This window comes from Legionella birminghamensis, from assembly GCF_900452515.1.
Lineage (GTDB): Bacteria > Pseudomonadota > Gammaproteobacteria > Legionellales > Legionellaceae > Legionella_C > Legionella_C birminghamensis.
Genome location: NZ_UGNW01000001.1, coordinates 230,685 through 346,027, shown reverse-complemented (window position 1 = coordinate 346,027; position 115,343 = coordinate 230,685). Strand labels below are relative to the sequence as shown.

Sequence of the window (115,343 nt, the reverse complement as noted above, 5' to 3'; positions counted from 1 at the left end):
AACAGAAGCCATCATTAAGCCATCTGCCAGGCCAAATACACAGCATCCCAGGGCTGTAATTAATGACATCACCGTTAATATGCCGCGGATACTCAAACGATCGACGGTTAACCCTACAGGGATCTGCATGATGATATAGGGAATATAGAATGACGCGGTAAGTATGCCGAAACCGGCCTCATTTATTCCAAAATCAATTTGCAGGCTGCGATGCATTACTCCTGGAGCGACTCTGGCCATGTAATCCGAAAAATAAAAAGCGGCGGCTAATCCCCATACCAGCCAGGCAAATGCCAGCTGCTTTTTACAACCTATTTTTTCATTTTGTGAGAGGGCAATTTTATTCATATATTCACTGTGGTTGCTTGGTTAATCCTTTAGTATCACGCGATCTCAATCATAAAAACCCATCACTATGATTAGAAAATCGTCAGACTTGAGCTTACATTATACTGAGAACCCATCATATTTCAACAATTCTACATAGTGCTCAAAAGCAGGCATTAATTCAAGCTTAAATTGACGCCGGGCAATCATTTTTATGAGTACTAATACCAATCTCTCGGCTCCAATGGAATCAGGAACCACATCAGCAGATATAAGAGAAAAGCCGCTCCTCCTAAAATAAAAAATAAAACAAAGGCAAAACGAACCCAAAATGGATCGACGCCAAAATAAACCGCCAGCCCGCCACAAACACCGGCAATTTTTCTGTCTCTACGTGAACGCCACAATTTACGATACGGGGGTTTTACTGGTTCCATGTTAATTAGAAAGAAGGAGGGAGTTACTGAGTGTAGCAGGCATACAAGGCAGAAATAAAGATTCAATCCATTTGCAGTGAAGATCCTCTGGCAAAGACCCCGTGGAGTCCAGCTATAATCCGCACTCCCGTTTTAATCCTTCTTCAATAATTGAAAGACCGGTGTTTAAATCGCTTAGCCTGGTAGAAAGCGGCATGAGCAAGCGGATAACATTGCTGTAGGTTCCACAGTTCAGTATGACAAGGCCATGTTCAAGGCAATAGCGCGCCAGGTTGGCAGCCGCTTCCCTGTTGGGCGCCCGGCTGTCTTTATCCTTCACCAGCTCAATGCCCCGCATCACTCCGAGGCCGCGGACATCGCCTACTATGTCATAGCCTTCTTTAAATGCCTGGAGCCGCTCTTCGAGCACAGCGGACAGTGCTGTGACATTTTTCAGGAGACTCCCCTCTTCAAATAGTTTGAATACTTCAAGGGCTGCCGCACAACTCAAAGGATTCCCACCAAAGGTGCCTCCAAGCCCTCCCTCCATGGCAGCATCCATCATTTCAGCCCTGCCAGTTACCGCAGCAATCACTGTACCGCCGCCGAGTCCTTTGGCAGTGAGGGTGAGATCAGGTTCAACCCCAAGCGTATCCATGGCAAACAACTGACCTGTCCGACCAAAGCCTGACTGGATTTCATCAGCAATCAGAATTAACTGATTGGCCGTACAGAATTCACGCAGCATTTTCAAAAAAGCAGTCGGAAACTGTAGAAATCCCCCCTCCCCAAGAACAGGCTCAAGAATCACTGCTGCAACATTCTCAACACCCACACGAAAACTGACCAACTCGACAAAATCATTAAATGCTTCTTCCACACAGTTCTTCCCGCACCAGCGGTATTCATAAGGGAATGGTGCGCGATGAACCTCTGAGAGGAAGGGGCCAAAACCCTGCTTGTAGGGTTTGTTTTTTGCAGTAAGTGCCATCGCCATATAGGTACGCCCATGGTAAGCATGATCAAAGCAGATAATGGCCTGTTTCCCGGAATAAGCACGAGCAATCTTTATTCCATTTTCAACCGCCTCCGCCCCTGAGTTTAATAGCAGCGATTTTTTTTCGAATGTTCCCGGAACATGGAAATTCAGCTTTTCGCATACCCGGATATAATTTTCATAGGGAAGAATATTAAAACTTGTATGCATGAATTTCTCCGCCTGCGCCTTGACGGCATTCACGAGGCTTTCTGGAGTATGGCCTGTGTTAACCACCCCAATACCCGATGAGAAATCCATGAAGACATTGCCATCAACATCTTCTACAAATATCCCTTTTGCCCTCTCCACAAAAACCGGGGTCGCATGGAAAGGCCCGCGGGCAACATGCTGGCGGCGTTCTTCCATCAGCCGCTTTGATTTGGGGCCGGGAATTGCTGTTTTAATGCTGATTTGTTTCATTCATACCATCCAATGGGTGTTTCATCCAGATTAATATTAACCTGTTTTACCTCAAGATAACTTTCAATGCCATACAATCCAAGCTCACGGCCAGAACCGCTTTGCTTATACCCTCCCCAGGGCATTTCATTATAAGTGGGGTGATAATGATTAACCCATAAAATGCCTGCACGCAGCTGCGATGTGACTCGATGGGCGCGTGTGATATTTTTTGTCCAGACTGCTGCGGCTAAACCATAATGGGTATCATTAGCAATCCGAATGGCCTCTTCCTCGGAATCGAAAGGAATAACAACGAGGACAGGGCCGAAAATCTCTTCTCGCGCAATACGCATATCTGTTTTCACTTCATCAAAGATAGTGGGCTCAAGAAAATTTCCCCTCGAAAACGCTTCGCCGGTTGGCCTTTTTCCGCCGCAGAGCAATTTGGCGCCTTCCTCTATGCCAATTCGAATATAATCCTCTACTTTAGCCCGGTGGGCACTGGAAACCAAAGGCCCCATTTTGACACCAGCATCCAGCCCATGGCCTAACTTGATATTGGGAATCTTCTTAAGCATTCCTTCGATAAGATCCTTATGAATGGAACGCTCAACGATTAAACGCGAGCCTGCTGAGCAAACTTCCCCTTGATTGGCGAATGCCCCAAAAAGGGCACCGTCAATTGCCATTTCCAGGTCACAGTCGGCAAACACAATATTGGGATTTTTACCGCCTAACTCCAGCGAGATTTTTTTCAGATTGCCGGTAGCTGCCTGCATGATTTTTTTACCCGTCAATGTCCCGCCTGTAAAGGCAATCTTATCCACTAATGGATTACTGCTTAATTCCTCCCCCGCTCCGGCGCCTGGGCCGGTTATCAGATTGACGACCCCTGGCGGAAATCCGCATTGATCAATCAATTCAAATAATTCGAGTGCAGTGATGGGGGTTAATTCCGAGGGCTTCAAAACCACTGTATTGCCAGCAGCTAATGCCGGCGCGAGTTTCCAGGCAGCCATCAGCAGGGGAAAATTCCAGGGAATTATTTGGCCGCAGACACCGACTGGTTCCCGAACTACATAACTGAATGAGTTGGCCGGAACTGACATAGTTTCGCCATGAATTTTGGTGGTAAGCCCTGCGTAGAATTCAAAACAGTTTGCAGCATCCGCAATGTCATACTCTGCCTCAGCCAGGGGTTTGCCGCAATTTCTTGTTTCCAGTTCAGCCAGGCGGCCAGCGTTTTCACGAATTAGGTCGGCAAGCTTAAATAGCAGTTTTCCACGATCAATCGCCGATACTTTACGCCATTCGCCATTATCAAAGGCAGCGCGCGCAGCCTCAATGGCAAGCACTGCATCATCTTTGGTGCTTTCAGGCACTTTTGCAATGAGATCGCCATTGCCTGGATCAATAATATCGCGGGTCGCACCGTCCTTTGCCTGGGTAAATTCGCCATTAATATACATTTGGTAAGTTTTCATGTTCGCCCCATTATCCGTCAATCCATGCGCTTTTTACGGCAAGCAATTTATTTTACAGGTTTTATTGAAGTATATTACATGAGATTAAATTTACATTAGAATCAAAAATAATATTATCTGTTTAATATTTGTTAATTTTAGCTTAATATTAGGCCTCTTAAATGAAAGATTTACAAGAGGTTATTTGTATGAGCCTTACACCACGGCATGAGTACTATTTATTACTGTCCATTATTGAAGTCGGGCTAAACCTCGCGCAGCAGCATTGTACGCCCCAAGACGTAACCGAACTCCAGGCATTTAAAAAATTAGTTTCAGAGAATCTCCTGCCCAAAATCCAGCATTCGGAAGAGAAACAATCCTTTAAGCATTTTATAGACGAATATAAGTCCAGCCTGTTTGAGTTATTCTCAAGGCTATTTCAAATTTCACCTGCCATGAAGAATTTTGACTTTTTATTTAGCGACAAGAAGCTGAATAAGTCACTCAAAAATAAAACTGCCCTCGAAAGCGGCGAGTTGATTCAGGATCATACCAATTTAAAACTGAAGGACTATGTTAAAAAAAGAGGGGAGGAATTTAAGGAGCCGATCTCTCCACGAGGCAACCATTCCAGGCAACACACTTTTTATAAATCGCCGCCAACATCGCCTCTCCCGACGAGGCGCCCCCTGCCAGCCCACGAGAAAAAAACCATAGAGGACAAGGGTTTTACGACTCTCGGAGGTTATTTTGAAGCCCTGTTTTCTATAGACGATGAAAAAGCCAGCAAATTTATCGTGGATCTGGTACGAAAAAAAGACAAACATACCTTTGCACAAATATTACAGATATTTAACCTGGCTTGTAAAAACAGGAAAATTTCGCAGGTTTTATCTGAGCATCTATCTGAGGATGAAATGTTAGCGGTTTACAGCCACTTACTGAAATTTGAACCGCTGGAAACCTGGTGCCGTAGCGATAACTTGTTGCCTCAGTTATTTCTTGCAAAACAGGAGCAAGTCGCATTTAAAGAAAGCACATGGGAGCAAATTTCTTCCCTGTCGCCTTTTATCGCTCGAATTAATATTGATATTGAAAATTATACGACCCAGCAGATAGATTTTCAGGCAGAGCCCGAGGATATCAGCAATCTGCAGGATCAATTCAGGCATGTCCTGCAATACCTGCTGTCTCCTGATCGATTTCCACCGCTAATGCAAAGGTTTTTAAAGTTAGCTTACGCCGATTTGGCCCGTAAATGCCCCACCCCAGAGGAGGCTATGCGTATGTTCCTGGCCTTTATTTTATTGAGGTTTATCAACCCGGTTTTTGTTGAGAAAGCATCGCCTCAGGACAGTCAATCACAAATCATCCAAAGACGCATTCTTACAAATGCCCTTCAATCGATTTCCTCACCTTCCTCTTGTACAGAATCTCTAACAGGGGAGCGGCATGTGCAAAGGGACATATTCTATCCCGTAACAAAAGATGAAGCCTTTAGAAGATCAATTCACCACTTACTTTCTACAGGTCTCCAACTGGAAAACACCATTACGGAGCATGGATGCTCAGCCCAGTCTGAGCCTGAATTAAGCGAGGACCAGGGCATTCTAATATTAGGCAAACTCGTCGATGAGTTTTTCCCCTTGAAACTTAAAAACGCCCGGATAGTCGAATCCAGATCTGAAGATAAAAAGCCCAATATTCAGACATTTTTTGAAAGAATGGGAACTTCGCCCAGAGACGACGGGTCACCTATATCGGCTAGCGCAAGTCTTAGTTTGGTATAAGGGCAACCTTGAACAAAGGGTCCCGGTCAAAGCCCGTTCGAATCCCCGCGGCACCGACCCATAGCTTACACAAGTGCATGAGAATTAAAAGCTATCGAATCCCCGCGGTCGGTGCCGCGGGGATTCGGACGGAGAAAATATTGGTGTAGATAACTACGGCTGCCACCGCGGGGATTCGGCGGGCGTTTTGCCGCTGGATCTGCAGATTTTAACCAAATACCCGATTAATCGAAAGGCTCACGGACTGCGTACTCAAACGCAGGGAGGAATTAAAGGCGACAAAACCACCATTTAAGCCCTGATTTATTTCTGGTGTGAATGCCAGCGAGTGATTCACTCTGAACTTTTCCGTCCGTGAATAGGTATAATTTGCCATCAGGAACCAGGCAGGATTGAGGTAGTACGCCATACCCGCCTGAACAGCCCCACCCCACAACCATTTTTCTCGAGAGAAGCCCTTCAAATTACCAATGTAATAACCCGAGAGTGTGTCTGAACTGCCATAGACAGTATGTTCCGCTTTTTGCCAGGAGGGACCTATGCCTGCGTAAAGAAAACTGTTTCGGAATGAATGGCCAATCAATACCGGCAATAGAAATTGCTGATCCATTTTGGTTTGAAAACCATCTACCAGTAACTCATTGCTCACATTCTCAAGTGCATTCACAAAATGGACTGACGCAGCTTTTCCAGTCGTTTTTAACCGCGAAGGTTGATAGACAAACTCCAGGCCCCACAGCCAACCGTTTTCACTAAACGATCTGAAATAACCTGCCTGAAACTGAGGGACAATCCGGTCATCCGAATCACTATCGGCTGTCCTTGCGCCCGTGAACACTCCCAGGGGTGGAAAACCGCTGACCGCATCAAGCGTTGCAGACGCATTGGATTTTACCCGCAAATCCTCGTAGGCAGCACCCACCCCCAGGAAAAAGCCGCCCATTGCCGGTGAGGAAGGTCCAATTTCGCCGACGCTGCCTGCAATTGCGGTTGAAATAAAACAATTTAATGCCAATAGGCCAATTCCCTCGGTCTTCATATAAGTCGCCGCCTTAATAGTAACAATTGTTTAAGTTATCGTTCGGACAGTTACAAGTACCCGAAAAAGTAATATGTCCGTTGACAATCGATTGCACCGTACTCGTACAAGAGGGAGTTCCCCTGATAGTGATTGTCGCCCCTGGGAAAAGCAGATATTGAGGCCATGTGGCATCACTTGGCCCTGGTTTCCCTGCACTGCTGGCAGTAATCGTCACTGGAACGCCAGTAGCGGGATTTGTCTGCCTGATGGCAAGCGTGTAAGGATGGCCAAACCCGACAATGGTTAGCAGGCTGCCATTTGAGTAACCCTGACAAGCCTTTGAGGAGACTATTTTATTCACAGGAACCATTCCGGCTGCTTTCTGCACACAATTAGCGTCAAAAAGCCCATAATGCCCTTCAGCGGAAGTGCTGCCCTTATTAGGCTCGTCATAAGCTTCAAATGCCAGAACAGCAATTGCATATCCGGAAGCTGCTACAAAATTCGCGGTGCCAGCCTGATAAAGTGCCTGGTAATAAGCTGCGGCATTGGCAACACTGGGGGCACAGGGACCAGGGGAATTACAGGCATACTCACCGGTGGAACCCGCTGTTGCCCAACCCGTTTCCGCAGACATCAGTACACGGCCGGGTGTATAAAATGGCTGTTGGGCGGCTGCCGGTAAAGCGGGAGGATTGGCGGAGCCAACTACACGCAGATAATCCCAGGCTAATGAGTTTTGTGCCTGATTATTTGTACTTAAAGGCGGGGTCCACACCGAGCTGGCCACTGGCACGCCCCATTGAAAAGGATAAGGATCAAAGGCTAAAGGGGCAGTCGGTGAATAGCTGTTCGCTAATGTGATCATATCATTGGTAATTGCCACGCTTGGAGTCACCAGATTCCCGCTAACCAGTGCGGAACTGACCGGGGTAGCAAGTCCTGCCGCGGTCAGGCTGCTCTGCAGGGCTGTTACTGCGGAAGTCAGATAAGTGATATTGGATACGCCTGGGTTGTTACAAGGGGGGATCACATTTCCCGCCTCGCAGTAATTTTCATGACCCGCAAAAACCAGGATGACGGTGTCATTGAAAACAGACTTCCCGACCCGCGCAATCACTGCATTGAGGGTGGCTTGCGCGCAGGGAATATAACCCTGTCCTGCCGATGGAACCGGGCATGCACCACTAACTGGCGAATCTGCCGGTTGCTGGGGAATGACTGCCTCATAAATAACCTTCATTCCCAATGCATGGGCCTGATTAATAATTTCAGCCCAGGAGTAGATGGTGGTCTGATACGAACGAACGGTAGAAAATCCAGCCTCCCGCAACTGCAGCAACTCCATATAGACATTACTAATGGGCGTTCCCGCGCCATCATTGCCTACAATGAATACATCATGGTTGTTTAAGGCAACATTACCAGCATAATGATTGGGTTGATAATCAACGCCTACCAGGTGGTTGAAATTAAATGCGGAAACCGCCGCTGAGTAAGATAACAAAAAGACCGGCAATTTGTTTAAAAACGACATTCTGATCGTCCCTGTGATAAGTCAGTGCCACGTACTTTAACATGAAAATTGTTTTTATTTAACTTTCAAAAGTAAACGCATAAAAACGCAAATGCGGTGTTAATGCTTTGATACTGACAATCCCTTCTTTTGCAGTTTTATGAGTTACCAATTGGTACAGCCTGGCATCAGTAATTGATATCTCTGACTTTTGACCATTTTCAGTGGTCACTTCAATATTCGCCATTTTATTTTGCGAACTCTCTATGACCAGAAACACTTTCTTTGCCTGATAATGGAAAATAATTCTGCCGCCCGCCTCCTTATTTTCAATATATTGCGGAGTGCTTTGCCAATCCCCGGTCAGCTGCCAAAAATGAAGGGGAAGTACTGCAGTATCCGTTTTTCGCTCTGCTCGAGCATTTCCGAGATACGTTTCTGGTGTCTGATTAGAAGCGATAGGTACATTGGCATCTGTATTTTCTTTTTGCTTGTTTAGGCCTAATAAATAGCGAATATTATTTTCCATTACATCATATCCGCCTTCGCCAAAATTAATATAAACCACCTCCCCCTGCTGATTAATTAAATAATGCGCGGGCCAGTAATGGTTATTAAAATTTTGCCAGGTCAGCAATTGATTATCGAGGGCAACGGGATAGGTTATTCCAAATTTTTTCACCGCCTGTTTAACATTATTAAGTTGCTGTTCAAAGCCAAACTCAGGGGCATGAATGCCAATCACTACAAGTCCATCCTTTTGGTATTTCTGATACCAGTTCTCAATATAAGGCAGCGTCCGAATGCAATTGATGCAGGAATAAGTCCAGAAATCAACCAACACCACTTTACCTTTTAAAGAATTAAGTGTCAGGGGCGCTGAATTAATCCAACTGTCAACGCCTGCAATTTGCGGGGCGGCATAGGATACCGGCAAGGGATTGATTAATTGATTTTCAGTGACTATCCCCTGTGAATTTTTTTCCTTCTCTATAAGCCACTCACCGACATTAATCCCTGCCAGGCCAAATAAGGCAAAAAGGATTATTAATACCCCCATACCGCGCTTAATTAAGATGCTATGGCGGTTGATTATAGCGAGCTGCTTGCTAAAGTAACGGCCAAAATAACCCAGTGCTAATAAGGGAATCGCTGTACCGATACTAAATGCAATGATAGTCAGGACAGCCTGCCAGTTGGTTTGTGCTTGTATAACCTGTATTAAAGCCACTGCCAGAATAGGACCGGCACAAGGTGTCCACACCAGACCAAGCAAAGCCCCTATAATAAAGGCGCCTCCTGGCTGCTCTAAAAACCTCGCCTTGTCTGCTATATGGGCATGGTTAGCCAACCTATTGGTCAATGCGGCAAACCGTTCTTCCAGAATGGGGATAATCATGACAAATCCCAGAAGGAGCAAAATCAAATAGGCAAACCATTGAATCTGATCCACATGGAAACCGGTGGCAAATAATAATTGCCTTGAGAGCAGGGAAAAGAAGCTGAAACTTAAGATAAATCCCAACACAATCTGCAGTGGGCGTAATTTTCCACCGGCTAAAGAAGCAGCAAACATAAAGGGTAAAATCGGCAAAATACAAGGTGAAAAGGCAAGCGTCAACCCTTCAAAAAATGCAAACAGGATTTGTGTGACATCCACAATAAACCAGCATAAGAAATTAACTTAATTAATTATAGATAAAATAGCCCGCTAGGATGATATCAGCGGCGTTTTTTCTGAAGAATTATCCACAGAAGGCTTGAGTAAGCCAAGTATTTCAGAATATAAAGCAGCAGTAGTCTTATCGCGGCCACCCAGGCCAAAAAACCAGCTACCCTTTGTTGGACTTGTTTTTGTACTCAATTCCCTTTGGATGCTTGCCGTTAAAATCTCGCATTCGGACTCAGCCTGTTCTATTTGTTCGGGATCATTGAAGTTAATTTTTTACTGAGTAGGGTTTCAATCTTTTCCACTATTTGCCCTGCACTCTCAGCGTATTTTTTATTTTGAATCGTTTTGCCTCCGCCATGTAAAACATAATGATGGGCTTTTAATTTTAAAAGGACTTCCATCAACGGAACCTGCGCTGCGATATGAGAAACCTGATCATAGGTTCGTATACCATCCTGAGCATTCTGGTTATCAAATAGGGTATCTTTTTCCGTTTTATATTTTATAGAGGACGCAGGACTTGCTGTTAATTGATGTTCTTCCAAAAGACGAAATACTCTGGCTCGATCCTGTAGGATTCAAAATGATACCGGGGCATCCTCAGCTCCTGAAAATTAGAGCGCACATAATCTGAGTTTAGCAGATGAGGCTTATTCCGGGCCCATGCCCTTTACACGCTGCTCAACCAGTTTCTGCTCGATTAAGCCCTCTATGGCTTCAGAGTCAGACAATCCCAGCAACTCTTTGGCGCTAAAGTTTGTTTCTGCCATTTTCCATCCGTCATCAGCAATCCGTTGATTAAATTCACGGAGGCTATGCGGTGAAAATATACCATAGCTATTTCTTTTACTGGCACAAACGGCTTTTACAAGCGACAAAACCATATCCGTTTCAAACTTAGTTAAATACGCTTTTCCATCAAGCCATTCCACGACTTTTCTCAGCGATGTTTCTTTGCTTTGAGAACCAGTTTCAAACCATTGCTCCCGCCCATTCTTTTTATCTCTAATATTATCCGCTAAGGTGTTAACCATCGCTTTTATTTGATCTAACGTAGAAACACCAATATCTTCTCCAGCATTTTTCAATTCGGCTGCCAGTTTATGAACCCCTTCTTCCTCCACTGTTATAGTAAAGCGCGAAGGGATTACAGGGAGATGCTCCTGGAACCGGCTATCGGGTGTTGTAAATTCTGCATAGAAAGACACGTCTTCAAAATTCACTATTGTTTTCAAGATAATTGTATGGTTAGTGCGACCAATCATGTCTAACTCTAGTCCAACCTGGTATTTTTCATTTGAAAAAATAGCAGTCAACTCTGTAACTTGCTCATCCGAAATGGCATCAATAATGAGATTACCTGATTGCCTTTCCTGATAGTATCTTTTAAGGGCATTGGCAATGGCTCTTTTGATGCTATCGATATCAATCATTAATTTCGGCTTGTCCAATAAATCATCTCGAAGTAATGCGGCAACCACAGGCGCATTCATTCTCAGAATTCCGGTAACTACATTTGTAGTGTAGCCTACTTCAATGCCTGAAAACCCCTTTCTCTCAATAATCTCGCTTATAAACTTCCTTAAAGCGAAACTTCTCTTTCTTACATCGATTCCATCTATTGTTTCATCGTCGCGAAGCATAGGTATTACTAAATCCTCACCCAGGCGATAATTGCTTATTGCATTGGTGAGTAATTGGCGACATATTTCCTGTTCGGAAGGAGGGGTATTCCCTGGCATAAATACTCCGTATTTGCGTAACACTTTGATCGAGGATTATAGCTAAATCACGGAAAACATGCCAATATTTTAAGCACATTGGCGAAAATTTATTGACACTCTATGTGCCCGACACTTCCTGCCGGGCTGAGTAACTTATCAATATTCAGAAAAAAAACTTAATTGCTCTTTCAATACATAAGGCGCTGCATCGACGTGATCAAGTTCATCGCTGACAGATAGAATGGTCACAAAATCACTCAATTGATTAAAAACATCATAGGCAATCTCAGAGCCATGAAAGGGCACATCTTTATCGCCTCTTGTCCCCACTAAAAGTAAGGGGGCAGTTGGTGTGAAGTGATAATGGTTGAACAGTTTTTTTAGATTCTCGGAATTGGTCTCCGTTCCGTTAAGAATCGCATTAAAAAATGCAGGCTGAAGCAGCAGCTTCGGGTCTTTGGGTAAAGCATCCAGGATTTCCTGGTTGGCATGTTTCCCATCAAATAACTGGGGTACGAGCGTATTGTAAGGGGATACAAAAATCTCATCCAGACTAGCCCAATAATGCTTGTAGTATTGCAAAGAATAGAAAAAATAAGCCATATAGGCACTCGCCCGGGGGCCGGGTTTCGTAAGAATAAAGCGGATGGTTTCATCCCAGTCATAGGGAGCAGAGCCTAAAGCGACTGCGGTTATCGGCAAATCCTTATAATTTTTAGCCAGCAGTTCGAACATCACCAACGTCGAAAACCCGCCTTCTGAATAACCCGTCAGATAAAGCTTGTCATCAAGCGGATAATGCAAATGGGCTGCCAGTTCTTTGGCAGCAAACAACATATCCACGCTGCTTCCGGCAAGCGTTTCTGGCTGCACATAGGGATGCAGAGGCAACTCATTATCACCCAGTCCAAGATAATCCGGCATCACAGTCATGTAACCGCCATGACTGCCTATACCCGCCAGAAGCATATAATTCTTTTCCATACTTTTAGAGGGGACATCATCCCGATTAAAACGGGTTCCATGCTGATAACTGACTATGCTTACTTTTTTATCAGAGATTGGCATGGCAACGAGACCCGATGCGATAGTTATTTTGCCATCAGGATCGTGGGTTTTATAATGAATGGAGTAAAGATTCAGATCATAATGAACTTCCAGGGTGTTGAGAGGCGGCATTTTACTTAACACCAACCGCGCAGAGTCTTGTAAAAATACTCCCAGATAACTGTGATCCACAAGCACCGCTTCTTCGGTTTTCGAACCGGCAGCGCTTGCACAGGCACTGAAAACCAGACCAATAAAAAATATCCGTTTGACCCACTTCGATAAAGACATGCTTATCCCTACAATAAAATTTCGAATAATGTCATCATTAGCCAGCAAGATCAAATGTCATAAACAGGAAGGTATAAATGATCTGCCTCATTGAGCGGGACTGGTATTACTTTCCGATCAAGATTTGTATATTCTTTTATTTTGAACTACTAGATAAGGCCGGAAATGCCATCGGACAAGGAAGTAATTCGATTTGGATATCAGCTGAACATACGCGATGTTTCAGTCGAGGGTGATTGTTTAAAACTTGATTTTCAACGGGGCAATTTTTTTGAAACCATCAAAGCCAAACTGAAGAATGTGGATGGCACCATCCGCTTTAAACGGATACTTTGGGAAGGCATTGACTGTTTGACGATTGGTGAAATCAGGAACTATTTAAAAAATAAACTGTTTTCGGCGTATACACATTCTAATGCTGAAGGGGAAATAACGCTAAAAATTGTCTTCCCTCCTCCGCTACTGTCTGATTTCTTTAGCGATGAAAATACCCCAAATTATCCCTTCATTCCAGGGTTCATACGCATGAAGGAGTATTTAAACAAAACCTTGGAAACAAGCAGCGAATTCAAGGATTTATTTTTCATGGAAACTCAGTGCGAGCTTCCCTTGGAGAATCTTCTTCATCAAACATACAAAGAGAAAGCACTGAGCACAACTATCGCACTATCAAGCGATTTACCAGCCGAGCAGCGAAGTTATTTCCTGCAGAAATTTTCTCTGGACGCCCTAAATAATTACCGAGAGGGACAGCCCTTTGTTATTTATTGCCCATTATCAAAATTTACCACGCCGGATTCTTTGATGCGCAGTGCACTGTCTTTTTATGAATTCAGTGCTTATGATTACCATCTATTGGAAAAACACCCGGTAATCTGGGTGATTGACGGCCTCGATCAGATTTATCAAAAGCATGGTGTTTTCAATATTCTTAGCCCTTTTAAAAATGACTTCCATGTTCGAAATAGCCATTTTCTTATAGCTCTTCATACAGATATTAAGCCGAAGCCGCACTATTTCGACCCCATACAGCGTGTCCGGGTGATGGGACCACATGATCCCCGCCATGTATTTTTCTTTAATGTAGCCGCAAACCACAGCGCAGCCCTTAGCGAAACACCAGCTTCCTCCTGGGTTACCCTAAGGGAGCCAAGCACCCAGACTGATGCGGCTGAGGAACCGAAATTATCGAAGGATTATGTGGCGATACAGCAACTATCTGCTTTGGTGCAAAGGAAAATTGAACAATACGAACGCCACAGTCAGGCCTGTCTGGGTATAAACCATCAGAAAAAAGGAAATGCGCTGCGACAGGCTTTCGATAACGCCCAAAACCTTGGCGCCAATGCAAGCTTATATGAATTCTTAAACCATAAAGAGAAGGGGACAAAATCTATTCTTGAAGCATTCGCCTATCGCCGTCTTGGCTTTTTTGGCAAACCAAACTCTCTGCGAGTATTTGAAGGGCAGGTAAGCACGCTTAACTCACCTCAAAGTCATAGTCTTCTATAGCCGGGTATAGTAACCACCACAACTGAAGTTAATTTGAACATTTAGAACATTATTTGATTGATTAAAAATAGCAAAAGTGTATAATACACACCCAATAACCCACTTATTTGGAGAAGATTATGTTTACTGAAAGATGCGAAAGTATCCTTAAAGTTATTGTTGACCAGGTCCAGGAGGCAAAGACTCCTGAGGAAAAACGAAAAATTATTTTGCGGCCATTCAGTAAGGCACCTATCTTTGAAGCGGACGAGACCGGGTTTCAAGGTCTACTAGACTCATTATTGGAAAATGATGGGGTGAAGGCACCCGATGAATATTCTAAAACACATGCTTTAAATCTTGCTATTAGCTTAGGAGATGTTGATGCCTGTAGTTTATTTTTAGCGCATCTGGATACAAATGATATCAACAGTGAAAGCATGCTGGTTTTTGGATATCGACAACAATATACCTTAATGCATCAGGCACTAGATCCATTGGCGTTGAGGGTACATCCCGACAAGTACATTAATTATACCAATGAACTTTCTGAAAACGATAAGATCGCTCTGGGTGAAAATATGGCGCTAATCATTCAACAGTTAATTGAGAAAAACGCCGAACTCAATAATAGAGACCCATCCAAGGGTCGTAGCGGATTGTACACCAATCCTCCCATGGCAGCAGGACAACCGCGTTGCTGGGGTACCTTGCCCGTTGAAACCTTGTCCACACTAAGGACTCAACTGATTCTGGCTGGGGCAGATCCCTTCCTGGCAGGCTCTTGTTTTCAAATTAACCATAATTTTCAGTACCCTATAAACACGATTCTGGATGGGATATTTGAAACGATTAACCAACTGCCAACCACTGAGCGCAGAGCGTTGTCGAGTAAGTTCCATGAAAATACAAAAGCTGAGATGGTTAAGCGTTATTCTCAGGATCTGGGTTTTTCTGCTCCAGAACCCAAACCTGTTCCAGCAGCTCCCAAGAGCGGCGCCACAATGTTTCGTTAAGCTAAAACGGTTTATCCCCTCAGATCTGGAACTCCGGGATCTCCACATTCCACAACTCATTTGTGTGATGTGGAGATTAAATCCAAGCCTCATTTCAATCTTATAATTGCGCCCCCCAAGCATTTTACCAGCGGAAAGCTCCGACCAGTTACAGTTCATGTTGTTATTCTGGCTATGCATGATAGAATATTGAACATTTTATCTTTAGCTGTTGTCCAATGGCTCTCGATTATTATTATTTGAATCAGCTTAAAAAAAATAATCCCGCATGGCGTTTACTGCAGGCCGATCATGCACCATTGATAGCCAGCTTCTTAGACAAGGCGTTTATTCAAACTAATGAGCGCATTTTAGCTCAATCTCAGCTGGTTTCTATTTTAGACGATGTATTGTTTCAATTAAAAAATGAAGACGGGACTGCAGTTTTTTCAAAATCAGCAACTTCTTATCTGGATGACTGGTCGCAAAATAACAAGGGCTGGTTACGAAAGTTTTATCCTCAAGGATCTGATGAGCCTCATTATGATTTGACCCCCGCGACAGAGAAAGCATTGGTTTGGCTTGAAAACCTGGCAGAAAAAAACTTTGTGGGTACGGAGTCGAGGCTTTTAATCGTTTTTGAACTGCTCAGACAAATCATTCATGGGATTGAAACAGATGTAGAAGTGCGTATTGCTGAACTGGAGAAAAAAAAACGCGATATAGACAAGGAAATTCAGTCTCTTCGGATGGGTGATCTTGCTGTCATGGATGATGCTGCCTTGAAAGATCGATTCTTTCAGGTGCAATCGACTGCTCGAGACTTGCTGAGTGATTTTAGAACGGTAGAACATAATTTCAGAGTGCTGGATCGAGATGTCCGCGAGCAAATTGCGTCCTGGGATGGAAGTAAAGGGCAATTATTACAACAGATTTTTGGTGAGCGGGATGCCATTTCAGATTCAGCTCAAGGCCGGAGTTTCAGAGCCTTTTGGGACTTTTTAATGTCTCCAGCAAGCCAGGATGAGTTAAGTGCATTACTGCAACAGGTAACGCAATTGGACTCTCTGGCTGAATTTGCAAAGGATACGCGTCTACAGCGGATACATTTTGATTGGCTTGAAGCAGGAGAATATACGCAAAGAACAGTTGCGAAATTGTCGCAGCAATTGAGACGCTTTTTAGATGATCAGGCCTATCTTGAGAATAAAAGAATCATACAGATTCTGGATCGTATTAACCTTCATGCCTTGCAAGTTAAGTCATGCCCTCCTAAAGAGGATTTTATGAGCCTGGATGGGGCAGCTCCAAGTTTGCATGTTCCTATGGGCAGGCCTTTATTTACTCCGCCACTCAAGATCAGATTGCAGACTCATATGTATACAGATGAGCTGGACAATATTGTACCTGAGACTTTATACAACCAGATGGTTGTTGATAAGGAAGCGTTATTGGCACAAATTAAGCGTGCACGAGGACTTGCTCCACAGATAAGCCTGGCTCATGTAATACAAACTTATCCATTAGAACATGGTTTAGCCGAGCTAATCACTTATTTATCTATTGCAGCCAATGACAAACATGCAGTTTTTGATGAAGAGAATAAAGAAGTAATTTCATGGTTTGACGAGCACGGGATTGTGCGCCAGGCCTCTCTTCCAAGAATTATTTTTACCCGGACCTGACATGAACCAAGAATCCAATACCCTGTCTCTTGTTTTAATTAAACTGTTTAAAGGTGTCTTATATTTAGAGGAAGAACCGTCCTTATGGCAGCATTTACTTAAACTGCAAGCGAAAGTGCGAGATTATGTACGGATCATTGGTTTGGATTTGATCTTGCAGGAAGATGAGGGAGTTGCATGGCTTAAACCTAAAATCGCTGAAGACGGCGAAGAGCCTTTGCCATCATTGGTGCCAAAACGTCAGTTGTCCTATCCAGTCAGCTTATTGTTAGCTCTTTTTAGACGAAAACTGGTGGAGCATGATGCCAGCAGTGGAGATTCACGCCTGATTTTGAATAAAGAAGACATTGTTGAGCAGCTTCGTCTGTTCTTGCCGCCTGGAAGTAATGAAGCCAGAATTATGGATCAGATTGATACTTATATTAATAAAATTGTTGAGCTCGGCTTTGTGCGCCGTTTACACAATGACAGTTCAAAAATCGAGGTAAAACGTATTATTAAAGCCTTCGTCGATGCCCAATGGCTGCATGATTTCGAACAAAAATTGCAAGCCTATGCACTGCATGCTGGCGCAGCGCAGGGAGAATAACCATGAATGGATTTCGTCTACAGCAAATAGAAGTATTTAATTGGGGGACGTTCCACCAGCGGGTATGGCGTTTAACCCTGGAAGGCAAGAATGGTTTGCTGACAGGAGATATTGGCGCAGGAAAATCCACATTAGTTGATGCCATTACCACTTTATTAGTCCCCGCGCATCGTATCGCATATAACAAGGCTGCAGGAGCTGAAGCAAAAGAGCGCAGCCTGCTTTCCTATGTGCTGGGGTATTATAAGTCAGAGCGTAGTGAGGCTGGTCAGTCTGCAAAACCTGTGGCATTAAGAAATAATAGCCATTACTCAGTCATTTTAGGGGTTTTTCATAATCAGGCTACACAGCAATCCGTGACTCTCGCTCAAGTCTTCTGGATTAAAGATAGCGGGGGACAGCCAGCGCGCTTTTTTGTGGTTGCCGATGAGGTACTGAGTATTGCATCTCATTTTACCCATTTTGGCCAGAATATTAATCAACTCAAAAAGCGCTTACGTCTTCTTTCATCCTCAGAACTACTTTTTGATAGCTTTCCCCCTTATGCTGCCGCATTCAAACGGCGCTTTGGAATTCAACATGATCAGGCGCTGGAGCTTTTTCATCAAACGGTATCTATGAAGTCTGTAGGGAACTTAACAGAGTTTGTTCGCGATCACATGCTGGAAGCGTTCGATGTCGCCTCACGTATTGAATCTTTAATTCAGCATTTTGATGATTTAAACCGGGCGCATGATGCGGTGGTTAAAGCGAAAGCGCAAATACAAAAGCTTAGTCCTCTGGTTAAGGATTTGGATTTGCATTCCCAGGTTATCCATCAAAAGGAACATTGGCGTATATGCCGCGAGGGGTTACGATATTATTTTGCCCATCTCAAATCGGGATTGTTGAGGCAACGTCTAGAGAATTTGCAGGAAGAGATACAAAAAGGGACAAACCGGATTGCTGTTTTAAATGAAACCCGGGCTAGTGCTTTGGCGGAAAGAGATCATCTCACACGAGAACTTCTGGTGAATGGAGGTGACCGTGCTGAGCGTTTGCGCCTTGAAATTGAAGGGAATGTACGTGAGCAGAATAAGCGCAAACAAACAGCAAAAGACTATGAGTTCCTGGCGAGAGACTTGGAGTTGCCGTTTCCAGACAGTTTTGAGCAATTCATCCAAAACCAGGCGGCATTAAAAGAGCGTTTGCAAAATGGAGAAATTCGCGAAAGCGCCATTCAGAATGAAATCACCGAATTGACGGTACGCTTCAAAACAGAGCAACAGCGACATAGGGTACTTGAAGAGGAAATTCAATCTTTACAGCAACGGCAAAGTAATATCAGTGCGCAACAAATCGCACTCAGAACCCACCTATGCCAGGCTTTAAAACTTCCAGAGGAGGATATGCCGTTTATAGGCGAGTTATTGCAAGTCCAGGAAAGTGAAGCGCGCTGGGAAGGAGTTGCCGAACGTTTGCTGCATCAATTTGGCTTATCGTTGTTAGTTCCAGACAGGCATTATCAAACTGTCAGCGCCTGGGTAGAGGGCACTCACTTGAAAGGCCGGCTGGTATATTACCGTGTACCCGCTGCGATTGATGCCAGACAGCTAAAGACAATTCAGCCAGGCTCCCTGGTAGAAAAAATACAGATTAAACCTGATACAGAGTTTTATACCTGGCTGGAGATGGAATTAAGCAAGCGTTTTGATTTTCTATGCTGTGAGGACCTTGATGATTTTCGCAAAGCGCAACAGGCAGTGACACCAGCGGGACAAATAAAATTTTCTGGTCAGCGGCATGAAAAAGACGACAGGTTTCCAATTAACGACAAAAGCCGTTACATTTTGGGCTGGAGTAACCAAAAGAAAATCAAAACCCTGCTACTTCAAAGACAAGAGCAAGAACAATACTTGCATCAATTGTCTATTCAGATTAGCCGACAACAAAATGCCAGAAAAGCAATAGACCAGGAAAAAATCAAAATTCTGCGTCTTGAAGCTTTTAAAGAATTCGAGGCTCTGTGCTGGCAAGAATTAACTCGCATTATTGCGTCTCTGGAAAAGGAAAAAGAAAGTCTGGAGCAGGCTTCTGATGTACTAAAAGAACTCAATGCAGCTTTGGAAAAAACTACAACGCATATCAAATCGTTGGAACAGCAATTAGACCAGCAAAAAGATAAAACCTCCAGAAGCGAAGCTAAAATGGAGTGGGCACAACAGCAGTTATCCATCTGTGAGCAAGAGTGCTTACCAAAGGAGTGTGGGGAGGCAGCGGCCCTCATTACAGCATTGGAGCGCTATAGGACAGAGGCTTTAGGAAGTCAGCAGCTCACTATAGAATCCTGCGATAATAAACAGCAGGACTTACGCTCCTGGATTCAAAAGAAAATTGATAGCCAGGATAGTAAAATAAAAACATTGGAAGAACGCATTATTAAATCGATGGAGGGATATCGGCGCGACTACCCTGCTGAAACACAAGAGGTTGATGCACGTCTAGAAGCAGGGAATGAATTTAAACTCATGTTATCTAGTTTGCAGGCCGATGATTTACCTCGTTTTGAAGAACGTTTTAAGGCCTTATTGAACGAAAATACCATAAGAGAAATTGCCAATTTCCAGTCACAACTGAATCGGGAAGTACAGGATATTAAAGAACGCATTGCACAAATCAACCGTTCTCTTGAAGAAATAGAGTATAATCCTGGACGCTACATCGCTTTAGAAATTCAAGATACTCGTGATATGGAGTTGCGTCAGTTCCGTTCGGATTTGCGCCAGTGCACTGAAGGGAGTTTAAGCAGTCAGGAAGCGGCTCAGTATGCAGAACATAAATTTTTACAGGTGAAGGCCATTATCGAGCGGTTTCGGGGACGAGAAGGAACAACAGAGCTTGATAAACGTTGGACCCGCAAAGTTACCGATGTGCGCCAATGGTTTGTGTTTGCGGCTTCTGAGCGATGGCTGGAAGATCATAGTGAACATGAGCATTACACCGACTCGGGAGGTAAATCGGGCGGTCAAAAGGAAAAACTGGCATACACCGTTTTGGCAGCCAGCCTTGCCTATCAATTTGGATTACAGGCAGAGAGGGCTTCCCAGCAGAGTTTCCGTTTTGTCGTTATCGATGAGGCTTTTGGGCGAGGATCCGATGAATCAGCACGTTTTGGTTTGGACTTGTTTAAAACAATGGGGTTACAGTTATTGGTGGTAACGCCTTTACAAAAGATTCATATCATAGAGCCTTATGTCGCTTCGGTAGGATTTGTACATAGTAAGGAAGGAGGCGAGTCTCTGTTAAGACATTTAACGATAGAAGAATATAAAAAAGAAAAAGAGGCTTATCTTGCAACCTGATAAACGATGGGCGAGTAAACTTTTAATCCAAAAAAAACTTGAAGCGCTTTGGGATTCCGGTCGTTTGTTAACAGAGCTCTTAGAGCCTTCCGATTTCTTTCCGCTTCGCTTTCCTTTGAAAGCCCCTTCTCCGGCTGATTTAGGGCAGCGCTTTGCAGACGCTCAGAATTGGGTTTCCGAAATTCGGAGTTTGTCATCCATTCCCGGATTTCACCTGGAGTGGCAAGTTGTAAATCACAGACTTTTAGGTCGTAATGAGCTGCCAAAATCTCTCTTTATCGCTTCTGTGCAGGATGTTTTGGCTTGGTTGGGAAAGCGCCGCAAAGGAGAACTATTTCTGCGTGTGGCGAGCCAGATATTAGCCGAGATCCCTGCGTTGAGAACATGGATCATAAAAAAACCCCATCAGGTACTCATTTATCATGAGGTAATGCCCAGATTATTGCGGGTCATGCAATGGATGTTACAAAATCCAAAGCCCGGTATTTACATGAGACAGCTTAGTTTGCCTGAAATAGATTCCAAATTTATAGAGCAGCATCAATCTATTTTAAGCGAGTGGTTCGATCTGCTCTTGCCAGTAGATGCCATTCAGCAGCAATGGAGCGCGAGAGCGAATTTTGCAGCACGATATGGCTTTAATGAAAAACCTAATCTGGTTCGTTTTCGAATTCTGGATGAAACCTGCCATATCCAGGGCTTGTCGGATCTAAGTATTACCACAAAGGCTTTTTCCAAGCTTGCTCTACCCGTACAAACTGTATTTATAGTCGAAAATGATATCAATGCCCTGGTTTTTCCCAGAATTCCCAGATCTCTGGTAATTTTCGGACGAGGATATGGTTTTGATTTTCTCGAACAAGCCTCCTGGCTATCGGATAAAGCGGTTTGGTATTGGGGGGACATTGATACGCATGGCTTTGCGATTTTAAATCAGTGCAGGAAAATTCTCCCTCAGACCAAATCATTCCTTATGGATGAAAATACCCTGCTGAGTCATAAAATGCATTGGACAATAGAGCCGAAACAGAATCAAAGTTCTCTCAATTACTTAACTGCAGACGAACAATTATTGTATGAAGCCTTGCAAACCCAGCGTTTTGGCACCCGTCTGCGTTTGGAGCAGGAATACATTTCCTATGCCGGTATTATGCAGTTCTTGTCTTCTTTAGGTTAGGTATCTTGTCTAAAGAGGCTGATTCGCCAAATCCAAAGGGTCATGCCAATGATTTGCAATCGTTTCTAATCCGGCATTCAATCAACATTCCAGATCACAAGCACATGAAATTATACCTAAACGGGCCAGAAAACGCGCTATACTAGATTATTCATGAACAGACTAATCGACATGTGCTAAATGGACTTTTGATGAACCACCATCCAGCCTTTAAAATCCGCAATCTAACTAAAACCTACCAGATGGGTGAGGTGCAAATCAATGCATTACGACAGATTAACCTGGATTTATATCAGGGTGAGCTGGTTGTTTTACTAGGCCCTTCAGGGAGCGGTAAATCTACCCTACTCAATATTATCGGTGGTCTTGATGTACCTACCTCTGGAGAGGTAATTTATAAAGATCACATTATTACTGCATCAAGTGAACATGAGCTTACCCGTTACCGACGTGAGCATATTGGGTTTGTTTTTCAATTTTACAATTTAATATCCAATTTAACAGCTTTAGAAAACATATCGATAGTTACCGAAATTGCAGATAATCCCATGGATCCGGTTGAAGCAATCAAACTATTAGGGCTTGAAAATCGAATATCACACTTTCCTTCGCAATTATCAGGAGGAGAACAGCAACGTGTTGCCATTGCCCGCGCCATAGCAAAACAACCGGATGTACTTCTATGCGATGAACCCACCGGAGCCCTTGATTGTGAAACAGGAAAAATAGTACTGGAAACACTTGAATTAGCAAATAAAAAATTAAACACTACCGTCGTCATCATTACCCATAATTTAGTAATAGGCGAGATGGCCGATAGGATAATTCATATTGCAGATGGCCAAATCGCCCAGGTCATCGAGAACAAAACGAAACAAAAAGCCGCAGATTTATCATGGTAATGATCTTAAATAAGAAGTTATTTCGTGATTTGTTCAAACTTAAAGGACAGGTTATTACTATTGCTTTGGTTGTCTGCAGTGGTATTAGTGTATTGATTTCATCCATCAGCACCTACCTGTCGTTGTCTCAGGCTCAACACAAATTTTACTCCGATTATCATTTTGCAGAGGTGTTCGCAACCTTGAAACGAGCTCCAGTTTATATGCAGAAAAGGATTGGGGAGATACCAGGGGTATCGCAAGTAGAGACGCGTATTGTTGAGGACGTCACTTTAGATTTGCCATGGTTACAAGAGCCTGCCATAGGACGCTTTATATCCATACCCGATTCGCGGTCATCCAATTTAAATCAACTATTTTTACGTAAAGGACGTTGGCTTGAGCCTGGCAATGCGAACGAGGTATTAGTTAATGAGGGGTTCGCCGATTCAAATGCTATAAAACCTGGCGATCAAATTTATGCACTCCTAAATGGCCATCGGCAACTATTACGTATCGTCGGGATCGTCTTATCTCCAGAATATGTATATGCGATTCGTGGTGAAGATCTTCTCCCAGATAATAGACATTTTGGTGTGTTCTGGATGAATCACAAAGCCCTAAGCGCTGCTCTCGGAATGCAAGAAGGGTTTAATGACATTAGTTTAACCCTGGCACCCAATGCTTCCGAACAGTCGGTGCGTAACGATTTAGAACAATTATTCTTGGATTATGGCTTATCAATTACCTATAACAGAAAAGATCAAGTTTCGGATCGGTTCGTAACTAACGAAATAAATCAACAAAAGATTATTGCTACATTTATCCCTCCTATTTTCCTGGTTGTCGCCTCATTTTTATTAAATTTAGTAACAGGCAGATTAGTTCAAAACCAACGAGAACAAATTGCTTTATTAAAAGCTCTTGGATACACCAACTCATCAATTGTCTTATATTATTCAAAACTCGTCCTGGTGATTGTACTTTTGGGGGCGATCTTAGGAATAGGTCTTGGCGCATGGTTTGGTAAGTTAATGACACAGCTTTATGCTGAATATTTTAGATTCCCTGTCTTCCACTATTTATTTTCAATTCAAGCTGCATTTATAGGCGTTCTAGTCAGCTTGTTCGCTGCTGGTTCTGGAGCTTTGAGGTCAATCTATCAAGTAGTTAATTTAGCCCCAGCCGTAGCGATGCGCCCTCCTGCCCCACCCATTTATCGAATGTTCCGTTTGGAACGGTTTGATTTAATCTCCCATCTTTCAGCAAGTGCGAAAATGTTTTATCGTCATACCTTTAGGCATTTATTTCGTACTTTAATAACCTCAATCGGAATTGCTTTGGCTATGGCCTTAGTCATATTAGGTCTCTTTTGGCATGATGCAGTTCAATATTTGATTAAAACACAATTTTTAATGCCGCAAAAACAAGATGCAACCGTATCATTTACTCAACAATTACAAGATAAAGTACTAATAGAACTGAAACATATTAATGGAGTAATCAATGCTGAAGGCTACCGTATTGCCCCTGCCTTATTAAGAAATCAAAATTTTTCGGAACAAACTGCACTGTTTGGCATACCACCTGATGCAAAATTAAAGACGATTCTTGATAAAAATGAAAATCCAATCTCTATACCTGAGAATGCCCTTCTCTTGAGCAAAGGTCTTGCTGAGCGATTGCATGTAACCCTCGGGGACTGGGTACAGATCAATATGCTTGAAGGGAACAGAGCAAAAACCAGGCTTAAAGTTCAAGGAATAGTTAATGATTATGTAGGAATGTTCGCATATACCGATATTTTTTTAATCAATCGGATACTGAACGAGGATCATCTCATCAACCAGGCGGGCATTTCCATTGATCATAAGTATATTAATCAATTATACAAAGAACTAAAAAAGATACCTAAAGTAAGTTCGATAACCTTTAATGTGTCAATTGTTCAAACATTCAAAGAAACCTTTGCAAAACATATACTGGTTTTTACTTCGATCTTGGCCGGCTTCGCAATAGTTATTGCAATTGCTGTGGTGTATAACAATGCCATCATAATTCTTGCTGAACGCTCATGGGAGTTATCTACTTTAAGAGTATTGGGATTTACGGAGCGAGAGGTTTCTAACATCCTCTTTTATAATATTATTTTTGAAGTACTATTAGCTATCCCGATGGGTATTTTTTTTGGATACTGGGTTTCATGGTCTATATTAGAACTAATGCAAACTGATTGGTTTAAAATTCCATTTATAATTGAACCGAAAACCTATGTAATATCAATAATTGTAGTAATTATTTCAAGTGTAATGAGTTTGAAACGGCTTATTCTGATTTAAACAGAAAAAAAGCGCTCGTACCGAAAGGATATGTCACTCCAAGTGAAATAGAGCATACCGAATTGGAATACCAGCTCAAACAGAAAATCGTTAATGCCGCTGAGCGTAAGGTCCATAGTGCAGAACACGATATTGAAAAAATTAAAGCGTCCTTAGCCGCGACCTCATCTAATCAAAATGACACTCAAGAGCAAATTAACATTGCAGCGCCTGTCTCAGGGAAAATATTACGTATTAACCAAAAAAGTGAAACTACCCTGAATGCAGGTGCCAATATTATGGAGCTTGCTGATGTCTCTAAACTGGAGATAGTAGCTGATGTCTTGAGTACTGACGCAGCTAAAATTCCTGACAAAGCAAACGTTTTAATTAAACGATGGGGAGGAACTATAGATTTGCGGGGTATAGTGCGCACAATAGAGCCAAGTGGATATACTAAAATTTCAGCCCTGGGGGTAGAAGAACAACGGGTAAATGTCATTATTGATATTACTTCTCCTTATGACCAATGGAAAAGTCTTGGGGACAAATTCCGGGTTGATGTGGATATTTTTATATATGAATCCAAAAAAGAATTACTAGTGCCGATGATCGCCTTGTTTCGAGATGCTGAACACTGGGCGGTATTTGTCGTTGAAAAAGGGAGGGCTATCAAGCGTATTATAAAAATTAAACGCCATAACTCTGATAAAGCAATTGTGATGGATGGGCTCAGGGTAGGAGATAAAGTAGTGCTTTATCCTGGGAGCTTAATTAGTCATGGAGTGAGAATTAAAGTTTATTAATTGATATAATAACGATTTTCTTTATCGATCAAGTCATTTCGCTGCTTAATGCCATTTTCCAATCGATTTAGTAAATGAGTCAATTGGCTATTCTGTTGTTTTAAGCCAGCGCATGTGGGAAGGACTTTCTGCACCTCGTTTAATGCCCTGGATATTTCCTTTTTCAGCGGGTCATTTGCTTCCAAAATTTCAATTTCGGATTGAATTTCACTGACCAGAAAGGAGTTTTTTATGGATCTCGCTTGAAATAACTGCCGCTCAAGTCGATTCATCATTTCTTCGAGCTCATTCGGTTTCGCACTGCAAGTAATTCGTATGGCCCCACAATCTTTAGCCATACCAAAGTAACTCAGGGGGGCAACCATGACTGACGCTTTGAATAATAAGTAATAAGCCAGTTCTTCCCCTGTCTGCACTAACCCTCTCTTATTCATCACCTTTTCAAGTGCCATCGGAATCGGCATACCCATCAAATCGCTGAAATCACCTAACACATAGAAGGTAGCCTCAACCTGGTATTCACTGCATTCCATTGCAGCCCCCATTTTTTTTAAGCGCCCCGAAACATATTCCACTTTCTCCTTATAGTAGGAAGACATGGCCTGTCTATCTTCCTCACTAAAATTCAGCATTGTTTCGGCATACGCAATTTGACCCGAACGGGGTGGGTGAACATAGGATGTAATTTGCTGCCTTACTAATTCACTGACTATGAACTCATCGAACGCGAGAATTACAGCCATTCGCTCACCCGCTGCGGATAAAGCCTTCGTTGCAGAGCGTAAGATAATAGTTCTAGTTTTTAAATCAGGGGCTATTTTGATAACGGACGGGAGCTCCTTAAAACACATTTCAGCGTAAGCCTCATCCAAAATGATATGTAAGTCAGGGTATTGCCTTAATACATCAGCTATCTTTTGAAACTCCTCTTCGTTGATGATTGTCCCCAATGGATTGGAGGGATTGCAAATTAAAACGGCTTTGGGATAAATCCCATCGTTTTCAGCTAAATGGAGAGCTTGCTGGATGCTTTTCTCCAGTGCTTTTGCCGTTAATTGATAGCCGGGTTCTCTCATTACATCAACGGGATGCAGGGTATGGTGAGGGTTATTCGTGTAAGCAGAATAATGGGGAAAGGGAGTGATTACCCGGTAAGAGGAGTGTTTGGCATAGAGGCTATTGAGCACCTCAAAAATAATTCTCAGTCCCCCTATTCCACCTACTGTGAAAAGAATATTTTTTTCAGTGACTTCGGCATCATACCAATCGGACATCGCCTTGGCCATCAAAATCCTGGCCTGATAATCGCCATAGGGATCGACATAATCAATAGCACATTCATTATTATCCAAATCCGAAGAATCATGCCAACGATTTGCAATCGTTTCTAACTCATTCCAGTAGCGTTTATAGGCTTGGATTGTATGACGGTTAATGGGATAGGTGGGTTTACCTAAGCCTGCGAACAGCATTTTTCGACTTATATCATCATTCTCTAAGGATTTCCCTAAATGCTTTGCCCACATGGACAGTAACATGACTTTCTCAATTTGCTCAGCGGGTTGTCCATAAGGGGTTAAAATCATTTTAGCTCCAATCCGAGAATTGGTCTAAATTTTAACAGAAACAAACGATGTGTGCAATATTTAAACCAATAGCCCTAATCACAAACACCTTTCTCAATGTGAAAATCAGGGGCAGTTTAACTATGATTTAGGTAAAGAAGGTAGTAGAGGTCCCTTATGGTAACATCAAATGACGAATCAGATCCCTTTATGGAAAAGCCGACGAATCAATACGGCAACCAAGAAGACCTTATTTTTCAATTAAAAAGCATGGTGAATGCCCTGCCTGGGGATGTGTATTGGAAAGATATCAATGGCATCTGGTCAGGATTAAATCAGCATTGTGTAGATAGCTTGCATAGGATGGGGTTTATAAGTCAAGCAGATGAAAAACTTGTATTAGGTAAAACTGATTACGAAATTTTCAACAAAGAAACAGCCGATGGCTATCGCCGAAATGATTTAGAGGTGATGCGAAATCTTATGGAAATCACAAGAGAAGAGGAAACACATCTTCCCAATGGAGAAACAATTACCCTTCTTTCAAAAAAAAGACCCTTTCTAGATGTGCACAATCGCCTTATCGGTGTAATTGGGAATTCTCTTGATATTACGGATCGCAAACACATGGAGGTAGACCTTAAAGAGGCCAAAGAACGTGCCGAAGCCGCAAACCAGTCGAAAAATGAATTCATGGAAAACATGCGCCATGATATTAGAACCCCTTTGACCGGCATCGTGGGCTTCTCCGAGCTACTGAAAATGGAGCCCGATACACGCCATGTGCAAGAATATGCAGACAATTTAATTGCGTCAAGCCATGCACTACTTGATTTACTCGATGAAGTACTTGAAGCCATTCGCGTGAGTTCTGGCGAAATTCCAAAGCTTAAGAAAAAATTTAATTTAAAGCAGGTGTTGGAACAAGTTATCCAATTAAACAGGGCGAAAAGCGCCCAAAAGAAAATATCACTCTCCCTGCATTTCGATTCAACTATCCCTCAATATGTTATTGGTGATAAGGTGCGAATTCATCGCATTGCGCTGGAACTATTGTCGAATGCATTGAACTTTACGGACACCGGCTTTGTTAAATTATCAGCCTGTCTTGCAAAACAGGATGAGCAAAAACTGGTGGTGAAGATCATTGTCGAGGATTCAGGAATGGGTATTCCTGCTGACAAACAACAAGAAATCTATGTGCAATTCAAACGGCTTACCCCGTCCTATCAAGGAATTTACAAAGGGGCTGGTTTAGGATTGGCGGTAGTTAAACAATTTATCGATGAATTGAACGGAGAAATTTATGTAGAGAGTGAACCTCGCAAAGGGGCATGTTTTACTTGTATCATTCCACTTCAAATACCGCTATTGGATGACGACTTCGGAGTCGACCATTTGTTGGATACAACGATTGATACCCCCTATGAAACTACATATGCGCAGCTAATAAAGCCATGCGTTAACGATCTGGCAAATTATTCATCCCATATTTTGGTTGTGGAAGATAATGGAATAGCACAAACCGTTGCCCGCTCGCTTTTAGCAAAATTGAATTGTGTTGCTGAAATCGCCGAAACGGGAAGGAAAGCAATAGACTTATGGGAAAACGGGCGATTCGATTTAATTCTTATGGATATTGGCTTACCCGATTTAGATGGTTACGAAGTCACTCATCAGATTAGATTACAGGAATTAACTCGAAAAACGCATGTACCTATTATCGCACTTACCGCCCATGCAGGCGATGAAAGCAAGAAACGATGTATCGAAGCAGGCATGAATGCGGTGTTAACCAAGCCGCTCACTCTTAAAAACTGTGAAGACATGCTAGATGCGTTTATCCCTGGACGCCAGCAAAAAGATGAGCCCGTTGCAAATGGCCAAAATGACTTATCCAAACATTCAACTCATGAAGACCACTGGTTTGAACTTTCCGGTTTCTCTCTCCTCGATATTGATGAAGGGATTAGAACAATAGGCGATCAGGAAAGCCTAACAGAGATGCTCAAGTTCATGTTGTCTGAATCACTACCCGATGACACTAACAAATTGATTTCAGCCCATAAAGATGGAAACTGGGAAAAGACACAACAATTCGTGCATAAAATTAAAGGAGGCGCTGTTTATGTAGGCACTATCAAACTCAAAATGGCTTGCCAATATTTCGACCAGTATTGGAAATCAGGCGAGCGAGATCTCTTAGAGTTGCTTTATCAGCAAGTATTGAGGACTATTGAATCGAGTTCACAGGCAATGAATCTTTGGTTAAATAATAGTCAATAATTTTATTGTCCTCATTCTAAAATATAATGTTTTTTTCCTTTACTAAATTTGCCCGCCAACCCCTTTAAACTTCTCAACGAAAGCGGCTATCTTTTGAAAAACACTTTGTTTTTTAGTCAAATACTGGGGATTTAGCGGACTCATTTTAGGTAGTATATCGTTTAATTCGGTCCCGTTATCGCTGGCAAATTTACGTTTAATTGAAACTGTCATATAACGCTTTGCGGCCTCTACATTAAGATCCTCAGCTTTAATGAGCTCTTCAGCCTCGCGCTGCTGCTCTGCTTGGGCAAAAATATAAAAGGCCTCAATGACGCTGGCCTTATCAAGCTTATCCAGATCGGTTTGATTAATAAAATCAACCACCAGACTTTCTTTGGCGCGGTTACCCAGGCTGGCTCGAATCATACGCCGAATAGTCTCGACCAGAGCAGTTTTATCTTTTATTTTTTTATTATTCTCAAAAAGCTGCTCCAGAATATAATCGAGATTGATTTCCTGAGATTTTAGCAGGTCCACTTCAAACACCACATCATCCCAATCGATAGTAGATTGTTCTTTCTCATTGGCCGCCTTTTCTTTCCGCAACCAATCGCGTATGTCGTTATAAGTTGATTTGTAGTCTTGGATTTTGCGATCTGCTGGGATTTTTACCCCTTTTAATGCCTCAAATTCCTCATCACTTAAATGATGCTCTGATTTAAAGGACTCAACTACTCTTGCATCAAGTTGGTCAACACTCTGCAACGCTCTAAGACTTGCAAATTGATCATAGTTTTGCAGCACATTTTCTACACATAAATATTCGCCAAACAATTTAACAAAGGCTTTTTTATCTGTCTCTTTAAAAATTGAATCAGGGCTTGGAAAACGCTGTTCAAGTTCCGTAACTACATCTATAAAACCACGCCGGGCTTCACCAGTAGCTGCGTCAGTAAAGCCCTTCATATATTCCGTATAACTTTTTTCCAATACCACATTTTTAGTGCTTTGATCGCCAAACAACGTAATTGCATCAATTGTTGCTTGCTCTAAATCGCGGAAAGTAATGATATTCCCAAACGTTTTAGTCGCATCATAAATGCGATTTGTGCGTGAATAAGCCTGCATTAAACCGTGATAGCGCAGGTTTTTATCAACAAAAAGGGTATTTAGCGTAGGGGCATCAAAACCAGTTAAGAACATTCCTACCACAATCAGTAAATCAACCTCTTTGGATTTCACGCGTTTAGCCAGATCACGGTAATAGTTCTGAAAGCCCTTACTATCTACGCTGAAACTGGTTTTAAAGAAAGCATTGTAATCATCGATTGCAGCACTCAAGAACTCTTTGGCACTGCTACTCAGTGCCGATATATCAAAACTTTCGTCCTGAATCTCACCAACCGCATCCTGCTCTTCATTGGCTGCAAATGAATAGATCGTTGCTATTTTGAGCTTTTTATCGCTCCCTGCCTGTAACTCATTCAGCTTCTGATAATACAGTTTGGCCGCGTCTACACTACTCACAGCAAACATGGCATTAAAGCCCTTGTTGCCTCCTTGCAAGCGGTGAGTTTTATGGCGAAAGTTATTCAGTATATACTGGGATATTTCGCGAATCCGCTCCGGATGCAGCAGGGCTTGTCTATTTTCTGCGGCGCTAAGTTTCTTTAGATCCTGCTCGCTCTCAATAGCCTTAAACTGCGGACGCACATCATTGTAATCCACTTTGAATTTAAGTACTTTTTCATCACGGATGGCATCTGTGATTACATAGGAATGCAGCTGGCAGCCAAAGACGCTGGCAGTAGTTTCCGCACCAAGTGCATTCTGAGAAAAGATTGGGGTACCCGTAAAGCCAAACTGATAGAACTGCTTAAACTTCTTGTTCAGATTTTTCTGAGCCTCACCAAACTGGCTGCGGTGACATTCATCAAAAATGAACACCACCTGCTTATTATAAATGGGCAGCTCGTCCTCACTTTTCATCAGATTATTGAGCTTCTGAATGGTGGTGACGATGATTTTGTTGTCGTCCTTCTCCAGGTTACGTTTAAGCCCGGCGGTACTCTCGGAACCATTGACGCTATCAGGCGAGAAGCGCTGATATTCCTTCATGGTCTGGTAATCCAGGTCTTTTCTATCTACCACAAAAAAAACCTTATCGATGAAATCAAGCTCCGTCGCCAGGCGCGCAGCCTTAAAACTGGTGAGCGTTTTGCCCGACCCCGTGGTATGCCATACATAGCCGCCACCCTCAGGCTTTCCCCAGTTTTTGGCGTAATAAGCACTCTTTATTTTCCACAGAATACGCTCGGTCGCTGCAATTTGGTAGGGGCGCATCACCAGCAAGGTATCATTGACATCAAACACCGAATAATGCAACAGCACATTAAGCAAAGTGTTTTTCTGAAAAAAAGTTGCAGTAAAATCCTTAAGGTCTTTGATCAAACTATTATGGGCATTCGCCCAATTCATACTGAAGTCAAAGCTGTTTTTGTCGCGCTTGGTGGTATTGGCGAAATAGCGGCTGTCGGTACCGTTTGAAATGACAAATATCTGCAGGTATTTATAAAGCGAGTTCTCGCTGTTAAAACTCTCTTTGCTGTAGCGGTGTATCTGGTTAAACGCTTCCCGAATTGCCACACCCCGTTTCTTTAGCTCCACCTGTACCAATGGCAAGCCATTGACGAGGATAGTCAAATCATAACGATTAGTATGCTTGCCCGTCACTTCAAACTGCCTGATCACCTGCAGTGCATTGCGACTGATGTTCTTTTTATCCACCAGATAGATGTTCTGAATATGGCCATCATCAAAGACAAAATCATGGATATAATTTTCATGAATCTTACGAGTTTTCTCAATAATGCCGTCACTGGGCTTATCCAGGTAAGTTTCAACAAAACGCAGCCACTCACCGTCAGAAAACTGCACATTGTTCAAGTCCTGCAACTTTACCCGCACATTGGTCAGCATGGCATCTTGTGTGGTTATATTTAGCAGGAACTCATAACCTTGATTTTTCAAATCTTCAATCAACTCACGTTCAAGGGCAGCTTCACCTTGGTAGCTTTCGGCTACCTCCCATTCCTGGGTATAGCTATCAAGGACAATAAAGCGATTTGATTGCGCAATCGGTTTGGTAAATTCAACCATTTTATTCCTCCTGCCCTTTCCAGTAGCCATAATTATCTCGCAAGTTATCAAGCAGAAGTCTAACAGTTTGCTTTTCAGGCTCTGTTAGCTCAGCAACTTCTTCGTGGGATAAAGTGCGGTGACTGCTGAAGGTAATAATACGCTTTAAATAAGCATCCTTTTCACCAGGAACTGTGTCCAATAATTTCATCCAGTCTTTATACCCTAGAAAATGAGCGGTTTTCTCATAGAGGTTACGCAAAATAGTAAAGTGATATTTCTCGATCTGGTTTTCTGAAATTGCTTTTTCTAAAAGCTGCTTTAAGTAAAGGTGATAAGAAAAGCTTTTATTTGAGTCGCCATCCTTTTCAAGAAGCGCAAACCCGCCATCTTCTGAGCGCTCCAGCAGATAGCAACTTTTATTCTTCAACTCATTGTGCACCACATTGTAAAAAAGTGGACTGTGGGTGGTGATAATAAACTTCAGATTCGATTGACTGGATTTGATTAGGCTTGCCAGATCGACTGCCTCTCAATTAAATGATTTTCATCCAAAGAGCTTACGGGGTCATCAACAAATATGTATTCCAACTGATTATACCGATCGGTGTCGCGCTCACTAGCTTCGGCAATATTCAGGGTCGAAATGACCTCCTCAATCAGACTATAGAAAATACTCCAGATAAAATTGCTTTCTTCGGCTTTTGAAATTTTAACGTTTTCGCTTCTCTCTTCATTCCCGCGCTCGAAGGAAAAAGTGACTTCCGAAAACGCAGGTACTTTAATGTCTTTTTTAGCTGTGTCTTTGATTATATATTCTTCATTAAATCGAGGCGTGAGCTTATCACTAGTGTAACGCTGAAAATTAGCAATAGCGTTTCGATCTTGCCCTTGTTCCTGCAACACCCATCGCGTATAAGCATTAGCTTGTATTTTTAATTTTCGGTCCGTACCGCCCTTAAGATCGTTATCCCTGTAAAACAGGTCTTCCGTGAACGCATTGTAATAAATTACTTTTATTAAGTTACTTTCTGCTCCCTCATCATTATTTTTAGGGGCGATGAGATCTTTGAATTCCCGGGAAAGGCGCGTTTTTCCTGAACCATTAAACGCATAAATCAACTGCACCTTTTTATTGGTGTCTTTTAGCTGCTGGGCGATCTCCGTTAACGTCCTACTCATTTACACCCCTTCCTCTGCAGGCCTTGGGAAATTCAGCAACAAATCGCGGTAATATTCGTATTGCTTTTGGCACAGCTCGATTTCTCGGGGCAAACCTTCGCTTGTAACCCTCCCCTAAAATAGGTGCATTTCTGATTAGAGTTCTCCAAGTTAAACTATGTTTGAGGAGAACGAAAATGAAAAATCGCGTTATACAGAAACACAAATTGTAAAAATTCTAAAAGAAGTCGAAGCAGGTCGGCTGGTTAAAGAAATTTGTCGTGAATATGGGATTTCAGATGCAACCTATTACAACTGGAAAGCAAAATATGGTGGCATGGAGGCATCCGACGTAAAACGTCTGAAAGATCTTGAAGAAGAGAACCGTCGTCTAAAGCAAATGTATGCTGAGCTAAGTCTTGATCACAAAATCCTGAAGGATATTGTCGAAAAAAAGCTATGAAGCCATCTGTGAGACGGGAGCTGGTTGATTATGCAGTGAATACTCATACTGTGAGTTTACGCCATGCTTGTAAGGTTGTGGGTATCAGCGACTCGGTTTATCGATATAAGCCGGATAGCCAATCCGATGAAGACGTTATTGTGGCATTGCAGGGATCATCCCTATCCGGCGTATGGCTTTAGTAAATTGCTTAAAGTCTTGCGCCGTCAGGGGCATAGGTGGAATCATAAACGCGTTTATCGGGTATATTGTGAACTGAAGCTCAATATGCGCCGTAAAGGCAAAAAACGGCTTCCTAATCGCTCACCTGCCTCCCTGAGTGTGCCAGCATCCATTAATCAGTGTTGGTCTATGGATTTTATGTGTGATGCATTGATGTGTGGCCGACGCTTCAGAACATTTAACCTAGTAGATGATTTTAACCGTGAAGTGTTGGCTATTGAAATCGATTTAAGCCTGCCTGCTCAGCGAGTAATGCGCGTATTAGAACGTGTTGTTGCATGGCGAGGTTTCCCTGCTAAATTACACATGGATAATGGCCCTGAATTTATCTCAAGCACATTAGCAGACTGGGCTGAAAAGCATCAAGTGGCTTTAGAATTTATTAAGCCAGGTAAACCAACGCAAAATTCATTTATTGAGCGATTCAATAGAATTTACCCACGGAAATATTAAATTATGTACGCGTTTAAAAATCGACAAGAAGTCAGAGAGCTGACAGAAAACTGGATAAAGGAGTATAACGACGAGAGACCGCACGATTCGCTAAATGATTTAACACTGTGGGAATATCTGGCAAAAAATAAGACAATGAACTCTAATTTAGGTTGCCACTAAAGATGGGAGCCTTATACAAGCTGACCGTATTATTTGCAATATGACAATGTATTGCCTATATTAATTTTAAAGATATTTGGACATTTTGTCCCACCGTATAAGAATATGACTCCCATGCCTCAAAGGAAAACAGCCAAAACAATTGCTTTTCAACAATTAACTTCTTCTTTAGAAAACCTCATAGAACTCCTTAAAAGAGCAAAAGTAAAACCACCCGAAGAATTAACAATATATGCTCAGCAAATTTCAAGTATAACTGGGCAAGAGAAGGATTTTGAAAAAAATGTGGAAGCGTTACGACATGTACTATTTTCTTTGCAGGATCAAGTCCAAAGTGGAAGATTAAGTCATTTCCCTAAAGACACTGCATTACCCTATGAGCTCAATACGCAAATTACATCGGCATTGACTAGTTTGGAAAAAATTGAGGTGGAAGCTACAAGCTTTTTTAGGCAACAAATGCGTGATCTTAAACAATCTAAATTTATTGAGTTAAAAAACTTTGTTATCGGCGCTGATTTTAATAAATCAGGGAAAGGCATTTTTGGTATAGCTATTACACCAACTCATATCAAAGAAATGCAAAAAGCCACAGATTTTGAGGGGCTACAAGCCATCGCTCGTCGTGCCCTAGCTAAAGACTCACCTAATCGCGCGCCTCATGTAGCGAACATTTATAAAGCCATTGCAGAAAGCAAGAATCCTGAAGAGGTAAAAGACAAATACCACGTGTAACCCTCCCGTAAAATAGCACCATTCAAAAATAGAGTTTCTCCGGCATAATAGGCAAGAGGAGGAGAAACGATGAAACGCAGCCGATTTACAGAGCATCAAATATTAAATATTTTAAAATATGTAGAGAATGGCCGTCTGGTAAAGGATGTCTGCCGTGAGCATGGAATATCCGATGCCACGTATTACAACTGGAAAGCTAAATATGGCGGGATGGAGGCCTCAGATATTAAACGAATGAAGCAACTTGAGGAAGAAAATGCAAAGCTGAAACGGATGTTCGCTGATTTGTCGCTGGAAAACCGTGCGTTGAAGGATGTGATAGAAAAAAAGCTTTAAAGCCGGCAGAGAAAAGGGAAATGGCTGATTATCTGGTAAATGAATACGGCATGAGTCTTAGACAGAGCTGTGCCGCCTTAAGCCTGAGTCGCACAGGTTACTATTATCAGCCGGCAGTAAATAAGGATGAGACGGTGATTAAAGAGCTGATGGAAGTTACCGAACGCTATCCGCGTTATGGCTTCAGGAAAGTGTTTGTCAAACTGAGGCAGGCGGGGTTTACATGGAATCACAAAAGGGTTTACCGGGTTTACTGTGAATTGCAGTTGAATATCCGCCGTAAAGGAAAGCGGAGATTGCCTACACGCAACCCAGAGCCTCTTGCGGTTCCCGCTACAGTTAACCATACTTGGTCTGCTGATTTTATGAGCGACGCATTGAACTGTGGCAGACGATTCAGGACATTTAATGTGGTTGATGATTTCAACCGGGAAGCACTGGCCATTGAAGTGGATCTGAGCCTGCCTGCCCGACGGGTTACCCGGGTGCTTGACAGCATTGCTGCCAGTCGAGGATATCCGGCAAAACTGCGTCTTGATAATGGGCCTGAGTTTATCTCTCTGGTATTGGCTGACTGGGCTGAAAAACACGGAGTTACTCTTGAGTTTATTCAACCCGGAAAACCTACTCAAAATTCATTTATTGAACGGTTTAATCGAACTTATCGCAATGAAATACTGGATTTTTATTTGTTCAGAAATCTCAATGAAGTTCGGGAAATAACCGGGAAATGGATGAAAGAATATAACGAAGAAAGACCGCATGAATCACTGGGAGATCTGTCACCATTTGATTATAGATTGATTAAAAATAAGTCGGAAAACTCTAGTTTCGGTTGGCACTAATAAGGGGAGGTTTACACACGAGCTGCAAGAACAAGGTTCTAACCTTCAATTTAGATAAAGACCACCAATATTAAAAACAACTAGCTTAATAAGACAAGATAGAACAATGCAGCCCCTATCTATTCTTTTCAGATATACACATTAGATAATTAGTTGTAGTTCAAATGTAATGTTGTAACTACCGAGAGAGTCTAACGGAACTAATGTTTGTCTTATACAGTGCACGTTAGAAATGAAGTCAATCAATCCCTATTCGATGTTTCATCAAGCCGGCAGCATTTTAAAGTCAAATCAATTGGTTAATGATGGTCCAATTTTAACATACAAGGGTCATAATTTCTGTATATACTTTAAGCATGACAACAACTGAGCAAGAATATGGGTCTTTTGGACAATCAATATGAATCGATAAGTGACTCCAATCAACGAGCCAAATTTCGTAGCGAGCTGCTAAAACTGTATAATACATGGGAAAAAGAGAATGTATTAAAAAAGCAAAGTCAAGAATCGTTAATCAGGTTGCAAGCCAGTATAGGTGGTGTGTTGGCTCAAGCTATACCACCGAAACTTCGGAGTGGCCTTGATAATCTTTTACAGATTACGACAGGTATTTTATCAGGGAGACAGGCAGATATACCTATTGACTATAATTTAATTACTCAAGGTAATAATCGACTTTTTAAGATTGAAAGGGGAGAGGGGGAACCTCACTTTAGTCTATATTATCCCAAAGTTTTAAATTCGGTTATGCGAAAAGTCTTAGAGTCTCATGAATATGAACGTATTGGGCACACTACATGGGGGGTAGAGGATAGAATTAATGTTACAAAAAAGTCAATCCATGGGCATGAAGCAACGCTAGCTACCGCCATACAGCAAGAGATTGTTGAACAAAAATCTCAGATTATTGAATATATGAAAGGAAAAATTCGTCAACAGCAACAACGGTGTCAATCAGATGCTACACGACTAGAAAATCCTCGTTTGCAATCACTTGCCAAGCAGGCGCAGGAACAGTTAAATGAGCTTGATGCCATTCTTCAGGATGAAAAAGCCGCAGCGAGTAAAATACTAGACGTAATTGACTCTTTTTCGCAATTTAATTTATTAGTTGATCAATCAATTAGTCAACATAGGCAAGATATAACCCCTCGGCAAAGGCATGATGCGTTTCGAACACAATTAAAAGACATGCAACAATCTCCTGCCATAACGCAGGAATCATCACCTGACTGGTCTAACAATAGAATGAAACTAAATCAATTAAAGCAATCTTTAGAGGAGCTTTCTGAAAAAACATTAGGACAAGATTCCGGCAATCAACTTAAAAACGATATGAAAATTGCGGTTGCAATTGATTTGGTTAACAACTTGCATCAATTGAAAGAAAATTTAGATAATAACGAAGTAGATGCTTCTATGTTTGACGAAATTAGGGGCACTATTGAACAAGAACAAGAAACGGCTGCGGAAAAGATACTGAAAGATTGCGAAGACTCTTTTCCCCAAGAGAGCCGCTTGGAAGCTAAAAAATATTTGGATGAAATTCGTGTTTTACATAAACAAGTCGTATCAGAGCTTATGCAAAGCTTGAATCGTTCTCCTGCACCTGGTATGTAGTAATCTAATCTCCCAAACAATCTTATGGGTTTGATTGGTTCAAAAATTGAAGAGTGAAAATCACTTGCAAAATTGTTAGTAATATACATAGAATAAAGAACTTGAAATATGGTTAACGAGTTCTTTGAAAAAAGATACTTTCTAAAATTTTTTATTTGACAACACAAGCATTGCAAGGATAAGAAACGTATTTCTAACATGTCACGATTCTCTGCATCTGTGTAAGCAGGAGACTTTTTATAATATAGCTTGCAACTGTAATCCCTTATAGTTTCTATAATGCCCAAAGAAATATACGCAAGTAATTACCTTCAAGCTCCTTAAACACTCACAAGAGATCCAAAATTTCTGAATTGGTGGTAATGCTGGCATGTCTTTTAAAAGCATTCCTTTGGATAGATTGAACTGGCATTTGCAAACAGGGATGGGTTAAAGCCTTCATCGATTCGTTGTACCAAATGAATTGAGAAGCTTTTACCGAAGGAAACCCGGAACGCATGATTAAGGTATTCTCTACCGGGATCTTCATAATCGCCTCAGGCCGCATTAACGGCACGGCCTGATAGTTTTTGCCATGACTATTGCTAATGCCTTGTGCCTGTAAAGAAGTGGATTCATTCGTTACCCGTTGCGTTTTAGTGCCTAACATTTTGCTGATGAACTCGGCATCCCCTAAATCTTCAGTCGTAAACGCCACTTTCGTTTTGATATTGGTAAACGCTTTCGCTTCGTCCTGCGAGTATTCTTCATAGGTTTGGGCAATGTATTGAAACATCAGGATACAGCGCACCCGGTATTCGCGAAGCAGCTTTAATGAACGCCTTAAGCGCTCAATACGGCCTAAAGAGGAAAACTCATCAATGAGACACAATAAGGGAAACGGTTCTTTTGTAGGATCTGGAATTTCTCGAATCATGGCTGAAATTAATTGCTGCCAGAATAACGTGAGTAAAGGGGCTAAGCGTTCCATGTCGTCATCAGTGAAACCGACATAAATCGTCATTTTCTTACGCCGTAACTCTTTGAAATCAAAATCACTGGCGCTAGTCGCTGCATCGATGAATGGATCGTCAAAGAGTTCTAAATAGCCGGAGAAGGACTCCAGAATTGAACTTCGAGTTTTCTCATGGTTATTGATGTAGGAATAGCCGTTGCGGTAAAACTCGGGGTCAAGATGGTCATATCGGAATTTTTCTGCAATATGCCTTATGTAACTTTTTTTAGTCTTGTTGGTATAGATAGAGAAAGCCACTTAGTATTCACTGCGCTCCCACATAAAGCAAGCCACTTAGAAGTAATTAATAAGATGTTAGAAAGAACAGATCCCTCAAACGAAATTGCACATTTAATCCATATATTTTCCGATGGCTGCCTGTTTAGAGAGGACTATTTAATGAAACATAAGGAGGTTATGTCTTCTTCAATAAACTGTTTTTATTGAAAATACAGGACTTTATCATATTGATGAATAATGAAGTTTATTAAAATTAATTTTAAGCTTATTAGGTAGATAGTTAAGTTGCGAGATAAAGCCCTTGAAAGGTTTGTTCTATGACTTTGCGGCTGATTAAAGCTGCCCCCTAATTGGGAAAGACCCATAATGTGGAACCCAGAAATCCTTCCTATGTGGGGCACCATTGGGGCATTATTCTAAGTTTAGGGCCTTTTTTGGAACATTCTGAGGACAACAAAAGACAATCAAAAACCACTTACATCTCATTGTAACAAACTGATTTGCAATGGTTTTTAGTAGTCTTTGATAGTATTTTATGGTGTTTGATAATGGTGGAGGCGGCGGCTATTTAATTTACTGGTTAATTTATTGTATTTAAAGGATTATTTTTATATTTTACAAAAACATACCCCCATATGTACCCCCAAGTAAAACTTCTTACGGCTTTTAAATTAAAAGTACCCACCATTTTGCCGGAGTCAGCAAAATGGTATTCAAATATAAAATTACTTAACGGGGTTGTTTAAATTGAACGACAGAGTACTTATAGGCTCAAGGTTATAAGAAGGTGATGAGACTAATCCTTTTGCTACCATTTCTTCAAATAAAGCGTTGAGCTCATCTAATTTTTCAAGTTGAGATGCTGGCATGGACTGCTCATATTGTTCTAAAGCGTCTTTAACAACATTTTGTAAGCTCATCTTATATCCTCGGTGAATGAAGCATATAGGGTAGTTTTTCCTTCTCAATATATTCTGTCAATAATCCATTATATGCTCGTAAATTATAGCGCAGATCTTCATCTTTTGAAAAATCCTCAACTTCCAATCGTAGTTCGTTTTTTATTGTGTCAATTCCAATCATTCTGCCATGAGAGTGCCACATTTTGTTATCACTTAACATTTTTGCAATCTGTTCCGCTCTAGCTTCTTTTTCTTCTTGTGTAACTGGTGTTCCTGGTTTATTGGTACGATGAACGGCCCAATCTTTAAATTTGTACTTTACTAGCCATTGTTTTAATAATGATATAGAAAGATCACGAGCTTGCTCATATCTACGTAAACTGGCCAAATCCAAACTTTTTAAAAACATATATTCGGCTGGAGATAAATTATTTACTTTAGATTTCCCAATAAACTCATCAACCTTATCAATATATCCTAAAGCTGGGACTAATTTACCTTCTAAATTTGGTACTTGGGGATCTATTGGACCAAGCGATGAAGAATAATCCATATATATTTTGTCGCCGGACATAGACCAAATAGTGCCAGCAGACATTGCTGAATCCGGAATCACAAAAAAAATTTCGTTAAAATGATAACGCATAATTTCAACCATCTTTTCGACAGCCTCTACAACACCGCCACCGGTAGTTAAAATCACTACTAACCGATCCTGCGCTGAATGCTCAGACTTACGTTTGCTTATCCGTTCTATATACTCCATAAATGGAGGAATAAGTGCGGGATGAATTGCACCAAGATACGCCAGAACACTGCATTCAAAATGTTGTTCTAACTTTGTTCCATAGTCATCTAAAGCTTGAGAAACATGCTGATCAAGTAATTTCATTAATTTTCCATATTATTGATAGTAAAAAAGCATCTAACAAACTTCAGGGATTGCAATCTTATCAATCGTTCTTTGATGATATGCTTCGAACCAAAACCATTTTTCCAAAATTTTGATTTCCCTTTTATCAGTGGATGCCGCTTTCATCATCGTTATTATTTTTTGTTGAATAACACTCTGATAGGTATGATTTTGACTAGAATACAAAAGAGCTGTCGGCAAATAATCTAAATAATATTCACCATCTAATTCATCTTGTAAAAAGCAGTTAAACGTTCCACCATTTTTATCTTCATTAAAACAATCAACGAGTTTCGGACAAACTAAAATCCTTGGATTTTTTGCGTGCTCTGATTCCAATGTATATGCCTCAACTAAGGCTGGCCCGAAAACCACTCCCTTTTCATGGTAAAGCTTACCAAGAGACATCCCTCCACGAAGCAAAAAGCCTCTCTCAATCACAAAATTGGCGAGCTGTTTGATCTTGCCCGGAAAAATCAGACACCTTGCTAAGCAACTTTTCTAACTTCATACGAATCTGGTGTTTGATACCCCAGCCTTGAATGAAGCCGTTTTCGATTATAGTAAATTTCAATATATTCGAATATATGATTTTTAGCGGTAGCGCGTGATAAAAATCTCTCCCCATGAATAGCCTCAACTTTGAAACTGTGATTCCAGCTTTCCATTGCAGCGTTGTCATAACAATCGCCGCGTTTGCTCATGCTGCAAACAAGACCATGACTATTCAAAAGTTTTTGATAATCATTCGAACAGTACTGGCTGCCTCGATCCGAATGAATAATCAATCCCCGCGAAGGTTTACGTCTCCATATAGCCATTTGTAATGCATCAATCACCAGTTGTTTGGTCATGCGTTCAGATAGCGCCCATCCAACGACCTTTCGAGAATATAGATCCATCACCACCGCCAGATAAAGCCATCCTTCTTCTGTATGACAGTAGGTGATATCACTGACCCATTTTTCATTTGGGGTATCGGTATTGAAATTTTGTTGTAACAGGTTCGGCGCAACCGGTAATTGGTGATTGCTGTTGGTTGTTGCCTTGAATTTTCTTGAGGCTTTTGCACGCCAACCTTGTTCACGCATTATCCGGGCAACACGTTGTTTGCCGACCCGCTCACCTTCATTGTTTAATCGTTTGGTAATCCGGGGTGCGCCTACTCTGGAGCGTTCCTCATTAAAGATACTCCTTATTCTTTCAGCCAAATCACGATCCCGCTCAGACCATCTTGATGGCTTGCGGCCAGCCCAGGCATAATAACCACTGACTGACACGGACAATACCCGGCACATTAGTTTGATTGAAAAGTGTTTCGATTCTTCCTTTATCATCGCGTACTTCACTCCGTTTCCCTGGCAAAGTACGCCGCCGCCTTTTTTAGAAAGGCATTCTCTTCTGCAAGTCTTGCACATTCTCGCTTTAAACGTGCCAATTCAGCCTGCTGAAGCTTTTGGTGTTCAAGTGTAGTGCCGCCTTGTTGCTTCTTTGATCTCCACGAATACAATATCGCTTCGGATACACCAAGATCTTTCGCCACTTGGGGGACACCGTCCTTCTCCGCTCGCTCTACCGCTTGATCTTTAAACTGTGGACTATATTTATTTCTGCTAATCTTTTGTTCTGTTTTATTATTGTTCATTCTTCACCTCTGTTAAGATTTTACTCTCTTAACAGGGTGTCTAACAAATCAGGGCAAGATCAGTTGCACTATATTTAGAATTTCAATAACGGCATGCCGCCACGATACATCATTATTAAATACCTTCTCCGAAACTGATATAACCATGCTATCTGAAAAAACAGAAACTGCTGGCTGAACTTGTATTTCTGTATTCAAACCATTAAATTGTGTAATTACATTACAACCATTTCGTTCACCCTCTTTCATCTGATAAAGGATGTTTAAAATTTCCTTAGCGTTTTCTTCCTTCTTTAATGCACTTTTGAAACCCAGTAAATCGATAAAGGCAACAATGCTGTTTTGATAAATTTCTGACATTATTAATAAAGCTGTAAATATTGAAATGGCTTAATTATAAATTAAAATTAATTAAGGAAAAACCATTTTCTTTAATTAAAGATATTGCTTAATAAAGATCTTTAAGTTAAATTAATAACTAATAAAACAAAACCACCTATCTTTTATTAATGACTGAATATATTGAAAGAATTGGAGAGCAAGTTAAAAGTTCTGTGGCAGGTGAAACTTACACTGCCTATGTACCGAAACCACTTCCACCAAGCCCATCGATTGAAATGGATAAAATATATCCTTATCTTGATCAAGCAAGCCTTGCATTAGGGCGCTTAGATGGTTTAAGCATTATTTTACCTGATCCCTCTTTATTTCTATATATGTACATTAGAAAAGAAGCGGTATTATCTTCTCAGATTGAAGGAACTCAATCTTCATTATCTGATTTATTACTATATGAAAATCAAGAAATTCAAGGTGTTCCCGATCAAGATGTAGTTGAAGTTTCCAACTATGTGGCGGCAATAGAACATGGATTAGAACGCATTAAAAATGGATTTCCGCTGTCCTTGCGATTGATTCGTGAGATGCATGAAATATTGTTAAGTAAAGGTCGCGGGAGCTCTAAGCAACCTGGAGAATTTCGCCGATCACAAAACTGGATAGGCGGTACCCGCCCTGGCAATGCCAAATTTGTCCCACCCCCACCAGAAAGATTAATGGAAACATTAGACGCTCTTGAAAAATTTTTACATGATGAAACAATCAAACTACCTACTTTAGTTAAGGCTGCTCTAGCTCACCATCAATTCGAAACTATCCATCCATTCTTAGATGGTAATGGTCGTCTTGGTCGATTATTGATTACCTTTATTTTATGTGTAGATGGCATAATGGAACAACCAATGCTATATCTGAGTTTATATTTCAAAACTCATCGTCAGCAATATTATGATCATTTGCAATTAGTAAGAGACACCGGAGATTGGGAAGAGTGGCTGCAATTTTTCTTGAAAGGAGTAGTTGAAACAGCCAATGAGTTATTGTCAAATCTGGTGTATGCCCATTAGGCGGCCACTCTGTTTGACTGCTCATTAACTTGCACTCCGTTTACAAATTTCACATTATTAACAACTAATGTTAATAGGTTAAACCCTCTAATTTTAATCCATCGTTTTTGAGCCACTTCCATGAGCTTAAAGACCATTGCCAGGGTGGTGTCTCTGGAGCCACAGTTTCTGGACTTATTAGTCCTCAGACGCACTGTAGCGAAGGCAGATTCAATGGGATTGGTTGTCCGTATGTGAATCCAGTGTTCGGCCGGAAAATCGTAGAAGGCCAACAGTTCCTCTTTGTCCTTGGCCAGGCACTCCATCGCTTTTGGGTACTTAGCGCTGTAAAGCTCCACCGTATTATCAAACGCCTTATAGGCCTCTTCTTTGGTCGATGCCATCCAAATCTCATGCAAAGCGGCCTTTACCTTTGGCTGCATCGATTTGGGTAGCTTGTTTAATACATTCGCTGTTTTGTGCACCCAGCACCGCTGTTGCCGTGTTTCAGGGTAAATGGCTCCAAGGGCACTCCAGAATCCCAATGCCCCATCCCCCACGGCTAACTTCGGAGCCGTTGGAAGGCCTCGTTGGCGCAGGTCAGTAAGCACCTCACTCCAGCTCGCTGCGGACTCTCGATACCCATCATTAACCGCTACAAGCTCTTTTACCCCGCTCTCAGTAACACCAATGATGACTAGAAGGCACACCTTGTCATCCATGCGAACCTTGCTGTAAATACCATCAGCCCACCAATAAACATAGCGTTTGTCGCTTAAATCCTGGCGTTGCCACTCTTTGTGTTCATCAAGCCATTTTTCTTTTAATCGCGACACTGTATTGGCTGACAGTCCGCGCGCACTCTCGCCAACTAACGCGGATAAGGCTTCTGTATAATCTCCTGTTGATAACCCTTTTAAATACAGCCAAGGAATGAGTTCTTCCATGCTCTTCGTCCGTCTCAAGTAGGGCGGCAACAACTGACTGCTAAAATGAATACCTGAACCGCTACGATCTCGTACCTTCGGGACTTGAACCTCTACTTCTCCTATCCCCGTCTGAAGCTGTCTCGCGGGGAGATAACCATTCCTGACTACTGCTGGACGACCATCCAGTAAACGCACGTCTGAGTACGCTGAGAGCATCTCTGATAGTTCGGCCTCAACCGCTTTCCTTATCAACTCTTTTGCTCCTTGTCTCAACACCTCCGTTAACGGGTCTTCAAAGCCCTTGGCTACCGCTGGTGTCGATGACTGCTTTAGATTACAATCCTTCATGGCGTATCTCCTTTGTTGATTTGTGTTCCGACAAGAACAAGCAACAGAATACGCCACCTAATTTATTTTGTCATACACCACTTTCGACTATAACTCACAGCCAATCAAGCTGTGTCCACAGCTCAAGCGATTCTTGCTTTATTCAAAGAAGACAGAAAACAGATAGAGTTGGCGGGGAAGTTGGCTCCATCTCTGATGCTAGTTCATTATTATTTGCAAAAACATCCAACCACAGATAGTAAGAAAGTAATGAAGAACTGTAATATTTCTCTACCTACAGCTAACAGCACACTAAATTATTTGTTGAAAATTGGGATAGTAAAAGAAATAACAGGTAAAGCCCGTAATAAAATTTATGTTTATCAAAAATATCTAGATATTTTGAGCGAGGGAGCATCACCTTATTAGTAAAATATAAAGTAGATGAATTTTTATTGGTCAGCTATTAATTTGACAAAAATCATTTCAATGTTTTTGCTTTGATGCCAATATCAAAAAATCATGAATGGAATTATATCCGCCCCCATCAAAATCGCATTGATTAACACGTAAAAATTCCCAATGCTCATTAGTCCTTTCACTAACTATTTTGGTCCAACGCTTAGTTTGGGCATCTTTAGCTGCTACATCTATATCTACTCGTCCTTTAGTTTCAACAACAAGCATCATTTCAGGAGTTTTCACAACAAAATCTGGAATGTAATTCCGCAGAAATCCTGCATGATCCACGTATGGGATTTTTAAATTCATTGTTCTAGTTTCATTTTTGATAAATGCCTTTACATCATTTGCATGATCTAAAAATATTAAAAAATTCTTTTCTAATTCATTGGAATATGGAACTTTATTTAAAATTGTTTTTCTAACGCTGATTGTATTAACTGAGCTTTGAAAAGGCTTAATTTCAGAAGCTTTCTGTAAAAACATGCTTAAAATCGGGGTTTCCTCAACAACCACAAGTTTGTTTATTTCTTCAATAAAACTTGAAATTATTACTTTTCGAACAACCGGTAAATTTAATTTTTTAAGAGCTTCTATATTCTCTAATTCTATAGTTTTATCAAATAGATTATTAATTATATAATTTTTAACGATTGGAGCAATTTTATAAAATTGCCCAGGAATTTTGGTCGCTTTAATTATCGCATGTGTAATACTAGCAATATAAACTTGTGGATTATTAGCAAACGGAAATTCTAATATTTCCTCTGATTCAAGTTTTTTAGTCAGCATGTCCACTTTTTGCAATATTATCTCATTAGGAAGTAAAGAATCATATTCAAATACCTTTTTATCAAAACAATTGAAATCTAACCTTTCAAGGCCAGTAATACTATGGGTTAATCCACCGATTAAGATGGGTATTTCAATATCATATTGTAATTTTTCATTATCGATTTGAATCAATTCAGGCAATGCAAATACATCATCTAGAGAATAAAATTTTGCTTTTACTCCTTGCTCCTTGAGAGCCTCTTCTATTAAATTATGGAATTGTGGGTGCTCAATCACAATAAGTTGCTCTTCTAAATCAGTTTGCTCTGGCCACATTCGTCTTAATCCGCGACCTAGTGTTTGCTCAGGTAAAATTTTTGCTTTGGAGCTGTAAGAACGTAAAGGTACTACAACAGATACATTACGAACGTCCCAGCCTTCACGGAGCATTAAAACTGATACTATGGCGCGATAGGGATTATCCAATGAATCAATTTCTCGTGCAGCTTTACGAGCCATATCAAGATCTTTATCAGCAATTTGACCTTTTGTACGAGCAGAATGGATTGTTAATATTTGGTGAGTTAAATCAGAAAAATTTTCTAAATAATTTGCTACATCATCAGCAGCTTTGTTATCCTCGGCCATAATAAATAAGACAGGTTTTTTACCTGCTTTTATCATGACTTCCCAAACTTTCCTCCATTGCGCCACTCCAGCATCAATCTGAACTTTATATCTCTCAGAGGCTTTTTGACTAGCAATTTCTGGTACGTTTCTAAGTTCTGCTATTTTAGGCCGTTTTACAATATTATCTTCTATAGCTCGACCTAAATTATAATCCATAATGATGTGAGGAAATAAATTCCCATCTTGATCTTTAGGAGTCGCAGAAAAATCTAACTGACACATTAAAGAGTTGTGGTTATGCAGAGAATCTATAGCCTTATACCAAATTAATTCTTCGTCCCAAACATGATGTGCCTCATCATTAATAACGAGGATATTTTTTAAATTAGCTAGTATGTCTTTCAATTTTGTTTTAGGGTGCAGATCATTTGGAGGCTTAGAACCTAAAACAACTTGAACAGGATTGTCTTCTAATTTTGAATCCCGCTCAATAAATTTTTGCCAATTTATAAGATAAATTAGGCCCGACTTGCTATGAACAGGCAGCTCATCTTCACTCATAACGTTAACATGAAAATCTGATATCCACTCAGATGGAATAAAAGGGTATTGCTTAAAAACCCCTCCTCCAAAAAAGGTTGGATTTGCAGAGTCACCAAGCAATCTATCCAAAACAATCAAATTAGAAGCAATTAATACAAAGTTTTTTGAGAACTTATTCTTATCTTCTTTCTGAGCATTAAAATAAGACCAAACAATAACCATTGCCATCACAATAGTCTTACCAGAACCAGTTGCCATCTTAAAGGCATATTTTGTCCATTTATCTTCTCTTGGATCAATAAATACTTTGACATCGAGTTGTCTTACTAACTCATACAAACTTTTGGCTTGTAATACTTCATAACAATAAATTAAATGCTCTATTGCTTCTCGTTGTCCTTCCCAAAAGCGAAAAGGGATACCGTTATCTAATTCATGTTCTTCTATAAACCACCATTCCAATAATCGTTTGGTAGTATTCGTTACGTTCTTATAACCGCCGTTACGCCAAATCTTAATAGATTGATGTAATGTACCTGGAATTGGAAGTATTGAAACAGTATTATCCATCTTCATGACACTTTTACCTCTATCATTTTGGTAGTGTCGTTACCGAAAATATCAATAACTTTAACCAAAATTTGATAGTTACCTGATTTATCGTATACATGGTTCATAGATAAGTTCAGAGTCGAATTTTCCCTAGTACGATATTTTTGATCCATATTATGAAAAATAGTTTTATTTGTAGAGCTTCTCTGGTTTGACATCCAATCAACCGACCAATAATCAATATAATCACTCCAATTACTAACTTTCTCTGTTACCTCAATAGGTAATAAGTCAGGGTGTGGGATTATAAAATCTATTAAGGTAATTATGACATTTTTATTTGTAATTTTTGCGTCTATTTCAAGAGATGCTAGTTCAAAAAATTGAATCTCATGATTTTTAAGATCGTTGGCGGATAATTCCATAACCTCGCGAGGTATTTGCAAGAGGCGAAGCTTTACTCCATATGGATGCGCTTCATCATAAACAAGCTCATGCAGACCTAACTGCCATTCCCAGCCTAAAACAACAAGTTTTGAAATATTATTTTCTCTACATTCTTGTAGAGCTTCTCTAATTTCCGAAAGAGTAATCGGTGCATCAACATTGCCGATGTGAATATACTCATCACTCTTTTTGCCATGCAATAATCTAAAGGCCTGTCTAAATTGCCGGACAATGTCTTCTGAAACGTCTCCATGATAGAGCTCAAGAATAAACTTAAGGTAGTCTGTATAGCATCCATTCATTTTTACCCAGTGTTGACGTTCATATTTTCCTAAATTTTGTACAATAAACGGTTTTGCATCAATATCTAATAACCGTTTCCTTGATGTATGGACAGCAAAGCGACCAAGATCTGCCATTATCCAGCGTCTACCCAACTTTTCTGCTACAGCTCCAGTTGTACCAGAACCAGCAAAAAAATCAGCAACTAAATCGCCTTCATTAGTTGACGCCTTTATAATACGATTCAAAAGTGCTTCAGGTTTTTGTGTTGCATATCTGGTATATTCCTGTGTATTGCTTACTACATGTGTAATGTCATTCCATAGATTACTTACCGCTGCTCCCTTCGCCTCATCAAGATAATATCGATTCTGTTCAACTTTATATTTACTCCTCAAACTCCGCCTAGCTTCTCTGTAGCGTCGCCCATCTTCATCTACAAACTTATACTCCTTCTTAATATAGTCCTCACTCAAAGGGGTATATTCTCCATGATATATATAATTTTCACTCTTTCCGTACCATAAAATTGTGTCAGTTTGTTGCCACCATTTAGAGCCGGCATTATTTTTTGCTCCGTGGTACCTCTTCCAGATAATTTCGTTTATAAAATTATCTCTTCCAAAAATCTCATCCATTATTATTTTGACATAATGTCCGACATGATAGTCTAAATGATCTTGCCCTGATTTGTTAGACACCCTGTTAAGAGAGTAAAATCTTAACAGAGGTGAAGAATGAACAATAATAAAACAGAACAAAAGATTAGCAGAAATAAATATAGTCCACAGTTTAAAGATCAAGCGGTAGAGCGAGCGGAGAAGGACGGTGTCCCCCAAGTGGCGAAAGATCTTGGTGTATCCGAAGCGATATTGTATTCGTGGAGATCAAAGAAGCAACAAGGCGGCACTACACTTGAACACCAAAAGCTTCAGCAGGCTGAATTGGCACGTTTAAAGCGAGAATGTGCAAGACTTGCAGAAGAGAATGCCTTTCTAAAAAAGGCGGCGGCGTACTTTGCCAGGGAAACGGAGTGAAGTACGCGATGATAAAGGAAGAATCGAAACACTTTTCAATCAAACTAATGTGCCGGGTATTGTCCGTGTCAGTCAGTGGTTATTATGCCTGGGCTGGCCGCAAGCCATCAAGATGGTCTGAGCGGGATCGTGATTTGGCTGAAAGAATAAGGAGTATCTTTAATGAGGAACGCTCCAGAGTAGGCGCACCCCGGATTACCAAACGATTAAACAATGAAGGTGAGCGGGTCGGCAAACAACGTGTTGCCCGGATAATGCGTGAACAAGGTTGGCGTGCAAAAGCCTCAAGAAAATTCAAGGCAACAACCAACAGCAATCACCAATTACCGGTTGCGCCGAACCTGTTACAACAAAATTTCAATACCGATACCCCAAATGAAAAATGGGTCAGTGATATCACCTACTGTCATACAGAAGAAGGATGGCTTTATCTGGCGGTGGTGATGGATCTATATTCTCGAAAGGTCGTTGGATGGGCGCTATCTGAACGCATGACCAAACAACTGGTGATTGATGCATTACAAATGGCTATATGGAGACGTAAACCTTCGCGGGGATTGATTATTCATTCGGATCGAGGCAGCCAGTACTGTTCGAATGATTATCAAAAACTTTTGAATAGTCATGGTCTTGTTTGCAGCATGAGCAAACGCGGCGATTGTTATGACAACGCTGCAATGGAAAGCTGGAATCACAGTTTCAAAGTTGAGGCTATTCATGGGGAGAGATTTTTATCACGCGCTACCGCTAAAAATCATATATTCGAATATATTGAAATTTACTATAATCGAAAACGGCTTCATTCAAGGCTGGGGTATCAAACACCAGATTCGTATGAAGTTAGAAAAGTTGCTTAGCAAGGTGTCTGATTTTTCCGGGCAAGATCAAAATGCACATAAATCGAGCCATTATCTGCTAATAATTCTTTCATCAAAAAAAGGCGACTGTACATCGTTTGAAGATATGATTGTATCCCTTTACCCCATGTATCCCGATATGCTTTCACTTCAATAGCCGAAGGCATTTTTGTAGCATCTGTGTGCTCACCAATATTTACTGTGTATGAAAAGTCTTGTCCTGTAGCAAAAGGAGGGTCAATATAAATAAGCTTGATTTTACCAGCGAACTCCTTAAGCAATGAGCTCATAACTAAAAAGTTCTCACCCCAAATTAGGCGATTTTTCCAATTACTATGCTGATCCTCGATAATAGGACTATTAATTGTCTCAATAGTTTGAAAAGGTAATGAGATAGGCCCACTAGCGCCTTTGCCTGGCCAATAAAGTTCGAGCTTACTAACATTATCATCAGAGTTGGACATCCTTTATTTTCCAATTCTTTTGCAGGAGATGAATATCATATCGGTAATCATGAGAACTACTTTAGAAAAAACATGAAGATCAAAAATAAACAGGCTTCAGAGTATTAATTAATCAATGTCCCTAATAATATTTTTACTATTTTGGATCATGTATCTAACTTGTACTCGGAATTCCTTAGCTTCAGCCGTATTAGCACCATTTTTTAAAGCATTACGATTTCCTCTGGGAGCACCAGAACCTTTGGCACCTCCGTGAACACGACATCTGGATTTGCCTTTAACTACAGGGCAACGACAAGGCTTACCAGAATTACCTTTTGTTCGTGCCCCACATCTTGGGGCACGAACAAAAGCATATTGTTTTTTCCCGGTTCTTGAGGTCGTTTTCACTTTTTGTATTCATCCATTAAAAAGAACAATTCATCTTCTCCAAAATCCTGCTAGAGTAATCATTATCCTGGAGCTTGGTTAAAACATTTACCTGATTAGCAAAGCAATTTGATAATTTTACAGCACTGCTAATATAGCGCTCCTTAACTGAATAGTGTTGTGTGTTATTTGCATACTGCAAGGCTTTTTGCTGTAACTCATGGATGGATAGCATTTGAGAGACAAGCATAGCTTGAAGCCCACTTTTTACACCAAGTGCCTTTATAGCCTGATAACTCAAATCTTTTATTATCCCTAACTCTACAAAGTTCTCTTCAGTAATCATGCTAGCCAATATGTTTTTGGCTACTATCTGTCTCGAAAAACTATCCTGATCTGTTGGGTCATAAGGTATGACATCGTCTACAACTGATTGATTCTTATCTTTCATAGAATATCTCCTTATTTTTTAACTCTTCCTGAATAATCAGGTTGACCATTAGCAATCCATAATTTGATGTGCAATACCAAACATGATTTTGGTATAAGTCCATTTAATATATCTTCCTCATCTTCATTTGAAATTAAATGATTAATAACCGATAATGATTTAACGCCCAGTCCAAGACAGCAATCATCAACAAAATTTTTTAAAATTTCCTCTCTCGATTTTTTGAATAAATTGGCTTGAGTGTTACCGTCAAAACTGACATAACCCGGTTTTGTCAGTTCTGTTTCGGAGATGTTTTCTATCATTTTTAGCCAGCGCCCCATTCGAATAACTCCTTTAAAATTTATCATTCCATTGATACAGAGTTGCGGGACGACCGCCTTTAGCCCCTGATAGTACCTCGATGGTGTGAAGGTAGTTATAATCAATTAACCAATTCAAGGCATTAATAACGGAAGCCAGATCATTAAACCCACTCCACTCTTTGCGTTGAATATCACGCACTGAAAATAGAGCTGGAAGTTTATGTCTTCTTGAAATAATTAATTTTGCCCCTGATAAACCTTGATTGGTTGCCACACTATAGATCTTATACGCATGGCTAATTAGGTAGTCTGCCCATTCCAGAGCACGAGCTGTGGCTGCTACTCCAACAGACTCTCCAAAACCTTCAAGTAATTCAAATAATAAAGCCATGCCAGCGATAGTCTGTGGCATTTTAAGCATATGACTTTCAAGTGCAGGATGCGTTTCTTCCTCACGTGCTTTAATTTGGATCTCTTCAAGCCATTGAATAAATAGCTTTTGAGCCTCTTCACTGAAAAAGAGATGCTGAGGAGATTCATCTTGAGGTGGAAAACCTATTTCTAATTCTTTCGAATGCATCAAAGTATTTTGTTTTGGCTAAGGTATCCGGCTCTCGATCAATCCATTTCCAAATACCAATATCATCTGGCCATACAGCTAGCTGAAAGCGTTGAACCAAGCCATCATCACCTGTGCCCTGTATTGCCGAACGAATTAATGTTGCAAGCTTGACGGGCTGAATACCTCCAATAACAGAAAGAATGCAATTTTCTATTTCAATAGTGCCTCTGCCTATCCGATCGTATGTGAAATGCCCATTACCATCAAAGCATTCAAGATAAAATGCGCGTTCTGACTGGTTTTCTTCCTTGAGCAGCTTGGAAAGCCATCCAAATAATTCATCTCTGGCCAATACCAAGCCATTTGGATTTTCATTTAATAATTCTCCCAATTTTTCAACAGAAGAATCATTTATTATTACTCTTTTCCGTATTGGCGGCTCGGAAGCATCTGTCATCTTTAGTGCCAATCTTGCCTCCGCGATCCGATTTTGCTCTATGGCTTTTTTGGCAATATTCTTATTCCGTTGTTTCTCCAATTCATTAAATTGAAATTCCTCTTCATATTCCTTTTGCAAAATTTTGTATTGACAAGCTGCCTCCGCCTCAAACAGAAGCAACGGTCTTAAAGCTTCTTTCATGCTTGGACTCTTCATCGCTGAAGGTCTGCCAATTATTGCGCCCCATTGATTTGGAGTTACGGTCCAATTGTCTTTTTGTTTTGGCCGTATAAGAACTTTCCGCCCCAACAACCCCGATAAGCTCACTAAAGCAGTAACCGCTACAAAATCAGGAGGACATTGTTGACGTTTGGCCACATCAAAGATGAAGTCTCGAATGCATTCGGGTAACATTTCAGGTAAAAGTGGTTTTACAGGGGGTATGTCATCTGGCAGAGGAATTGGCTTTTTTTTGTCGTAAGTACTATTAAAAATGTTTCCGTCTTCCTTGATGTCCGCGCATTTAGCCGAATCAATAGAATCTTTGGCATTGTTTGTTTGGTTGGCTTCAAAGGAGGAAATTACCGAACTAGACGATTTTTTAGCTAAAAATGCCTTAACTGCTTTTCCCTTATCCTCTTGAATACAACCATGATCTTCGTTAGAGGTCCAAAGAACCTCAAATTTGGTTGAGACATCTCCAAAAATTCCGATTTTGTAATTAGGTAATAATTTACACCATCCATCTTTATTATTGTTTGCCTTCCCAACTCCCGGAAAATAATACATTCGTCCAGGCTCAATTTTTTCTGGTGGCACTAGATTATATTTTCTAATTTCATTTCGAAATTGTTCAACCAAATCGTTAACTATTATATTCTTATAATCCATTATAAGTTCTCCAACTATTTAAACTATGGCCATTTAAGGTTGCAGCCTGTAATGGCCATCTTGGAAATTGCAAAATTACTAAATTTTCGTTTCAATTAATTTGCGAATATCCTCCACACGCCAGACTGTCACACCGGGAGAGAGTTTTAGTGGCTGGGGATAAACCCCTGATTTAACTCCAGCCCACCAAGCAGATTTACTTACAGGAATAATAGGAATAATTGGGGGGTTAGCTTTAACATCACCGATTATTTGTTTTTCTCTTACAAACCCTTCTGATGGAAGTATCATTTGGTATCACCCTTCTCTAATAAGTTCAGGGTAATGCTATTGGGATTAAGGAAGATCGTCATTCCAGCTGGAATACTTTTTTTCCAGCTGGAATTTGAAAGATTATTTATACGTTTTCTGCTGCTTTCTTAAACTTGTCGTACAAAGTTGATGTAGAAATACCTTTGATCAGAGAGAATCTATCCGTCATAAAATCTATTAATTCCTTCTGATCTTTAAAAAAAGAAGGTTTGTGTCCATCTTGAGGATCCATTTGCAGAATTTTTATGGCCACTCCCAAAATATTTAACAAAGTTTTTTCAGAGAGAACTCTCTTTTCTAAATCTTCTAATCGGTTACGAAGCTGCTTTGCTTCTTCCTCCATTTCTTTGTTTTTATAAAACTCTTTTAAGAAGCAGGAATGCCAATCCGTACCTTGTAATTCTTGTTTTCCAACTTCCTCAGTTAATTCGGGTGGTATTGAGTATCCAACTTTTTTTACCCAGTCTAAAAAGGTCGCTGGAGGTAATTGATTGAGTAAAATACCTTCCTCTTCATATCGCACTGTAATGTTATGAATTTCTTCGTATCGAGTAACAAACGGTAAAGTCGGAGAACCATTAATCTTCTCCCAATTAACTACTCTGGGATCTTTTCCAAGAATCAAAGCAATACCCTCATCAATTGTCCAGTATGCTTGTCTTGCCCAATATTTAAAGTCTGCAAATGCATCGGGTTGACTATAGAATGCTTTTTTTTCTTCTTCTAATTGAAAATACTCCCTAAAATCAACAAACTGACCGAGAATCTTATCCAATTCCTCATCATTCTTTTGTCCTAACTCTTCAATGGTGTAGCCAATCTTAAAGCTGGCTGGTTGTTTTATACTATAGTTTTGATTGAAATCTTTTCGCTCTGTTTTTTGGAAGAGCGTTTGAATAGTTGTAATTTTATCTTTTGCGAGCTTTGGTGGAATTTTCATGTCAAACCTCCTATAAACTTTTAAGATCATCCAAATAATCAGCCCAATCCTGCATCATCTTTTTTCTTTCAACCAAATGCTTGGTACGGTTATATGCTCGACCTAAAGGATCACGTACGGCATGTCCAAGCTGATGCTCAATAAAATCCGGACGAACTCCCAATACCTCATCTAGTAAAGTACGTGCAGTAGCTCTAAAACCATGAATAGAAAGCTCTTCCTTGGATATTCCCAACTCCCTTAATGCCGATAAAAGAGTGTTATCACTAATGGTGCGTGATTTACCTTTTTTTAATGACGGAAAAACAAACTCACTATTTCTAGTTAGGGGATATAGTTCCTGGAGTATATTTAAGGCTTGGGTTGATAAAGGTACTATGTGTTGAGTATCTGTTTTAGTTATCAGATATCGCCATTCTGCGGTTTCAAAATCAATCTCTTCCCATTTAGCATGACGCAATTCGCCAGGTCTTACAAAAACAAGCGGAGCTAAGCGCAAGGCGCATTTAACAATTAAAGTTCCGTGATAACCATCAATCATTCTAAGTAGTATACCTAAACGTTTTGGGTCGGTAGGCGCTGCAAAATGCTTTCCCTTAACTGCTGGCAATAACTTACCAAGGGTTTTAGATGTATTAAATTGTAAAAGGCCACTTGCGACAGCGTAATCAAAAATCTGGTTACAATTGCTTAATGCTCTATGTGAGGTCTCAATAGAACCTCTATCCACAATTCTCATTAAAACTGGAAGTAGTGTCGTGGGAGGGATTTCAGTAATCGGTTTTGCACCTATCCAAGGAAATATGTCTCGCTCAAGTAAGCGGAGTATTTTATCCGCATGCACTCTCGACCATTGTGTAGTTTGTTTTGCAAACCATTCACGAGCGATCATTTCAAAACTATTTGAGGATTTAGCAATCTCGACATTTCGCATTACTTTGCGATGTATACCAGGGTCAATATCATCTGACAAAAGTCGTCTGGCTTCATCTCGTTTCTTTCTTGCAGAAGCTAGAGAAACATCGGGGAAAGTGCCCAAGGCAAGTGTTTTATCTTTACCTAAAAACCTATATCTTAAACGCCAATATAAACTTCCATTAGGATTTACCAGAATAAATAGACCTTTTTCATCAAATATTTTATAAGGCTTGTCTTTTAGCGCTATAGACATTAACGCTTTGTGATTTAACGCCATTGGGGGTATCTCCTTTCCAACAACTCGATATACCCCGATTTATACCCCCACTAGCATATGGTCAGCATGGATATATATCGGACAACAATGGACGAATGATAAAGGTAAGTTCCAGTATTTACAAGGATTTTTAGATGATATTGGACTGTATCGGATAATGAATTGGTGGAGGCGGCGGGAATCGAACCCGCTACCATATATTTTTAGTTTTTCATGAAATACTATCAAAGACCATGAAAAACCACGTCAATTCTGAGCCATCACTCTTTCTCCAAAATGCATCAAGTTGTCTTTCATTGTCTGAAATTGTTCTCAGATGGTGCCGTTTTGGTGCCGCCAATTAAGAAAGGAGTTCCGCTTGATCAATCATCTCAGGAAAAAGATACGACTTATTTATTCCCCTCTCTCTCAACAACTCATTAAGATAGCATAAGTTGCTTTCCGTTCGCTCAATCAAAAATTCCTGCAGTTCAAATCTACAGGTGTCCAGCTGGTTTTTATAGCGTTGATTAAAATAATTTACTGACGGGAAGGTTCCGCTTTGCAAAAAGAAAGAACACGGATTGCGAAAATAGCTGAAAGTACCTTCTTGTCTTTCTGCCCTAATGTTTTCTATGTTTATATTTCTATCAAGCATTTTAATTGGCGATTGTGGATCAAGGATTTTAAGAGCGTATAAAGCAAGAAATTTGGAGTTTTGCTCAGATTCATTTCCTAAAGCAAAATGAATAGCCATATGAAAATTATATGACCAATCTAATGCCGCAGTTGGGATCCCATAATGTTGGGGCAATGTCTCGTCTACAGCAGCCAGATCTTCATAGGGATTAGCTCGTTGAATGAGCGCCCCATCCTTTAAACTGTGACGGTTAATAATGGTTGGGAGGTATCTTTCGAACATCTGTTGAAAAGTTGTTTCCTTCCTCCAATACTCAGCGTCACGTAATAAAAAGCTGGCAGCATCCTGTTCAGAGACGTTATTGGGATTATTTTTAACAAAAAGATGGAGAGAATGGTTGTAGCACATTATATAAAGGCACCATTCTTTTAATAAGTATATTGCTGGATGTTGCGAATGAATAGGATTGGACGAATACCATGATGCTATAGTTTTTTTAATTTCTTTATTATTGAACCATTCACCAAGGATCGTTGGGGAAATATTAAAGTCTATCTTCATTTGAGCAATCGAATGCTTTCTAAAAGCACTTGGTGTTAACTGATACCTAAAATCTTCATGTCCTCTGAAAACATACCCTTCCAAGGACAATTGCTCTAGCGTAGAGATTATAGTGCGGATGCTTGCTGTCATAATATAAACTCCTTTTTAAAGATTGGATATTATTACATCCTTGTTATTGATGCAAAATAAATTTGACAAGATTTGCTTTGTACTCAATAATTACGAACATCATTACAAAGGATGCTAATATTTTGGAGCTGATAAACATATCAACAATTAGCGCAGGCTATTCATTTCGCGGAAAAATTCCTGAACTTAAAAACTCAGGCGTTTATTGTGTTCAAATGAAAGACATTAATGAAACATATAATGTAAACTGGAGCACAGTAATAGAGACTATATTACCTAGCCGCCAATCTCAGATATCACTTCAGTTTGGGGATATTTTATTCGCAGCACGTGGCCAGCGTAATTACGCCGCATTAATAAATGCTGAGCTAAAAGAGCGTCTTGCGATTGCAGCACCTCAATTCTTTGTAATTCGTTTAAATGTTCCTGATGTTCTTCCAGAATATATAGCTTGGTTTTTAAATCAAACTATCGCACAGCGCTATTTTCTCAGTAATGCTGAGGGTAGTACAACGCCAAGTATTCGTAAACAGGTATTAGAAGCCACTCCAATTATTTTACCTACATTGAAGCAACAAAAAACTATTATGGAATTAGCTACAACCATTAGCAAAGAAAAACAGTTAGCACACAAAATAATCGCTAATGGTGAGTTACTTATGCAAACACTGCTTAATGAAATCAGCCAAACCCAATTGAATCAAGAGGAAGTTACATCATGCTAAATAGCAATGCGTTAAACACTACAGCCATCAATGCCGATCCTGTTAATCAAGACGCTATCAACAAAGCGCTGATGGCAGCGTGTGATACATTTCGGGGAACAATTAGTGCTGATACCTATAAAGATTTTATTCTTACCATGCTCTTTCTGAAATATATATCAGATGTCTGGCAAGATCATTTTGACGAATATCAAAAACAATATGGTGATGAGCCGGAATTAATTCATGAAATGATGAAAAATGAGCGTTTTGTGATTCCTGAAATTATTCTTAAAAATGAAGATGGCTCTGTTAGAGATCAATTTCAAGCAACATTTAAAAACCTTTGGGAACGACGTCATGAGCCCGGCAATGGTGAACGAATTGACCTGTGCTTACATGCTATAGAAGAAGCAAATGGTACCAAACTACGCGATAACGCTAAAAGTGTTTTCCAAGATATCAGTTTTAATACCGATAAACTCGGTGAAGAGAAGCAGAAAAACACTATATTAAGACATTTACTAGAGGATTTTGCTAAACCTGAACTTAACTTAAGACCTTCTCGTGTTGCAGGACTAGATATTATTGGCAATGCTTACGAATATCTTATCAAACACTTTGCAGCAAGTGGTGGGCAAAAAGCCGGGGAATTCTATACTCCTCCCGAAGTATCCAGCTTGATGGCAACATTACTCGATCCTCAACCCGGTGACAGTATATGTGATCCTGCTTGTGGGTCTGGCTCTTTATTGATGAAATGTGGTCGACTGATTAGAGAAAACCATCATCAAAAAAATTATGCGCTCTTTGGACAAGAAGCGATTGGGTCGACATGGTCGCTCGCCAAGATGAATATGTTTTTGCATGGTGAGGATAATCATAAGATTGAATGGGGCGATACCATTAGAAATCCAAAGCTATTGGATAGTAAAGGGCATTTGATGTTGTTTGACATCGTCACAGCGAATCCACCCTTCTCACTCGACAAATGGGGGCATGAAGAGGCTGAAAATGATCATTTTGGCCGCTTTCGCCGGGGTATACCACCTAAGACCAAAGGCGATTATGCCTTTATTTTACATATGATCGAAACACTTAAGCCTAAAACTGGACGCATGGGTGTAGTTGTGCCCCATGGCGTTCTATTCAGAGGCTCAAGCGAAGGGAAAATCAGACAAAAATTGATTGAAGAAAATTTACTTGATACTGTGATTGGTCTACCTGAAAAACTCTTTTATGGTACCGGTATACCTGCGGCTATTCTTATTTTTAAAAAGCAAAAAACAGATGATAAAGTACTTTTTATTAATGCTTCTAAAGAATTTAAGTCAGGCAAAAATCAAAATCAATTGTCTCAAACCAATATTGATAAAATCATTCAGACCTACAAAAAACGTCAATCTATTGATAAATATGCTTATCTAGCGAACCCGGATGAAATCAAAGAGAACGATTACAATCTGAATATTCCTCGCTATGTCGATACCTTTGAAGAGGATGAAGAAATTGACTTGATGGCGGTTAGAGCTGAACGCTTACTCCTTAAAAAAGAACTGGCTGAGCTTGAGCTTCAAATGGAAACTTATTTGAAGGAGCTTGGTTATGGTTCCTAAAGAATGGATAAATGTCTCCCTAGGTGACGTCATAACATATAAGAAAGGTTTTGCTTTTGATTCATCAAATTTTCAGTCTCATGGTGTACAAATAATTCGGATATCGGATACAACAAGCAACTCAATATCTTTGAAAAACCCTATTTATGTTAGCAAAGAAGTTGCTGCTAAACTAACCGCTTTCATTGTTCATGAGGGTGATATTGTCTTATCTACCGTGGGTTCTCGCCCACATCTCGTAGACTCAATGGTTGGAAAAGCTGTTCGAATTCCTAAAGAAACTGAAGGAAGTCTACTGAATCAGAATTTAGTGAAGCTAATTCCCAAAAAATCAGTAATAATTAATGACTATTTATATTTAATGGTTAAAAAAAGCCGTTTCATATACTTCATTTCTACACTGATTCGTGGGAATGCAAACCAGGTTTCTATTACTTTAAAAGAACTTTTTAAGTACAAATTTCCACTTCCACCGCTTATCGAACAAAAAAAAATCACCCAAATCCTATCAACATGGGATAAAGCCATCACCACCACCGAAAAATTATTAGTCAACAGCGAACAACAGAAAAAAGCCTTAGTACAGCAGTTGTTGACTGGAGAAAAACGATTCTCGGAGTTCAATGGTATCTGGCAAAAAAATAAGCTTAAAGATATTGTGAATGTTTATTATGGTAAATCACCTAAAGACATATTAGAGCTATCAGGCAAATTTCCAATTATTGGTACTAGCGGCATAACTGGATATACCAATAAATATATTGCTAAAGGGGCGTCAGTAATTATTGGAAGAAAAGGAACTATTAATAAACCCCAGTTAATTAATGGGCCATTTTGGGCAATTGATACAACTTTCTATTGTCTTGCAAAAATTAACATAAATATCTGTTGGTTTTTTTATTATCTAAACATAATTAATTTACTTAACTACAATGAGGCATCAGGAGTACCAAGTCTTTCAAGAGAAACAATTTATGAGATTATAATAAAAACCCCTTCAATCGAAGAACAAAATAAAATAGCTAATGTTTTATCCTTATCAGATCAACAAATCAAATTCTTACAAAAAAAACTAGACTATTTGAAACAAGAGAAAAAAGCATTAATGCAGCAACTTTTAACAGGGAAAAAACGGGTTAAAGTAGCGGAGATAAATAATGCTTAACTTACTTTCCTTTGAAGAAGCTATTATTGATTCACAAAACTATTCTAAACGGCATTTAATTCTAGGAAATGGTTTCAGTATAGGCTGTTTCCCTGATATTTTTCATTATTACTCTTTATATAATAAAGCGGACTTTTCTAACACACCAGAATTAAAACAGGCTTTTGAAGCTTTTAATACACAAGATTTCGAAATCATTCTTAAAGCACTCACTAATGGCATTAACCTATTACCTATTTATGTACCAAATCATCAAGCATTCATAAAAAAAATAGAAGCACATATTGCTTGTTTAAAGGAAGTGTTAATTCAGACTATTTCAGAAAATCACCCGAAGATTCCATCTGACATTTCAGAAACGAAATATCTGCACTGTAAGAAATTTATTAATTATTTCCTTGGAGAAGGAACCTCTGGACAAGTTTATACACTTAATTATGACTTGCTTCTTTATTGGGTTCTAATGCACTCCAGTGATTTTATTGATGAAGCAGCAAACAAAATAAACAAAAATGATGGTTTTGGAAATGTTGAAGATGAATTTGATACTTCATATGTCATTTGGCAAGGTCACTCTAACTCAGGACAGCAACGCGTTCACTATCTGCATGGTGCACTTCATTTATTCGATGCAGGATATGAGTTAAGAAAATACACCTGGCTCAGAAGTGGTGTTCGGCTTATTGATCAAATCCGTGAATCACTTGAAAACAATGAATTTCCATTGTTTGTTACAGAAGGTACCAGCCAAGAAAAAATGGCTAAAATTGAACATCATGCATATCTTTATCATAGCTATAAGAGCTTGATCGCAAACTGCAAGCAAAAAGAGCCTTGTGTTTTTATTTATGGACACTCCCTTGCTGAAAATGATAATCACATTTTAAAGAAGATAGGTAAAGGTAAATTCCCTAAATTGTACATAGGATTATACGGAGACCCATCCAATCAAGGAAACAAGTACATTATTCAACAGGCCAATAAACTAGCTGCTTTAAGGGATAAAAAATATCCCTTAAATTTAGCATTTTATGACTCATTATCCGCTAATGTATGGGGAGCATGATGATTTTCAATCAAAAGACCGCTTTCTTTGCTATCCAAAAGAGACTTCTATCATGACATGGACAGTTGAACTAATTTTAAACGAACTCATCGAACTCGATGAGCATCAACGTATTGAAGCTAAACGCTCCAGTGAAATTGGACCTTCGGTGATGCAAACTATTTGTGCTTTTGCAAACGAACCCGGTTTAGGAGGCGGCTGGCTGCTTCTTGGTGTTGATGAACCAAACGATGAACATAACACACATTGGGTTAGTGGCGTTGATAATATCGACAAGTTATTAGGCGAGCTGCAAAATAATTGCCGTACACAGTTTGAACAACCCATCCGTATTGAATGTAAGCACGAAAAATTTGATGGTAAATCAGTCATTGGTGTTTTTGTACATGAACTTGAACCTAATGCAAAACCATGCCGTTTTATTGGAAAACCTGATAAACATAACAAGCGTAAAACAGGCGTTTGGCGACGTGGGGCAAATGGTGATTATGAATGCACTGAAAAAGAGCTGGAGCCTATTTTGATGGCAAAGGCTGGCATCAGCTATGAACAAATTATTTTACCGGATACCACTCTCGATGATTTGGATGAAAATGCTATCGCCCTGTACCGTAAACTACGTGCAAAGGTTCGTCCTAATGCCGAAGAGTTACAAGCTGATGATTTAGGGTTACTCCGTGCGCTGCGTGTAGTTAAAAAACATGGTGGCGAGTATGCCCCCAATATTGCCGGGTTACTTTTATTTGGCAAAACACTTTCTTTGCGCGGATTACTACCCGCTGTGCGTGTAGATTATGTTCGCGTTGCTGGCACTGAATGGGTAGAAGATCCAGAACAACGCTTTCAGTACTCTCTTGATCTGCGAGAGCCATTATTAACTCTTATCCCTAAACTTGAAAATGTGATTTTAGATGACATGCCCCGCTATTTTCGTTTAGAGGAAGGACAGTTACAACGTTCTGATCAGCCGTTCTTACCTCAAAAAGTGATTCGCGAAGCGATTGTGAACGCAGTGATGCATCGAGATTACCATATACACCAACCAACAATGGTTGTGCGCTACAGCAATCGTCTTGAGATCCGAAATGCGGGTTATTCTTTGAAGTCTTTAGACGAATATGATGACACAGGCTCTGAGTTGAGAAACCCTATCCTTTCTCATGTTTTATATGACTTAGATTTTGCAGAAACGAAAGGAACCGGATTTCGCACAATGCAGCGTTTGCTAAACGATGCGGGTTTAACTAAGCCTATATTGTTATCGAGTAGACAAAGCAACTACTTTAAAGCAACCTTTTTACTCCATCAACTCATGAATGAAGAACAATTGCTTTGGTTAAAGCAGTTTAGAGACTTGAATTTAAGTTCCGATGAAGCCAAAGCGTTGGTCTTAATTAGAGAGGTGGGTGCCATAGACAATGGGGCTCTGCGGGCAATTACAGACTTAGATACGCTGTCAGCAAGTAAAGTACTTGGTCGCCTTTGGCAACAATACCATTTGATTGAAAAAGGTGGAAGTGGACGTAATACTTATTATAAACCGACCCATTTGTTAATGAGCTATCATCCTTCTGAGCATCAAAATAGAGATGAGCTCAATAGAAATGATAGTAACCTCATGGCAAATAGTAATGACCTCAATCGAAATGGTAGTGACCTCGATGGAAATAGTAGTCACTTACCTAATGCTTTGCGAGAGGAAATTGAACGATTGACTCCAAAGTCTCGTCAGATAAAGCCCATCATTTTGAAACTATGCCTACATTACTCGTATTCAGCGGATCAAATGGCGACTATTCTTAATAGAAACGCGAGTGCTTTAAAAACGAAACAACTGGTACCTATGTGTGAAGAAGGTTTGATAACGTATACCCATCCAGAGGTACGAAATCATCCAAATCAAGCTTACGCTATCACCGAGAGAGGAAAGCAGTGGTTAAAAAATAAGGGGCAACTATGACCCAATTACCTCGGTTTCAAGAAGAGTACAGCGCAAAAATACCTGCGCTTGTTGTTCTTAACAATTTAGGTTGGACTTTTCTATCTCCAGAACAAGCGCTAACTTTACGTGGGAATAAACCCAGTGAAGTAGTCTTAAAAGGTGCGCTATATGATGTATTACGAAAACGCCGTTTTATATATGCAGGAAACGAGTACCCGCTTTCTGATAAATCGATTGATGGGATTGTCGCAGAAATTAGCACACCCGCATTAAATGAGGGATTAACCAAGGCAAACGAACGGATATATAACCACATCTTATATGGCATTACTGTCACTGAATTTGTTGGTGGTAAAAAAATAAATCCGACTATTCCGCTGATTGATTGGCATGATATCCAAAATAATAGTTTTTTATTTACAGAGGAATATTCTATTTTGGGTGCTGGAGGTGTACAAACCCGATGTCCAGATATTGTTTGCTTCGTTAATGGCTTACCACTCGCGGTCATTGAAGCGAAACGTCCTGATGGAAAGAAAGGCCCAACCATTGAAGAAGGGATATCACAACATCTACGTAACCAGCGTTTAAGCGAAATCCCTCAGTTATTCGCCTATAGCCAACTTTTATTATCCATTAATGGCGTTGATGGCTTATATGGAACACAGGGCACAGATGCAAAATTTTGGGCGACTTGGCGAGATGAAGATATAGACGAGAATCAATTTAATCAAATTAAAAACTTAGCCCTTACCACGCAACAATTAGACAGCTTTTTTAACCATCGGCGAACAACAGATAGAGTTTGGTTTGAAAAACTCATTTCGCAAGGACAATTAGCAGTAACAGGACAAGATAAACTGCTCATCAGTTTATTATCACCCCAACGATTACTCGATATGACTCGTTATTTCATGTTGTTTGACAAGAGAGCAGGAAAAATCGTTGCACGTTATCAACAGTTTTTTGGTATTCAGCGATTGATTGAACGGATTAATACACCTAACCTGGAGGGTGGGCGAGAAGGTGGGGTGATATGGCATACGACTGGCTCTGGTAAATCGCTAACGATGGTCTTTTTATCGCGCGCACTCATTTTGCATGACAGTTTGAAACAATGTCGCATCGTGGTAGTCACTGATCGCGTCGATCTGGAAAGACAACTATCTAATACCTTTCATTCTGGTGGTGAGTTTTCTGGAAAAACAGAGTTTTCAAATGCAAAAGCCACATCCGGCAGGCGGCTGGCGGAGCAAATCAGCAAAGGCACTGAACGTGTTATTTTTTCTCTCATTCAAAAATTTAATACCGCAGCCAAACTGCCACAATGCAAGAATTTAAGTCGTGATATTGTCGTTTTAGTAGACGAAGGCCACCGCTCACAAGGTGGGGAAAATTATATTCGCATGAAACAAGCTTTGCCTAATGCTGCTTTCATTGCCTTTACAGGTACGCCCTTGCTTAAAGAAGATAAAACCACAAATAAGTTTGGGTCTATCATCCATGCTTATACTATGCAGCGTGCTGTAGAGGATAAAATGGTGACACCGCTTTTGTACGAAGAAAGACGTCCTGAACTCATGGTCAATGACCGGGCAATTGATTCTTGGTTTGAACGAATAACTGAGGAACTTTCTGATGAACAACGGGTAGATTTAAAGAAGAAATATGCCAAAAAAGGCGAAATCTACCGCTCTGAAAATCGAATTGAGCTTGTTGCTCTAGATATAGCTCATCATTTTGTAAAAAATATTGATGAGGGTTTAAAAGGACAAATTGCTTGCGACAGTAAACTGTCCGCTATTCGTTACAAAAAATATTTAGATGAAGTTGGGTTATTTGACTCGGCTGTTGTGATGTCACCTCCTGATACCAGAGAAGGAAATACTGAAGTCGATGAGTCTAAAATTCCAGAAGTAACAAAATGGTGGAAAGATAATGTTGGTAATCAAGATGAACGTGAATACACTCGACAGGTTATAGAGCATTTTGCCAATGATAAAGATTTAAAAATAATTATTGTTGTTGATAAGCTGCTTACTGGTTTTGATGAACCGCGAAATACGGTGCTCTATATTGATAAGCAGCTAAAAGAGCATAATTTAATTCAGGCTATAGCTCGTGTTAACCGATTACATGAAAAGAAAAAATTTGGATTATTGATTGATTATAGAGGAATCCTTAAAGAGCTTGATACCACCATTGCCAAATATCAGGATTTAGCATCCAGAACACAGCAAGGTTATGACATTACTGATCTTGATGGCCTGTATCATCAAATGTCTAGTGAATATAAACGCCTTCCCCTGCTCTATGATGCATTATGGAAAATCTTCAAAGAAGTTAAAAACAAAGGCGATTTTGAACAACTAAGGCAAGTACTTATCCCCAAAATACAAGAAGTTGATGGCGATCTCGTCGATACAAATCTGAAAGTTAGAGAGGATTTTTACGATGCACTGAGTGAATTTGCGAATTGCCTCAAAGTTGCCTTACAGTCTGATAGCTTTTTTGATGATAAAAGTATTACTGATGCCCAACGTACCCACTATAAAGAGACATTAAAACAATTCACCAGCCTGCGCCAAATTGCAAAACTCGATGCAGGTGAAATCATTATATATGACAAATATGCCGATCTTGTAAAAAAACTCATGGATAAACATGTTGTTGGTGTGCAAATTAAAGAGCCAGAAGGTGTATATGAAGTTGGCAAAATGGGAAGTCAAGAGCGACCTGAAGAATGGAATGAAGAAAAAACAAGAAACGAAACAGATATCATAAAAACACGCATCGCTAAAATGATAGAACAGGATTTAAGAGATGATCCCTATGCGCAAGAAACATTTTCAGAACTTTTAAAAATAGCCATAAAAGAGGCAGACGAACTATTTGAACATCCATTAAAACAATATTTACTATTTCAAGAATTTGAACATGATGTGCTGAACAGAAAACTAAAGGAAATTCCAGCAGATTTTTCTGATAATCACCATGCACAAGCTTATTATGGAGTATTCAAGCTTCAACTTCCTGTTTCTTTTGCAACTCTCACAGAAGAAGAACAAAAAAAATGGATTGATCTTGCCTTTACTGTGGATGAACTAATTAATGTTTCAATTGCGGAACATTCCTTGAATCAACAAAATACAGAAGCAGACATTCGAAAAAAATTATTACCTATTTTTTTCAAAGCGTGTAAAGATTTAGGTTTTGGAATGGAACATGCAAAAAACATTATTGAACAAATTATTCAAATTGTTCGTGTGGGTCTAATTTCAATATGATTAAGGATAATTAATGTCTGCAGACACATCCTATATTACATTCGGGATAGATAAAATTCCTTTCGAGCTTCGACCCAAAAAGCAAGAAGGCCATCGCATCACAATTAAAGTCAAACCTGATTGTCAGGTTATTGTTTTTGCACCTTTATCCGCAACCCATGACGAAATTATTGTGGCTGTTAATAAACGCGCAAAATGGGTGTATAACAAATTACGTGTATTCAAATCTCAACAAGATTATATTACCCATCGACAATATATAAGCGGTGAAAACCATTACTATTTGGGGAAGAAATATGTACTTAAGGTGATCGATGCACCCAAAGTTAAGCCTCAAGTTAAGTTATTGCGTGGCCAACTGCAGATAATTGGATCCAGGTCGATTAAACATAGACAACAATTATTAACAGATTGGTATAGACAAAAAGCTTCTGAGCTTTTTAACCAAAGATTGGAGCTACTTTTACCTATAGTACCTTGGGTAAAAGAACGACCAGTCATTCATTTAAGAGTGATGAAAACTCGATGGGGTAGTTGTTCTGTCAATGGCAAGATAACGATTAACACCCATCTGATTAAGGCATCATTAACATGCATTGATTACGTAATTATTCACGAACTATGCCACATCGCAGAACATAATCATAGCGACAAATTCTATCGACTGATTAGCAAAGTTATCCCCTACTGGGAAAAAACAAAAGCATTTCTTGATCAAAAAGCGTCATTATACCTTTCTGACTAATGCGCTGTGAGTGCCGCAGTGGTGCCGATTGAGAAAACAAATAAAAAATATTGTTATAAATCAATTAGTTATGGTGGAGGCGGCGGGAATCGAACCCGCGTCCGCAAATCCTCTGCCTTTAGTTCTACATGCTTAGCCTTGTCGATTGGTTTTAACTGTGGCTCCTCCGACAGGCAGGATTAGACACAGCGATTCTCTGAATTTCGCAAGCTCGCTCGAGACGGGCGGGATTGCTAGCTTATCTCTTATGACCGTTGATTCGATACCGATAAGCGGGCTCGGTCGAACGGGGTGCTGGTTTTTGGCAGCACACGGTAGGTTACACTATCAAAGCTTACGCAGCGATAGCTTCACCAGCAAAGTTTTCATCGTTTGCATTTATATTTACTGAGTCTTATTTACGAGAGATCTCCTTCTCGGCATGCACCTCCGGTTTCGCAACCCGCGTCGAAGCCAGGTCGCCCCCTTGTTTTTATTATATCATAAGTATTTGAGTTTTGATCTCGTGGTGAAAATTTTATGTTTGCTATTTTGCCCTCTTCCGCCCTGCGGGCACCTTCTCCCGATTCGGGAGAAGGGATTTTTCTTAGCTTTTTATCCCATTATGCCTTAGGAGGGCGTCTACTTTAGCGGGGCGGCCGCGGAAGGCGATGAAGGCTTCTGCCGCTTTTTTGGAGCCGCCTACTTCCAGGATGCATTGCAGGAAATCACGGCCCGTTTGCGGGTTGAAAACGCCCTCTTCTTCAAAGCGCGAGTAGGCGTCACTGGAGAGTACTTCTGCCCACTTATAACTATAATAGCCCGCGGCATACCCCCCCGCAAAAATATGGGAAAAGCTATGCTGGAATCGGTTGTAGGGTGTGGAAGGGGTTACAGCGGTGATGCTGCGAACCTCTTTTAAAGTGTTTGCTATAAAATCAGCTTCCTCGTTGAAATGCTGATGGATTCTAAAATCAAACAGTGAGAACTCCAATTGGCGCATCATAGCCATTGCCGATTGGAAGTTTTTTGCGGAGAGTAATTTTTTATACCAGTCTTCAGACAGCTTTTCGCCGCTCTCAACATGGCTGCTTAACTCATCAAGGGCTGCTTTCTCCCAGCACCAGTTTTCAAAAATCTGGCTGGGCAACTCAACGGCATCCCATTCGACGCCGTGGATCCCAGAAGCGCTCAGGTAATCAACCTGCGTCAGCAGATGATGCAGGCAATGGCCGCATTCATGGAATAAAGTAGACACTTCTTCATGCGACAGGGTGCCTGGCTTGTCGCCAGCCGGTTTAGCGAAATTACAGGTCAGTGTGGCTATAGGCAATTGCACTTCACCATTCGGCAGGCGTCTTCGGGTTTGTAAGGAATCCATCCAGGCGCCGCCACGTTTATTTTGTCTGGCATAAAGATCAACATACATGAATCCCCGTGATGCATTATGTTCATCAATTAACTGGTAGCAAATGACATCAGGGTGCCAGGTTTCCGCATCTTTTACTTCTTGCAGGCGAATGCCATACAAGCGCCCAATAATATTAAAAAGCCCGCTCATTACCTGGTTTTGCGGGAAAAAAGGACGTAAATCCTCCTGGGAAAAATTATAATCGCGCAGACTTAATTTCTCTGATAAGTAAGGGATATCCCAGGGTGAAATCGGGTCGATGTTCCATTCCTCGCGCGCATATTTCTGCAGATTCCGAAACTCATTTTTGGCCTGATCAAAGGCCCGTTCGCTTAAATCAAGCAGGAAATCGGTGACCTGCGTGGTTGAATCGACCATTTTGGTCGCTATTGATAATTCGGCATAATTTTTAAAACCTAATAACTGTGCCTCGCGATGACGCAATGCCAGGATCTCCTGCATGATCGCAGAATTATCAAATTTACCCGCAGTCGGCCCTTGATCGGAAGCGCGTGTTACGAAAGCATGATAAAAAGTCTCCCGCAACTCCCTGTCATCGGCATAGGTAATCACGGCCAGATAGCAAGGGAACTCCAGATTCAGTACCCAGCCCGGCAATTGTTTTTCCTCGGCCAGTTCTTTAGCAGCTAACAGGGCATGCTCCGGCAGACCTTTAAGCTTGGTTTCATCGGTAACATGCATGGTAAAAGCCTGGCCGGCATCCAGCACATTATTCTCAAACTGATTGGATAGCTCAGAGAGCCTGGCCTGAATCTGTTCGAATTCCTGTTTATCTTCAGGGGATAAAGCCACGCCCGATAATTCAAAACCTTGCAGCATATCCTCATGCATTTTTTTCTGCACGGCATTCATATGGCTGGTATCTAAGCAACGCACTGCCTCGTATAAGGCCTGGTTTTGTCCTATTGCGGATTGATAGGCAGACAGTTTTGGCAAACAATCCTTGTAACAAGCGCGTAATTCCGGTGAATTGACCACTGCATGCAGATGGGAAAGCGGAGACCAGAAACGTTCCAGTTCATCCTCCATATCCTCTAGCGGATCAATTAAATTCTCCCAGGTAAATGCAGTTTCCTGTTGCAGCAAAGCGTTAATACGCTCTAAATTATTTTGCAGCATATCTCCCAAATCATTCGCAAAACTCTCTGGATCAATCGATTTGAAAGACGGTAATTGAATGTTAGCCATTACAAGATCTCTTGGGATAAAAAGAAGAGCATAGCACTTTCAGGAAAAATGCTCCAATGCTTAGCTCATGGGCTGAGGAAGGAGGGTCTCGTCAAATTCAAAATCGATTTCTTTATCTTCTTTTCTATCATTGGAACTAAAAAACAAATAGGGCGAAGAGGCAATACCCGGCTTTTCTGCTTTGGGTGATTGAGGTAATTGCAGCTGATCCCGCGGTCTTTGTTCCTCAAAATAGCGTGTTGCCAGAAAGCCGGCCACAGTGGCGCTTAAAAAGAGAATAGCGCCAATGACGGGAATTAACGGATTAGCCATAAAGAGAGGAAGCATCAGGATAAATCCGAGGCAAACGCCAGTAGTCGTCGCCACCGTCGTCAGAACGCGGTAGGTTTCCATCCGGATGCGGTGATCCAGTATTTTCTGATGTCGGAGTAAGGCTTCGTATTCATCCCGACGCGAGTCATCATCTTTAATGTCTTCCGCCATCTCAGCATATTGAGCCTTTAGTTGATTAAAACGATAAATCTCGATACCTGCCCTGACGCTTGCCCAAATAATATCATAGACAAAGCAGGCTAAGCTGAAATAAACGGCAATCGGGGCTAAGGGCCCTACAAAGACAAAACAATTTAATATTCCCGCCGCAAACCAGACGACATCATTGCCAATTTCAAAATAACGACGCTGTAATTGCGCAAGAAAGCGGAACCAGAAGCCGAGATTTTTTTCCTGCTCAGTCATCCAGGGACCCGGGACAGAATGCTTGATCAGGATAAATAGATTGGAAAACAAGCGGGGCCCGAAGAAAATCCACCCAAGATAAGCCAGAGCCGGATTCAGTATTTTATCCGCTGTTGCAATAACTTGGCCATATCGCTCCACACGATTTAATAAGGGTACCAGTGCGTTCAGCAGGCGCTTGCCTCGAATGAAAATCAGGCGATAGGGATTAATCCAGGCGGTATCATTACGCATTTTTTGCGTAATCGTATCGGCTTCTAGCTTGAGCTCACCCTCGGGCTCGAAAAGATAGCCTCTTTTTTCCAGGTAATGACGGTAGACAGTCTTCTCTTTTCTGAGGCGCAGCACTTCTCGCGGTACATTAATATAATAGCGGTATACATACTCCAGCAGCTCGGCATATAAGAGCGCCACGGCAAGCAGTTCGGTTAATTCCGGCGAATCGGGACGCAGCACGAATTCCCGCGCCAAATGCGTACAAAGAATGCTGTAATCAAGGGTCCATTTCAGGTGATCTTGAACAAAAGGCTCAAAAAAAGCCTGCGGTTTCTCAGCCAGCAAGTTCGCCGCTTGCCAGACCTCTTTGCCTTCGTGTGTAATTGACGGTTCCAGTTGTACAACCTGCCGCAATTGCCGCATCACAGCATGCTTTCCTATCGTTAAAAACCAAGGCCAGTATGATCTCAAATTTTACACAAAAAGTAAAATAAATATAGAAAAAGAGCAGCGACGAACAAGATTTGTACAATACTAATAAAACAATCTCGGCAACCTTGCTGATTAAAAGCTTCTGAGCGACAATAGGCAACCTGAAAATAGGGGAAGTAACACATGCACTCATTAAGTGATTTGGCCAATGCTATTCGAATTTTGAGTATTGATGCTGTAGAACAGGCTCAGTCTGGGCATCCTGGAATGCCGCTGGGAATGGCTGATATCGCCACAGTCCTATGGCAAAAATTCTTGAAACACAATCCAAAGAATCCACACTGGTATGATCGTGACCGATTTGTATTATCCAATGGCCATGGTTCTATGCTGCTGTACTCGCTATTACACTTAAGCGGCTATAACCTACCCCTTGAAGAACTCAAAAACTTTCGTCAGCTGCACTCCAAAACCCCCGGCCATCCAGAGTTTGCTGAAACACCCGGGGTTGAAACGACCACGGGACCGCTGGGTCAGGGACTCGCCAACGCAGTCGGCATGGCCATTGCTGAAAAACTGATGGCCAATCAGTTTAACCGCCCAGGGCTTGAGCTGGTCAATCATTTTACCTATGCCTTTGTAGGTGATGGCTGCTTGATGGAGGGGATATCCCATGAAGCGTCCTCCCTTGCGGGGACTTTGGAATTAGGCAAGCTGATTGTATTTTACGACGACAATGGCATTTCCATTGACGGCAAGGTGGATAACTGGTTTCGCGATGACACAGCCGAGCGTTTCAAAGCCTACCACTGGCAGGTGATTGGCCCTGTTGACGGCCACAATCCCGTTGACATTGAAAAGGCGCTTAAACAGGCACGTGCCGAGACCACCAAACCCACTTTAATTATCTGCAAGACGACGATCGGCTTTGCTTCTCCTTTAGCCGGCAGCGAGAAATCACATGGCGCACCGCTTGGCGCGTCAGGCGTTGAACAAGTTCGCAAGACTTTAAACTGGCCCTATCCTCCCTTTGAAATTCCTAATCAGATTTATGCAGAGTGGAACCATGTTGAACAGGGTCAATATGATGAAAAGCAATGGCTTTCCTCCTGTCACCAATATCAAAAGCAGTACAAACAGGACTATGAGGAATTTTTAAGACGCATCAATGGTGACCTGCCTGATACATGGCCTGCTGATGTACAGGAATTTATCCAGCATTGCATGGAGCAGAATAAGGCAATGGCCTCCCGTAAAAGCTCCCAGTACTGCATTGAACATTTTGCCAAACAATTACCCGAGATGCTCGGCGGTTCGGCTGACTTAACCGGTTCAAATAATACTGACTGGTCAGGCAGCAAGGCCATTACGGCAGAGGATTTCTCAGGAAACTATTTATTCTACGGCGTGCGTGAGTTTGCCATGGCAGCAATCATGAATGGGATTGCCCTGCATGGCGGATTTATTCCCTATGGCGGCACTTTCCTGGTGTTTACTGACTACGCCCGTAATGCTATCCGTTTAAGCGCCATTATGAATCAGCGGGTTATTTATGTCTTAACGCATGATTCCATTGGCCTCGGCGAAGACGGCCCTACCCATCAGCCGGTTGAACATGCAGCCATGCTGCGTCTGACCCCCGGCATGCAGGTATGGCGCCCTGCGGATCTGGTAGAGACAGCGGTAGCCTGGGCACAGGCACTGCAGCATCAGTCAGGCCCATCCGCCCTTTTGCTCTCCCGCCAGAATTTACCCGCATTGCCCCACTCAGAAAATGCATTTGAATTAATCAGTAAAGGCGCATACATTCTGCAGGACAGTTCAAAAGAACCTGAAATTATTCTATTGGCGACTGGTTCGGAAGTTCAGCTAGCTCTAGCTGCAGCGGAAAAAGCCCGGGCGAACGGCAAGCAGGTTCGTGTGGTCTCTATGCCCTGCTGTGAACGTTTTTTACAGCAAGATCAGGCTTATCAGGAACAGGTATTGCCTAATCGAGTGCGCAAGCGCATTGCCATTGAAGCAGCCGCCAGCGGTTACTGGTATCGATTCACTGGTCTTGACGGCGCTGTCATCGGCCTGGAGCGTTTTGGGGTTTCAGCACCGGCCTCTAAAGCCTATGAATATTTGGGGCTGACAGTAGATAACATTATTAAAGTAATTGACACATTGTAATAATGGCTCTTAGATTGAGTCAGTATAATTCGGAGAAGTTTTATGACTATACGAGTCGCAATTAATGGCTATGGCCGTATCGGACGCTGCGTTTTGCGTGCTTTTTTTGAGAATGGCTGCCAGAACGAGCTGCAAATTGTTGCAATTAATGATGTTTCCGGTATTGAAACAACCGCTCATCTGACTCGCTATGACTCAACGCACGGGCGTTTTGCGAGCACAGTCATTGTTGATGGCGATCATTTGGTTGTGGACGGCCAGCGCATTAAAGTATTTGCCCAGCGCGACCCAGCCCTTTTACCCTGGGGTGAACTTGATATCGATATCGTACTTGAATGTACTGGCGCATTTACTTCCAGGGAAAAAGCGATGCAGCACATTGCTTCCGGCGCTAAAAAGGTGCTTATCTCAGCCCCCGGAAAAGACGCCGATGCAACTATTGTATATGGTGTAAATCATCAAAGCTTGCGTGCAACGGATGTTATTGTCTCTAATGCATCATGCACGACTAACTGCCTGGCTCCAGTAGTCAAACCCCTGCACCAGCATATTGGCATTACCCAGGGACTGGTTAACACAGTGCATGCCTATACTAAAGACCAGATGTTATTGGATGGCAGCCATAGCGATTTAAGACGCGCCCGTTCAGCCACTCAGTCGATTATCCCCACCAAAACGGGTGCGGCCTCTGCTGTGGGACTGGTACTGCCTGAACTGGCCGGCAAACTCGATGGCTTCGCCATGCGCGTTCCCACGTTAAATGTTTCAGTCGTTGATCTGACTTTTATTTCTGCCAGAGAAACTTCAGTCAGCGAAGTCAATGATATTATGCGCCGTGCAAAAAATGATATATTGCATATCAATGAGGAACCCCTGGTTTCCTGCGACTTCAATCACCACCCTGCCTCTGCTATCTTTGACGTTTCCCAGACCAAAGTCATGGGTAATCTGGTGAAAGTGGTTGCCTGGTATGACAATGAGTGGGGTTTTTCTAACCGTATGCTCGACACTGCCAAGTGTATGATGAATCGTTAAGGGGTCGAAGAAAACATGAATGTTTTAAAAATGAGCGACCTGGATCTCAGGAATAAACGCGTTCTAATCCGTGAGGATCTCAACGTACCAATCAAGGATGGTATTATTACCAGCGATCAGCGCTTACAAGCTGCCCTTCCGACTATAAAACAGGCATTGGATGCGGGAGCGGCAGTAATTGTCCTCTCACATCTGGGCCGTCCGGAAGAAGGACGCTTTGAAAAACGTTTTTCTCTTGAACCGGTAGCCGATTATTTTGCCAGCTATCTCAATTATCCTGTCCGTTTTGTCAGCGATTACCTGGATGGAATAAATACAAACCCGGGAGAGTTAGTCATTTGTGAAAATGTTCGCTTTAATATGGGTGAAAAGAAAAACGACCGGTTTTTATCCCAGAAACTTGCTGCATTATGCGATATTTTCATTATGGATGCGTTTGGAACCGCCCATCGTGCCCAAGCCTCTACGGTAGGTGTTGCTGCTTTTGCACCAATTGCAGCAGCAGGACCATTGCTGGTGCGCGAACTGGAAGCTTTACAACAGGTTTTGAAAGCGCCTAAACGACCGATAGTGGCAATTGTAGGCGGCGCTAAAGTGTCGACCAAGCTCACCCTGCTAAAGCAAATGGTGACCAAGGTTGATTACCTGATTGCTGGCGGCGGTATTGCCAATACTTTTTTAAAAGCACAAGGCTATGAAATTGGCGTTTCCCTGTGTGAAGATGAACTGCTGGGAGAGGCGCGGGAAATTCTGCAGCTGGCTGCTGAAAAAGGCTGTAAAATGCCCTTGGCAACAGATGCAGTTGTTGGCAAAAGCTTTAATGAAAACTGCCCCGCTTTCAATAAAACCCTCCATCATATTGCCAGTGACGATATGATTATGGATATTGGCCCGGAAACTGTCCGCAATTATCTGGATATTATTGATAAAGCGCAAACCATTATCTGGAATGGTCCAGTCGGCGTTTTTGAGTTCCCACAATTTTCCTATGGTACGCGCGCAATAGCGATTGCCATCGCTGACAGCGATGCTTTTTCGATTGCCGGCGGCGGCGATACACTGGCAGCTATTGACCTTTACGATTTGAATCAGCAAATCTCCTACATCTCTACCGGTGGCGGAGCATTTCTTGAATGCCTGGAAGGAAAAACCCTCCCGGCAGTGGCTATTTTAGAAGAACGGGCCAACGAGCTTCAGAAAGCAGACTAAATCGCCAAACTGTGCAGGATCAGCTATGCCCCAAAGACGATGGCTGTCTTTCGGGCATAGCAAAGCTTCCAGCGCGAAACCAGAAGGAAGTCACCGCAATGGCGGAAATAATTTCCCTTATTTGCCGTTGACGGCAAGAAAAATTGCTATACTCTGCCCCTTTTAATTTGAGAAGAATTTGACCATGAATGCATTAGAAAACGCGGTAAAGCAGGCTTTGGCTTTATCTGGGAGCAGCCAAGAAGCGAATAAGGCTTATCTTGAATTTATTAAGGCCAATTTTATTATTCCTATTGATAAAAAGTCCTCAGAAGATAACCCGGAAGTGCTTTACCTAATTGAAAATGGACAGTGTTTCCTACCTGTCTTTTCAGATATGAGCTATTTCCATCCATGGGCACAGGACATTAAGGATGAAATTCAAATTCTTCGTTTATCTGGGGTCGATTTACTTAAAGGAGTTGGCGATCAGGTTACGGTGTGCCTGAATATCGGCAGTACGATTTATAAGGAATTTAATCCATCGGAGCTGGAAAGAATGCGAAGTATGGTGTTAAAGCTGTTTAAGTAGACGCTACAGCCTCTTGTTTTGTGAGCAAGAGGCCGTTTATTTTTTAACTATCATCAGGCCACCAGATCCAGAACTTGATAACCGACTACAGCAGTAGCTGCCAAAGCCCCGGTGATTTTCAAAAAGCTTGTAAAAAACGCTGTCTGAAATGGATGGTGATACCATTGATCATTGGCTGCTGCCTGCGGTGCCTTTTCTTCTTCCGTATTTTCAGCTAAAGAAAATAATGGTTCCTCACCATAGAATCCTGCCCACCAGCCTTCCATCCATTGATTATGTTCTTCAGTACCCTCAACATAGGGATTTTCTTCCTCAGAGAGTTCCGCTACTGCACATTCGTAACCGAAAACATAACACTCTTCAAGACTCGGATGATCAATGTTCAAACGTAATCGTAAATAAGGTGTAAGAGCGGTTGTGTCTTTCATGTCAATACCCCTTTCGCGTGCTAAAATTGTTTCATTATCACTTAAGCATTTATCGCACCAGTTTGTAGGAGCAATTTCTTAAGCTTATGGTTCCATTCTACGCTCATGAAATTCAACGTGCTCTGCGAAGAACACAATTTACAAAATCTTGACAATTATTCTTGCTTAGCAAAATTTGCCGTTGGATACGGCAAGGCTGGGCTTCGTTTGTACGCTGGGCTGTAAACCCCAGATTTGATATTAGCTATTGAATCCCCGCGGCACCGACCGCGGGGCCCCTGCCTGTTGAAGTAGCATGCTCCTCAGACAAGTTCCAATCTTGCCAAAAAATAAGATTGAAGAGGTCGTCATAAACAAGTGTGCTTAACATTAAATTGGCTTCGTGCGGGCTGCGGTCGCAGCCTATAGGTATCTACACATCTCCACTAGCCCTGCGGCTTGTCCGCAGGGGTCCAGTGTTTTTCTATGAGTCGTCTGGATCCCTCGGACAAAACCGAGGGTAGTAGAAGCTAAGAACAGACTGTGTTTTCAAAGAGGTGTAGATACCTATGAGTTGATAACGCTGGGCTTTACAGCCCAACCTACGGGGCTAATCGGCGGCAGATCCATTGGCCGGCTTCTTGCCGGAAATGCAGGCGATCATGGAGGCGGTTATCCCGTCCTTGCCAGAATTCGAATTCATCAGGAAGTACTAAATAACCTCCCCAGTTGGAGGGACGGATAATCGGCTTTTGGCTGTGTTTTGCAAGAAGTTCATTAAACGACTCTTCCAGCTGGGAGCGCTTGCTAATGGCTTTGCTTTGCGGAGAAACGATGGCGCTGACCTGACTGGCAAGCGGTCGACTGCTAAAATAATCATCGGATTGCTCAGGAGAGTTGCGCTGGACCCGACCGCGGATACGGACCTGGCGAACCAACTGCGGCCAGAAAAAGTTTAGCGCCGCGTAAGGCAGGTGAATTAACTGCATTGCTTTGGCGCTGTCATAATTGGTATAAAACAAAAACGCATTATCCTCGATTCCCTTGAGTAAAACCACACGTGAATCAGGCAAGCCCTTTTCATCAGTAGTGGATAAAACCATGGCCGTTGGATCGTGGATTTCTACGCTCATCACCTCATTAAACCATCGCCGAAACAAATCAAAGGGATCTCGTTCCAGGTGCTCGTCCAAAGTGAGATTGCCATATTCCCGGCGGATGTCTGCAAACTTGTCTGAATTCATTTTTAATTATTCTTGCGCAGTTTCAGGGAATTATATACTTTTTACTTGCAAACACTACCTTCTGCACAACAGTATTCATCCTTAAAGGGCATTCTGGATAAATAAAACCATTTTTAAGGTTTACTTAATGTTCAGCATATATTATTAGAGTATGAAATATTTCAAAGTGATAACATCGTGCTCGATAAGCTCAAAGCCCTCATAAATATTTTTTCTAATCCTGTTACGGAATTCACTGACAGGCAATTGGCTACACTTGAATCGTTTAAAGACAAACAAGTGGCTGCCATTCTGCGCGCTCAGAGGGAATTAATTTGCAAGAAACTTGCAGAAGGCTACGATTATATCTCTGAGGAAGGGGAGGTCAAGTTTTCACTTCGCTTCCATGATCACCTGAGCTACCATCTCTCCACCATGTACACAGTAGGAACTCCCTTCCCGAAATCCTATCTGCCTATTCTGCTTGCGGCCGATGCCGAGCCGGATAACATCGCAATCGAGCCTGGAAAAATTTATTTTCGTATAAAAGACGATCAACTCGAATATACGGTCATCGCACCGCCTAACAAGAAAATCAGCGCTTTACTTAATCCCAAGAGTTTAAACATACAACTAAGCAACCCCTTAAGTATTGAAAGTATCCAGGCAGCTCTGCCAACTATATTACAAGCCACCACCAAAGCAGGCCATACTGTTAAGGACTATAGTAGCGAACCGCGTCAAGTGGTGCAGATCAAAGATCTCATCAATGCTTTATATCATGGTGAAATGGCTTTTCTTGACCTGGAAAGCTTAAATATCCGCGGCACTTACCATCTTGATTTGGTCGAAAAAAATAAAAAACCGGTGCCGGGTAAAATCTATCTGCGCAACCCCCTGGACCATTTTAGGATTGCGGCAGCCCCTGCGGACGACAATCTTAATGCAGACACGCTTTATCTGAGAGAGGAAGTTAAAGAAGGAGAGAGCATCATACATTACTCCTTTCTTCATCCAATGGACAAAAAGCAGGTTGTTAAAGGCTCGGTTAATGCCGATGATCTTAAAATCATGTTTGGCCAGGAAGGAAGCATCGAATTCCTCACTGCCTTAAAAGCAGGCGAATTTGAAAAAATAGATGCATTCAAAAAAAAATTGGGGTCCAACTTACTTAAAGCAGGCCAACTGCCTCTTGTTTACTATGTCATTAATACGCTCAATCAAAAACTCGTTGTCGACAAAGTCTTCATCGATGAACTGAAAAAGGTTTTCACTGAAGAAGAGATTGACAGGCTATGCTTTGCGATTGAGGAAAATGAAGTAGAAAACCTGTCACTGTTAAAAGATGGCATTATTGCTATTGCCAAAGAGAGAAATCAGACAGTGGATGTGAAAACGCAACGGGAAATTGATATATCCAGGCTGCTCAACAGCACTATTGAACATGCTTACACTGCCTGCTATCTGGCTACCCATCTCGATTTGGATTTGGTTGAAATGTTTTCCCGTGAATTTGCCATAGGTGAAAACCTGCTTTCTGATATACAAAATTATGCCGATTCGCCGGAAAGAGGCATGAAGATGCTTGAGAAAGCCAGTGATTTTGCCCGAAACCATGCGCATGATGCAGGTTATGTTGCTGGGGTCGCCGTTGCCCAGATGCAGCCAAAGGATGGTAAGGTCGATTATGATTTCCTAAGCTTTTTCTGTCATGAATTCCCCAAATATCTTCAGAGCTATACCCAGCAGATTAAAGATTACACAGAGGGCTTATTAGAAAAAGTCATTGAGAAAGGAGTGCCTCTTGATCCGATAGCCATTGCGACCTTAAAAGAACATGGTCTCGACAAAAAAGCATTTGCCTCCCTGGAAGCCAGTGCGATGACCATGGGAAATTCGCTTATGTTGCTTCGGGACAATAGCCTGTTTTTACCACTGGAAGTCATCCATTATATCAGTGTCCTCAATAATATAGTGACCATATCATCCAGTATTTTGAAGCAGGCTCTGAATATGAATGAGGCCTCACAAGCTGCAGTTTGCGCGCAGTTGTCCAAATTAAAGTATGAGTTGCTGCCGCCCCTTTTTGCACTGGCCGATAAAATTGAAGATCAGTTTCTTTTGAAGCCCGGCTCTTTATCCGCCCCTTTAAATACGCAGATAAAAGCACTTTACGATGTCCTTATTGAATATACGGGCAAATACGTTGATTTTGTCCAGCAGGCCCCTGCATTAATGGTGTTGGAGGACAGTAAACTTCTTGATTTGAGAATTCAGGAAACGCAGGCCAGGATTGATCAGGCCCAGCAAAAATTACACAACGCCAAAGACGCTAAAGTCGCTTTTCTCAAATTTTATAACATCATCAGTTCCCCCCAGTATCGCGGCCTGCGTATAGACAATCTCCCGCCGTCTGTAAAAGAGATACTGACCACTTATTTTTCATATTTTAAGCATACAGTAGAGCAGTATGATGTCAGTCTGGCAAATGCAATTGTATGTGGTCTTTATGGCGGAGAGAAAAGCCAGCTCTACATGGTTAATGAATTTTACGAAGGCTGGTGGAAAAAATACCAGGATGTGGACTGGATTGCCAATCTTCTGAACCATGCAGTCAATCTGGGCAACCTGCTCGATCGGGAAATCAATACTCAGAATTTTCACATCAACTCTAATATTGAATTGGTTCAATCCATCTACACCAATGCAAAGTTAACACTTTCCCCGAATGATCCTGCGCGTCAACCGCTCACCTTTAACGAGCAAAAAGTATTGAAAATAAGCGATGAGAACGCGCCGGCTTATGGCTTTGACGCCAAAGACAAATGGGGAGCAAAGGTTACCCGGCTGGGCGAATTGAATTCAAAACAAAGCGTTGCTCTAGCCAGTTTTTATACCAGCACAAAGGAGCAGTTGCTCAGCGCAAGGGCGGCTTATAAGTCCTTTATGCTCTTAATGGACAAATATCCCGGCCTGCCCCTCTTCCGGTTTACAGAAGAAGATAAAGCCCAATTAAGAAATTGGTATAACATTTTTCAACCCTGTTTTTGCCAGATCTTATCTGCCCTGCCCAATATACAATTTTTGGACAAGCAGATTATCGACAGTTTAAATAGCAAAACAGACACCCCCTCAGACCTTAAACTGCATCGGATTAATTCCCAGCTGCTTGGGATGAGTGAACCGATGATGAATATCCCTTTTGCTGAAGCCATATCCGTTTGCGAAGAGCGGGAAAAAGAATATAGCGCTTTGGCACGCTTGCAGCGAAGCAAGGAAATAACAGAGGAGGCCCAGTTTCCCTTCGTTGAAAATAAACAGGCTAAAACCATTTCCGGGGCGGTTAAGCTCCATTTTGAAAATGAGCACAATGGTTACAAATTTCATTTAATCGTACCCGATGCCATTAAGGAGATTCTGGAGCGTCTCAAGCTAAAAACCCTGTCAACACTTCCTTTAGACCCTCAAGTTCGTTCACCGCTTGAAAATCAAATCGTCAGACTGTTTCAACTGGATGAACAGCTAAACCAACACCCGGCGCTAGATGCCGCGCTAAAGCAGGAATACAGCCAATTGTTGGCAAAAATAGGTAACCTGTACCTGGAAATACTGGCTAAAGCACTTGCTGCTGATGGCCCGGCAAATTACGACTTTGTAAGAGTACAACTAACAAATCTGCGCGAACAACTTATCCCCCGACTCTTAAGTCTGACGGATGAAATTGAACTTCATACAAAAGTCGTGCAGAACAGTTTTACCACGCCTGTATTTAATAATCTCTGCGGTTTCCATTATGAAATAACGCGGATTGTTTACGATAAATACCCTGCTTTGAAAACTACCCCTCCCCTGCGGGTTGTTCCTGCCCCTGCACTGGAGACTCGGCTTGCTCCCATCCAAAAAAGAATGGAGGTTAGTCATTATAATTCAGTCTTGCTCAACAAAGCACAGGAAGCCTTTGAAGCGTTTTATCAGATTCTCGAGGAAGATGAGTTTAAAGAACGTCGAATTATTGATTTGTCTCCTAACACCAAAGAATTATTGAAAAGGCAGTTTGTTTATTTTCGCTCTCATTTACTTGACATAAACCCTGACCTGGAGGCCAGCATTGCCAATGGATTAAACTCCCCAGGCCGCTCGCCTTTCTACATGCTAAAGAAGCACTGGGATTATTATGCCTATGGTTATCAGACGAATGACTGGATTGTCCATGTGCTGGCAAATAAAGAAGCCATCGGCAAAGTTTTGCAAGATCAAATAAAGCAGCAAAACGATGAGCGTGAAGCCAATTTCAAACTTGCCGGGAAGCTGCTGCAGACAACCACTTTTGTATTAAGCCCAGTTGCCCAGGTCACTAATCCGATACTGTTCAATGAACTGGATGTATTGGGGTTTTCTGAACAGAAATCACCCGCATTTGAATATAAAAAAGAAGAATACAGTAAACGAATTACCGCTACCCGTAAACTGTCGTTTGAACAGGCGCAGCAACTACACTCCTATTATGCAATCAAGTCTATTCACATAGAGCAGGCTATTGAGGCTTTTGACCAATTGATTGACTTGCTGGAGAAATCTCCCGCCCTGACGCTAGATAATCTTGGTGAGGAACATCAATCAATTGCCAGGCAATGCTTTTATCAATTTCAGCCTTACCTGATGGCCTCTATCGGCGAGAGCGCTTCGAGACAGGTGCTTGAAAAACTGGAAGCAGATCTTTTAGAAAATCTGAACTCTGACTTATCTCAAGCATTAGGTACAGGTCCTGTTAAGAACAGTATAGAAAAATCCTTTTTCATTGATTTAAAAACACAGTTTAAGCGTGATCTGCAAAAAATTGGCGATATTTGCCAGCAGCGGGAGCAGACGTATGCCAATCTTTCTGCCAGCAAATTAACAAGTGCTTTATCTTCGAAGCTGGATTTAAGCGGCGGCTCTTCGGCTCCTGAATTACAGCTCAGAAATGGGACGACTTCCCCTACTAACCCGCTGGCCAATATTGCAGCTGAACCGCTGAATTATGGCTTTGCTGGAAAAGAAGTTATTTATTTTGAAGCAAGCGCTGCGGGGCTTAAATATACGGTGGTAAGCCCCTCCGGCTTAACCGTGAGCGATCTCCTTACGAAGAAAGATTTGCCTGATTTAAATACCGGGATCTCTGAGAACATTCCTTTTCTGGATTTTGAGAGAATAAAAGCCTTGCCGATTGACCAGGCAAGAGTTAAAGAGTTTGGCGCTTGCTTGTCGGATCTGCACAAAGCAAGCCAGGAATGGAATAATGACTCTATTCCACCAGCACTTAAAGCATCTGGCGCGCAACTACTGCACAAAATAAGCCGTCAAACATTTTATATTTTAAGAGAGTTGTCTCAAAATAATGCATCTAACCCTGAGTTTATTCGTCATAAGCTCCTGGTGATGAGAGAAAAAACGATACCCCAGCTGCTGAGCGTAGCGGATCAAATGGAGGTTGAGGCTCAATTAGCGCATGGCAGCTTAACTTCAGCGCTTGAGCAGCACTTACAGGCTATGGTTCACAATCTGGTTGAAGAAACAGAGAGGCATTTCGCACTGACCGCCAGCACGCCTGAGCTGCAAGGTTCAGCGACGGCATTGAAAACAAGAATTCAGCCTGCCAGACAACGCCAGCAATTGGCGCTGCAGAATTTAAATAAATCCGAACAGATAAAGGCTGCTTTTGAGTCTTTCTACAATATTATTGAGGATCAACAGTTTCAGGGAAAACGCTTAATCGACCTGCCTGCTGAAACCAAGCAGCAGCTAAAAGAGCACTTTGTCTATTTTCGAACTCATGTACTCCAATTAAACTCCGATCTCGAAGAAGCCATTGTCAATGGGCTCAACGGGGAGTCACGCTCCAGATTTTACGGTATAAAAACCTTTTATGATTATTATGTTCATAATTATCAAAATATGGACTGGATTACTAATTTAATCGCTAACAAAGAGCTAATCAGTAAGGCGATAAACCAGCCCGAGGCTTCGCAGCAGCATATTGTCGATACAAATTATGCACTGGAGCAGGAAATTGTTAAGGGCACCGATTTCTTGCTGCGTCCGGTCGATATAAAACAGGATCTTATTCTGTTTAACGAGCCAGAGGCTTTAAATCTATCTTCTAAAGAAAGCGCAGCGCTTAATGCCAAGCAAATGGATTATGGAGTACAAATCGCCAAATTAGAGGATCTATCTCATGACCAGGCTTATGCCCTCCATGCCTACTATACCCTTAGGACATACGATTTACACCAAGCTGGAACAGCCTACGAACAGTTTATCCATTTGATAGCAAGTACAAACAGCGAACATCTTTCCGACCTGCCTGCCAGTGAGAAATTACTCGCTCGCCAATACTACTTCCAATTCCGCCCTTTCTTTTTGGCAGCGATGGCCAAAGCCAGTCCAGAGGGGCTGAAAGCCGCACAGAACTCCGATGCAGCAATCATTGCTAACCTGAACTCCCAAGCCGGTGACAGGGTACTGACTGACACGTTCCTGAAAAATAAGGCATGGTTTAAAGAAACGCTTACACAACTTGATGCCAGCTGTGAAGCGAAGCTAACACACTATCAGGAATTGGGGCATAAAAAACTGAAGGAAAGCCTGGCTTCAAAACTTAACTTTCCTGCAGCAATACGCATTGACGAATTAAAACTAACGGAAATGCCTCCATTTACTGTTAAATCTGATTTTGCCGAGGCATTGGCCAGTCCTTTCAGGCAGGAGGAGTTGCAAACGCTCTCTCCGCTCATTACAGCAGTAACCGCCGCCCGCGGCCACACAGCTCCGAGGCTGCTTCCCAATCTGAATTACGGCAGCCGGGCAAATCATGTACTAAAGCATGATCACTATGCGCAAAAGATTGGTGAATTTCGTCAATCCCTGATGAATCTGACCCAATCCTTTAATCTTGCAGTCAGGAATGAATTGCATCTGGCCAGCCAGCAGCCCAATAAACTGCCTTACCCGGAACTTGAAGATCCGGATAAAGTGCTTGCGCAAAGCCGTCAGGTACTTGCTATTAAACAGCTATTTAATGCCTTATATCATTTTGAGCATATTATTGGGAAATTACAAAAACTCGATAATAACAGTTCTAAATTGATTTATGTTTATCATCTCCTGCAAGCATACGGGCATATTTCCGAACTCTATGAATTATGCAAATCGCTGACATCCGATCCGCATCTTTCCATGCTTACGCAAGAATTACTGACCAAAGCGCGGGAAATGAAACAGGTCGTTATGAAGGAAAGCGAGCCTTATCTGGCTGATGCTTCCAAGGTCGATCCTCAGGAAGTTCCTGGTGAAGTGCGCTATAACGCGATATGGTATACCCTGCAGGCTTTTTTCATGGTGCCTGAACAAATTAAAGCTGCCCTGGAGGGCGATCATAATCTTTCAGCCGAACAACGCCAGGCTATCCAGACAAACACCAAGAAAGTAGTCATCAATATTGAACGGATTATTTCCAAGTCGGACTCCCTTCGCAAACTCCTGGGTGAAACGTTTGTGATGTATGATCTCTTTCAGGAGCTTCGCGTAAAGTTGGGCGAATTTACCGGTATTACCCACAACTTTATTATGGATCATCTGGAAGAAATCAATACCGTCACCTTTGCCAAAATTCTTTTGGAAGTAGACAAATGGGAAGATAAGCTTCATTTAGAGCCGGGTAAATTGTCCGGCCCCATGAAACTGATTCTTGACGAGCTCTACAACGGCATGCTCGAACCATTGGAGCTTCGCTCAGAGCAGCACATGAAGCTGGTTTTTTCTGATTCGCCAACCGCCCAGCGCCTGGCCGAGGCTAATAAGCGTTTGGACGAGGCCGAAGAACAGCTTGAGCCGCTAAAGGAGAAGATGAAGCCGCTCGCTAGCCTAATGGGTGCAATTGATCATTATCTGCACTTAAACGGACTTAGAAATCAGGTACACCCTGAGAAAGATCAGGCAATGAAAGAACGGCTGGATAAAGCCCTCAACAAAGCAGGTGATTCAGTATTGGAAGCTTATGAGAAGGCTTACCCCCTATTAGAGGAGCATCATAAAAAGCTGCCTGTATCCAAGGATATCAGTCCTGAAAATAAATTGATTGATAAGTTAATCCATAGTTCCAATCTTAAAACCCCCGTTAAGCTAGCCAACATTAAAGCCCGGGTAAGCAGTACTTACAGCTATTTCCAGGGTGAGTTAGCCAGTCGTGAATTGACCAAAAAAACCGCAGAGGAAAAGGCGGCCCATCTTGAACAGATGCAAGCCAGACAAGCTCAGGAAAATCAGGCATTCCGTGAAAAATACACCCGTGAGGCTTTTGATAAACACACCGCATTTATCATTAACCGTCAGGTTGGCTTACATACGGTTAATAAAGAAAAACTGAAAGAACATTTGATGTCTTTTAAAGAAGACATTGTCGCTCAGGCATTGAACGATAATGACATTCAGAAGAAAATCGCTCGCTTACTGATAGTCAAAGCACGCGAATTCCAAAAAGAAAACTTTGCTTATTACCAGCAATTAGACAAAGTTAAAACCGCCCTGAATGCCTTTAAAAATTATTTTGACTATGCCAGTGATGCCTTGTTAAATCAAAAATCACTGTATGAAAGCCAGAAAACCTTGAGTGCCAAACAACTTGAAATCGAAAAACTGGAAACCATTGCCGATGATACGACGATCCCTGTCAAAGAACGCCTGGAGACTTTAAAATCAGGTGTCGAAAGCCCGGTATTTAAAACCATCATTTTCGCCAGACAGCATTTGGATATGTTTAGCCTTGCCTGGGTAAAGCGATGTTTTCTCGGCCTGCTTGAAGCGCTCCACCTTTATAAGCCAGGGCATGTCAAAAGCTATGACCAGTTACATTCCGCCACCCATAAGGAGTTTCCAACCCCCATAAATCCAAATGGCTACGGTCAAAGCCCGCTGGTTAAGCAGGGTTTATTTGGGCGCAAGGCAAGCGTACCCGATGTGGATGATTTGGATGCGGAGATACCGCCAGTCCATCCACCGGCAGTGTAATTGATATGAATCCCCGCGGCATCGACCCATAGCTATCTACACCAATGCATTAGCTAACGAATAGAAACAGTCTATCCCAAATTGTATTAACACCGTTCGGCCTGAGGAGGAGCAAAGCGCCGTCTCGAAGGCTTGGCACTCAGGCCGAACGGATTGAGATATAAGCTGAGTTTGGCTGTCTAAATTTGTGAGGGTCAGTCAGACATGGGCCCCGCGGTCGATGCCGCGGGGATTCGAGAGGGTGTGCTGCGGGGATTCGAGAGGGTATGCCGCGGGGACTCGGAAAATCGTTGCCATGGTATTCGGTTAGCCGTAGTCACGCACTTGGCTCAACTAATCATATTTCACTGAAAAAACATAGCTGGTAAACCCAAGTTTAAATCCTGCTTTTTCCCAAGTCCGAATCGCTGGCCTGTTAGCTGACTGCGTGATTGTAGTGAGTATCGTTCCCTGTTTTTGTCTGAGCTGAAATACCACTTCAGATAACAGCTTATACATCCATCCCTTATGAACAGAATTATCCACTGCTGCTAATACCAGTTTAGCGATGCGTTCACCTAAAATTTCAGTAGGATTATTTGACGACAAAAATCCGAATGCCGGGGTATTATCCAATTCAGGAACCAGGGTGAAGTCTGCAAAGCCATTGATGGCCTGCTCAATAAAGGTACCCAGATACTCATCGGCTACCTCATCGGAAAACGCAGGATCGGCATGAACCCTATCGTAAATATTTTTTTGTCTTTTAGCGATCTCTTTCAGAATCGCAATATCCTCACCCCGGGCATTTCTTGCCGGGTATCGAGTGCTATCAAACACTTCTTTTATTTCCAAATAATAATTCAATCTTGTTTCAACCAAGCTAAAACTGGTAGAACATAATGCCTGCGATAAATTAATATCCTCACAGGGAATACAAGAAAACAAGTAGCAGTTACCTTTCGCTTCAAATTCAGATGCGAATATTTTTATTGCCTCTCTCAACAATGCCATGTTGTTATGTTTGTACAGTACATGTTCTATTTTGAAAACTTCAAATCCAAAGTAATCCGAATCCCATTTTAATTTATTAAAAATAAAAAGATGCGGTTCTTTTTTTACATAGATTTCAATAACCTCCATGTCGTCTGCAATGACTTTTTTCAAAAGAGGTTGTACAACTGTTTGATCGGTCAATTCTTTTTTTTCAATGTGCTTAAGGAATGTATAGGGCGAGTAATAAAAAAGGATTTCCCTCTGGTGCTCAATAAACTCTTCAATCATATTAATCATTAATTTTTACCTCCTTTTACTGAATCTGGTGCTATCATATGCCATAAATTTGGAATCAGAAACAGTAATGAAGATATTCAGTCTGGCAATTATTATCTTTGGAGCACTTATGACCAGTCATATAAGCCACGCCCTGACAATCGTTCACGTTGAAGACGAGGCCTCAAAACCAGTCCTCACCTCCACTGCCAAGCCAGTCCCATTTCCCTTATCTACTGAAGATTTAAGGCTCATCGCGGCAATGAAGGAAAAATTGGCAAATCTTGGTGGAGTGGGCCTGGCCGCTCCGCAGGTCGGCAGCTCCCGGCAAATCATTGCCCTGTTCATCCCGGAAAGCGCAGCTTTACTGCGCGAAAATGTGGTCACTTATCCCATGCATATTATGATTAATCCGGAATACCGGGCGGTAGGGGAAGAGAAAATAGCGGATTTTGAAGCCTGTTATTCAGTGAACAGCAAAGCCGGCAAAGTACCCCGTTTCAATAAAATTGAAGTCAGTTATTTTGATGAGCAGGGCCAAAAGCACCAGCAGCTGGCCGAAGGCTTTTATGCCCGCGTATTACAGCATGAGATCGATCATCTGAATGGCATTTTAATTATTGATCGCCTTTCCCCGGATTGCGTGCAGGGAACAGTCGAGGAAATGATGAAGTTAAGGCGCGCTGCCCTACCCCCTGAAAAACAGAAATTATTTGATGAACTCTTAGAACAGAAAAGCAAACAGTAGCGAGTTAGTTTGTCCAGTTAGGGAGCGAAGCCCCGTCTTAGCGAATGGAGTGACGCATCCAGTTTCCGGTGCCTCCTCCTAGCCCCGATTCTGGATTGCTTCGCTATGCTCGAAAAGACGGAGGCTGCCACTTTTGGAACGATCGCCTTTGCGAACGAAGTGACGCAATCCAGTCTCCGGTGCCTCTTCCTAGCCCTGATCTGGATTACTTCGCTATGCTCGAAAAGACGGTTTGTCACTCAAATGCAAATGGCATTAATTCTTTTTCCAGTTCATCATCATCGGTGTTCTTATCTTCAGTACCGTAGTTAATCTCTGTTGCGGGATTTTTAAGCGCTTCCGTTAAGCTGATAAACTGATATCCATTATCACGATACATTTTGATAATATCCGGCATAGCATAACTGTTTAGCAGGTTGGCGTGAATCAGGAGAATTTGCTTAACTGGTCTTCCGTCTGCCTGTTTTTCTGCCCTTAAGGTTTGCTTCCACATGTAGGCAAGATAGCGTGGTATCAATTTATTAACATAGCTTTCACGCATACGGTAAGGAACTCTGTAAAGCTGCTCGTTAAACTGAAAATCTTTACTGTCTATGGTGACCGGCGCAATGGTGTAGTGATGCTCATTGAGATAGGCCAATACTTTCGGTTTTGAGGTTTTATTACCCATTGCCAGATAGGGATAGCGAAAATATTTGGGTTCCGTCATGATGCTTGCCAGTTTTTTATCTGCTTTATCGAGGTCAGCAATATACTTATCGACATTCATGCGATTTAAATTGTAATGGGAATACGTATGGTTCCCCAGCATAAAACCGGCATTACGAAACTCTTCCAGGAACTCCCACTGCCCCTTGGCGATAGCGCCGGCAATAATGAAACCGGTCGCAGGTACTTTATTATCCACCAGTGCCTGCACAATTCGGTTGAATCTCTCGGTGGAGCGTTGCTGGTTGCCGGGGGTATTCATACTCCCCCCCACTAAAGGCAGGTCATCGATTGTAATGGCTATTTCTTTAGCCTGTGCAAAACAAGTTGCAGAAATTAATAGACAGCATAAAAAATGGAATAATCTCATGATAGTCCGTTATCAATAGAGGAAACTTTCAGTGTAGCAGATTTTAACGCTTATTCTATACTGAAGAGCTGTTTAAAATGATTTAACAGAGTCTCCATGTTGGCGCTCTGGACCCCCACTGTTTTGGTACGGGACTTTTCACCAGCCCGCAGGCTAATTGCCGACAGCGCAACGCCCAGCTTCACCGCGAGAAATTTAATCAAGGCTTTATTGGCCTTGCCGTCAACAGGAGGGGCGGCCAATTTGATTTTCAGGCTTTGCCCGTGCAGACCGCAAATCTCCGTTTTTTTGGCGCCAGGCTGGATATACAGATAAAGGATCAATTGATCCGCTTCAAGTTTATACCAGGAATCATTCATCAAACAACCTGGATTCCCTGCTTACCTGCGACAATGATTTTAGTTGCCAATTGCCTGGTGAACAGGCCGTTTTCAACAACACCAGGCAGCAATTTAATAGACTCTTCGAGTACTGCCGGATCATCCATCTGAAAGTTATAGACATCCAGAATGATATTGCCGTTATCTGTGATAAAGCCTTCGCGGTACTCCGGATCACCGCCCAGCTTTACCAGTTGCCTTGCCACCAGGCTTCTCGCCATTGGCAGAACTTCTACTGCAACCGGAAATGCGCCCAGGCGTTTCACAAGCTTTGATTCATCGACAATACAAATGAATTGCCTGGCGGCCGCTGCCAGTATTTTTTCTCTGGTTAACGCACCGCCGCCGCCTTTAATCATCTGGTAACTGGCAGTCACTTCATCCGCGCCATCGATATAAACGGCCACTTCACCAGCGACATTCAGGTCGATAACAGGCAGTCCCAATGCCCGCAGGCGCTGTTCAGTTGCCAGCGAACTGGCAACACAGGCATCTATCCGATGTTTGACGGCAACAAGCTGCTCGATAAAAAAATTAACCGTTGAGCCTGTCCCTACGCCAATGACCATATCGTCATCCACGTAATCCAGGGCAGCTTTCGCAGCCTGTTGTTTTAAAGTATCCATGAAAATCCTAACGCCATAAATTATTTTTTACCAGATTGAAAATTTCCGTACCCTGCCCATTGATAATCGCTTTCATCATATAAAGGCTGAAGCCTTTTACCTGGGCAATATTGATTGCTGGCGGCATGACCAGTTCGTTACGGTTGACGCGGGCATCAATTAGCGCCGGCCCCTGATGCTTGAAGGCGGCCTTTAATGCATCCCGCAAATCAGCCGGATCCTCCACACGCTGGCTATGAATACCCGCCCCCCCGGCCATTTGGGCAAAATTGGGGTTATCCAATTCGGTACTGTACTCAAGCATTCCGCCAACATGCATTTCCATCTCGACGAACCCAAGCGTACCATTATTAAAAATAATTATTTTAACCGGTAACTGCTCTTGAATCAGGGTCAGCATATCGCCCATAAGCATACTAAAACCACCATCGCCGCACAAGGCAACGACCTGACGGTCAGGATAACTTGCCTGCGCTCCAATGGCCTGCGCCAGGGCATTCGCCATCGAACCATGATTAAAAGATCCTAGCAGGCGGCGCTTGCCATTCATCATCAGATAACGGGCTGCCCACACGGTTGGCGTGCCGACATCGCAGGTAAAGACGGCATCGCCGCTGCTTTCTTCATTAATGAGTTTTGCAAGATACTGGGGATGAATTAATTTTTTACCAGGCTTGGCGGTCGCCAGATCATCCAGCTCTCTGCGGGCATGACGATAATGATTAACCGCTTTTTCAAGATGGGAACTGTCAGTTTTGGGTTTTAGCAAGGGCAATAAGGCTTCCAGCGTCGCATTCACATCACCCACTACCCCCAGATTAATATCAGTACGCTTGCCTAATTGGCTGCCCTCGATATCAATCTGAATAATTTTGGCATGTTCGGGATAAAACTGCCGGTATGGGAAACTGGTTCCTAATAAGAGCAATAGGTCGCAGGATTCCATGGCGTAATAGCCGGAGGAGAACCCGATCAATCCGGTCATACCAACGTCATAGGGATTATCGTATTCAACAAATGGTTTGCCGCGCAGCGTGTGCACAACCGGCGATTTTAATTTATCGCACATCGCCATTAACGGCTTGTGTGCATCTGCCGCACCAATGCCGCAAAAAACAGTGACGCGTTCTGCTTCATTTAATTCCTTCGCCAGCTGCTTAAGCAGGGCATTATCGGGCACAACAATGGGTTTAGCTGCCGGGGTCCAGGCAGGGGCGTGCTGTGCCGGCATTTCCTGCATGGCCAGATCCCCGGAAATGACAATCACTGCCACTCCTCGTTTAGCAATCGCTGTCTGCATAGCAATCTTCAGGATTCGCGGCATCTGCTCAACAGACGAGATCACTTCGCAGTACACACTGCATTCCTTAAAAAGAATTCCGGGATGCGTTTCCTGAAAGTAATCACCGCCAACTTCAGGAGAAGGGATATGCGCTGCGATTGCCAACACCGGTGCATTACTGCGCTGACAGTCATACAGGCCATTAATAAGATGGACATTTCCAGGGCCGCAACTGCCAGCGCAAACAGTTAACTCGCCGGTTAATTGCGCTTCAGCACCCGCGGCGAAAGCCGCAACCTCTTCATGCCTTGTATGAACCCAGGAAATTGTCTTTCTTTTCTGCAGGGCATTCGTCAAGCCGTTTAAGGAATCGCCAACAATTCCATAAATTCGTTTAACACCAGCTTCTTCCAGGGTATCTATAAAAACATCAGCAACAGTAGTCATGCCATTTCCTTCTAACAGATTATTGACCCACCATCGGGCTAGTGTTGGGTACAGCGCCGCTTGGTGCTGGTTGTTTTGGTGTAGTGGCCGCATTACTGATATCAGAAGGCGAACTATCGTTTACAGAGGTAACACTTTGTGCAGCGCTTCCTGGTTGTGTTGAAGAAGAGGAGGAAGCAGAGCTGTTACTACTGGACGAACTGTTATGGGATGAGGATTGGTAAGAACTGGTGTTTTTCTTGTCGCTACTGGCAGAGGAAGAACGCTTAGCCTGGTAATACGGCTCATTATGATCGGATCCTCCAAACATGGAGTCCATTGCCTCACAACCAGTTAATGCCAAAGGGGCTGCCAATATAACCCAAGCGAGTTTTCTTTTCATCATTCTTTTTCCTTGCGGTTAGTTGTTCCATACAAGTTAAAATTCTAGCTGTTGTAATTTAACTTGTAAAATCAATATACTTGATTTGACACCTGGTCCTGGCAAGAAAACAGTTCATTCCGATGCCATTGCGGAATTATTTAGCAATTGTTCCCGGTAAAATTCCTTGTTAAAGTAAAGCTCCTCCTTCTTTATCTGAGTCATTCATGATTTATTCAAATATTCTGGAAACGATAGGCCGAACGCCGGTTGTACGTTTAAATAAGCTGGAAAAAGAGCTCGATTGCGAACTCTATGCCAAATGCGAATTTTTTAACCCAGGCGGATCGGTAAAAGACCGTATTGGCTATGAAATGGTAAGAAAAGCCCAGGAAGAAGGCCGGATCAAGCCAGGCGATACCTTAATTGAACCCACTTCAGGCAATACAGGTATTGGCATCGCCTTAGCTGGCGCAGTGCTCGGGTATAAAGTGATTATTACCATGCCTGATAAAATGAGTCAGGAAAAACAGGTGGCTCTCGAACGCCTGGGCGCCATAATATACCGAACACCCACTGCAGCCGCCTGGAATGATCCGGAAAGTCATATTTCCCTCGCCAGCCGCCTGCAAAAAGAGATCCCGAACTCTCATATTCTTGATCAATATGCCAATCCCAATAACCCCAATGCCCATTACTATGGCACTGCCGAAGAAATCATTGAGGATTTTGGGAAAAGCCTAACGATGCTAGTCGCGGGCGTGGGAACCGGCGGTACTATTACCGGCATTGCCAAACGCCTGAAAGAATATAACCCAAGCATTCAGGTGGTAGGCGTTGATCCAATCGGCTCAATTCTGGGTGGCGGCGATGAAATCAAACCCTATGATGTTGAAGGCATCGGTTATGATTTCTTTCCCGATGTTCTAAATAATCAATTAATTGACAGCTATGTTAAAATCAACGATGCAGATTCTTTCAGAATGGCGAGGCGTTTGATCCGGGAAGAAGGCTTATTGGTAGGTGGCTCCAGCGGTGGAGCAGCCTGGGCGGCCTTACAGGCAGCCCAATCTTTAAAAAAAGGGGATAAATGCCTGGTGATACTACCTGATTCCATCCGCAATTACATGACTAAATTTGCCAGTGACGAGTGGATGAAGGAACGAGGCTACTTATAAGATAATCCGTTGACCGCAGATTCATCTGCGGTTGGCTCTTCGTCAAGAAACGCCAGAACTCTTTCTTCATTGAAAATTCCCAGGCTTAAGCCGCGTGAAATAGCATGGATAAGATCTGAGCCGTATTAGTCTGGAAATTTCCCCCGGGCTGGATATTGATTGCTTCACTCCTTTGCGTATGACGCATTATCTTGCGGAAAAACTGCTCGAGGCCATGCTCGGTACCTGGATAACGAACAGAAGGAGAGTCATTGCCGATTATCTTCATTTCTGTTTCATAAATCGACATGAGTGTTTCTCTATCAATTTTTTTTGCATTCAAGTTCTTCACATGATGCTGATATTTTTGGTGCAATGCCAGTCTGATTTCCTTAAGCTGGGCTTTAAGCATTTTAATGTCAGGATCATTTGATCGTTTAAAATCAGGCAGCTGAGGTAAGGAAGCAGCGGCATTAAGCTTTTCAAATACAGTTATGTTGGTTACAGAAGGCATATAGTGTTTGCCCAGGAGCTGGATTTTTATCTTGGAAGCGGGAATGACACCTGCGGGCGGAAGGGAATGATGGCTGGCATGCAATGGTTTTCCATGTTCAATTTCATGAATATCAATAGGCAAAGCCAGGCGGTATGCCAGGGCATCACGCAAAACAGTATCATTAATCCAGGTATCCCCCTTTCGCATCATATCCACCGATTCCATGTCATCAGTGAATGCGTCCTGATACACAATCAGATTAGAAATAATCTCATCCACAGCTATTTGGCGTAAGGTGAATCCCAAATCCCTCACGAACTGCGTGATTGGCTGTGCAGCCATTAAAAGTTTCAGACGGGCAGCATAAGAAGGGGCGCGTTCATGCTGCTGCGGTTTAGGGAATATTTCTTTGTGGTAATCCAAGATCTGTTTAATCAGTCTTTCATTTTTTATTGGATCTTTTAAAACCTTGCTGATGATGCCAGCCGCTACTGAACGAAAGAAACAATCGTTTCCATCACCAACATTAATATACCCGCCAAGCTGCTTCTCAGCAGATTGGGGAGCAGGCCTCACCAGCTGGTTAATGCCCGGGGCTTGTCTGAAAAATGTCGATGTTGATGTCGCTGTAGCCATGACATCCTCCTTTTACCTATATGCTTCCATTCTAATCAATATAGATTAAGGAAATATTAATTGATAGAAATACGAATCGAAGCACGCGGCGGAGCCCATCCGAATCCCCGCGGCATTCGACCCATGTATCTACACAAGTGCATGAGAATTAAAAGCTATCGAATCCCCGCGGCTGCGACCGCGGGGCCCCCGCGAAGCCAATTTAATGTTAAGCACACTTGTTTATGACTACCTGTTAAACCCCAATTACTAAGGAATTACCGATAACACTCCCGGCAACTGATTAATGATCAATCAAGTTTATTAATTTTTTCTTAATGTTTTACTATTATAATTTCACAAATCAAATTATTTGAATAACTTCAATATGAAAAGAAGAAGTCTTAAGAAAAGCATGACGCCGCGCCAAAGCAATCACTTTAAGGAATCTGAGCGTCTTCTATTAAAAGAGGCATTTCAGCAGGATACGAAACCCAGTAAATATACACAAACCCAATTAGCGGAAACAATTGGAGTTAGCTATGCAAAAGTTAATGCTTGGTTTCGGAAAGAAAGAATGCGTACAAAAAAGAAATTGGAGGAAGCCGGTTCACACAAAATTGACCCAGCAGTTACTCCGAATAATGCAATCACACCGACTTCGCCACAGAAGTTTTCAGCAGACAATCCAGCTTCCCAATTGACATTTTTTGGAGTTAAAAACCAACCGAACTCATTAAAAGAGAATGAGGAAATTCTTAAACCCAAATTTATAAAATTTGAGGATTTAGTCGATCTTTCACATTTGGAACGCCTCGAGTATTTTGTGGAGAAACCTGCTATAGATGAAATAACAAAAAGAACTATAATCACAGGGGAAATGGCTAAATTCCGCGCCAACAATATGCAGATACCTTTTTCTAACTATGACAAATTTCTTCTTGCCAGGAATCTCCCCACAATAAATATTCCGCATGACATTATCTTAAAGTTTGACGAATCCCTGCAGTTGATTAAACAGCGTGAATATCATTTAGCAGCCAAGAGTCTTCATGAGTGCATGAACTTAGTGGAGTCTGATTCTCTGAAATTTAGTCCAGAACAGTTAAGTGATTTAAAATTCGTAATCTCCTATTTTCTTGAAGCGACGCTCATTATGTATATGGACAGTCTCGCATTCAATAAAAAGCTAGTCAATTTGAATTCCTTTCTTTTCAGGAATGAATATACGGAAGAAGACATTGAAGTCGAGGAAGATTTATTACAAGCTAATCTAATCAAGAAAGTAATGCCAAAAGCTAATAAATCAGTACAAATTAATCTATCTAGCGATGAACAGGAGTACGCGCTCTCAATTTGTAATATAGCCCGCTCACCCGCCTTTGGCGTCACTCTATTTCGATCTGTGTATGATACCGAGAAAAAGCGATCAAATCCCGTGTCCCTACATACCGTAATTAATGCACGCCTTATCGCTGCTTTATCGCAATCGCAACGAGATTCTTATGTTAATGGTGTAATCAATGCAGTTGCCAACCCTGTTTTGAAAAATGCATCAACTGAATTAGTTTTGACTTAATCTGGACATACTGTCAGATTTGAAAGGATAATAACAACAATAAGCTCAACTTCCCATCAGATAATAAAAGCTCACTGCTAGTGTGCTTGGATTTTGACCAGCCAGTCAATAGACTGGGGAGTTGAAGCATGCCATCGTTCCAACATGCCAAGATTCTAAATATCCGACTAAGGGGCTATTAACAAATGATAAAGCGCATCTTCGTAGTGGGTCACATGGGGGCTGGTAAGTTTATATTTACGCGGATGATTTTATCGTTACGGGAGCCACAAAAGGAATTTTGGAGCAAAAAGTAAAACCCATTGTAGAGGAATTTCTAGCCGAGCGGGGCTTGAAACTATCTGAAGAGAAAACCACGATTACCCATATTGACCAAGGATTTGATTTCTTAGGACACAATATTCGTAAATACAAGGAAAAACTCTTAATCAAACCGTCGAAGGACAGCGTTAAGACCTTTCTGGCACATATCAGAGATATCATAGCACGTGCTAAAGCCACAAGCGCTAAGGATTTGATTAACATCTTAAACCCAAAAATAAGAGGTTGGACAAATTATTATCGTCATGCGGTTTCTAAAGCGGTCTTTAGTAAGGTAGATAACGATATTTTTTTAGCCCTTTGGGCATGGGCTAAACGACGACATCGAAATAAAGGGCGGCGCTGGATAGCCAGAAAATATTTCTGCTCGACAGGTGGCGACAACTGGGTGTTTAATGCAGGGTTAGTACTGCATCAAGGACACTATAAAACACTAAAGTTGTTAAATGCCAACGCAACACCTATAAAGCGCCATATCAAAATCCGCGCCGAGGCGACACCCTATGACCCAAAGTACAAACAATATTTTGCCGAAAGGGAAAAACTTCAGCGCTTTGCAAAATCGACTAGAGTACGTACAGCTGGGTCAGAGAGTCTGGCTTAATAAAGGCTTGAGCCCACTACACGGAAACGGGTACGGTGGGTTCTTAGAGGAGCTGGAGGTTGAAAGGCCTTCAGCTTACTCGACTATGCCAGCAAACCCTATACTCGATTGTTGACTCAACACGGATGCACAGGGAGCATGAGCCGCAAGGGAGATTGTTGGGACAATGCCGTAGCTGAGAGCTTTTTTGGCTCCTTGAAACAAGAGTTAGTGCAGTGGAAAAACTACCAGACTCGTCTGGAGGCGCAACAGGATATTCTGAGTTATATTGCTATGCATTATAACAGCAAGCGTCTTCATTCATTCTTAGGATATGTTTCTCCCAATCAGTATGAAAAACAAGCTAAATTGCTGTTACAAAAAATAGCTTAACTGGGTTGTAACGTTTTACTTGACCACGTCACCCCGTTAATTTGACCTTTGGAAATATATAGTACTATGTACTATAATACATGGTATTATAATTTGGCATGCATTCATGAAGCACTTAAAAATAAAAAAATTTACTAATGAAGCAAATAAAATTGGATTAAAGGATGAAGTTCTTATCAATACTTTAGATGGTTTTTTTAAGTTAAGCAGAGATGAGCAATTAAAATATTCATTAGGAGCTGGGCTCTATAAATTAAGAGTTGCAACCAATGAAGGGCGAGGTAAAAGCGGAGGCTCAAGAAGTATATTAGCTTTTAAGAAGGATAATGGCATTTACTGGTTACATTTATTCTCTAAGAATAATAAAGGAAATGTGACAACTTCCGAGCTTAAAAAGTTGAAGCAATTGGCTGATATCATGCTTGGGCTTGATAATGAACAAATAAATAAGTTAATTACTTTAGGGGAACTGTTTGAGGTAAATAAAAATGTCTAATATACAAGATACAATTAATGATCTTGCACAAGGTCTTTACAAAGCTGAAATTATTGATAAAAAAACATTAAGAAATCTTACCGATCAAGATTTACCTGTTTTACATGAATTTACCGGTGAGGAAATACAACAGTTACGGAAAAAACAAAAATTAAGCCAATCTGTATTTGCTAAATATCTTAATGTTAGCCCTGCAATGATTCGTGGCTTAGAGCAAGGGAAGCGGCATGCCCATGGCGCAATACTTAAATTACTCAATATTGTAGAAAGACATGGTATTGGTGGTTTGCTTTAAGAGTTTTTGACATTTCCGGCTAAGAGGATTATTAACAAATGATAAAGCGCATCTTCATAGTAGGGCATATGGGGGCTGGTAAGTTTATATTTACTGAAGCTTTGGCTAATAAATTAGGATGGCAACTCGTTGATGCAAATCCAAGTATTGAACGCTATATTGGACGACTTACAAAAGATATTTTGGGAGAGCAAGGGGAAGCAGCATTTAATCGGTGCCAAGCAGACATCATTTCCCATTGTGCCGGAAAAGAAAATGTAGTCGTTTTATTGGAGGAGTGTATTGTCTCAAGCGAGCAATGCCGAAAATTATTGTCCACAGAATTTGTTGTTTATTTGAAAGTATCCATACCAACCCAACTTGGCCGTATGAAAAATGGCCGGACTCCATCGCTTCCAGTAGATGATATGAAAAGCTTTTTAGAAAAACAACATCACGAACGAGATGCATTTTACGAGGAAATCGCTGACTTGGTTGTTGAATCGGTTGGTTATTCTGATCAAATTTCAGTAATTAATAAAATTATTGAAGAAGATGTCAATAAAGTTATGGAAGCCATTGGAAAGTAGGGAGAAATAAAGCTCGCTTTGATCCACCGTAAATTCTCGTTCAGCATACATTTTTTTGGCTATGCCTGTTTTTTTGCATTTAAGATCTTCGTCCCCCCTAATCGAGCACGAGTGCGGGCAGAAGTCTGCCCTGCTTGCGTACCCTCACGAATAAGGTTTCGCTCAAACTCAGCCAGAGCACCAAAAATATGAAACACTAATTTGCCTGAACTGGTAGTAGTGTTAATGGATTCATGAACATCTAAGCAACGGTTTAAGCTGTAACTACATATCCAAAATACAATTTCTATTTAAATTTAAATCGCACATTTTTTCTGAAAATTTTTGCAACAAAAGCGGGTCATCCATGCAGTTCATGGCAGACTCTGCTGATTCAACATTTTCAAAGTATCCATTCTCGAGAAAACCTTTTATCGCTGCCTCACTGGTTTCATTTAAAGCTGACATTTCTGCTTTTTGACTAATATAAGAAGATTTTCTGATGGTATCTAACAGTTTTTCAATATTTTTAATATTCGAAAAGTAGCCATGTTTACTAAAGGAATAGCCATATGCAGCAGCAGATGGGCTAAGGTAATGGTAGGATAGGAGCAAATTTACTGCATCAACTTTTGCTTCTTTAGCTAAAGCAATAATTGCAGTATTGCCTTTTTCTCGCATTGCTTGGTGCTTTTCCTTATTAGCATAGTCCTCAAATAGATCTTGAAAGATTGACTGCAATTGAGCATGGTCTTTTTCTAAAGCTAAACGATAGAAATCAGGAAGTAAAACATTAGGATCTTGATTACTTTCAAAATTTTCTTCTTGTGTCTTAGGGAATTGAGAGCCTCCTTCTACGCAAGTAGGATAATAGTTACATCGAGTTAATTCTATTAGTATTTTTTGCGTACTATTCGATGATTCTGCAGTGTTGTTGTTAATTCGTTCAAACTTTTTCATTTTTTCTCTAAGGTCTAAGATTGGTAAGTTATAAATCAGTGTGAGACATGTAATGGATCGGTTCTGCTAATTATTTTAAATCTAACTAACTTAAATCAATGCGATTGCTTCAGCCATCATGGTTTCCGCATCTACTGATTCCTGACAGGCCTGAAGGGCGTTTGGAAGGCAGGTTTTCAAGATGCAGGCCGCCCTTAACTGCTGCTGAAAACGACAATAGATATTGCATTTTTGAGCGTAATAGCTCAGATCAATTTTCTCTTTAATGATTAGTCTGGCTTGATCATTGCTAAACACGAGTTGCATTAAGATTTTAAAAGCCCCTTCATAGTCTGCTAATGTTTTCGGATACGATTGGAGATTTTCAAATAAATGATCAATGAGGCGCGATAATTCATTTTCCTTGGCTGGTGTAGCAAACTGGGCTATTTTCTCTTGATGAGTTTGCTTCATGAGAGTATCCATGAAATTATGCAGATCATAGATACAGTAATATTTCTCCTTAATGGCGCCTTGATGCTCAGGAGAGTTTCTTTTCACAAAGTCATCTGTGATCTGGTTTTTAATTTGGGTGGCCAAATTAGCGCTGACTTGCGCTAGAAATCGAGTCAGGATTTCTTTTATGAAGGATAGGGGTTCGATTTGTATGTTTTTTGCGACCTGATTAAATACTTTAAGACATTGTTCTTCACTCATGCATTCAAGAAAAGCCAATAGTGGAAAAAGCTGATCGTTAAGATCAACAGTGGGCTGGTTTTTTCTAAAATCTCCCAGGTATACGGGTAAAATTTCCTCAATATCCTCGGCTTTAAGATGGGCTGCACAAACGAAATAGTAATTCGTAATCAACCCTGATGGATTCTCATCGCTCACTCGCATAGTCTGCAAGAACTCTAACACTTTCGCGGTGGGGTAGAAATCAGCGAAACCAGGAATAAAAGAGTCCTGGTTAAGAGAAGCTACCGTGTTTTTAAACTCTTCAGAAAGTGTATTGGATAAAATAGCCATTAACCATCCAGCACGCATTTTATAGCGAGGACTAGTGGATAAATTGCTTAGTGAGTGCTTTAAAATCTCATAGAATTTACTGCAATTTGTATTGGTTAATCTTGAAGGATTTTGAATCCAGAGAAACAGTAATTTTTCCTGCAATGAACGGGCAATAGTATTATTACGTGTAAAAAAAGAATAAATGGCTTGTTCCTGGGGCGATTCGCTTTGTGATAATGTGGTATAAAGGCTCGCTGAATCTATATTATCAAATGGATTTGAAGGCGTGAATTTAAAAAGCTGACGGGCTTTTTTTACGAGAAACATTAGCTAACCTTGTTGCTTAAAAAGGGGTTCATTTTAGCTTATTTATTTTTGATTGTAAAAACAATAGATTTTATGATATAAAATCAGGCAAATAATTTTGCTATTTCTTCTGCTGGAAGTGCCTGATTAAATAAAAAATCTGGCCTTCATCACCGCCTAAGTCTTTGAGAAATTGTAATTGCTTCGGGTTTTGAATGCCCTCTGCTAAACGCGCATTTTTAAGCCGTGTCTCATAGAGACAATGGCTTCCACAATGGAATTATTGTTGGAATCGAATGGGCTTGTCACGTCTCAAAAAACGACCGTTTAATGAGGCATGGCCTTTTAGGTTTCGACAATTCTAAGGCGGCTTCACGCTGCAGTGCTCCTCAATAAATTGAATGACCCTCTGATAAAATGCTTGTTGCCAAAGATTATTATGCCCTCTGTTTAAAACACGCACAAACTCCTTGGGCTGATTGGCTGATTCATACAATTCAACCCCCTGAAGGTAGGGTACTATCCGGTCCTGATCGCCGTGAAGAACCAGTAAAGGGCTTTTAATTTGCCGAATCCTGGATAGCGAATCATATTTATCCCAGGGAGGGATCACTATCAGCGGGTAATGATACCGGGCCACGGCAGTTAAGGACGTAAACGGGCTTTGCAAAATCAGGGCGCAAGCCGGGTTTTTTATCGACAAATACGTTGCAACGCCTGCCCCCAGGGATTCTCCATAAATAACCAAATGCTTATTGGACACTCCCTGCTGACTTAAAAACTCCCTTGCCGCCTCGGCATCCTGATAAAAACCTTTCTCAGAAGGCGATCCAGGATTACCCGAATAGCCTCGATACTCCAGGAGCAATACGCCATATCCTTTCTTGATCCATTGCCGGGCCATCGGCATGCGCATCCCAATATGGCCGCCATTGCCGTGCAGAAACAGTACGGTTGGCTGTCCAGGCGCTGCCGACTTGTACCAGGATTGCAATACCAGTCTATCCTTTGTGCGCAGTGACACTATTTGCATATCCTGCGCATGGAAATTGGCAGGACTTGGCATTAGTCTTGCTGGAAAATAAATTAGTTTTCTTTGAAATAAAAAGATAAAAAACATTCCCAGAACAATAAATAAAACGCTGCCAATCGCAAAGTTTCTTAACATGGATAACCTTTGTAATGCACATGTTTTCTATATTAGCAGGCGTTAGTTCTGACAACCAGGAGGGTCTATGGAACCAATGCGAGACCAGGAAATAGCCAAGCTAAAAGAATTATTAAGACATACAGGGGAATTTATTGCCTATTTTGAACTGGCCGAAACAAAAATGATTGCCTGGCGGCAAGAAATTGAAGAGCAGGCACAAAGACAGCATCAACAAATCGAACAGAAATTACAGAATCTGCATCAGGAACTGGAGTCGCTCCATGAAGTCCTTACCCAGGCAGGCCTTGCCCGTTTTCGGCTGAACGCAGAACAAACGTTGAAACAGGGCGAAAAGCATTTGGGCATGCTTGAAAAAGCCAGTCAGCAAATGCTGGCCGAAATAGCAGGCCAGCTGCGTGAATTTAACAAGGGATTCCATAAGCAGCTGGGGTTAATTGAACAGCATACCCAGCAGTCAATTGCTAAAATTGATCAGCAACTGGCGGACTACGATGCACAGTATTTTAAACGAATAGCCAATGAAAGCTGCATGCAGGTTGAAAAAGTAGCCACCCGGGCTATTCAAAAAAGCACAGGCCTCCTGCGTTCTTTTCAGTGGCGTTCAGTGAGCATGGCTTTAATAGTGACTTTTATGACCACACTGTTTATCGGACTTTATATTAGCAATGAACTGCCCTGGGAAATGCATCAACAGGCCAGAAATGAGCGTGAAGCCGGTAAAGTCTTACTAAAAGCCTGGCCCAGTTTGTCACATCAGGAAAAAAACAAGATACTTAACCATGCACCCATTAATAAGAGCTAATGAATGTGGAGTCTACTGGGCCTTGCACTGATACCCTTTTTAATGGTTAATATTAAAAAGTGGCGGAAACAATGGTTACTTCGAAAATGGCGAAGCAGCTTGAATCTCGACGCTCATGAAAAGGTATTTAATCAACTGTATCAATCAGTCAGTGGTTTTCATCTCTCTAAACAGGCTCGCGCCGACAATGATTCGCCCGAGTATGTTTATGGGGAAATTGAATTTCAATCGCTCATTGCCCTGCTTTCTCTCTGCGACCCCGGCCCGCAAACCTGCTTTTATGATTTGGGCAGCGGCACTGGTAAAGCAGTCATCGCCTCAGCCATGGTATTTCCGGTGAAGAAGAGCTGTGGGATTGAATTATTTGAAAGCCTTCATAACTGTGCTTTACAACAGCAGCGGAAACTGGAACAAACCCCCGCTTATAACAAGCAGATAGCCTCTATTCATTTTGAGAACAAGGATATTTTTACGGCTGATTTCTCAGATGCGACCCTGGTGTATATCAATGCCACTGCTTTCTTTGGCGAACGGTGGGAACGATTGAGTCATTTATTGGAAAGTATTGCGGCGCAAAGCCTGGTGCTTAGTACCAGCAAACCGCTGCAATCCCCCCTGTTTACCCTGTTGCGCACTGTCAAAGTGCAAATGAACTGGGGCGAGGTCAGTGTTTTTATCCAACAGAAGCAGGCTGCAAGCATGTAGGCTACATAACTTATCTTTTTAAACTATAGGCAGACCTCTAAAATCTTGTTACAGTTAATTGATAAGATTGAATAATTTTTTTGCGAGTCTATACTGATTAATATAAGCAGTACTTAAGCTCTTGGCTGGAGTTCTGGCAAGAGCGTCCTGTAACGCGGCCAACCGAGGTAGGTATGATTAAATCGCAACTCATAGCAAACCTAGCTGCAAAAATGACTCACTTGCCAGAAAAGCAAGTTAGTGATGGTATCAATCGGATTCTGGAATTAATGAGTGACGCCCTGATTGACGGCCAACGGATCGAAATCAGGGGCTTCGGCAGTTTCTCATTGCATTACCGCCCGCCCAGAAATGCCCACAATCCGAAAACCGGTGAAAAAGTGATCACCGAGGCGAAATATAGCCCTCATTTCAAACCGGGTAAAGAATTACGCGAACGGGTAGACAGCTCCAGAGAAAGTATCCCTTTGCAAAATGAGGGTGACGACGAATAATCCCGGAGCTGCAACTTAACAAGCACAGCTCAGGGGATGTGTCGACTATTGATTGAATGCTTGCCTTAAATCAAAGCAACAGGCACTGCTCAGGTTCTCGGCAATGTTACGCCTGTCTGTCCCTGATATTTCCCGCGACGATCGCGATAAGAGACAGCACAAATCTCATCAGACTCCAGGAAGACCATTTGCGCAACCCCTTCATTAGCATAGATTTTTGCAGGCAAGGGGGTGGTATTGGAAAACTCCAGCGTCACATGCCCTTCCCATTCGGGTTCAAGCGGTGTTACATTTACTATGATTCCACAACGGGCATAGGTTGATTTGCCCAGGCAGATTGTCAGCACATTGCGGGGAATGCGGAAATATTCTACCGTCCTTGCCAATGCAAAGGAATTTGGCGGGATAATGCAGACATCAGACTTCACATCCACAAAACTGTTGGCATCAAAGGCCTTGGGATCCACAATGGCTGAATTGATATTGGTAAATATCTTGAACTCATTCGCACAACGCACATCATAACCATAGCTGGATACACCGAAAGAAATGATGCGCCCATCGCCGGCATCACGCACCTGTTCGGCTTCAAACGGGGAAATCATCCCGTGCTCCAACGCCATTCTGGTGATCCATCGATCCGATTTAATTGTCATAACTGCCTCAATTCTAAAATCTAAAACTACCTTCTACCATTCTCACAAGCGGGAAGCAAGCAGGATTAAGCGGCCCTGGCCGAGCAAACCGTTTCAGGCAATTCTTCCAGGAAGCTTTTAGTCACCGTGTCGCCGTTATCAAAGAAGCGATGGCGGTTGTAGAAACCTTTGCCGGCTTCTTCTTCAATTTTGGCTTTAAGATTCAAATTTGGGGTCTCTTCACCAGCTGTTTTTTTCTGTTTGGCAAATTGACGCAGTTCCTCCTGGAATGCATTCAAGCCGTCGTTTTTCTCTTTTATTGTCTTTGAATTAATGAAAGCAGAAGATAAATGTTTTTTCTGAAAGTTCTCAACCTTATAAAGGGTATGCTCGATTTCCCAATCTTCAGAAACCTGCTCGGGAGCTTCCTGTAATTCGACAGACGCTTCGGCCATTTGGCCTCTTTGCTTGTGCCAGGCTTGTTTAAAACTTAAAATATCTTTTGGCTGGTCTTCACTTAAGGGATTATTCAAACGGCTTGCAGCATAATCCCAAAGCATTGCCAGAAGATAAAGGGGGGTAAACAGGAATTTCAAAATAGCGGTAGGTGCATCATTGTCATGGCTATGCTCCCTTTCAGAGCCTAAACGCTCCTCTAAGGCATGGGATAATTTGAATTTCTTATGGTGATGATCATGGCTATCGGGAAAGAAATAATGCCAATCCTCAAACCCTTCGCTAATAATCCCAAAAATTGCTGACGCGATTTCCGGAATACCGGGTACTCTATCAGAAGTCACTCCAATGCTGATTAAATGCCCTAAAAAGAGGATTAACCGCAAAGGGGTCAGCGTTAGTTTAATGATTAGACGCCATGGATTTAAAATCTGCAGCCAGTTTTCACGGGCGCGAAGCTCGGCCCAGCCTTTTTGGAAGTCTTTTTTAAGCTCTGAGAAAAGAGAGGTTTTACTATTAACCGCTTTTTCCAGGGATGCAAAGGTCTCGCTCGTATTCTCGAGATTAAAAAAGAGAGCCGATAATCCGGTGATGACTGGATTGATAATTCCCATGACGAAGGTGGGGATCTTGCCCATCCAGGCGAACAAAGGACGCGAATTCTTGACCACTGTCCACCAGGTGCCGGCAGTACAAATGGTTAACGCCACCGCCAGGCCGACCAATAATAGCGAACTAACTGCCAGAAAAAGGCTACGCAGGGTAACGCCTTTGGCTAAATTTTCACGGATTTTTTCATACCAGTGACGTAAAGTCTCGTTGTTAATCATGTCAGTGACGGTGTTATAGGTTAAAAAACCATAAGCGGCACCCGCTATAACAGCCATGGGAATGATGAAAGCCGGTAATACCGAAAAAGGGATGGATGCCAGCACCGGAATAGCCGCAAATTCCCCAACCAGAAGATAGGTAGTACCGGCGCCCATGAAGAGACCTGCCAGAATACTGAATGCGCCGGCCAGTTTATATAAGGTTCGGCGTTTTTCAAATAAAGCCTGTACCTCATCCTGGCCTTTGTTTTTCAGCCAGGCTCGAAGTTCACGCTGGTAGGGAGTTAAATCATCCGCTTCCACGTCCTCTTTGGCAAAAAGTTGCTCAGCAAACCACTTTTCCATATCGCTAAGTTTTTTCTCGATCTTTTTCTTTTTAAGACGGCTTGCCTTGTCCAAAGGATCATGACCAAATTGGTGCAAACGTTGCAGCATTCTTTGGTAATCACGGAAAAATTCTGGTCCGTCGGCCAGTTCTTGATCTTTAGGAAAATTATTAAGCAAAAATTCTTTAGCCAGATGCCGTTTCAGGAAGTCGCGCTTAAATCCCAATTTGTCCAAAGCGCCGGTGATGTTTTGCACATAAATTTCATATTCATAGGCAACAGAAAGAAAAAAGGCGCTGAAGGCTAAGGGCAGAATGGGCCAAAGGGCAAACATGCCTCCAAAACTCAGGAAACCGAGGATTAAGCTGGCTCCAATAGTGAGAAGAAGAAGGAGTAGATAATAGGGAATTTTTTTTGATTTCATTATTTGCCCGAGGCTATCCAAAGAAATTGCAACTTTATAACAAATGAAAATGATTATCAATAAGAAAACGAGCAAAATTGACACACATTGTTCTTTATAAAGGACAACCAATAAGCCATAACCCAATACAATATGCTGATTTTATTTGCATATTGATCAATCAATGTGGTTTATGCGGCGCTCTAAAAAAATTTAGGATTACAATCCTGAAGTCATCATGTACTATCTGTATGCATCATAAAGCGTTTTTCGTTGATAACAGGATTTTTTCACGATCACAGACAACTCGCTTTATGAAGAATTAAAGCCATTTATCAATTAAGGAGTAATGATGCGTTTGAATCAATGGATGACTTTTATTTCCACTGGATTAATGCTGATAGCCAATCCCCTGGCGGCCCAAAGCCAGGCGCATATGGAGCAGATACAGGTGCCGCAATGTCTTGCAGCCAAAATGCCTTCACAGTTTAAGGTGCTTGCTGAAGATAACCAGTTCAAAATTATAGATCTCCCATCAGACCAACTGCAAAATATTACGTTGCTGGCTGATGAATTACGTTGCGGACACTTTGTCAACGTAACGGGACAACTGGCAGGTAAAACAGCTGAACAAAAAGCAGATGCAGCGCATCATTTGCTGGCAAAACCAGCAGTAAAATCCAGCAGCCTGCTAAAGAGCGGGTTCAAAGTTAAACACCAGTCAGCAGTGGTTGAGGCCCTGGATCAGGTCAAATCCGAAAATATACTGAAGACCTTGAAACATTTGACCGAATATGAGAATCGCTCAGCGACAAAAACGACCGGTGTTCAGGCCGCCAAATGGCTTAAGTCCCAATTTCTGAACATGGCTAAAGAAGCAGGCCGGACTGATGTCGATGCTTATTTTGTTAAAACCGGCCCCTGGTATAAGCAACCGTCTCTGGTTACGGTAATGAATAAAGAAAGCCGCTCTCCTGGTATTGTAATCGGCGCCCATATGGACACGCTTGATGGCCGCATGCCAGGCGCTGGTGATGATGGCAGCGGTTCTTCCAGCGTCATGGAGATCGCACGTGTGCTACTTAACTCCCACCAGGAATTTAACCGTCCAATCTATATCATATGGTATGCCGCTGAAGAGCGTGGGCTGGTAGGCTCCCAATACGTGGTTGAGCATTTCCAGAATGAGAAAATTCCGGTTCTTGCTGCCGTCCAGTTTGATATGACGGGTTTTCGCAATGACCGAAATGATCCAACCATGTGGGTCTTCCGCGACTACACCAATGATATGCTGACTGATTATCTGTCTGAGTTAATCAAGACTTATATCGGTGTACCAGTTGGCGAATCAGAATGTGGATATGGTTGCAGCGATCATGCGTCCTGGACTGAAGCAGGAATTCCGGCAGCATTTCCTTGTGAAACGGATTTCGAACACCATAACCAAAAAATTCATACTGCCGGGGATACCATGGATCGCCTGACACCAGAACATATGGTTAATTTTGCCAAATTAGGCTTAGCCTTTGCGATTGAGTTGGCAAGCGATTAATACATGATCTGCTTCACTACGTTCGCAATGACGTTCGACCGTCATTGCGAGCCTTGGCAAAGCAATATCGGCGCTGTGGAATGAGGCACCGAAGGCAGGACTGCTTCACGTTGTTCGCAAGGCATAGTCAGGGATGAAGCCTGCTAACCTTGGCAATTTCCTTTTCTTCATTGAAATTAGCAGGCAATTCTACTCGCGGGTTTGGCTTCTCAACCACAAGCGTCTCGGCAACCGATTCAGGTTTTACCAGTTTCCTAACGGCCAACACCCCCTTACCTCCGAACCTTTGTAAAGGCTTGGAATAAACAAACGGGAAGGCCAAGCCCCCTTCCTCCGCAATTTGAAAATCAAATTTAGCCAACATCTTAAACACTAACATTGCTTCGCTGAGTGCAAGCCGCAGCCCAGGGCAACGGTTTTTGCCGGTTTTAAACGTTAGCAATCGCTTCTCTTTTTCCAATCTTACTGGATTCACGCCTTTGATTTCACTTAACCAGTTAGCATTATAGGGATTATTCTGGCGGTCCACAGGAAGCCAGCGCTCTGGAAAAATGTCATTCGCAGTGACTAGTTTTTTTCCAAAGACAGACTCTCCTTCAGCAGACAAATGGATGTCAGGAAAGTTGGCGCTGTCCTTATGAATGGTTTCAAGCGGCATTAATAACAGGGAACCCGCCGGCAGGGTAATTAATTGGCCATCATTCTCTAGCTCCATGGCTTCCAAAACGACCTCAGGAATAACCGGGGCAGGCGGCAAAACGCGCGAGGCTTCCAAAATAACCGCCTCTATATAGGAGGGTTTCTCTTTACTGGAATCCCAGGCAGAATGATTGAAGTTGTAGGAATTGCCAGCAACTTGCTCTTCAAGCTCCTGCTTCACTAATTTATAAATTCTTGGATCCTGCAGGCTAAGCTTTAAGGAGGATACTAACAGTGTTGCTGTGGCATCAAAGCCTAGCAGCGGAATAAACAGGCTTTCATTGACCGCATCAGTGATTACCCTGGAAAGAGGGCAGGCATCTCCCCGGGATTTTGCGAATTGGACCAGCTCCTCGCATTGCTCTCCAGAGAGAGCCATGTGAGGGACGATTCCCCGGCTTCTCAAGGCCTCGTGCAGATCTTCATTGCCCAGGACATGTATGCAAATCAATCGATTAAGCCAGCTATAAGAAGCGCAAAGCTCCTCTTTTAAATTGTCCTGCTGCAAAAGCGTATAGGCAAAATCGAAAATTCGTTGCCTCAAATTGGCTAATCGCAGTTTTTCTTTCTGGGATATGGGTTCGATATTAAATAAACTTCCCATCAACTCACGGGTCAGCTCAGATTGGTAAAGCCTTTCGAAGACCTCCGTACTTTTTTTACCGAAATAAGTATACAGCAGGACGCGCCGGGACAAGGCGTCCATCACTTGGCCCAAGGTTTTTTTATTGGGATTAATATCAGCACTTTGTGACTCAAAAAATTCTTCAATTAACTCTTCCAGCTCGTAGCGGTTTTCCGCATTTTTTCTATGGCGCATCTCTTCATTACGCAACAAGATTGCCGCCCGTAGCTCAGCCCGGCTTGGCGAGACAGAGGACATGAGATTGTTCGGCCCCAGAATAGAGGAGAGGCGGTTAAACAAGGGCGCCTGACCATATTTCCCAGCCAATTCCCGCTTATTGTATATCTGCTCAATCAAGCTCGGCTTTGAGACCACATAGACGCGTGTTAAATCAGGTAAAGGAAAAAAACTGATACCATGATGGTTAGCCTGTAGTGATTTTTTGCTCAAATCGACGGTTAAGGCCATAAAACTTTCCTGAATCTTCTCGTTATTCAATTCCTGGGTATAAATTGATTTTACTTTTTCGCTCACCAGTGTTGTCACTAATTTGAGGTAAGAGACTGGGTTTGGCATTGTTAAAGGGGAAGCCGTGATTCGCCAATATATATAAGCCGTTGTTACTAAAAACAATCCCAAATATAAAATGAACTGCATGATGCCCCCTATCAGGTTAGTAAATGTACAATATACCACAATGCTTAATGCATGCTGGTCAAATTCCACCGGTCAAGACTTTGAATCTGCGGAAAAGCACAGAATCCCAGCGTGGCAACCCCCGAATCCCGGGGCACCGACCATCCGAATCCCCGCGGCTACGACCATCCGAATCCGCGTGTACAACCGATCACCCGAATCCCCGCGGCTGCGACCATCCGAATCCCCGCGGCTGCGACCATCCGAATCCCCGCGGCTGCGACCGCGGGGCCCACACGAAGCCAATTTAAGGTTAAGAACACTTGTTTATGACTACCTGTTAAACCCTATTTTTTGGCAACATTAAAACTTGTCTGAGGACTATACTACTTCAACAGGCATGGGCCCCGCGGTCGCAGCCGCGGCGATTCGGATAGTCGGTTGTACAGCGGGGATTCGGGTGATCGGTTGTACACGCGGATTCGGGTGATCGAAGCCCCGGGGGTTCGGGTGGGCTTTCGCCGTGGGATTGACCGTTTAATGATGTGTTTTATTTCCCTTGTTTACAGGCGGGCAATGATATTCGGCAATGACTTCCCCTTGAATATCCACCGTTTGCAGGAGAACTGGGAATTTCCACAAGGTATACAGATGCTTCAAAACTTCCTGGGTATTTTCTCCCAAAGGCGAACGGTTCTGCTGCATGTAACGCAAGGTAAGGCTTCGATTCCCTTCCACATCCACAGAATACACCTGAATGTCTGGCTCCAGAAATCCCAGGTTGTATTGGCGGGATAATGCCTCGCGAATTAGCTGATAGCCCTGCTCGTCATGAATGGCTCCAACCAGCAAGTCCGGCTGTCTGTCATCGTCAACTATGTGGAAAAGCTTCTGATCGCGAATCAGCTGAGGCGAAAGATACTGGGCAATAAAACTTTCGTCCTTATAATTACGCATAGCCGTATCAAGGCTGCTCAGCCAATCGGTATTGGCCAGGTAGGGAAACCACTGTTTATCCTCCCTAGTGGGATTCTGGCAAATCCGTTTAATATCCTGCATCATGTTGTATCCCAAGGTATAGGGATTGATACCGCTGAAATAGGGGCTGTTAAAGGAAGGCTGCATAATCACATTGGTATGGCTTTGCAGGATTTCCAGCATAAACTCATCGGTCACCAGACCTTCGTCATATAAGGCATTAATCAATGTATAGTGCCAAAAGCAGGCCCAGCCTTCATTCATTACCTTCGTTTGCCCCTGAGGGTAAAAATATTGGGCAATCTTTCTTACAATCCTTACGATTTCCCGCTGCCAGGATTTTAGAAGCGGTGCATTTTTCTCAATGAAATAAAGAATATTTTCCTGCGGCTCTTCTGGAAAGCGCTGCTTTTGCCCATTGCCATCCACGCGCTTGCTTTGCGGTATAGTACGCCAAAGCTCATTAACCTGGGATTGCAGATAAATTTCCCGGTTCTGTTGACGAATTTTTTCTTCCTGCACTGATAAAATAGCCGGATGCTTGTAACGATCGACACCATAGTTCATTAAGGCATGGCAGGCATCTAGGATTGCCTCCACTTCATCGATCCCATAGCGTTCTTCGCATTCGCTAATATAATTACGCGCAAACACCAGATAGTCGATAATGGCATCTGCAGAAGTCCACATCTTGAACAGATAATTGTTTTTGAAAAAAGAGTTGTGACCATAGCAGGCGTGAGCAATTACCAGCGCCTGCATGGCCATAGTATTTTCTTCCATCAGATAAGCAATACAGGGGTTGGAATTAATCACTAACTCATAG

At 41.9% G+C, this 115,343-nt stretch carries 90 protein-coding genes, 1 other RNA gene and 4 pseudogenes (2 of these 95 cut by a window edge); 42 read left to right on the top strand and 53 right to left on the bottom strand.

Going from position 1 to position 115,343, the window contains the following annotated elements:
- The 4 genes from DYH42_RS01460 to DYH42_RS01445 all read right to left on the bottom strand — a co-directional run.
- Window positions 1-348, bottom strand: partial view of an MFS transporter gene (locus DYH42_RS01460; protein ID WP_058523266.1) — the start only. Its footprint begins 954 nt before the window's first position; only the first 348 of its 1,302 coding nucleotides appear in the window; its start codon is at window positions 346-348; its stop codon lies beyond the left edge, outside the window.
- A 200-nt stretch (window positions 349-548) separates the two neighbouring features.
- Window positions 549-764, bottom strand: coding sequence for a PspC domain-containing protein (locus DYH42_RS01455; protein ID WP_058523265.1), 216 nt, complete (start codon window positions 762-764; stop codon window positions 549-551).
- A gap of 112 nt (window positions 765-876) precedes the next feature.
- Entirely contained in the window at window positions 877-2,202 is a 1,326-nt protein-coding gene (locus DYH42_RS01450) for an aspartate aminotransferase family protein (protein ID WP_058523264.1), read from the bottom strand.
- Window positions 2,199-3,668: an aldehyde dehydrogenase family protein gene (locus DYH42_RS01445; RefSeq protein ID WP_058523263.1), complete on the bottom strand. Its 1,470-nt coding sequence runs from the start codon at window positions 3,666-3,668 to the stop codon at window positions 2,199-2,201. Before DYH42_RS01445 ends, DYH42_RS01450 begins: the two co-directional genes overlap by 4 nt.
- Before the next feature lie 161 nt (window positions 3,669-3,829).
- On the opposite strand from DYH42_RS01445, the gene DYH42_RS01440 reads away from it, so the two are divergent.
- A complete protein-coding gene (locus DYH42_RS01440) occupies window positions 3,830-5,440 on the top strand; it encodes a RasGAP domain-containing protein (RefSeq protein WP_131792972.1) in 1,611 nt (536 codons plus the stop codon).
- Between the two features lie 208 nt (window positions 5,441-5,648).
- Here DYH42_RS01440 and DYH42_RS01435 read toward each other — a convergent pair whose 3' ends face one another.
- The 7 genes from DYH42_RS01435 to DYH42_RS01410 form a co-directional block, all read right to left on the bottom strand.
- Entirely contained in the window at window positions 5,649-6,479 is an 831-nt protein-coding gene (locus DYH42_RS01435; RefSeq protein WP_058523261.1) for an outer membrane beta-barrel protein, read from the bottom strand.
- A 13-nt stretch (window positions 6,480-6,492) separates the two neighbouring features.
- Window positions 6,493-7,998, bottom strand: a complete 1,506-nt coding sequence (locus DYH42_RS01430; protein WP_058523260.1) for a glycosyl hydrolase family 17 protein — start codon at window positions 7,996-7,998, stop codon at window positions 6,493-6,495.
- 58 nt (window positions 7,999-8,056) lie between these two features.
- Complete coding sequence (locus DYH42_RS01425; RefSeq protein ID WP_058523259.1) at window positions 8,057-9,637, bottom strand: cytochrome c biogenesis protein DipZ; 1,581 nt, start codon at window positions 9,635-9,637, stop codon at window positions 8,057-8,059.
- Between the two features lie 51 nt (window positions 9,638-9,688).
- Window positions 9,689-9,841: a hypothetical protein gene (locus tag DYH42_RS16715; RefSeq protein ID WP_207385316.1), complete on the bottom strand. Its 153-nt coding sequence runs from the start codon at window positions 9,839-9,841 to the stop codon at window positions 9,689-9,691.
- Window positions 9,842-9,891: 50 nt separating this feature from the next.
- Complete coding sequence (locus DYH42_RS01420; protein ID WP_058523258.1) at window positions 9,892-10,194, bottom strand: hypothetical protein; 303 nt, start codon at window positions 10,192-10,194, stop codon at window positions 9,892-9,894.
- Window positions 10,195-10,299: 105 nt separating this feature from the next.
- Entirely contained in the window at window positions 10,300-11,391 is a 1,092-nt protein-coding gene (locus tag DYH42_RS01415; protein ID WP_058523257.1) for a hypothetical protein, read from the bottom strand.
- A gap of 138 nt (window positions 11,392-11,529) precedes the next feature.
- On the bottom strand, window positions 11,530-12,711 hold the full coding sequence (locus DYH42_RS01410; RefSeq protein WP_058523256.1) for an alpha/beta hydrolase family protein: 1,182 nt from the start codon (window positions 12,709-12,711) through the stop codon (window positions 11,530-11,532).
- A gap of 165 nt (window positions 12,712-12,876) precedes the next feature.
- Between DYH42_RS01410 and DYH42_RS01405 the strand changes: the two genes are divergently transcribed.
- The 9 genes from DYH42_RS01405 to DYH42_RS01365 all read left to right on the top strand — a co-directional run bounded on the left by DYH42_RS01405 (window position 12,877) and on the right by DYH42_RS01365 (window position 25,994).
- Window positions 12,877-14,223: a hypothetical protein gene (locus DYH42_RS01405; protein WP_058523255.1), complete on the top strand. Its 1,347-nt coding sequence runs from the start codon at window positions 12,877-12,879 to the stop codon at window positions 14,221-14,223.
- Window positions 14,224-14,342: 119 nt separating this feature from the next.
- Window positions 14,343-15,218, top strand: a complete 876-nt coding sequence (locus DYH42_RS01400; protein WP_058523254.1) for a hypothetical protein — start codon at window positions 14,343-14,345, stop codon at window positions 15,216-15,218.
- Window positions 15,219-15,436: 218 nt separating this feature from the next.
- Window positions 15,437-16,882, top strand: a complete 1,446-nt coding sequence (locus DYH42_RS01395; RefSeq protein ID WP_058523253.1) for a DUF3375 domain-containing protein — start codon at window positions 15,437-15,439, stop codon at window positions 16,880-16,882.
- Window position 16,883: 1 nt separating this feature from the next.
- Complete coding sequence (locus tag DYH42_RS01390) at window positions 16,884-17,471, top strand: DUF4194 domain-containing protein (protein ID WP_058523252.1); 588 nt, start codon at window positions 16,884-16,886, stop codon at window positions 17,469-17,471.
- Between the two features lie 2 nt (window positions 17,472-17,473).
- On the top strand, window positions 17,474-20,812 hold the full coding sequence (locus DYH42_RS01385; RefSeq protein ID WP_115316901.1) for an ATP-binding protein: 3,339 nt from the start codon (window positions 17,474-17,476) through the stop codon (window positions 20,810-20,812).
- Window positions 20,802-21,989: a Wadjet anti-phage system protein JetD domain-containing protein gene (locus tag DYH42_RS01380; RefSeq protein ID WP_058523250.1), complete on the top strand. Its 1,188-nt coding sequence runs from the start codon at window positions 20,802-20,804 to the stop codon at window positions 21,987-21,989. Before DYH42_RS01385 ends, DYH42_RS01380 begins: the two co-directional genes overlap by 11 nt.
- Window positions 21,990-22,180: 191 nt before the next feature.
- The gene (locus DYH42_RS01375) at window positions 22,181-22,891 is read left to right on the top strand and encodes an ABC transporter ATP-binding protein (protein WP_058523249.1); all 711 of its coding nucleotides are present in this window, start codon (window positions 22,181-22,183) and stop codon (window positions 22,889-22,891) included.
- The gene (locus DYH42_RS01370) at window positions 22,885-25,209 is read left to right on the top strand and encodes an ABC transporter permease (RefSeq protein WP_058523248.1); all 2,325 of its coding nucleotides are present in this window, start codon (window positions 22,885-22,887) and stop codon (window positions 25,207-25,209) included. The genes DYH42_RS01375 and DYH42_RS01370 overlap by 7 nt, the downstream gene beginning before the upstream one ends.
- Before the next feature lie 62 nt (window positions 25,210-25,271).
- Window positions 25,272-25,994, top strand: a complete 723-nt coding sequence (locus tag DYH42_RS01365) for an efflux RND transporter periplasmic adaptor subunit (protein WP_058523247.1) — start codon at window positions 25,272-25,274, stop codon at window positions 25,992-25,994.
- Here DYH42_RS01365 and DYH42_RS01360 read toward each other — a convergent pair.
- Window positions 25,991-27,580 carry a pyridoxal phosphate-dependent aminotransferase gene (locus tag DYH42_RS01360; RefSeq protein WP_237758992.1) on the bottom strand — a complete coding sequence of 530 codons (1,590 nt, stop codon included), beginning with the start codon at window positions 27,578-27,580 and terminating at the stop codon, window positions 25,991-25,993. The two genes, DYH42_RS01365 and DYH42_RS01360, sit on opposite strands and share 4 nt — an antisense overlap.
- A gap of 156 nt (window positions 27,581-27,736) precedes the next feature.
- On the opposite strand from DYH42_RS01360, the gene DYH42_RS01355 reads away from it, so the two are divergent.
- Window positions 27,737-29,845 (top strand): response regulator, encoded by a 2,109-nt coding sequence (locus DYH42_RS01355; protein ID WP_083503093.1) that lies wholly within the window; start codon window positions 27,737-27,739, stop codon window positions 29,843-29,845.
- 42 nt (window positions 29,846-29,887) lie between these two features.
- Here DYH42_RS01355 and DYH42_RS01350 read toward each other — a convergent pair whose 3' ends face one another.
- The 3 genes from DYH42_RS01350 to DYH42_RS16750 all read right to left on the bottom strand — a co-directional run bounded on the left by DYH42_RS01350 (window position 29,888) and on the right by DYH42_RS16750 (window position 34,147).
- A complete protein-coding gene (locus DYH42_RS01350; RefSeq protein ID WP_058523246.1) occupies window positions 29,888-32,986 on the bottom strand; it encodes an HsdR family type I site-specific deoxyribonuclease in 3,099 nt (1,032 codons plus the stop codon).
- Between the two features lies 1 nt (window position 32,987).
- A complete protein-coding gene (locus DYH42_RS16755; RefSeq protein ID WP_237758991.1) occupies window positions 32,988-33,395 on the bottom strand; it encodes a hypothetical protein in 408 nt (135 codons plus the stop codon).
- A gap of 77 nt (window positions 33,396-33,472) precedes the next feature.
- Entirely contained in the window at window positions 33,473-34,147 is a 675-nt protein-coding gene (locus tag DYH42_RS16750) for a hypothetical protein (RefSeq protein WP_237758990.1), read from the bottom strand.
- A 157-nt stretch (window positions 34,148-34,304) separates the two neighbouring features.
- Between DYH42_RS16750 and DYH42_RS01340 the strand changes: the two are divergent.
- From DYH42_RS01340 to DYH42_RS01325, 4 genes and pseudogenes are all read left to right on the top strand, one after another.
- Window positions 34,305-35,426 (top strand): annotated as a pseudogene (locus DYH42_RS01340) (IS3 family transposase).
- A 114-nt stretch (window positions 35,427-35,540) separates the two neighbouring features.
- Window positions 35,541-36,161: a hypothetical protein gene (locus DYH42_RS01335; RefSeq protein ID WP_131792971.1), complete on the top strand. Its 621-nt coding sequence runs from the start codon at window positions 35,541-35,543 to the stop codon at window positions 36,159-36,161.
- 69 nt (window positions 36,162-36,230) lie between these two features.
- Window positions 36,231-37,342, top strand: a protein-coding gene (locus DYH42_RS01330; protein ID WP_115316899.1) for an IS3 family transposase whose coding sequence is annotated in 2 segments (ribosomal slippage) — window positions 36,231-36,483 and window positions 36,483-37,342 — 1,113 coding nt in all. Because the reading frame shifts where the segments join, the coding sequence is not laid out codon by codon here.
- Between the two features lie 378 nt (window positions 37,343-37,720).
- Window positions 37,721-38,962 carry a hypothetical protein gene (locus DYH42_RS01325; RefSeq protein WP_058524203.1) on the top strand — a complete coding sequence of 414 codons (1,242 nt, stop codon included), beginning with the start codon at window positions 37,721-37,723 and terminating at the stop codon, window positions 38,960-38,962.
- Window positions 38,963-39,290: 328 nt separating this feature from the next.
- Here the strand turns inward: DYH42_RS01325 and DYH42_RS01320 are convergent, their stop codons facing one another.
- From DYH42_RS01320 to DYH42_RS01295, 6 genes are all read right to left on the bottom strand, one after another.
- The gene (locus tag DYH42_RS01320; protein ID WP_083503155.1) at window positions 39,291-40,214 is read right to left on the bottom strand and encodes a type IV secretory system conjugative DNA transfer family protein; all 924 of its coding nucleotides are present in this window, start codon (window positions 40,212-40,214) and stop codon (window positions 39,291-39,293) included.
- Window positions 40,215-40,921: 707 nt separating this feature from the next.
- The gene (locus DYH42_RS01315; protein WP_058524202.1) at window positions 40,922-41,116 is read right to left on the bottom strand and encodes a hypothetical protein; all 195 of its coding nucleotides are present in this window, start codon (window positions 41,114-41,116) and stop codon (window positions 40,922-40,924) included.
- A 1-nt stretch (window position 41,117) separates the two neighbouring features.
- Complete coding sequence (locus DYH42_RS01310) at window positions 41,118-41,990, bottom strand: SDH family Clp fold serine proteinase (protein WP_058524201.1); 873 nt, start codon at window positions 41,988-41,990, stop codon at window positions 41,118-41,120.
- 33 nt (window positions 41,991-42,023) lie between these two features.
- Window positions 42,024-42,419, bottom strand: coding sequence for a hypothetical protein (locus DYH42_RS01305; protein ID WP_058524200.1), 396 nt, complete (start codon window positions 42,417-42,419; stop codon window positions 42,024-42,026).
- Window positions 42,420-42,499: 80 nt separating this feature from the next.
- Window positions 42,500-43,656, bottom strand: a protein-coding gene (locus DYH42_RS01300; protein ID WP_115316892.1) for an IS3 family transposase whose coding sequence is annotated in 2 segments (ribosomal slippage) — window positions 42,500-43,398 and window positions 43,398-43,656 — 1,158 coding nt in all. Because the reading frame shifts where the segments join, the coding sequence is not laid out codon by codon here.
- A gap of 48 nt (window positions 43,657-43,704) precedes the next feature.
- Complete coding sequence (locus DYH42_RS01295; RefSeq protein WP_058523890.1) at window positions 43,705-44,016, bottom strand: hypothetical protein; 312 nt, start codon at window positions 44,014-44,016, stop codon at window positions 43,705-43,707.
- A 149-nt stretch (window positions 44,017-44,165) separates the two neighbouring features.
- Between DYH42_RS01295 and DYH42_RS01290 the strand changes: the two genes are divergently transcribed.
- Window positions 44,166-45,062: a Fic family protein gene (locus DYH42_RS01290; protein WP_083503132.1), complete on the top strand. Its 897-nt coding sequence runs from the start codon at window positions 44,166-44,168 to the stop codon at window positions 45,060-45,062.
- Here the strand turns inward: DYH42_RS01290 and DYH42_RS01285 are convergent.
- Window positions 45,059-46,318 (bottom strand): IS256 family transposase, encoded by a 1,260-nt coding sequence (locus DYH42_RS01285; RefSeq protein ID WP_115316897.1) that lies wholly within the window; start codon window positions 46,316-46,318, stop codon window positions 45,059-45,061. The genes DYH42_RS01290 and DYH42_RS01285 overlap by 4 nt on opposite strands.
- A gap of 111 nt (window positions 46,319-46,429) precedes the next feature.
- Here DYH42_RS01285 and DYH42_RS01280 point away from each other — a divergent pair, with 111 nt between their 5' ends.
- The gene (locus DYH42_RS01280) at window positions 46,430-46,726 is read left to right on the top strand and encodes a hypothetical protein (protein WP_058523803.1); all 297 of its coding nucleotides are present in this window, start codon (window positions 46,430-46,432) and stop codon (window positions 46,724-46,726) included.
- Window positions 46,727-46,783: 57 nt separating this feature from the next.
- On the opposite strand, the gene DYH42_RS01275 is transcribed toward DYH42_RS01280, so the two are convergent.
- Both DYH42_RS01275 and DYH42_RS01270 read right to left on the bottom strand, forming a co-directional pair.
- Window positions 46,784-49,282, bottom strand: a complete 2,499-nt coding sequence (locus DYH42_RS01275; protein ID WP_083503129.1) for a DEAD/DEAH box helicase family protein — start codon at window positions 49,280-49,282, stop codon at window positions 46,784-46,786.
- A complete protein-coding gene (locus DYH42_RS01270) occupies window positions 49,279-50,688 on the bottom strand; it encodes a DNA methyltransferase (RefSeq protein ID WP_280524205.1) in 1,410 nt (469 codons plus the stop codon). Before DYH42_RS01270 ends, DYH42_RS01275 begins: the two co-directional genes overlap by 4 nt.
- A gap of 36 nt (window positions 50,689-50,724) precedes the next feature.
- Here DYH42_RS01270 and DYH42_RS01265 point away from each other — a divergent pair.
- A protein-coding gene (locus DYH42_RS01265) for an IS3 family transposase (protein WP_115316892.1) occupies window positions 50,725-51,881 on the top strand; the annotation gives its coding sequence in 2 pieces (ribosomal slippage) (window positions 50,725-50,983 and window positions 50,983-51,881; 1,158 coding nt in all).
- Here the strand turns inward: DYH42_RS01265 and DYH42_RS01260 are convergent.
- From DYH42_RS01260 to DYH42_RS01215, 9 genes and pseudogenes are all read right to left on the bottom strand, one after another.
- Window positions 51,878-52,345: a DNA methyltransferase gene (locus tag DYH42_RS01260; RefSeq protein ID WP_058523018.1), complete on the bottom strand. Its 468-nt coding sequence runs from the start codon at window positions 52,343-52,345 to the stop codon at window positions 51,878-51,880. The two genes, DYH42_RS01265 and DYH42_RS01260, sit on opposite strands and share 4 nt — an antisense overlap.
- Window positions 52,346-52,453: 108 nt before the next feature.
- The gene (locus DYH42_RS16835) at window positions 52,454-52,735 is read right to left on the bottom strand and encodes an HGGxSTG domain-containing protein (RefSeq protein WP_058523019.1); all 282 of its coding nucleotides are present in this window, start codon (window positions 52,733-52,735) and stop codon (window positions 52,454-52,456) included.
- A 16-nt stretch (window positions 52,736-52,751) separates the two neighbouring features.
- Window positions 52,752-53,165: a hypothetical protein gene (locus DYH42_RS01250; protein WP_058523020.1), complete on the bottom strand. Its 414-nt coding sequence runs from the start codon at window positions 53,163-53,165 to the stop codon at window positions 52,752-52,754.
- Between the two features lie 11 nt (window positions 53,166-53,176).
- Window positions 53,177-53,488 (bottom strand): hypothetical protein, encoded by a 312-nt coding sequence (locus tag DYH42_RS01245; RefSeq protein WP_115316890.1) that lies wholly within the window; start codon window positions 53,486-53,488, stop codon window positions 53,177-53,179.
- A gap of 13 nt (window positions 53,489-53,501) precedes the next feature.
- A pseudogene (locus DYH42_RS16900) lies at window positions 53,502-54,885 on the bottom strand (YfjI family protein).
- Between the two features lie 555 nt (window positions 54,886-55,440).
- Complete coding sequence (locus DYH42_RS01230) at window positions 55,441-55,653, bottom strand: helix-turn-helix transcriptional regulator (protein WP_058523024.1); 213 nt, start codon at window positions 55,651-55,653, stop codon at window positions 55,441-55,443.
- A 106-nt stretch (window positions 55,654-55,759) separates the two neighbouring features.
- Window positions 55,760-56,614 carry a hypothetical protein gene (locus DYH42_RS01225; protein ID WP_115316888.1) on the bottom strand — a complete coding sequence of 285 codons (855 nt, stop codon included), beginning with the start codon at window positions 56,612-56,614 and terminating at the stop codon, window positions 55,760-55,762.
- Between the two features lie 10 nt (window positions 56,615-56,624).
- A complete protein-coding gene (locus tag DYH42_RS01220; RefSeq protein WP_058523026.1) occupies window positions 56,625-57,809 on the bottom strand; it encodes a tyrosine-type recombinase/integrase in 1,185 nt (394 codons plus the stop codon).
- Between the two features lie 340 nt (window positions 57,810-58,149).
- Entirely contained in the window at window positions 58,150-59,121 is a 972-nt protein-coding gene (locus DYH42_RS01215) for an FRG domain-containing protein (RefSeq protein WP_058523027.1), read from the bottom strand.
- Between the two features lie 62 nt (window positions 59,122-59,183).
- On the opposite strand from DYH42_RS01215, the gene DYH42_RS01210 reads away from it, so the two are divergent.
- Genes DYH42_RS01210 through DYH42_RS01180 form a run of 7 tightly spaced genes read left to right on the top strand, consistent with a single transcriptional unit; the run spans window position 59,184 to window position 69,646 of the window.
- Complete coding sequence (locus tag DYH42_RS01210; RefSeq protein ID WP_162263087.1) at window positions 59,184-59,846, top strand: restriction endonuclease subunit S; 663 nt, start codon at window positions 59,184-59,186, stop codon at window positions 59,844-59,846.
- The gene (locus DYH42_RS01205; RefSeq protein ID WP_058523029.1) at window positions 59,840-61,441 is read left to right on the top strand and encodes a type I restriction-modification system subunit M; all 1,602 of its coding nucleotides are present in this window, start codon (window positions 59,840-59,842) and stop codon (window positions 61,439-61,441) included. Before DYH42_RS01210 ends, DYH42_RS01205 begins: the two co-directional genes overlap by 7 nt.
- Entirely contained in the window at window positions 61,431-62,606 is a 1,176-nt protein-coding gene (locus tag DYH42_RS01200) for a restriction endonuclease subunit S (protein WP_058523030.1), read from the top strand. Before DYH42_RS01205 ends, DYH42_RS01200 begins: the two co-directional genes overlap by 11 nt.
- Window positions 62,599-63,672, top strand: a complete 1,074-nt coding sequence (locus tag DYH42_RS01195) for a DUF4917 family protein (protein ID WP_058523031.1) — start codon at window positions 62,599-62,601, stop codon at window positions 63,670-63,672. Before DYH42_RS01200 ends, DYH42_RS01195 begins: the two co-directional genes overlap by 8 nt.
- A 52-nt stretch (window positions 63,673-63,724) precedes the next feature.
- The gene (locus DYH42_RS01190) at window positions 63,725-65,632 is read left to right on the top strand and encodes an RNA-binding domain-containing protein (RefSeq protein WP_058523093.1); all 1,908 of its coding nucleotides are present in this window, start codon (window positions 63,725-63,727) and stop codon (window positions 65,630-65,632) included.
- Window positions 65,629-68,901, top strand: coding sequence for a type I restriction endonuclease subunit R (locus DYH42_RS01185; protein ID WP_058523032.1), 3,273 nt, complete (start codon window positions 65,629-65,631; stop codon window positions 68,899-68,901). Before DYH42_RS01190 ends, DYH42_RS01185 begins: the two co-directional genes overlap by 4 nt.
- Before the next feature lie 13 nt (window positions 68,902-68,914).
- Entirely contained in the window at window positions 68,915-69,646 is a 732-nt protein-coding gene (locus DYH42_RS01180) for a M48 family metallopeptidase (RefSeq protein WP_058523033.1), read from the top strand.
- 71 nt (window positions 69,647-69,717) lie between these two features.
- Here the strand turns inward: DYH42_RS01180 and ssrA are convergent.
- The 3 genes from ssrA to DYH42_RS01165 all read right to left on the bottom strand — a co-directional run bounded on the left by ssrA (window position 69,718) and on the right by DYH42_RS01165 (window position 73,625).
- Window positions 69,718-70,112, bottom strand: a transfer-messenger RNA (tmRNA) gene (gene ssrA / locus DYH42_RS01175).
- A 120-nt stretch (window positions 70,113-70,232) separates the two neighbouring features.
- Window positions 70,233-72,245: a M3 family metallopeptidase gene (locus DYH42_RS01170; protein ID WP_058523034.1), complete on the bottom strand. Its 2,013-nt coding sequence runs from the start codon at window positions 72,243-72,245 to the stop codon at window positions 70,233-70,235.
- 60 nt (window positions 72,246-72,305) lie between these two features.
- On the bottom strand, window positions 72,306-73,625 hold the full coding sequence (locus DYH42_RS01165) for a hypothetical protein (RefSeq protein WP_131793028.1): 1,320 nt from the start codon (window positions 73,623-73,625) through the stop codon (window positions 72,306-72,308).
- A 189-nt stretch (window positions 73,626-73,814) separates the two neighbouring features.
- On the opposite strand from DYH42_RS01165, the gene tkt reads away from it, so the two are divergent.
- The 4 genes from tkt (at window position 73,815) to DYH42_RS01145 (ending at window position 78,618) form a co-directional block, all read left to right on the top strand.
- Complete coding sequence (gene tkt, locus DYH42_RS01160; RefSeq protein WP_058523036.1) at window positions 73,815-75,803, top strand: transketolase; 1,989 nt, start codon at window positions 73,815-73,817, stop codon at window positions 75,801-75,803.
- 42 nt (window positions 75,804-75,845) lie between these two features.
- Window positions 75,846-76,838 carry a type I glyceraldehyde-3-phosphate dehydrogenase gene (gene gap / locus DYH42_RS01155; RefSeq protein WP_058523037.1) on the top strand — a complete coding sequence of 331 codons (993 nt, stop codon included), beginning with the start codon at window positions 75,846-75,848 and terminating at the stop codon, window positions 76,836-76,838.
- A gap of 15 nt (window positions 76,839-76,853) precedes the next feature.
- Entirely contained in the window at window positions 76,854-78,047 is a 1,194-nt protein-coding gene (locus tag DYH42_RS01150; protein ID WP_058523038.1) for a phosphoglycerate kinase, read from the top strand.
- A 184-nt stretch (window positions 78,048-78,231) separates the two neighbouring features.
- Window positions 78,232-78,618 carry an SseB family protein gene (locus tag DYH42_RS01145; RefSeq protein WP_058523039.1) on the top strand — a complete coding sequence of 129 codons (387 nt, stop codon included), beginning with the start codon at window positions 78,232-78,234 and terminating at the stop codon, window positions 78,616-78,618.
- A 53-nt stretch (window positions 78,619-78,671) separates the two neighbouring features.
- On the opposite strand, the gene DYH42_RS01140 is transcribed toward DYH42_RS01145, so the two are convergent.
- A complete protein-coding gene (locus DYH42_RS01140) occupies window positions 78,672-79,046 on the bottom strand; it encodes a hypothetical protein (RefSeq protein ID WP_058523040.1) in 375 nt (124 codons plus the stop codon).
- A 581-nt stretch (window positions 79,047-79,627) separates the two neighbouring features.
- Window positions 79,628-80,269, bottom strand: a complete 642-nt coding sequence (pdxH, locus tag DYH42_RS01135; RefSeq protein ID WP_058523041.1) for a pyridoxamine 5'-phosphate oxidase — start codon at window positions 80,267-80,269, stop codon at window positions 79,628-79,630.
- Window positions 80,270-80,446: 177 nt separating this feature from the next.
- Between pdxH and DYH42_RS01130 the strand changes: the two genes are divergently transcribed.
- Complete coding sequence (locus tag DYH42_RS01130; RefSeq protein WP_058523042.1) at window positions 80,447-89,293, top strand: hypothetical protein; 8,847 nt, start codon at window positions 80,447-80,449, stop codon at window positions 89,291-89,293.
- A gap of 333 nt (window positions 89,294-89,626) precedes the next feature.
- On the opposite strand, the gene DYH42_RS01125 is transcribed toward DYH42_RS01130, so the two are convergent.
- Entirely contained in the window at window positions 89,627-90,565 is a 939-nt protein-coding gene (locus DYH42_RS01125; protein WP_058523043.1) for a GNAT family protein, read from the bottom strand.
- Window positions 90,566-90,674: 109 nt separating this feature from the next.
- Between DYH42_RS01125 and def the strand changes: the two genes are divergently transcribed.
- On the top strand, window positions 90,675-91,292 hold the full coding sequence (gene def, locus DYH42_RS01120) for a peptide deformylase (protein ID WP_058523094.1): 618 nt from the start codon (window positions 90,675-90,677) through the stop codon (window positions 91,290-91,292).
- Between the two features lie 235 nt (window positions 91,293-91,527).
- Here def and DYH42_RS01115 read toward each other — a convergent pair whose 3' ends face one another.
- Genes DYH42_RS01115 through DYH42_RS01095 form a run of 5 tightly spaced genes read right to left on the bottom strand, consistent with a single transcriptional unit; the run spans window position 91,528 to window position 95,490 of the window.
- On the bottom strand, window positions 91,528-92,370 hold the full coding sequence (locus tag DYH42_RS01115; protein ID WP_058523044.1) for a polysaccharide deacetylase family protein: 843 nt from the start codon (window positions 92,368-92,370) through the stop codon (window positions 91,528-91,530).
- A 50-nt stretch (window positions 92,371-92,420) separates the two neighbouring features.
- Window positions 92,421-92,729, bottom strand: coding sequence for a DUF167 domain-containing protein (locus DYH42_RS01110; RefSeq protein ID WP_058523045.1), 309 nt, complete (start codon window positions 92,727-92,729; stop codon window positions 92,421-92,423).
- On the bottom strand, window positions 92,729-93,376 hold the full coding sequence (rpiA, locus tag DYH42_RS01105) for a ribose-5-phosphate isomerase RpiA (RefSeq protein WP_058523046.1): 648 nt from the start codon (window positions 93,374-93,376) through the stop codon (window positions 92,729-92,731). The genes DYH42_RS01110 and rpiA overlap by 1 nt, the downstream gene beginning before the upstream one ends.
- 7 nt (window positions 93,377-93,383) lie before the next feature.
- Window positions 93,384-95,105, bottom strand: a complete 1,722-nt coding sequence (gene poxB / locus DYH42_RS01100) for a ubiquinone-dependent pyruvate dehydrogenase (RefSeq protein ID WP_058523047.1) — start codon at window positions 95,103-95,105, stop codon at window positions 93,384-93,386.
- 19 nt (window positions 95,106-95,124) lie between these two features.
- Window positions 95,125-95,490 carry a hypothetical protein gene (locus tag DYH42_RS01095; protein WP_058523048.1) on the bottom strand — a complete coding sequence of 122 codons (366 nt, stop codon included), beginning with the start codon at window positions 95,488-95,490 and terminating at the stop codon, window positions 95,125-95,127.
- Between the two features lie 203 nt (window positions 95,491-95,693).
- On the opposite strand from DYH42_RS01095, the gene DYH42_RS01090 reads away from it, so the two are divergent.
- Window positions 95,694-96,644 carry a pyridoxal-phosphate dependent enzyme gene (locus DYH42_RS01090; protein ID WP_058523049.1) on the top strand — a complete coding sequence of 317 codons (951 nt, stop codon included), beginning with the start codon at window positions 95,694-95,696 and terminating at the stop codon, window positions 96,642-96,644.
- 85 nt (window positions 96,645-96,729) lie between these two features.
- Here DYH42_RS01090 and DYH42_RS01085 read toward each other — a convergent pair whose 3' ends face one another.
- Entirely contained in the window at window positions 96,730-97,755 is a 1,026-nt protein-coding gene (locus DYH42_RS01085) for an OTU domain-containing protein (protein ID WP_058523050.1), read from the bottom strand.
- Between the two features lie 367 nt (window positions 97,756-98,122).
- Between DYH42_RS01085 and DYH42_RS01080 the strand changes: the two genes are divergently transcribed.
- From DYH42_RS01080 to DYH42_RS01055, 6 genes and pseudogenes are all read left to right on the top strand, one after another.
- Window positions 98,123-99,313 (top strand): homeobox domain-containing protein, encoded by a 1,191-nt coding sequence (locus DYH42_RS01080; protein ID WP_083503085.1) that lies wholly within the window; start codon window positions 98,123-98,125, stop codon window positions 99,311-99,313.
- A 235-nt stretch (window positions 99,314-99,548) separates the two neighbouring features.
- On the top strand, window positions 99,549-100,238 hold the full coding sequence (locus tag DYH42_RS01075) for a group II intron maturase-specific domain-containing protein (protein ID WP_272946865.1): 690 nt from the start codon (window positions 99,549-99,551) through the stop codon (window positions 100,236-100,238).
- Between the two features lie 84 nt (window positions 100,239-100,322).
- Window positions 100,323-100,610, top strand: a pseudogene (locus DYH42_RS01070) (IS3 family transposase); the annotation flags it as partial.
- A 106-nt stretch (window positions 100,611-100,716) separates the two neighbouring features.
- Window positions 100,717-101,106: a type II toxin-antitoxin system RelE/ParE family toxin gene (locus tag DYH42_RS01065; protein WP_058523054.1), complete on the top strand. Its 390-nt coding sequence runs from the start codon at window positions 100,717-100,719 to the stop codon at window positions 101,104-101,106.
- Complete coding sequence (locus tag DYH42_RS01060) at window positions 101,099-101,401, top strand: helix-turn-helix domain-containing protein (RefSeq protein ID WP_045105560.1); 303 nt, start codon at window positions 101,099-101,101, stop codon at window positions 101,399-101,401. Before DYH42_RS01065 ends, DYH42_RS01060 begins: the two co-directional genes overlap by 8 nt.
- 38 nt (window positions 101,402-101,439) lie before the next feature.
- Window positions 101,440-101,970: a shikimate kinase gene (locus DYH42_RS01055; protein WP_058523055.1), complete on the top strand. Its 531-nt coding sequence runs from the start codon at window positions 101,440-101,442 to the stop codon at window positions 101,968-101,970.
- Between the two features lie 92 nt (window positions 101,971-102,062).
- Here DYH42_RS01055 and DYH42_RS01050 read toward each other — a convergent pair.
- From DYH42_RS01050 to DYH42_RS01035, 4 genes and pseudogenes are all read right to left on the bottom strand, one after another.
- Window positions 102,063-102,209, bottom strand: a pseudogene (locus DYH42_RS01050) (recombinase family protein); the annotation flags it as partial.
- Window positions 102,210-102,234: 25 nt separating this feature from the next.
- On the bottom strand, window positions 102,235-102,909 hold the full coding sequence (locus DYH42_RS01045; RefSeq protein WP_058523056.1) for a hypothetical protein: 675 nt from the start codon (window positions 102,907-102,909) through the stop codon (window positions 102,235-102,237).
- Between the two features lie 90 nt (window positions 102,910-102,999).
- Window positions 103,000-104,226: a hypothetical protein gene (locus DYH42_RS01040; protein WP_058523057.1), complete on the bottom strand. Its 1,227-nt coding sequence runs from the start codon at window positions 104,224-104,226 to the stop codon at window positions 103,000-103,002.
- A 340-nt stretch (window positions 104,227-104,566) separates the two neighbouring features.
- The gene (locus tag DYH42_RS01035) at window positions 104,567-105,373 is read right to left on the bottom strand and encodes an alpha/beta hydrolase (protein WP_058523058.1); all 807 of its coding nucleotides are present in this window, start codon (window positions 105,371-105,373) and stop codon (window positions 104,567-104,569) included.
- Window positions 105,374-105,440: 67 nt separating this feature from the next.
- Here DYH42_RS01035 and DYH42_RS01030 point away from each other — a divergent pair, with 67 nt between their 5' ends.
- The 3 genes from DYH42_RS01030 (at window position 105,441) to DYH42_RS01020 (ending at window position 107,377) form a co-directional block, all read left to right on the top strand.
- Window positions 105,441-106,178, top strand: coding sequence for a hypothetical protein (locus DYH42_RS01030; protein ID WP_058523059.1), 738 nt, complete (start codon window positions 105,441-105,443; stop codon window positions 106,176-106,178).
- A gap of 3 nt (window positions 106,179-106,181) precedes the next feature.
- Window positions 106,182-106,883, top strand: coding sequence for a class I SAM-dependent methyltransferase (locus DYH42_RS01025; RefSeq protein WP_058523060.1), 702 nt, complete (start codon window positions 106,182-106,184; stop codon window positions 106,881-106,883).
- Between the two features lie 125 nt (window positions 106,884-107,008).
- Window positions 107,009-107,377 (top strand): integration host factor subunit beta, encoded by a 369-nt coding sequence (locus DYH42_RS01020; RefSeq protein ID WP_272946866.1) that lies wholly within the window; start codon window positions 107,009-107,011, stop codon window positions 107,375-107,377.
- An 89-nt stretch (window positions 107,378-107,466) separates the two neighbouring features.
- Here DYH42_RS01020 and dcd read toward each other — a convergent pair whose 3' ends face one another.
- Together dcd and DYH42_RS01010 are read right to left on the bottom strand one after the other, a co-directional pair.
- Complete coding sequence (dcd, locus tag DYH42_RS01015) at window positions 107,467-108,033, bottom strand: dCTP deaminase (RefSeq protein ID WP_058523062.1); 567 nt, start codon at window positions 108,031-108,033, stop codon at window positions 107,467-107,469.
- A 65-nt stretch (window positions 108,034-108,098) separates the two neighbouring features.
- Entirely contained in the window at window positions 108,099-110,048 is a 1,950-nt protein-coding gene (locus DYH42_RS01010) for a hypothetical protein (protein WP_058523095.1), read from the bottom strand.
- A gap of 331 nt (window positions 110,049-110,379) precedes the next feature.
- Between DYH42_RS01010 and lapA the strand changes: the two genes are divergently transcribed.
- Window positions 110,380-111,579, top strand: a complete 1,200-nt coding sequence (lapA, locus tag DYH42_RS01005) for an aminopeptidase LapA (RefSeq protein ID WP_058523063.1) — start codon at window positions 110,380-110,382, stop codon at window positions 111,577-111,579.
- 127 nt (window positions 111,580-111,706) lie between these two features.
- Here lapA and DYH42_RS01000 read toward each other — a convergent pair whose 3' ends face one another.
- Window positions 111,707-113,560: a cytochrome P450 gene (locus DYH42_RS01000; protein WP_058523064.1), complete on the bottom strand. Its 1,854-nt coding sequence runs from the start codon at window positions 113,558-113,560 to the stop codon at window positions 111,707-111,709.
- 516 nt (window positions 113,561-114,076) lie between these two features.
- Window positions 114,077-115,343, bottom strand: partial view of a SpoVR family protein gene (locus DYH42_RS00995; protein ID WP_058523065.1) — the 3' portion only. The gene runs 254 nt beyond the window's last position; 1,267 of the gene's 1,521 nt are visible here — the last part of the coding sequence; its start codon lies beyond the right edge, outside the window — the gene reads right to left on this strand; the stop codon is at window positions 114,077-114,079.

Excerpts from the sequence above, each read along its gene's own strand:
- DYH42_RS01060 (WP_045105560.1), top strand. The coding sequence starts at position 101,099 with ATGTCTAATATACAAGATACAATTAATGATCTTGCACAAGGTCTTTAC.
- DYH42_RS01220 (WP_058523026.1), bottom strand. The coding sequence starts at position 57,809 with ATGGCGTTAAATCACAAAGCGTTAATGTCTATAGCGCTAAAAGACAAG.
- DYH42_RS01085 (WP_058523050.1), bottom strand. The coding sequence starts at position 97,755 with ATGGCTACAGCGACATCAACATCGACATTTTTCAGACAAGCCCCGGGC.
- DYH42_RS01250 (WP_058523020.1), bottom strand. The coding sequence starts at position 53,165 with ATGAAAGATAAGAATCAATCAGTTGTAGACGATGTCATACCTTATGAC.
- DYH42_RS01110 (WP_058523045.1), bottom strand. The coding sequence starts at position 92,729 with ATGAATGATTCCTGGTATAAACTTGAAGCGGATCAATTGATCCTTTAT.
- DYH42_RS01310 (WP_058524201.1), bottom strand. The coding sequence starts at position 41,990 with ATGAAATTACTTGATCAGCATGTTTCTCAAGCTTTAGATGACTATGGA.
- DYH42_RS01190 (WP_058523093.1), top strand. The coding sequence starts at position 63,725 with ATGACATGGACAGTTGAACTAATTTTAAACGAACTCATCGAACTCGAT.
- DYH42_RS01145 (WP_058523039.1), top strand. The coding sequence starts at position 78,232 with ATGAATGCATTAGAAAACGCGGTAAAGCAGGCTTTGGCTTTATCTGGG.
- DYH42_RS01140 (WP_058523040.1), bottom strand. The coding sequence starts at position 79,046 with ATGAAAGACACAACCGCTCTTACACCTTATTTACGATTACGTTTGAAC.
- DYH42_RS01030 (WP_058523059.1), top strand. The coding sequence starts at position 105,441 with ATGGAACCAATGCGAGACCAGGAAATAGCCAAGCTAAAAGAATTATTA.
- DYH42_RS01200 (WP_058523030.1), top strand. The coding sequence starts at position 61,431 with ATGGTTCCTAAAGAATGGATAAATGTCTCCCTAGGTGACGTCATAACA.
- DYH42_RS01295 (WP_058523890.1), bottom strand. The coding sequence starts at position 44,016 with ATGTCAGAAATTTATCAAAACAGCATTGTTGCCTTTATCGATTTACTG.
- DYH42_RS01205 (WP_058523029.1), top strand. The coding sequence starts at position 59,840 with ATGCTAAATAGCAATGCGTTAAACACTACAGCCATCAATGCCGATCCT.
- tkt (WP_058523036.1), top strand. The coding sequence starts at position 73,815 with ATGCACTCATTAAGTGATTTGGCCAATGCTATTCGAATTTTGAGTATT.
- rpiA (WP_058523046.1), bottom strand. The coding sequence starts at position 93,376 with ATGGATACTTTAAAACAACAGGCTGCGAAAGCTGCCCTGGATTACGTG.
- DYH42_RS01025 (WP_058523060.1), top strand. The coding sequence starts at position 106,182 with ATGTGGAGTCTACTGGGCCTTGCACTGATACCCTTTTTAATGGTTAAT.
- DYH42_RS01450 (WP_058523264.1), bottom strand. The coding sequence starts at position 2,202 with ATGAAACAAATCAGCATTAAAACAGCAATTCCCGGCCCCAAATCAAAG.
- DYH42_RS01065 (WP_058523054.1), top strand. The coding sequence starts at position 100,717 with ATGAAGCACTTAAAAATAAAAAAATTTACTAATGAAGCAAATAAAATT.
- DYH42_RS01445 (WP_058523263.1), bottom strand. The coding sequence starts at position 3,668 with ATGAAAACTTACCAAATGTATATTAATGGCGAATTTACCCAGGCAAAG.
- DYH42_RS01215 (WP_058523027.1), bottom strand. The coding sequence starts at position 59,121 with ATGACAGCAAGCATCCGCACTATAATCTCTACGCTAGAGCAATTGTCC.
- DYH42_RS01285 (WP_115316897.1), bottom strand. The coding sequence starts at position 46,318 with ATGAAGGATTGTAATCTAAAGCAGTCATCGACACCAGCGGTAGCCAAG.
- lapA (WP_058523063.1), top strand. The coding sequence starts at position 110,380 with ATGCGTTTGAATCAATGGATGACTTTTATTTCCACTGGATTAATGCTG.
- def (WP_058523094.1), top strand. The coding sequence starts at position 90,675 with ATGACCAGTCATATAAGCCACGCCCTGACAATCGTTCACGTTGAAGAC.
- DYH42_RS01260 (WP_058523018.1), bottom strand. The coding sequence starts at position 52,345 with ATGTCCAACTCTGATGATAATGTTAGTAAGCTCGAACTTTATTGGCCA.
- DYH42_RS01290 (WP_083503132.1), top strand. The coding sequence starts at position 44,166 with ATGACTGAATATATTGAAAGAATTGGAGAGCAAGTTAAAAGTTCTGTG.
- DYH42_RS01405 (WP_058523255.1), top strand. The coding sequence starts at position 12,877 with ATGCCATCGGACAAGGAAGTAATTCGATTTGGATATCAGCTGAACATA.
- DYH42_RS01385 (WP_115316901.1), top strand. The coding sequence starts at position 17,474 with ATGAATGGATTTCGTCTACAGCAAATAGAAGTATTTAATTGGGGGACG.
- DYH42_RS01375 (WP_058523249.1), top strand. The coding sequence starts at position 22,181 with ATGAACCACCATCCAGCCTTTAAAATCCGCAATCTAACTAAAACCTAC.
- DYH42_RS01390 (WP_058523252.1), top strand. The coding sequence starts at position 16,884 with ATGAACCAAGAATCCAATACCCTGTCTCTTGTTTTAATTAAACTGTTT.
- DYH42_RS01305 (WP_058524200.1), bottom strand. The coding sequence starts at position 42,419 with ATGTCTCTTGGTAAGCTTTACCATGAAAAGGGAGTGGTTTTCGGGCCA.
- DYH42_RS01000 (WP_058523064.1), bottom strand. The coding sequence starts at position 113,560 with ATGCAGTTCATTTTATATTTGGGATTGTTTTTAGTAACAACGGCTTAT.
- DYH42_RS01040 (WP_058523057.1), bottom strand. The coding sequence starts at position 104,226 with ATGTTTCTCGTAAAAAAAGCCCGTCAGCTTTTTAAATTCACGCCTTCA.
- DYH42_RS01440 (WP_131792972.1), top strand. The coding sequence starts at position 3,830 with ATGAAAGATTTACAAGAGGTTATTTGTATGAGCCTTACACCACGGCAT.
- DYH42_RS01225 (WP_115316888.1), bottom strand. The coding sequence starts at position 56,614 with ATGAAAATTCCACCAAAGCTCGCAAAAGATAAAATTACAACTATTCAA.
- DYH42_RS01055 (WP_058523055.1), top strand. The coding sequence starts at position 101,440 with ATGATAAAGCGCATCTTCATAGTAGGGCATATGGGGGCTGGTAAGTTT.
- DYH42_RS01115 (WP_058523044.1), bottom strand. The coding sequence starts at position 92,370 with ATGAGATTATTCCATTTTTTATGCTGTCTATTAATTTCTGCAACTTGT.
- DYH42_RS01435 (WP_058523261.1), bottom strand. The coding sequence starts at position 6,479 with ATGAAGACCGAGGGAATTGGCCTATTGGCATTAAATTGTTTTATTTCA.
- DYH42_RS01400 (WP_058523254.1), top strand. The coding sequence starts at position 14,343 with ATGTTTACTGAAAGATGCGAAAGTATCCTTAAAGTTATTGTTGACCAG.
- DYH42_RS01350 (WP_058523246.1), bottom strand. The coding sequence starts at position 32,986 with ATGGTTGAATTTACCAAACCGATTGCGCAATCAAATCGCTTTATTGTC.
- poxB (WP_058523047.1), bottom strand. The coding sequence starts at position 95,105 with ATGACTACTGTTGCTGATGTTTTTATAGATACCCTGGAAGAAGCTGGT.
- DYH42_RS01395 (WP_058523253.1), top strand. The coding sequence starts at position 15,437 with ATGGCTCTCGATTATTATTATTTGAATCAGCTTAAAAAAAATAATCCC.
- DYH42_RS01370 (WP_058523248.1), top strand. The coding sequence starts at position 22,885 with ATGGTAATGATCTTAAATAAGAAGTTATTTCGTGATTTGTTCAAACTT.
- DYH42_RS01185 (WP_058523032.1), top strand. The coding sequence starts at position 65,629 with ATGACCCAATTACCTCGGTTTCAAGAAGAGTACAGCGCAAAAATACCT.
- DYH42_RS01430 (WP_058523260.1), bottom strand. The coding sequence starts at position 7,998 with ATGTCGTTTTTAAACAAATTGCCGGTCTTTTTGTTATCTTACTCAGCG.
- DYH42_RS01335 (WP_131792971.1), top strand. The coding sequence starts at position 35,541 with ATGCCTCAAAGGAAAACAGCCAAAACAATTGCTTTTCAACAATTAACT.
- pdxH (WP_058523041.1), bottom strand. The coding sequence starts at position 80,269 with ATGAATTCAGACAAGTTTGCAGACATCCGCCGGGAATATGGCAATCTC.
- DYH42_RS01315 (WP_058524202.1), bottom strand. The coding sequence starts at position 41,116 with ATGAGCTTACAAAATGTTGTTAAAGACGCTTTAGAACAATATGAGCAG.
- DYH42_RS01170 (WP_058523034.1), bottom strand. The coding sequence starts at position 72,245 with ATGGCTAACATTCAATTACCGTCTTTCAAATCGATTGATCCAGAGAGT.
- DYH42_RS01125 (WP_058523043.1), bottom strand. The coding sequence starts at position 90,565 with ATGATTAATATGATTGAAGAGTTTATTGAGCACCAGAGGGAAATCCTT.
- DYH42_RS01035 (WP_058523058.1), bottom strand. The coding sequence starts at position 105,373 with ATGTTAAGAAACTTTGCGATTGGCAGCGTTTTATTTATTGTTCTGGGA.
- DYH42_RS01245 (WP_115316890.1), bottom strand. The coding sequence starts at position 53,488 with ATGGGGCGCTGGCTAAAAATGATAGAAAACATCTCCGAAACAGAACTG.
- DYH42_RS01045 (WP_058523056.1), bottom strand. The coding sequence starts at position 102,909 with ATGAAAAAGTTTGAACGAATTAACAACAACACTGCAGAATCATCGAAT.
- DYH42_RS01180 (WP_058523033.1), top strand. The coding sequence starts at position 68,915 with ATGTCTGCAGACACATCCTATATTACATTCGGGATAGATAAAATTCCT.
- DYH42_RS01195 (WP_058523031.1), top strand. The coding sequence starts at position 62,599 with ATGCTTAACTTACTTTCCTTTGAAGAAGCTATTATTGATTCACAAAAC.
- DYH42_RS01455 (WP_058523265.1), bottom strand. The coding sequence starts at position 764 with ATGGAACCAGTAAAACCCCCGTATCGTAAATTGTGGCGTTCACGTAGA.
- DYH42_RS01090 (WP_058523049.1), top strand. The coding sequence starts at position 95,694 with ATGATTTATTCAAATATTCTGGAAACGATAGGCCGAACGCCGGTTGTA.
- DYH42_RS01360 (WP_237758992.1), bottom strand. The coding sequence starts at position 27,580 with ATGATTTTAACCCCTTATGGACAACCCGCTGAGCAAATTGAGAAAGTC.
- DYH42_RS16750 (WP_237758990.1), bottom strand. The coding sequence starts at position 34,147 with ATGAGTAGGACGTTAACGGAGATCGCCCAGCAGCTAAAAGACACCAAT.
- DYH42_RS01275 (WP_083503129.1), bottom strand. The coding sequence starts at position 49,282 with ATGAAGATGGATAATACTGTTTCAATACTTCCAATTCCAGGTACATTA.
- DYH42_RS01095 (WP_058523048.1), bottom strand. The coding sequence starts at position 95,490 with ATGATGAAAAGAAAACTCGCTTGGGTTATATTGGCAGCCCCTTTGGCA.
- dcd (WP_058523062.1), bottom strand. The coding sequence starts at position 108,033 with ATGACAATTAAATCGGATCGATGGATCACCAGAATGGCGTTGGAGCAC.
- DYH42_RS01410 (WP_058523256.1), bottom strand. The coding sequence starts at position 12,711 with ATGTCTTTATCGAAGTGGGTCAAACGGATATTTTTTATTGGTCTGGTT.
- DYH42_RS01325 (WP_058524203.1), top strand. The coding sequence starts at position 37,721 with ATGGGTCTTTTGGACAATCAATATGAATCGATAAGTGACTCCAATCAA.
- DYH42_RS01150 (WP_058523038.1), top strand. The coding sequence starts at position 76,854 with ATGAATGTTTTAAAAATGAGCGACCTGGATCTCAGGAATAAACGCGTT.
- DYH42_RS01080 (WP_083503085.1), top strand. The coding sequence starts at position 98,123 with ATGAAAAGAAGAAGTCTTAAGAAAAGCATGACGCCGCGCCAAAGCAAT.
- DYH42_RS01355 (WP_083503093.1), top strand. The coding sequence starts at position 27,737 with ATGGTAACATCAAATGACGAATCAGATCCCTTTATGGAAAAGCCGACG.
- gap (WP_058523037.1), top strand. The coding sequence starts at position 75,846 with ATGACTATACGAGTCGCAATTAATGGCTATGGCCGTATCGGACGCTGC.
- DYH42_RS01230 (WP_058523024.1), bottom strand. The coding sequence starts at position 55,653 with ATGATACTTCCATCAGAAGGGTTTGTAAGAGAAAAACAAATAATCGGT.
- DYH42_RS01415 (WP_058523257.1), bottom strand. The coding sequence starts at position 11,391 with ATGCCAGGGAATACCCCTCCTTCCGAACAGGAAATATGTCGCCAATTA.
- DYH42_RS01010 (WP_058523095.1), bottom strand. The coding sequence starts at position 110,048 with ATGAAATCAAAAAAAATTCCCTATTATCTACTCCTTCTTCTTCTCACT.